Here is a 98,718-nt window from a genome sequence, read left to right as displayed (position 1 = left end):
AGGCATCGGGGGGGGGGTGCGAAACCGGTACGTGGTGGGGCCGGCGGACGCCCGCCGGCCCCTCCTCGGTGCTCTCTTGTGGTGTCTCTTCGCTCCGTGCCGTGCCCCGGGTGGGTCAGAACGTGCCCAGCTTCACGATCGACAGCAGGGCGATCAGCTGGATCGCCGACGCGCCCAGGGCCTTCGGCCAGGGCAGGTCGTGGGAGCGGCTGACCATGAGGGTCAGCAGGGTGCCCCCGGCGACCCAGGTGGCCCAGCCGAGGATCTGCACGAACCCGGCGTCGCCGCCCAGGAACATGGCGAAGATCAGGCGGGGCGCGTCCGTGAGGGACATGATCAGCATGGACAGGCCGACCGTGGGCTGCCAGGCGCCGTCGCCGCCGAGCTGGCGGGCCAGGGAGTGGGTGACCACGCCCAGGACGAAGGCACTGATCACCATGGCCACGGCCGTGATCAGCACGATCGGGACCGCGTTGGAGAGGGTGGCGTTGATCGCGTCCTTACGGGCGCCGTCGAAGCCGAAGACCGCCAGCAGGCCGTAGAGGAACGTCACGACGAGGGCGGGGCCCCACATCGTGTAGTCGCGCATCTGGAGGAACGTCTGGTCGGGCGCGGCGACGATGCCGCGCAGCAGTTCCTTCCAGTGCAGGCGGGGGCCGATGGGGCCGACCGGGGCCGAGCCCGCTCGGTAGGTCTCGCCCTGCGAGTACGGGTCCTCGCCGATCGCGAAGGCCTGGGTGTGGCCCGGGTTGTCGGCCGCGTAGGGGTCGGGGCCGCCGTGGGGGGCGCCGTCACCGAAGTACTCGGGCTCGCCGTGCCCGCCGTACCCGTCGCCGGCTGCCTGGGGCCACTGGGCCTGGGGCCCTCCCGCCCCGCCGCCCGCGCCGCCGCCGTACTGCGGCCGGCCGGGCTGGGGGCGGCCGTGCGGCGGCCGGCCGTACTGTGGTTGCTGCTGCGGGTACGGCTGCGGCGCCGACGGGTAACCGTACGACGGTGCCCGCGGCGGCGTCTGCTGCCCGTGCGGGGGTTGTTGGGGGCGCGCTTGCGGGGCACGGTTGTCCCGGCCGCCGCGTCCGATCCTGAATCCAGCCACGTCGTCGAACGTACCCGGTCCCGCTGGGTGGCGTGCGGGGCCCGGGCGCCCGGCCCGGCTTTGCGGCCGAGCTGTGACATCCCCTAGGGGAGCCACCGGACGCCCCTCAGGGTGGCCCGCAGGCCCCCGGTGCCCAGGCGTTCCGGGAGCGTTCCAGGGGTGTCCCAGGGGGTGCTCCGGGCGGTTCCGGTGTCCCAGGGGCAGGATGGAACCATGAGCGTAGTCAAGATCAACGTACTGACCGTGCCCGCCGAGCAGCGGGAGACGCTGGAGAAGCGGTTCGCCTCGCGGGCGCACGCCGTCGAGAACTCCGACGGGTTCGAGTGGTTCGAGCTGCTGCGTCCCGTCGAGGGGACCGACACGTACCTCGTCTACACCCGGTGGCGGGACGAGGCGTCGTTCCAGGCCTGGATGGAGGGGCCGATGAAGTCCGCCCACCAGGGCACCGGCGGCGAGGGCGGGGGCCAGGGCGGCGAGCAGCAGCCGAAGCCCGCGGCCACCGGCTCCACCCTGTGGTCCTTCGAAGTCGTGCAGCAGGCCGCGCCCAAGAGCGAGTAGACAGCGGCCGGCCCGAACTCGGCGCGACTTGGCCGGACCCGCCGCGGCTCGGCCCGCACGCGACGACGCGGTGACACGACGACGCCCCCATGTCCGTACGTATGGACATGGGGGCGTCGCTGTCGGGCGGCGCGGTGCCGGACGTGTCCGCCGGGGCGTTACTTCACCGGCTCCGGCTCCGGCGCGCTCTCGCTCTCCGGCCCGCCCGCCGGGGGCTCGTCGACCGGCGTCCTGACGGAGTCCAGCAGCAGCTGGGCCACGTCGACGACCTGGACGGACTCCTTGGCCTTGCCCTCGTTCTTCTTGCCGTTGACCGAGTCGGTGAGCATGACCAGGCAGAACGGGCAGGCCGTGGAGACGATGTCCGGGTTCAGGGAGAGGGCCTCGTCGACGCGCTCGTTGTTGATGCGCTTGCCGATCCGCTCCTCCATCCACATCCGGGCGCCGCCGGCGCCGCAGCAGAAGCCGCGTTCCTTGTGGCGGTGCATCTCCTCGTTCCTGAGGCCCGGGACCTTGCCGATGATCTCGCGCGGGGGCGTGTAGATCTTGTTGTGGCGGCCCAGGTAGCAGGGGTCGTGGTAGGTGATGATGCCCTCGACCGGGGTGACGGGGACGAGCTTGCCCTCGTCGACGAGGTGCTGGAGCAGCTGGGTGTGGTGGATGACCTCGTAGTCGCCGCCGAGCTGCGGGTACTCGTTGCCCAGGGTGTTGAGGCAGTGCGGGCAGGTGGCGACGATCTTCTTCGCCGACTTCGGCTTCGCGGACTCCGGCAGGACCTTGCCGTCGTCGTCCATCTCCTCGCCGAAGGCGGCGTTGAGGGACATGACGTTCTCCATGCCCAGTTCCTGGAACAGCGGCTCGTTGCCGAGCCGGCGTGCCGAGTCACCGGTGCACTTCTCGTCGCCGCCCATGATCGCGAACTTGACGCCCGCGATGTGCAGGAGCTCGGCGAAGGCCTTCGTCGTCTTCTTCGCGCGGTCCTCCAGGGCGCCGGCGCAGCCGACCCAGTACAGGTACTCGACCTCGGTGAGGTCCTCGATGTCCTTGCCGACGACCGGGACCTCGAAGTCGACCTCCTTGGTCCACTCCAGGCGCTGCTTCTTGGCCAGGCCCCAGGGGTTGCCCTTCTTCTCCAGGTTCTTGAGCATCGTGCCCGCCTCGGAGGGGAACGCGGACTCGATCATCACCTGGTAGCGGCGCATGTCCACGATGTGGTCGACGTGCTCGATGTCCACCGGGCACTGTTCGACGCAGGCGCCGCAGGTGGTGCAGGACCACAGGACGTCCGGGTCGATGACGCCGTTCTCCTCCACCGTGCCGATCAGCGGCCGCTCGGCCTCGGCGAGCGCGGCGGCGGGCACCGAGGCGAGGGCCTCCTGCGACGCCTTCTCCTCGCCCTCCATGCTCTTGCCGCCGCCGGCCAGCAGGTAGGGGGCCTTGGCGTGCGCGTGGTCGCGCAGCGACATGATCAGCAGCTTGGGGGAGAGCGGCTTGCCGGTGTTCCAGGCCGGGCACTGCGACTGGCAGCGGCCGCATTCGGTGCAGGTGGAGAAGTCGAGCAGGCCCTTCCAGGAGAAGTGCTCGACCTGGGAGACGCCGAAGACGTCGTCGTCACCGGGGTCGGTGAAGTCGATCGCCCTGCCGCCCGAGGTCATCGGCTGGAGCGCGCCCAGCGCCGTGGAGCCGTCGGCCTCGCGCTTGAGCCAGATGTTGGGGAACGCCAGGAACCGGTGCCAGGCCACGCCCATGTCGGTCTTGAGCGCGACCGTGATCATCCAGATGAAGGAGGTCGCGATCTTCAGGCCGGCGAAGAAGTAGGTGAGGTTCTGGAGCGTGGAGACGTCCATGCCGCGCAGCCAGGAGACCACCGGGTACGAGACGAAGAACGAGGCCTCGTAGCCGTCCACGTGGTGCTGGGCGCCCTCCAGGGCGTGCAGCATGAAGATGCAGACGCCGACGATGAGGATGACGGCCTCGACGAAGTACGCCTGGCCGAAGTTGGAGCCCGCGAAGCGCGACTTGCGGCCCGGCTTGTCCGGCCGGCTCAGCTGGCGGATGACGATCAGGACCAGGATGCCGAGCGTCGTCATCGTGCCGAGGAACTCGACGAAGACGTTGTACGGCGCCCAGTCGCCGATGACCGGCAGGATCCAGTCGGCCTTGAAGAGCTGGCCGATCGCATTGACGATCGTCAGCAGCAGGGAGAAGAAGCCCACCGCCACGAACCAGTGCGCCACGCCGACGATGCCCCAGCGGTTCATCCGGGTGTGGCCGAGGAACTCCTTGACCACGGTGACGGTGCGCTGTGTGGGATCGTTGGTCCGGGTCCCGGCGGGCACGGACTGCCCGAGCCGCATGTAGTTGTAGATCTGCCAGACGGCGCGGCCGAACAGTGCCACGCCGACCACGATCAGGACCAGCGACACGATGATCGCGGCGAGTTGCATTGGGGCTCCTGTGAGGCGGCCTCGAAATTACTAAGCGGTAACTTATGCAGTCCGTCTGAGACTACCCTCATCCTCCTTCGCAATGTAGCCGGGCGTGAGGTGATCTGGGTCGCTGAGGGTTGCCTGACGGCTGCTCGAGAGGTGGCCGGAGATTCGGTCGCGGCCCCTCGGCGACCCGGCCGTGGCCCGGCCGTGGTCCTCTCGGGGGCCTTTCCGGCGGGCCGGGTGACGGTCCGATGTGGTGGCGCTCGGGGATCCGATCCTGTTCTGATCGTGTTATTCACACCCGATCGCCCGATATGCCCCTAATTTAAGAACCGTGCTCTACGGGATCGCCACCGCCACCGCCGCCCTGTTCCTCGCCGCCTTGCTCTCGGCCCTGCTCCGGGTGCCCGCGCTGCGGCTCGGGCTGGTCGACCGGCGGCGGGTGCGGCCGGTGCCGCTGCTGGGCGGTGCCGCCGTGGTCGGCAGCACCTGCCTGGTCGCCGCGGCGGGCGGCTGGACGGGTGCCGCTCCGCTGAGCGACGGCGTGGGCAGGCTGCTGGCGGCCGGCGCGGGGGTCGCGGTGCTCGGGCTGGTCGCGGACGTCTGGCGGCTCAAGACGTGGCTGCTGCTGGTGGGGTCGGCGATCGCGGCGGCTTTCGTGGTTCCGTACGACGAGACCGGGGTGCCCGCGGGGATCGCCGCGGTGGTCTGGATCGCCTGCGCCGCCGCCGCCTTCCGGGGGCTCGACCACGTCGACGGCCTGGCCGGCACGGTTGGGGTGCTCGTCGCCTTCGGCGTGGGCGTGTGCGCGGCGGCCGAGGTGATGGACGACCTCGCGGTACTGCTGAGCCTGCTCGCCGCCGCCCTCACCGGCTTCCTCATGCACAACTGGCATCCCGCGCGGATCGCGTTCGGCGCGTGCGGCTCCCTGTTCACCGGCTTCGTCCTCGCCGCGTCGGCCGTGCTCGTCCGTACGGGGTACGACGCGGGGTCCACCGCGGCCGTGCTGTTCGCGCTCACCGCCACGGCGACCGCCGACGCGGTGCTCGTCGTCCTCTCCCGGCGGCTGGCGGGCAGGCCGGTGGTACGCCGGGGCCCCGACCACCTCGGCCACCGGCTGCGCCGGCTCGGCCTCACCCCGCCGGGCACGACCGTCCTGCTCGGCACCGTCACCTTCGGCACGGTCCTCGTCGGCGTCCTGGTGCACACGGGCTGGCTCGCGCCGGTGAGCGCACTGTGGACGGCCGGGGTGCTCCTGCCGGCCGTCCTCGGGCTGCTGCGCGTACGGGTGTACGGCCCGCGCCGGCACACCGGCCAGTACGTCACCGGCACCCGTACCGGAATCCGTAGCGGCACCCGTACCGACGCCCGAACCGGAATCCGTACCGGTGCCGGTCTCCGGGCCCCGTCGACCTCGTCCACCGGCGTCTACGCCGGCCGGACGCGGGCAGGAGCAGGCGGCAGCGGGAGTGGGGACGGAGACGGCGGACTCGGTGGAAACAGCGGCAACAGCGGCACTGGTGGAAACCGGCCAGAAAACGGAAGAGGGAACGGAAGAGCAAACGGAATCGTGGTCGGCCGCGGGAGCGGGCAGGTGCGCCGGAGTGGGCGCGGGCGCGGGAAGGGTACGGGCGCGGGTGCGGCCCTGAGCGCCCTGAGGGCCCTGGGCGGTGGTGCGCGAGGTCTGCGGACGCCGGACTCCGCAGGCGGCCCCCGTGCCTCGGCCGCGTCCGGCGCGCGGGGGCCCCGGTCCTCGGTGTCCTCGATGCCCTCGGCCTCCGCGTCCTCCGCGTCCTCCGTCGACGGTCTCCGCAGCCCGGCGGCCGGTCTCCGCGGCCCGCGGACGGCGGCGGCCGACCTCCCGGCCGGCGTGCGGAGTCCCCGGGGCTACGGGGACTACGGGGACTACGGGGACTACGGGGGCTTCCGGGACCCCGTCGACGTGCGTCCCCCCGGCTCCCGGGGGCGGTACGGCCCCCCGGGAACCCCTCGTCCGTCACTCGGATATCCGCTTCCTCCGCCGCAGCAGAGCGCGTCGTCGCAGGTCAGGGAGGCATTGCGTGTAAGGGATGGATAAGAGTTGAGTCTCGTCGGCTCATGTCTGTTGACCCGGACGCGGCCGTCGTGCACACTTGAGTCCGTTGCACTCAAGTCAGCTGGAGGAATTCACCATGGCACGTGCGGTCGGCATCGACCTGGGCACGACTAACTCCGTCGTCAGCGTTCTGGAGGGCGGCGAGCCCACCGTCATCACCAACGCCGAGGGTGCCAGGACCACGCCGTCCGTCGTCGCCTTCGCCAAGAACGGTGAGGTGCTGGTCGGCGAGGTGGCCAAGCGTCAGGCCGTCACCAACGTCGACAGGACCATCCGGTCGGTCAAGCGCCACATGGGCACCGACTGGAAGATCAACCTGGACGGCAAGGACTTCAACCCGCAGCAGATCAGCGCCTTCGTGCTGCAGAAGCTGAAGCGGGACGCCGAGGCCTACCTGGGCGAGAAGGTGACCGACGCGGTCATCACCGTCCCGGCGTACTTCAACGACGCCGAGCGCCAGGCCACCAAGGAGGCCGGCGAGATCGCCGGTCTGAACGTCCTGCGCATCGTCAACGAGCCGACCGCCGCCGCCCTGGCGTACGGGCTCGACAAGGACGACCAGACCATCCTCGTCTTCGACCTCGGTGGCGGCACCTTCGACGTCTCGCTGCTCGAGATCGGCGACGGCGTCGTCGAGGTGAAGGCCACCAACGGCGACAACCACCTCGGTGGTGACGACTGGGACCAGCGTGTCGTCGACTACCTGGTCAAGCAGTTCCAGTCCGGTCACGGCGTGGACCTGTCCAAGGACAAGATGGCCCTCCAGCGCCTGCGCGAGGCGGCGGAGAAGGCCAAGATCGAGCTGTCCTCGTCCACCGAGACCTCGATCAACCTGCCCTACATCACCGCGTCCGCCGAGGGCCCGCTGCACCTGGACGAGAAGCTCACCCGCGCCCAGTTCCAGCAGCTGACCGCGGACCTGCTGGAGCGCTGCAAGACGCCGTTCCACAACGTCATCAAGGACGCCGGCATCTCGATCAAGGAGATCGACCACGTCGTCCTGGTCGGCGGCTCCACCCGTATGCCCGCCGTCGCCGAGCTGGTCAAGGAGCTGACCGGCGGCAACGAGGCCAACAAGGGCGTGAACCCGGACGAGGTCGTCGCCATCGGCGCCGCTCTCCAGGCCGGTGTCCTCAAGGGCGAGGTCAAGGACGTCCTGCTGCTCGACGTCACCCCGCTGTCCCTCGGTATCGAGACCAAGGGCGGCATCATGACCAAGCTGATCGAGCGCAACACGACCATCCCGACCAAGCGCTCGGAGATCTTCACCACGGCCGAGGACAACCAGCCGTCGGTGCAGATCCAGGTCTACCAGGGCGAGCGTGAGATCGCCGCGTACAACAAGAAGCTCGGCATGTTCGAGCTGACCGGTCTGCCGCCGGCGCCGCGCGGCGTCCCGCAGATCGAGGTCGCCTTCGACATCGACGCCAACGGCATCATGCACGTGACCGCGAAGGACCTGGGCACGGGCAAGGAGCAGAAGATGACCGTCACCGGTGGCTCCTCGCTGCCGAAGGACGAGGTCGACCGCATGCGCCAGGAGGCCGAGAAGTACGCGGAGGAGGACCACGCCCGCCGCGAGGCCGCCGAGACCCGCAACCAGGGCGAGCAGCTCGTCTACCAGACGGAGAAGTTCCTCAAGGACAACGAGGACAAGGTCCCCGGCGAGGTCAAGACCGAGGTCGAGGAGGCCGTCGCCGAGCTGAAGGAGAAGCTCAAGGGCGAGGACACCACCGAGATCCGCACCGCCACGGAGAAGGTCGCCGCCGTCTCCCAGAAGCTCGGCCAGGCGATGTACGCCGACGCCCAGGGCGCCCAGGCCGCCGGCGGTGCCGGTGAGGCCGGTGCCTCCCAGGCGAAGGCCGACGACGACGTGGTGGACGCCGAGATCGTCGACGACGAGCGCAAGGACGGTGCCGCGTGACGGAGGAGACCCCGGGCTTCGACGAGCAGCAGCCCGACGTCCCCTCCGGCGCCACCTCCGACGACGCCGAGCCGAAGGCCGCCTCCTCCGCAAAGGAGGAGGGGGCGGCCCCGGCCGGGGACGCCGCTCAGTCGGCCGGTCTGACGGCCCAGCTGGACCAGGTACGCACCGCGCTCGGTGAGCGCACCGCGGACCTCCAGCGGCTGCAGGCCGAGTACCAGAACTACCGGCGCCGGGTCGAACGGGACCGCGTCGCGGTCAAGGAGATCGCCATCGCGAACCTCCTGACCGAGCTGCTTCCCGTACTCGACGACATCGGGCGGGCACGGGAACACGGCGAACTGGTGGGCGGTTTCAAGTCCGTCGCCGAGTCGATGGAGACCGTGGCGGCCAAGATGGGACTGCAGCAGTTCGGCAAGGAGGGCGAGCCCTTCGACCCGACGATCCACGAAGCCCTGATGCACAGCTACGCGCCGGACGTCACCGAGACGACCTGCGTGGCGATCCTGCAGCCCGGGTACCGGATCGGCGAGCGCACCATCCGCCCCGCGCGGGTGGCGGTGGCCGAGCCGCAGCCGGGCGCGCAGACGGTCAAGGCGGCGGACGAGTCCGGCAAGGACAAGGCCGCCGAGCAGACCGACGACAAGGACAGCGGTGGCCCGGAGGAGGGCTGACGTAATAGGCATCGACGCACGAGAGGAGGGACGTCGGGGATGAGCACCAAGGACTTCATCGAGAAGGACTTCTACAAGGTCCTCGGCGTCCCCAAGGACGCCACCGAAGCCGAGATCAAGAAGGCGTACCGCAAGCTCGCCCGCGAGTACCACCCGGACGCCAACAAGGGCAACGTCAGGGCCGAGGAGCGCTTCAAGGAGATCTCCGAGGCGAACGACGTCCTCGGCGACCCCAAGAAGCGCAAGGAGTACGACGACGCCCGCGCCCTCTTCGGCAACGGCGGCTTCCGTCCCGGTCCCGGGGCGGGCGGCGGCTCCTTCAACTTCGACCTGGGCGACCTCTTCGGCGGCGGCGCCCAGGGGGGCGGCGCGTCGGGCGGCTTCGGCGGCGGGATCGGTGACGTCTTCGGGGGCCTGTTCAACCGGGGCGGCGCCGGAACCGGCACGCGGGCCCAGCCGCGGCGCGGCCAGGACATCGAGTCCGAGGTCACGCTGAGCTTCACGGAGGCCATCGAGGGCGCCACGGTCCCGCTGCGGATGTCGTCGCAGGCGCCGTGCAAGGCCTGTTCCGGCACCGGCGACAAGAACGGCACGCCGCGGGTGTGCCCGACCTGCGTCGGCACCGGGCAGGTGGCGCGCGGCTCCGGCGGCGGTTTCTCGCTGACCGACCCGTGCCCGGACTGCAAGGGCCGCGGTCTGATCGCGGAGAACCCGTGCGAGGTCTGCGCGGGCTCCGGGCGTGCCAAGTCGTCCCGGACGATGCAGGTCCGCATCCCCGCCGGGGTGTCGGACGGGCAGCGGATCCGGCTGCGCGGCAAGGGCACTCCGGGCGAGCGCGGCGGCCCGGCGGGCGACCTGTACGTGGTGGTCCACGTCGGGGACCACCCGGTCTTCGGACGCAAGGGCGACAACCTCACGCTCACCGTGCCGGTCACGTTCGACGAGGCCGCCCTCGGCGGCGAGGTCCGCGTGCCCACGCTCGGCGGGCCGCCGGTGACGCTGAAGCTGCCGCCGGGCACGCCCAACGGCCGGACGATGCGCGCCCGCGGCAAGGGCGCGGTCCGCAAGGACGGCACCCGCGGGGACCTGCTGGTCACCGTCGAGGTGAGTGTTCCCAAGGATGTGGCGGGGAAGGCTCGGGACGCGCTGGAGGCGTATCGCGAGGCGACCGCGGGCGAGGACCCGCGGGCGGAGCTGTTCGAGGCCGCGAAGGGAGCATGAGGGAGATGGACGGCCGCCGACGCAACCCGTACGAACTGACGGAAGACACACCGGTGTACGTCATCTCCGTGGCGGCGCAGCTGTCCGGACTGCACCCGCAGACCCTCCGCCAGTACGACCGGCTGGGCCTGGTGTCCCCGGACCGCACCGCGGGCCGGGGCCGGCGCTACTCGGCCCGCGACATCGAACTGCTCCGCCAGGTGCAGCAGTTGTCGCAGGACGAGGGCATCAACCTGGCCGGCATCAAGCGGATCATCGAACTGGAGAACCAGGTCGCGGCGTTGCAGTCCCGGGTCGCCGAACTCCAGGCGGCCCTGGAGGGCGCCGCGGCCACGATGCGCCAGCGCGAGGCCGCCGTCCACGCCTCCTACCGCCGGGACCTCGTCCCGTACCAGGAGGTGCAGCAGACCAGTGCGCTGGTGGTGTGGCGGCCCAAGCGGCAGCAGTCCTCGGACTGACGCGCGCGGATACGGCTGACCCGCACTGACCCGCACCGGCCCGCCGTTCGCACGGCGGGCCGCCCGCGCACGGCCGACAGGGGCCCGGAGAGATCCGGGCCCCTGTCGCTTGTTCGCCGCAGGTCAGACGCGGGCCGCGCGGCGGCGACGGGCGCCGATCCAGGCGGCGGCTGCGCCGAGCGCGACGAGGACGCCGGCGAGGGCGCTGTAGAGCCCCGTGGAGGAGGCGCCGGTGTGGGCGAGCGAGCCGCCGCCGGCAGCGGTCGTGAGGGTGGTGCCGGCGCCGCCGCCCGTGCCGCCGCCGGTGGCACCGGCCGGGGCCGTGGTGGAGGCGGTCGCGGTGGGCGCGGCGGAGGACGAGCCGGGGCCGGAGGGGGTCTTGGCCGGGGAGGCGGAGGGGGCGGGGGTGCTCGTGGCGGGGTTCTCGGGACCGGCCTTCACCTGGACTGCGGCGCCGTTGAACTCGTAGGAGTCACCCATGGAGTAGGCGGCCCGCAGCGGGAAGGAGATCTCCTTGCCGATGGAGGTGTTGAAGCTCAGCGAGAAGTACAGCTTGAGGTCCTCGGGGCCCGATGCGGCGCCGAAGCCCTTGGGCAGCGGGGGAAGCTCCCAGACACCCCCGTCGGTCTGCTTCATCGTGACGATCTTGCCGCCGACCTCCGCCTCCAGGATCAGGCGGTTGCGCAGGGTGCCCGACGGGGTGGGCCCGTCGACGTAGACCGTGCGGTTCACCTGTGCCGGGAACTCGCCCGGTCCCGTGGCCCTCGTGGTCAGTACGAGGCTCGTGCGCTTGCCGGGCCGCGCTACGACCCCGTCCCACTTCCACGAGGTGTTCAACCGGCCCGGCTTCGTCTCCGGCTTGGTCTTGAAGACGACCGTGTCGCCGGCCGGGCCGGCCTCGACGTTGTTGCGGATGCCGTCGGCGGTCAGCGTGAAGTCGCTGTCGTTGGTGGGGTAGTGGGCGCCGAGGCCGACGGTGACCTTCCAGGTGAACTCGGCCTTGGCCGGGATCGAGAAGGACGAGGAGGCGTTGCCGGTCGCCGGGTAGAACAGGCCCTGCCACTGGCCGTCCTGCTGTCCGACCATGGACTTGGTGGCCGGCGCGTCGAGCGCGGTGACCCCGAAGACGACGGAGTCCGACAGCAGCGGGCTCGGGCCCTTCGCCTTGCCGTTGAGCCAGGCCGCGAAGTCCTGTGCCTTGTCGGAGGAGTTGGTGACCGTGAGCGTCATCGACTCGGTCGCACCGCCGCGCTCCAGCGGGCCGCTGGGGGTGGGCGCGCCGAGGGTCATCCGCAGCGGAGTGGCACCGGCCTGCTCGGCGGCGCCTGCGGTGGCCGGGACGAACACGGCGCCCGCGACGGCGGCGACGACGGTGGTGGCGGCCAGCGTGCGAATGCGGCGGGCGGTGGCGGAACGAGTGGGCATGGTGGATTTCCCCCCGGGAATCGACAGGGCACACGGCACACGGCACGGCGGGCGGCAGTGGGCCGGAAAAAGAGCGAAGAGATGAGAGAGGTGCCGCTTGCCGACCGGTCTTGCATTCCCCCCGGCGGCTCGCGGTGTGTTCATCTTCACTCAGAGTTCGTTCGTGATCGATCTGCACTTCGTCACCGCTTCGCCACAACGGGCGGAAGGACAGGTTCAGCTCCGCTCGCTCAGTCCTCGCCCGCTCCCCGGAGGTCTTTGCCCTTCGATGGCCCTTCGACGGGCCGATCCTGAACCACCGTGCGCTCCGCACCGGGTGGAGGGTCCGTGAAGAGTGCCGGAAGGGGGTTCCGCGAGCTTCCGCAAAGCCTCCACACAGAAAGCGGAGCGTGGTGTTGTCATCTCGTTAAGTGGTTCCGCTTGACGCCGATGGGCCCCGACGCGTTGGCTTTTGAGCCACCTGGGCCACAATGCTGCGCCCGCGTCCGGAAGGCACCAGAAGTGAGCACCTCGATGCGTCGTATCGCCATGGCCGTGGCCGCGTCCACGCTGACCTTCCCGCTGGCCGCCTGCGGGGCGCTCGGAGGGTCGGGGAGCAGCAGCAAGGCGAGCCCGACCAAGGGCAACGACCTGACGGTGGGGCTGCTCCTGCCCGAGACGGCGAACACGCGCTACGACCGCTTCGACGCGCCTGCCCTGAAGAACAAGGTCGCCGAACTGACCCGGAAGCAGGGCAAGGTCGAGTACGCGAACGCCGGGGCGAGCGCGAGCCGGCAGCTGAGCCAGATGCAGAAGATGATCGACGGCAAGGTCGACGTCATCGTGCTCGACGCCGTCGACGCGCACGGCATCGCCGGGCAGGTGAAGAAGGCCAAGGACGCGGGCATCCCGGTCATCGCCTACGACCGGCTCGCCGAGGGCCCCATCGACGCGTACATCTCCTTCGACAACGATCTGGTCGGCGAGGTGCAGGGCCGTTCCCTGCTGGAGGCGATGGGTTCGCAGGCGTCCAGCTCCGCCAAGGTCGTCATGATGAACGGCTCGCCCACCGACCCGAACGCCAAGCAGTTCAAGGCGGGCGCCGTCGCCCAGCTGAACGGCAAGGTGACGATCGCCAAGTCCTACGACGTCAAGGACTGGAAGGCGGAGATCGCCCAGGCGGACATGGCCAAGGCGATCGAGGCGATCGGCAAGAGCGACGTCGCCGGCGTCTACGCGGCCAACGACGGCATGGCGGGCGGCGTCATCGCGGCGCTCAAGGAGGCGGGCGTGACGAAGCTGCCGCCGGTCACCGGGCAGGACGCCGAACTCGCCGGGGTGCAGCGGATCGTGAGCGGCGAGCAGTACATGAGCGTGTACAAGTCCTACCCGACGGAGGCCGAGAACGCCGCCGAGATGGCCGTCGCCAAGGTCCAGGGCAAGGACATCCAGTTCGACTCGCTGACCCGGGACCGGGTCGACAGCCCGACCACCAGGAACATTCCGTCGCAGATGGTCTCCGTCGTCGCGCTGACCAGGAGCAACATCAAGGAGACCGTCATCGCCGACGGCATCTACAAGGCGTCCGACATCTGCACGGCCAAGTACAGCGCGGACTGCGCGGCGATCGGCCTCAAGTAGCCGCGCCGGCAACGGTGGTACCGGGGGTCCCCCGTACGGGTCGCTCCGCGGTCGCACGGTGCCGCAGGCCCTGGTGCGGGGCCTGCGGTCGAGGCCCGTACATACCGGGCGTGAACGGTGTTTTCCGGGGGTCGTGCCGCCGGAAGCCGTGTTGCACAGCCGGTCCGGGCCGCGCATAGTTGCGCTGCGGAACCACGCGGAAACCGGGGGTGTGATGGGCCATGGCCGGGCACGGGGCGCAGGAGCATCCTCACGGCGCCGACCGACTGTGCGAGGCGGGGGACCGCGTGTACTCCCGGGCCGTACGGCGCGGCCGGGTGCCGCGCGGCGACGCCGATCCGGTGCCCTGCCTGCTTGAGCTGGCGCTGCTGCACCCGGACCCCGACGACATGGACTTCCTGGTGCCGACGGCGCCGCAGGAGGTCATGACGCGGCTGCTGCGCGGGATGTACGACGAGGTCAGCGAGAGCCACCGGCGGGTGGGCTCGGCGGTGGCCGCCTTCGAGCGGTACGCGGGCCTCGGCCGTCAGGTGCGGGTGCCCGCCGCGGGCGCCGAGGGCAGCGCGATCCGGGTCCTGGACGGGCTGTCCCGCATCCAGGCGGCGATGGACGAGGCGACCCAGGTGTGCACGCGGGAGGTGCTGACCGTGCAGCCCGGCGGGATCCGCCGGGAGCACGAGCTGTCGGAGGGGCTGCCCAGGGCGCTGGCGCTGCGCGCCCGCGGGGTGCGGATGCGCGACCTGTACACGCATGTGGCCCGGCACGGCCAGGGCCTGCTCAACTACATGGAGCTGATGGGCGACGCGGCCGAGGCGCGCACGCTGGACGAGGTGATCGACCGGCTGATCCTCTTCGACCGTACGGTGGCCTTCATCCCCGCCAGCGCCGATCACACGATGGCGCTCGAGCTGCGCCACCCGGCGCTCGTGGAGTACCTGGTGACGGTCTTCGAGCGGCAGTGGCGGCTGGCGATCCCGCTCACCGCGCCGCTGCCGGACACCGGCATCGAGGGCATCTCCCACCGTGAGCAGTCGATCGCGGCGCTGCTGGCGGAGGGCCACCAGGACGCGGTGATCGCCGAGCGGCTGGGTATCAGCGTGCGCACCTGCCGGGCCCACATCGCCCGCCTGTCGGAGACGCTGGGCGCGGCCAGCCGCACGCAGTTGGGGGTGCGGATCGCCCAGGCGGGGCTGGACGGGCCGCCGCGCGCGGTCGGCGCGGGCACGGTCGGCGTCCCCGCGGCGCCGGGCCGCAGGTCTCCGACCGTCCGCTGAGGCGACCGTGCGCCCGCCTTGGGTTTCAGGGTTCCTGCTTGAGGATCCCGGACTGGGCGATGAGGAAGCCGAGCTGGGCGCGGCTGCCGCTGCCCAGGGCGGTGGCCAGCTTGGCGATGTGGGCGCGGCAGGTGCGGACGTTCATGCCGAGGCGGCGGGCGATGGCCTCGTCGACGTGGCCCTCGACGAGGAGTTTGGCGATGGAGTGCTGGATCTCGGTGATGCCGTCGGGCGCGGTCTCGTAGGGTGTGCCGGCGCTCAGCGGGACGGCGCGGCTCCACATGAACTCGAAGACCTTGATCAGGTAGCGGACCAGGCCGGGGTGGCGCAGTTCCAGCGCGACCTGCTGGTCGTCCCTGGTGGGGATGAAGGCGACCGTCTCGTCGCAGACGATGAGGCGCTCGACCAGTTCGTCGATGGAGCGGTACTCCACCTTGCCGTCGGCGAGCCGGGCGGCGTAGGCGAGCTTCTCCTGGCTGTAGCGTGCGGTGTGCTGGTAGAGGGTGCGGATCCTGACGCCGCGCTCGATCAGGGGGCGGTCGCGTTCCAGGCCGCGCAGCACGCTGCGTTCGGATACGCGGTCGCTGGGCTGGACGGTGAGCATCTCGGTACGGCACTGTGCCGTGGCGAGGTTGAGCGCGGTGTTGATCCGCTCGCCGCCCTCCAGGACGGTGATCGAGTCGCCGCCGGAGGTGGCCTGGGCGCTCAGGGCCATGAACGGCTCAAAGACGTCTGCGAGGTCGCCGGCCGCCCGGCGGCGTTCGGTGATCTCCCGCTCGATGGGATTGAGCCGCTGGGCGAGGGCGAGTGCCGGGGGCACGGGGCGCAGCCAGTCCGGGTCGTCCGGATCGGGATGGAGCAGGGCGAACTCGATCAGACAGGGTGCCGGTTCTATCTCCGTGCGGGCGATACGTCCCGCACGGAGGGCTGCCGCGTAAAGGCGGCTGCCGTCCCCGCACAGCTCGCTCATCGCATGGGGATGTGTCGGATTTATGTGATTCGTAGTCAAATCTCCACCCCCCAGGGTCCTGAACATGCAGGAACATGATGCACCGATTGTGTGGCCATGACGTGCCCGAATGAGCCATCGTCGTACGTGACGGGGGAAAAGGGGACCTTCAAGTGAGGACGAAGCCGATTATGGGTAACAAACTGCTTCGCTCGGTGCTTGTCGCCGCCTTCTCCGCCGTTGTGGCCCTCGGCGCGCTGAGTGGCATCCACGGTGCGAAGAGTGATGTTCAGGCGAACAGCACCTGGCCGTCGGTGGCCGTGAACTCCACCACCTCGGGCAATGGCGCCGCTGCGACAGATGGAGCCGGGAGTTGATGTGACCACACCACCCGACGACCGTTCCTTCCGCCGTGAAATGGCCACCGCCTACCGCTCCGGCTGGCACTTCATCGACCTGATCACCGCCATCCCCCACAGTGGTGACTCGCTGATGGTGACCGTCTTCGGAGAGCCGGTCGTCGTGACGCGGGACGAGGACGGTGACGTACGGGCCTTCCGGTGCCTGCGGCGTCCTCGGGGGGCGCCGCAGCCCGTACGGTGTGCCATCCGATACGGAATGATCTTCGTGAACCTGGACCAGCGGGACCACCGGCAGGTGGCGCCGGAGCCCGCCGACATCAGGACCATCTCAGCCACCCCCCGCAGTGCCTGACGCGATTCCCCCGTCGTAACAGATCGCTCAGGTGCTTCCCCCCGCAGCGGCGTCACCGTGACCTGAACACGGTGACGCCGCTGCAGTTTCATGGGGATTTCCGCGGATACCGCCGTTTTTCTGCTCTGGCTGGAAAAGGCCCCTGGTCGCGCTCGCGCTCAGCCGCGGCCCAGCGCCCGGGTCAGCTCGATCTCGATCACCACGCGCAGCGGGTTGTGCCGCGGGGTGCGCTGGTAGCGCTCGGTGTAGCGGCGTTCCGCCTCGGCGATCCGCTCCGGTTCCGTGCGGACGCGGGCGCGTCCCTCCAGCGTGGCCCACCGCCGGCCGTCCACTTGGCACACGGCCACGGGGGTGCCGTCCTCCCCGGCCGCCAGCACGTTCCTCGCCTTGGCGCTCGTGCTGCTCGTGATCACCCGTGCCAGCCGCGCCTCGGGGTCGTACGTCACGCCGACCGGCACGACGTGCGGTGTGCCGTCGAGGCGCAGAGTGGTCAGGGTGCACACATGCCGTTCCCGCCAGAAGGTGAGGTACGGCACGTCGGGAGCCCCCGGGTCGAGGGTGTACGTCGTGGTGGCCATGGCAAGAATGTATGCGGCGAGCGCCTTGAGTGGAATAGACTCAACTTTGTGCACGTTGTTTGAGTCAGTACTGGGAGACTGGCAGACCGCTGACGCCGAGGAGGAGAGAAGCGACCGTGGACGCCGAGCTGACCAACAGGAGCCGGGACGCCATTCAGGCGGCCGGCAACCGGGCCGTGTCCGGGGGACACCCCGACCTGACCCCCGCCCACCTGCTGCTCGCGCTGCTGGAGGGTCAGGACAACGAGAACATCGTCGACCTGTTGTCGGCCGTCGACGCCGACCAGGCGTCCCTGCGTGCGGGCGCCGAACGGGTCCTCGCGTCGCTGCCCAGCGTGACCGGGTCCACCGTCGCGCCGCCGCAGCCCAACCGCGAGCTGCTGGCCGTGATCGCGGACGCGCAGAACCGGGCGCGGGAGTTGGGCGACGACTACCTTTCCACCGAGCACCTGCTGATCGGCACCGCCGCGAAGGGCGGCGCGGCCGGCGAGGTGCTCACCGGTCAGGGCGCGAACGCGAAGAAGCTGCAAGAGGCGTTCCAGAAGGCGAGGGGAGGGCGCCGGGTGACCACACCCGACCCCGAGGGCCAGTACAAGGCCCTGGAGAAGTTCGGCACCGACTTCACGGCTGCGGCGCGTGAGGGCAAGCTGGACCCGGTCATCGGCCGGGACCAGGAGATCCGCCGCGTCGTGCAGGTGCTGTCGCGGCGCACGAAGAACAACCCGGTCCTCATCGGTGAGCCCGGCGTCGGCAAGACAGCCGTCGTGGAAGGGCTCGCCCAGCGGATCGTCAAGGGCGACGTGCCCGAGTCCCTGAAGGACAAGCGGCTGGTCGCCCTCGACCTCGGAGCGATGGTCGCGGGCGCCAAGTACCGCGGCGAGTTCGAGGAGCGGCTGAAGACCGTCCTGGCCGAGATCAAGGACTCCGACGGCCAGATCATCACCTTCATCGACGAGCTGCACACCGTCGTCGGCGCGGGCGCCGGCGGCGACTCCGCCATGGACGCCGGCAACATGCTCAAGCCGATGCTGGCCCGCGGTGAGCTGCGCATGGTCGGCGCGACGACGCTCGACGAGTACCGCGAGCGGATCGAGAAGGACCCGGCCCTGGAGCGGCGCTTCCAGCAGGTGCTGGTCGCCGAGCCCAGCGTCGAGGACTCCATCGCGATCCTGCGCGGACTCAAGGGCCGCTACGAGGCCCACCACAAGGTGCAGATCAACGACTCCGCGCTGGTGGCCGCCGCGACCCTGTCCGACCGCTACATCACCTCCCGCTTCCTGCCCGACAAGGCCATCGACCTCGTCGACGAGGCCGCCTCCCGGCTCCGTATGGAGATCGACTCCTCGCCCGTGGAGATCGACGAACTCCAGCGCGCCGTCGACCGGCTGCGCATGGAGGAGCTGGCCCTCGACAAGGAGACCGACGCCGCCTCGCGCGACCGGCTGGAGAAGCTGCGCCGCGACCTCGCCGACAAGGAGGAGGAACTGCGTGGCCTGACCGCACGCTGGGAGAAGGAGAAGCAGTCCCTCAACCGGGTCGGTGAGCTGAAGGAGAAGCTGGACGACCTGCGCGGCCAGGCCGAGCGCGCCCAGCGCGACGGCGACTTCGACACCGCCTCCAAGCTGCTGTACGCCGAGATCCCGGAGCTGGAGAAGGAACTGGAGGCCGCCTCGCGCGCCGAGGAGGAGGCCGCCAAGGACACCATGGTCAAGGAGGAGGTCGGCCCCGACGACATCGCCGACGTGGTCGCCTCCTGGACCGGCATCCCGGCGGGCCGCCTGCTGGAGGGCGAGACGCAGAAGCTGCTGCGCATGGAGGACGAGATCGGCAGGCGCCTGATCGGGCAGACCGAGGCCGTGCGGGCCGTCTCCGACGCCGTACGCCGCAGCCGCGCCGGCATCGCCGACCCGGACCGGCCCACCGGCTCGTTCCTCTTCCTCGGCCCGACCGGTGTCGGCAAGACGGAACTGGCCAAGGCGCTCGCCGACTTCCTCTTCGACGACGAGCGGGCGATGGTCCGCATCGACATGTCGGAGTACAGCGAGAAGCACAGCGTGGCCCGGCTGGTCGGCGCCCCGCCCGGATACGTCGGCTACGAGGAGGGCGGCCAGCTCACGGAGGCGGTCCGCCGCCGCCCCTACAGCGTCGTCCTGCTCGACGAGGTGGAGAAGGCCCACCCGGAGGTCTTCGACATCCTCCTCCAGGTGCTCGACGACGGCCGCCTCACCGACGGCCAGGGGCGCACGGTCGACTTCCGCAACGCCATCCTGGTGCTGACCTCGAACCTGGGCAGCCAGTTCCTGGTCGACCCCGTGACGAGCGAGGCGGAGAAGAAGGAACAGGTCCTGGAGGTGGTCCGTGCCTCCTTCAAGCCGGAGTTCCTCAACCGCCTCGACGACCTGGTGGTCTTCTCCGCGCTCACCAAGGAGGAGCTGAGCCGGATCGCGAAGCTCGCCATCGAGCGCCTCGCCAAGCGGCTCTCGGAGCGGCGCCTGACCCTGGACGTCACCCCCGAGGCCCTGGCGTGGCTCGCAGACGAGGGCATGGACCCGGCCTACGGGGCCCGGCCGCTGCGCCGCCTGGTGCAGACCGCCATCGGCGACCGCCTCGCCAAGGAGATCCTGTCCGGCGAGATCAAGGACGGCGACACGGTGCGCGTCGACCGCTTCGGCGAGGGGCTGCTGGTGGGCCCCGCGACCGGCAAGACGCTGTAACCGGCCGACCGCGCGCGACGGCCCGCCACCCGCCCGGTGGCGGGCCTTCGCGCGCCATGGCGGGCGTGCCCGTCCGCGTCCGGCCGGGGACGGTCCGGCCGGGGCGGCCACCCGTCCGGCCGGATCGTGTCAGCCCAGGGCTGACAAGACCGCCGGGGCTTGCCACGCCCCGCCCCGCATGGTGGAGGATGGCAGGATCCGTACGAAGGGAAAAACACGGTGAGCATCGACCCGTCCTCGATTCCGAATTTCGGGGGCCAGCCCGAGCCGCAGTCCCAAGGACCGGCGGGCCCCGTCGTCCCGGATCAGGACCTCGTGAAGCAGCTCCTGGACCAGATGGAACTCAAGCACCTCGTCGACGAGGAGGGTGACCTCGTCGCGCCGTGGGAGCAGTTCCGCACGTACTTCATGTTCCGTGGCGAGGACGACCAGCAGGTCTTCTCGGTGCGGACGTTCTACGACCGGCCGCACAAGATCGACGAGAAGCCCCAGCTGCTGGAGGCCATCGACGACTGGAACCGGCGCACCCTGTGGCCCAAGGTCTACACGCACACCCACGACGACGGCACCGTCCGCCTCATCGGCGAGGCGCAGATGCTGATCGGCATGGGCGTGAGCATCGAGCACTTCGTCTCCTCGACGGTCAGCTGGGTGCGGGCCGCGCTGGAGTTCGACCGCTGGCTCATCGAGCAGCTCGGCCTGGAGGGCGAGGGCGGCGAGGCGGACGGGCCGGAGGACGGCGACGCCGAGGCGTGACAGCCGCCCAGCCGCCTACAGCGGTGTGTGCGTGATCGCCAGCAGATACGCACCGTAAGCGAACGAGAGCCCGGTCAGGGCACAGGCCGGAACGGCCGCGTGCCAGGGCCGGGCTCTCGCCGTGCGCACCAGGACCCGCGCGAGCGGGAGCAGCAGCGGGAAGGCGGGCAGCAGGAAGCGCGGCTTGCACTGGAAGAAGCCCGAGCCGCCGCAGGCCACCACCAGGAGCGCGCCGCTGTAGGCGACCAGGGGCAGGGGCGCGCGGTCCAGCACGAGCAGCGCGTACAGCAGCAGGCCCGCGGCGACGATCGTCAGCGCGCCGAAGAACAGGAACGCCTCCTTGTGCAGCAGCAGGTGCTTGACGAAGCGCAGGGCGCCCACCCCGAAGTCGAAGCGGGAGCCCCACAGCCGCTGCAACCGCAGGTATCCGCCGAGCGGGTCACCGGTGCGGTGCCCCACCCACAGGACGTAGCCGGCCCAGCCCAGCGGGGCCAGCGCGGCGCCCGTCCACAGCCTGTGGGAAACACGACTCCGGCTTCGGTACACCGCCGCGCCGGCCGCGGCCAGCACCGCGACCGCCACGGCCAGCCCGTTGGGCCTGGCCAGGCCGGCCAGCGCGGCCAGCGCGCCGGCGCGCACCCAGTGCCCGGCGAGCACCGCGTACAGCGCCCAGGCGGCGCAGGCCGTGAGCACCGGCTCGCTGTAGCCCATGGACAGCACGACCGAGTGCGGCAGCAGCCCCCACAGCACGGCGAGGGCGGTACCGACGGCGCGTCCGTGCAGCCGGGCGCCGACGGCGTAGATCCCGCCGGCGGCCACCGCGGCGGCGCACCAGGCCACCACCAGCCCGGCGCCGCCCCCGCTGAGCGGGGTCAGCAGGCGCAGGGAGCGGATCAGTGCCGGGTACAGCGGGAAGAACGCCAGGTCGTCGTGGACGACGCCGGGCCGGGGGCGCTCGACGAAGCCGTAGCCGTGGGCGGCGATCCGCAGGTACCACGGGGAGTCCCAGGACCGGGCGAGCAGGGCGACGGGGTGCCTGCCGTGCGTCCACGCGGTCACGGCGAGCACCGCAGCCCCGGCGGCCCGGACCGCGACGAACAGGGCGGCGGCCGTGACGGCGGGCCGGAGCAGGGCCTTCCGTGCGGTGTCCGGCTCGGCGGCGGGCGGGGACGGTGGCAGGGTGCTGACACTGGTCACATCGGCATACTGCGGGACGAAGCGGACGCAGGCTGCGGTTGTTCGGCCGGTCGGCGGAAGCCGCCGTCCCCCGGACATTCGAACGCGCCCGGGCGACGTGGCCCCGACCGGGACGGAACCCGGGTCAGGACGCCAGGCCCTGGAGGCGGGCGGTGGCCTCCTGGAGGACTTCCTCCTTCTTGCAGAAGGCGAAGCGGACCTGGGCGCGGCCGGCGTCCGGGTCGTCGTAGAAGACGGAGTTCGGGATGGCGACCACGCCGCAGCGTTCGGGCAGGGCGCGGCAGAAGGCGTAGGCGTCCTTCTCGCCGAAGGGGGTGATGTCGGTGGTGATGAAGTACGTGCCCTGCGGCTGGTACACCTGGAAGCCGGCGGCGCGCAGGCCCTCGCCGAGCAGGTCGCGCTTGCGGTGCAGGTCGGCGCGGAAGCCGTCGAAGTAGGAGTCCGGCAGGCGCAGCGCCTCGGCGATCGCGTACTGGAACGGGCCCGCGCTGACGTACGTGAGGAACTGCTTGGCGCTGCGGACGGCGGCGACGAGCGGCGCGGCGGCCGTGACCCAGCCGACCTTCCAGCCGGTGAAGGAAAACGTCTTCCCTGCCGAGGAGATGGAGACGGTGCGCTCGCGCATGCCGGGCAGGGTCGCCAGCGGGTGGTGGGTGCCGTCGTAGACCAGGTGTTCGTACACCTCGTCGGTGATCACCAACAGGTCGCGTTCGACGGCGAGTTCCGCGACGGCCGCCAGCTCCTCGCGGGTGAGGACCGTACCGGTCGGGTTGTGCGGAGTGTTGATCAGCAGCAGCCGGGTCCGGTCGGTCACGGCCGCGCGCAGCTCGTCGAGGTCCAGCCGGAACGCGCCGTCGTGCGGGCGCAGCGTCACCGGCACCCGGCGTCCGCCCGCCATCGCGATGCAGGCCGCGTAGGAGTCGTAGTACGGCTCCAGGGCGACCACCTCGTCCCCGGGTTCCAGCAGGCCCAGCAGGGCCGCCGCGATGGCCTCGGTGGCACCCGCCGTGACCAGGACCTCCGTGTCCGGGTCCCAGGAGAGGCCGTAACGCCGCTGCTGGTGGTCGGCGACGGCCGTGCGCAGCTCGGGGACGCCCGGGCCCGGCGGGTACTGGTTGCCGCGTCCCTCGCGCAGCGCCCGCACGGCGGCCTCGCGGATCTCCTCGGGGCCGTCGGTGTCGGGGAAGCCCTGTCCCAGGTTGATGGACCCGGTCGAGGCGGCCAGGGCGGACATCTCGGCGAAGATCGTCGTCCCGAACTCGGCGAGCCTGCGGTTGAGGAACGGGCGTGCGCTGGAGGTCATGCGGGACATCCTGCGCTCAAGCTCTGGAGTTCCTCAAGTGTGCTTTGGCCGAGGTGGCGTCCGGGCATCTCCCGGTCACGCAACGAGCGAGGCGCCCACGGGGGGCCGTTTCGGGGGACCTCCGGGGGAGCGTCCCGGGGGATCGGAAGGAGCGTGACGCCATGGTCTTCGCAGTCCTCATGGCGCTGGTCGCGATGGCGGTGGCCGGCTGCCTGGTTTCCGCCGGGCGCCGCAGGCGCCGGGGCGCGGGCCGGGTCCGGCTGACCAAGCGCGGGCGGGCGGGGTCGTACAGCGCGGGCGGCGGGAGCGCCGGGGGTGCCGGCTGGTGGGCGTCGTCGGACAGTTCGTCGGGCGGCGGTTCGTCGGGGCATCACTCCGGTGGACACCACTCCGGGGGGCATCACTCCTGCGGGGGGAACTCGTGCGGCGGGGGTTCGTCGTGCGGCGGCGGGTCCTCGTGCGGCGGGGGTTCGTCGTGCGGCGGCGGGTGCGGGGGCGGCTGACCCGGGCGGCGGCGCCTGGTGGTGAGCGGGATGTGCCGTTCCGGTGTGCGGTCCGGCGCGCCGAGACGCGCGCCCCTCTGTGCGCCGTGGCGCACGCCGTGGTTGAACAGTTGAGCAGGTAGGCCCTCTGAGGGATGGAAACCCTACGAAGTTGGGTAAAAAGGCTGTGGCGGCGCCGCTGTTCATGATTCGCTCTACCTCGCCGACGCAGCCCCCAGGACATCCTCCACACCTCTTCCGAACTGGTTCTGAACCGGGTTCCGAACCGGGGTGACGGGCCGTCCTCCCCGTGCCGACCGGGGTGCGCCGGGTCCCGACCCTCCTCTCTTCTGCGTGCTAGCGGAGCCGATCCATGCTCACCACCCTGAACACCTCCTACACCGATACGCGCGCGGCCGACCTCGCCTGGGCCCTGGGGCGCGAGCCGCTGCCCGCCCTGGCCGTGCTCGACCTCGAAATGTCCGGGGTGAAACTCCAGTTGAGACTGCTCGGCGCCTCCCACCAGGTTCTCGTGGAGGAGGAGCGGGGCGCCTGTTCGGAGACGGTCGCGTGCATCGCCGGATCCAGCACGCCCCTTCCCCTCGGCGTCGCCAAGCGGGTCGGCGACTGGGAGTACGAGTTCGCCGCGCGCGTCGAGGAACTCACTCCCGGCTCCTTCGCGGGCCGCGCCCAGGAGTTGCTCGCCCTCGTCTCCGACCACCCGCACGGCCTCGCCGGTGTCTTCCCGGGCAGCCCGCACGCGTTCACCGCGATGCTGGCCCAGCGGCAGGACGGCCAGGTGCACTGGCGCACCTGGCACGCCTACCCGCAGGACGGCCAGTTGGTGGCGACCCGCACCCGGGTCGGCGCACGCCGGCCGGCCCCGGCCGCCGTCGACTGAACGCGGCCGGACCCCACCGCGCGGGCAACTCCCGTTTCCACACGTGTGGGTGACGCTGCGTGCCACAACAGTGACGTAACGTCGCAGTCGTGATCGAACCGCACGCCCCGGCCCCGCCCCGCCCGGCCCCGCCCCGCCCGGCCCCGTCCTGTCCGGTGTCGTCCCGGAGCGGCCCCGTCCGGTTGCCCGTCCGGCCGGGGACCGGGCGGTTCCTCGTCCTCGCGGGCGTCTTCGTCTGCGCGGCCTGCGGCCTGGTGTACGAACTCGAACTGGTCGCCCTGGCCTCGTACCTGATCGGCGACTCGGTCACCCAGGCCTCCGTCGTGCTGTCCGTCATGGTGTTCGCCATGGGCATCGGCTCGCTCGCCGCGAAGCGGCTGCGCCGGCACGCCGCCATCGGCTTCGGCGCGATCGAGGCGACCCTCGCCCTCGTCGGCGGCCTGAGCGCCATGGCGCTCTACGCCGTCTTCGCCTGGACCGGCGCCTGGGGCGGCCTGTGGGCGAACGGCCCGCGCTGCCTGCTCGTCGGTTTCTCGCTCGCGATGGGGCTGCTGATCGGCGCCGAGGTGCCGCTGCTCATGGAGCTGATCCAGCGGATCCGCCGCCAGGACGCGGGCGGCGCGGTCGCCGACCTGTTCGCCGCGGACTACGTCGGCGCGCTCGTCGGCGGCCTCGCCTTCCCCTTCCTGCTGCTCCCGCTGCTGGGCCAGCTGACGGGCGCGCTGCTCACCGGCGCGGTCAACGTGGTGGCCGGCGGCAGCCTCGTCCTCGGGCTGTTCCGCCGGGACCTGACCCGGCGCGCCCGCTGGCTGCTGCTCCTCGCCAACCTCGCCGTGCTCGGCCTGCTGGCGTCGGCCGCCGTCATGGTCGGCGACTTCGAGCGGGCCGCGCGGCACGCGGTGTACGGCGGCGACGTGCGGGTGGCCGTGCAGACGGGCGTCCAGGAGGTCGTCCTGACCGGCGGCACCCCGGGCCGCCCGCTGGACCTCTTCCTGGACGGGCGGCTGCGGGTCGCCGGTCAGGACGAGCGCCGATACCACGAGGCGCTCGTCCACCCCGCGATGACCGGCCCGCACGCGCGCGTGCTCATCCTCGGCGGCGGCGACGGCCTCGCCGCGCGCGAGGTGCTGCGCCACCCCGGTGTCCAGCGGGTGGACCTGGTCGAACTCGACCCCGCGGTCGTCCGCCTCGCCCGTACCGACCCGGCGCTGTCCCGGCTGAACGGCCACGTGTACGGCGACCGGCGCGTCCACGTGAGCACCGCCGACGCCTTCGGCTGGCTGCGCCGGGCACCGGCGTCGGCGTACGACGTCGTGATCGAGGACCTGCCGGATCCGGGCATCACGGCGAGCACGAAGCTGTACGCACAGGAGTTCTACGGCCTGGCGCGGCGTGCGCTGGCGCCCGGCGGACGGCTGGCGGTGCACGCGGGGCCGTTCTCCGCGCGCCCGCGCGTGTTCTGGACGGTGGAGGCGACCGTGCGCGCGGCCGGACTGCGGACGGTGCCCTACCGGGTGAGCGGCCGTGACTCGGGCTTCGCCGCGGGCCCCGACCGCACGACCGGCGCGGCCCGCGCGCCCCGCGACTGGGGCTTCGTCCTGGCCGCCCGCACACCGCCCGCCCTGGCCCTGGACCGCCGGGCCCCGCGCCCGCGCACCCTCAGCGCGGCCACCCTCGCGGCGGACGCCCGCGCCGCGGCCCGCACCCGCGTCCCCGGCCTGCCGCCCTCGACCCTCGTCCATCCGCGGTACGCGGGCTGACGCAACGTTCCTGCGCGACGGGAACGGAAGACGAGGCGGGGGAAGCGGACCGGCGGGGCGCGGGGGCGGGCGGCCGGTCCCCCTCTCCCCCCGGGAGCGGGACCGGCCGCCGCACCTCCAGGCGTCCCCCGTCGGGCGGCCCCCCGTCCGGTTCCCCGCGCCGCCGTCGCCGCACGAACCTATGGGCGCCCGGAGCGCTGTGGAATCCCGCGGCGGGTGGATCCCGCCGTCAACCTGTGCGGTAGCCGCGCCCGGCCCCTGCAACTTTCGCGGTACGGCGAAAGAGGGACGCGGCGGCCAGGGCCCGGGGACTACGCTCCGGCGATGCGGATCCACCCCCGCGCCGTCGACGGTCTGACGGCACTGGTGCCGACGACCGTCGCGTGTCTGCTCGGCGCCGAGGCGGCCGCGCAGGGATGGCCACCGCTCGACCCCCTCGCCTGGACCCTCGTCGCCCTCGCGAACCTGCCGCTGGCCCTGCGCGGCGGGGCCCCCGTCACCGTCCTCCTCCTCGTCCACCTGAGCTGGATCGGCTACGTCGGCCTCGGCCACTGGCCGGTCGTGGACTCGCCCGCCGCCATGGTCGCCCTCTACACGGTGGCCGCCACCCGTCCCACCCGTACCACCGCCGCCTGCGCCGCCCTGCTGGGCGGGACCTGGGTCTACGCGGGAGTGGTCAGCGGATGCGACACGATGGTCTCGGTCGTCGGCCAGGCGGTCGGCTACCCCCTCGTCCTGTGGCGGTTCGGCCACGTCGCCCGCAGGAGTGCCGAGCTGACCGTGCGGCTGCGCGCCGAACAGGCTCGGCGGGCCCGGCACGAGGTCGCCGTCGAACGGGTGCGGATCGCGCGCGAACTGCACGACGTGGTCGCCCACCACATGGCCATCATCAACATCCAGGCCGGCCTGGCCCGCTTCGTCTTGGACACCGACGCCCGCACGGCGCGCGAAGCGCTCACCGCCATCGGCAGCGCGGGCGGCGAGGCGCTGGCGGAGCTGAGACGCATGCTGGGCCTGCTGCGCGCGGACGGTGTGGACGGCACGGAGGAGGACAGCGCGGCCACCGAGCCGGCCCCCGGCCTCGACCGCCTGGAGGAGATGGTGGAGCGGGTCAGGGCCGGTGGCGTCGGGGTCGAGGTACGGGTGCGCGGCGTCCCCAGGACCCTGTCACCGGGCGTGCAGCTGTGCGTCTACCGCGTGGTCCAGGAGGCCCTGACGAACGTGCTGAAGCACGCCCGGGGCGCGCACGCCGTGGTCGAACTCGGCTACCTCCCGGGCGAGCTGGACGTATCGGTCACCGACGACGGACCGGATCCGGCCACAATCCCCGGACCCGGGGGCCATGGCTTGATCGGTATGCGCGAGCGCGCCAAGCTCTACGGTGGGTCGATCGTCGTCGGCCCGCGACGCGAGGGGGGATACGGCGTGCATCTGACCCTTCCGACGCCGCCGCCGAAACAGAGCGCACGCCGGGGGGACGCCGTCGCCGAATGATCGACGTGCTGGTGGTGGACGACCAGTTCCTCGTACGGAGCGGACTGGCCGCGCTGTTGCGTGCCGCCCCCGGCATGCAGGTCGTCGGGGAGGCCGCCGACGGGGCGGAGGCGGTGGCGGCGAGCGCGCGGACCCGGCCGGACGTGGTCCTCATGGACATCCGCATGCCCGGGATGACGGGCATCGAGGCGACCCGGCGGATCCTCGCCGGGGCGCCGGACCCGGCGCCGCGCATCCTGATCCTGACCACCTTCGACCTCGACGAGTACGTGTACGGCGCCCTGCGGGCCGGCGCGGCGGGGTTCCTGCTCAAGGACGCCGGGCCGGAGCGCCTGCTCGCCGCGGTGACCGCCGTGCACGGTGGGGACTCCCTGTTCGCGCCCGTGGTCACCCGGCGGCTGGTGGAGGCGTTCACGGAGCGGACGGACAGCCCGCCCGCGCCCACCGACACTCCGGCCGGGCTGGACTCGCTGACCTCCCGGGAGGGCGAGGTCCTCCGGCTGGTCGCCCGCGGCCTGACCAACGCCGAGGCCGCCGAACGCCTCTTCATCAGCGAGGCCACGGTCAAGACCCACCTCAACCGCACGATGACCAAACTCGGCCTGGCCAGCCGTGCCCAGGCAGTGGTACTGGCCTACGAGACGGGCCTGGTCCGCCCGGGGGACGGGAGCTGACTTCCCGACGAGGGGCCCGGGGGAGGGTAATCCCGCGCGGCACTGGGTAGTCTCGGCTGACATGGAGCACGAGGTGTTCGTTCCGGTTCCGGCCCGGCGGCTGCGGGCGGCGCTCGCCGACCCCGCGCAGGTGGCCCGGGCGGTCCCCGGCCTCCAGCAGGAGGCGGGCAGCGAGCCCGTCGCCGGCCGCCTGAAGGTGCGGATCGGCGGCCACTCCATCACCTACCGCGGCACCCTGCGCGTCCTGGCCCGTGACGACGGCGGGTACGCCGTCGAGGGCGAGGCGGCCGAGGCGCGCGGCACCGGCTCGGTGAAACTCGCGCTCACCCTCCGCCTGCGTGACACCGACGAGGGCACGGCCCTCGTCTTCGGCGGCAGCGCGTCGGGCGGCGGCCGGGTCGCCGCGTTGGACGCGCAGGCCGTACGGACGGCGGTGACCCGGCTCCTGAACCGCTTCGCGGAGAACCTGGCGGCGGCCACCGCCGGGACGGCGCAGTCCACGGCGCAGTCCCTCGCGACGGAGGACTTCGCCCCGTCTGCCACGGGCGACTTCGAGGCCACCCCGGACGCCGAGGACTCCCCGGCCCCACCACCCGGGCCCGCCGAGGCTCCCGGCACGAGGGCCGCGCGGACGGAGGCCGGGGACACACAGACACCGGGCGAAGAGGACGCGGGCACGGAGCCCCCGGGCCCCCGCGCCGCCGACGCCCCCGCCCCGCCCCCGGCCGGACACGCGTCCGTCTTCGACACGGAAGTCCCTCCGCCCTCCCTGGACCCGCTCACCGACGACGAGGAGGAGGGGGCGCAGGAGAGCGAGGAGGGCGCCGAACCGGCCGACGAGGCGGAGAGCGGGCGCGCCGCCCCCGCCGACGAGGGCCCCACCGAGGACTTCACCGAGGCCGCCGAGCCTCCGGCCGAGGCGGCGCACGCCCGGCGGACGATGATCGGACGCAGCGCGGAGGAGGTCGACCACGCGCCTCCGCGCGGCCGGTACGCCCCCGTCCCCGCCCCGCTCACCGTCTCCGCGGGCCCCACCCTGCGCTGGGCGGCCCCCGCCGCCGCCCTGGTCGTGGCCTCGGCGATCGTCGTGGGCCGCGCCCTGCGCCGCCGCCGCTGAACCGGGTCGCGCGCGGCGGAGCTGAACCGGGTCGCGCGCGGCGGAGCTGAGCTGAACCGGGTCGCGCGCGGCGGAGCTGAACCGGGCCGCGCGCGGCGGAGCTGAACCGGAACGCGCGTGGTGGAGCTGAACCGGGGCCCCGCCGCGGGTGAGCGGGTCCCCCCACCACACTCCCGGCCGACCCGCACTGGAGCGCGCCCCCTGATCGGGCACCTGGGCCTGGTCGGACCAGTAGCCTCGTCGCGTGAGTGACGAAGACATCACGCTGACCGCGGGTGACGCGGAAGCGACCGTACGGCCGGGCCACGGGGGCCGCATCGGGGGGCTCCGGGTGGGCGGGCTCGAACTGCTCCGCCAGGGAGACCGGTTCGGGTGTTTCCCGATGGTTCCCTGGTGCGGCCGGATCCGCGAGGGCAGGTTCCGGGACGGTGCCACCGTCCACCAGATGCCGCTCAACTCCCCGCCGCACGCCATTCACGGCACCGCCCGCGACGGCGCCTGGCGCACGGCCCGCGCCTCGGCGGACGAGGCGGTGCTGACGTACGACCTCGTCGACCCCTGGCCCTACCCCGGCCGTGTCACCCAGGTGGTCGCCCTGACCGAGGACGCCCTGACGCTGTCGATGTCCGTGGAGACGTACGACTCCTCCTTCCCGGCGCAGATCGGCTGGCACCCGTGGTTCCGGCGCAACCTCGGCGGGCAGGACGCGCGCCTCGCGTTCGAGCCCGCCTGGCAGGAGGAGCGCGGCGAGGACCACCTGCCCACCGGCCACCGTATCGACCCGCGGCCGGGCCCCTGGGACGACTGCTTCGGCATGCCGGGCGGCGTCGACGTCACCCTCACCTGGCCGGGGCAGCTGGAGCTGAAGGTGACCAGCCCCGAGGAGTGGGTCGTCGTCTACGACGAGCAGGAGGCCGCGGTGTGCGTGGAGCCGCAGACCGGCCCGCCCGACGGGCTCAACACCCACCCGCGCCAGGTCACCCCCCTGGAACCGCTGGAGGCCACGACCACCTGGGCCTGGCGCCGCGCTTAAGCTGACTGCCATGAGCGACGTACGCGGCGAGCTGCTGCAGCAGATCAAGGACAAGGCCGTGGTGCACGGCAAGGTGACCCTGTCGTCGGGGAAGGAGGCCGACTACTACATCGACCTCCGCCGCATCACCCTCGACGGCGTGGCCGCCCCGCTGGTCGGTCAGGTCATGCTCGACCTGACCGCCCACCTCGACTACGAGGCGGTCGGCGGCCTCACCCTGGGCGCCGACCCGGTGGCCACCGCGATGCTGCACGCCTCCGCCGCGCGCGGGAGGACGCTGGACGCGTTCGTCGTGCGCAAGGCGGGCAAGGCGCACGGTCTCCAGCGCCGTATCGAGGGCACCGAGGTCGCGGGCCGCCGCGTGCTCGCCGTCGAGGACACCTCCACCACCGGCGGCTCGGTGCTGACCGCGGTGGAGGCGCTGCGGGAGGCCGGCGCGGAGGTCGTCGCGGTGGCCACGATCGTCGACCGGGCCACGGGCGCGGCCGAGGCGATCGCCGAGCGGGCGGGCGTGCCGTACGTGTTCGCGTACTCGAAGGACGACCTCGGCCTGGACTGAGCCGCGTCCGCCGCCGCGGCGCGGGCGGGGCGCGGGCCGCGCGACCCGGAGTTCACAGGCTGGACAGGGTGTCCGAAGCATTCGGCTCCGTCTGCGAAGATGGGGCCGACGATGACGTCACTCCCTAGGTCAGGGCCGTAAGTACGCAGAACGCACCCCGCACATACAAGGAGCGGACAGATGCCCATCGCAACCCCCGAGGTCTACAACGAGATGCTCGACCGGGCGAAGGCAGGCAAGTTCGCCTACCCGGCCATCAACGTGACGTCCTCGCAGACCCTGAACGCGGCCCTGCGCGGTTTCGCCGAGGCGGAGAGCGACGGCATCGTCCAGATCTCCACGGGTGGTGCCGAGTTCCTGGGCGGCCAGTACAGCAAGGACATGGTCACCGGTGCCGTGGCCCTGGCCGAGTACGCGCACATCATCGCCGAGAAGTACCCGGTCAACGTCGCGCTGCACACCGACCACTGCCCCAAGGACAAGCTCGACGGGTACGTGCGTCCGCTGCTCGCGCTGTCCAAGAAGCGCGTCGAGGCCGGTCTCAACCCGCTGTTCCAGTCCCACATGTGGGACGGTTCCGCCGAGACCCTCGCCGACAACCTGTCGATCGCGCAGGAACTGCTGGAGCAGGCCCGCGCCGCCAGGATCATCCTCGAGGTCGAGATCACCCCGACCGGCGGCGAGGAGGACGGCGTCTCCCACGAGATCAACGACTCCCTGTACACGACCGTCGACGACGCGATCCGCACCGCCGAGGCGCTGGGCCTGGGCGACAGGGGCCGCTACCTGCTGGCCGCCTCCTTCGGCAACGTCCACGGCGTCTACAAGCCGGGCAACGTCGTCCTCCGCCCCGACCTGCTGAAGGACCTCAACGAAGGCGTCGCGGCGAAGTACGGCCGCCCGGCCGGCAGCCAGCCGTTCGACTTCGTCTTCCACGGCGGTTCCGGCTCCACGGAGGACGAGATCCGCACCGCCCTGGAGAACTGCGTGGTGAAGATGAACATCGACACGGACACCCAGTACGCCTTCACGCGTCCCGTCGTCGACCACATGTTCAAGAACTACGACGGCGTCCTGAAGGTCGACGGCGAGGTCGGCTCCAAGAAGACCTACGACCCGCGCACCTGGGGCAAGCTGGCCGAGGCCGGCATGGCCACGCGCGTGGTCGAGGCATGCGGCAACCTGCGCTCGACGGGCACCAGGATCAAGTAACCCGCGTCCACGCGCGCCTTCGCGACCTGCGCTTTGCCGCGCTCTGCGGCGTGCCGCGTTCCGCGCGCCGAGTACCGAGCACCGAGTGCCGTGACGCACCAGCGAGCCCGCGCCTTTCGGCGACGGGCTCGCTGTGTTGTCGGTGCTTCGTCCGGCTCGCGGCGTCAGCGCTTGAGTTCGGCGTACGCCTCCGCGCTGCTGTCCTGAAGGAACTGCCAGCAGCGCGCCGCCTCCTCCTTCTCGTCGATCTCCCCGGCGGCGCGGGCGAGTGCGGCCAGACAGCGCAGGAACCCGCGGTTGGCCCGGTGGTCCCAGGGGATGGGGCCGTGGCCCTTCCATCCGGCCCGGCGGAGCTGGTCGAGGCCGCGGTGGTAGCCGGTGCGCGCGTACGCGTACGACTCGACCACCCGCCCCTCCTCGAAGGCGTCGTCGGCGAGCATCGCCCAGGCGAGCGAGAACGTCGGGTCCTTGGCGGCGACCTCCGCCGGGGACTTCGACTCCTCGCCCAGCAGGCGGTACGCCTCCTCGTTCTCCGGGAGGCGGGTCGGCTCCGGGCCGCCCAGCAGGTTCTTGTGCGTGGTCATGGAAGCAGTCTGCCACCCGGCGGCCCGCCGTCGGGATGCCACCGCAGGGATGCCGCCTCGGGGTACGGAACCTCCCGTAAGGGGCCGAATCCGGCCGCACGAAAATGGCCAAAGTCGAGCGGGGCCGCCCGTGACGGACGGGTAGCTTCCTGTGCGACGGGGTGTGACGGCGTGCGACAGCTGCTGACATGTGGGGGAGGCGGGGGCGGTGAGCGGCATCGTGATTCATCTGCCGCCGGGCGGTACGGACGGCGGCCGTGGGCAGGGCGGTGGCGGAGGGTCCGGTGGTGGCGTGCGGCCGGGCGGTGGCGGAGGGCCGGGTGACCGGGGGTTCGGCAGAAGGCTCGACCGGGGGTTGACCCTGCGGCTCGGCCCGGGAGAGGTGGCGCGTTTCGGCCGTGGATCGGCGACGGTCCCCGTCGAGCTGCGTCTCGTGGACGCGGCGATCTCGCGGCTGGCCGGGGAGATCCGCGTGACCGACGACCACTGGCAGCTCAGCAACTTCAGTACGACCCACAGTTATCTGGTGGAGAACCCGGAGGGGGCGGGCGAGTACCTGAGGGTGCCGCCCCGGCGGGCGGGGGCGCCCATTCCGTTCGAGTTCGCCCGCGTCGTGCTGCCCACCCGCCGCGACACCACCGTGGCCTTCCACGTGTTCGCGCCCGACCACGTCTACCTCGACGCCGACGGCCTGGACGGCCCGGACGGCAGGGGGGGCCGGAGCAGCCCCTGGGAGAGCCGTACCGTCATGGCGTACTCGCTGGACGAGACGGCCTCCTACTTCCTGGTGCTGGTCGCCCTGTGCGAACCGCGGCTGCGGGACGAGTCACCGGTCGCCGTGCCGACCACCCCGCAGATCGTCGAACGGCTCAGGGGCCACGCCGCCTGCGCCAGGCTCACCGCGCGCGCGGTCAGCTCGCACATCGACTACCTCGCCGAGGAGAAGATCCGGGTCGACGTCCCGGACGAGGACGACCCCGCCCGGGTCAACCGACGCAACGGCAAGAGGGAGGCGATCGTCGGCGTCGCGCTGCGGTTCGGGCTCGTCCGGGAGGAACACCTCGCGCTCCTGCCGCCCCGCGGCGGGGCGGGCGGACGCCTCCGGCGGACGGCGGGATGACACGGCGGGCGGCGGGCCGCGGCGACGGCCGCCGGTGCGGCGGGCGCGCACGGTGAGCGGGGCGGACGGCAGTTGGGGGAGCGGCGGCGGTGACGGTGGTGGCGACGGCGGGGATGTGCTGCCGCGCGGCTTCCGGATCGGTGGCTGGGAGGTCGTGGAGCCGATCGGCACGGGCGGCTGGGCCACGGTCTACGCGGGCCGCCCCGCCCTCGGCTCCCGGGACGGCGGCGCGGTTGCCCCCGGCGGCGATGCGGCTTCCCGGGACGGTGACGGGGCTGCCAGGGATGGCGACGGGGCTGTCCGGGACGGTGACGGGGCTGCCAGGGATGGCGACGGGGCTGTCCGGGACGGTGACGGGGCTGTCCGGGACGGTGACGGGGCTGTCCAGGACGGTGACGGGGCTATCCGGAACGGCGTTGGGGGCGCGGAGCGCGGCGCGGGGCAGGTGGGTGGCGGGAGGCAGGAGCGCGCCGCGGGTCAGGAGTGGGGCGCGGGTCAGGAGTGGGGCGCGGGTCGGGGGCGTGGTGCGGGCCGGGAGCGGGGCGCGGGTGACGGAACTGTCGCGCTCAAAGTGCTGCCGACCGCCGGACTCGCCCCGCGTCAGGCCCGGAAGGTCGCGGAGACGGCCCGCCGCGAGCTGGAACTCGGGCGCCGGGCCGGCCACCCGAGGCTGATCCGCGTACTGGACTCCCTCGTCCTGACCGCGCCGGACCACCCGGCGCTGGACGGAGCGATCGTGCTCGTCATGGAACGGGCCGAGCGCAGCCTGCGGGACCTGCTCGGCACCGGGCCGGGCGAGGCCGAGGCCGCCCGGGTCGTCCGCGAGGTCTGTGAGGGCCTCGCGCACCTGCACGGCGCCGGCTGGGTGCACGGGGACCTCAAGCCGGACAACGTCCTGCTGGGAGCGGACGGTTCGGCCCGGCTCTCCGACTTCGGGCTGGCCACGGAACTGACCGGCGCCCACGGCACCCACGGGTACGCCCCGCCCATGGGCACGCTCGACTACCTCCCGCCGGAGCGGTGGAGGGCCCCGGTCGGCGAACACGGCGTACGGGTCCGGCCGAGCGCCGACGTGTGGGCCCTGGGCATCCTGATCCACGAGGTGTTCGCGCGCGGCGCCTCGCCGTTCCCCGGTGCCACACCCGCGGCGCGCAGTGCCGCCGCGCAGGAGTACGCCGCCGGTCGGGCGCCGCTGCGCATGGACAACGCGGTACCGCCGTTCTGGCGCGAACTGGTCGCCGACTGCCTGGCCCCCACCCACGCGGCCCGCGCCGGGCACACCGCGGAGAGCCTGCTGCGGCGCATCGCCGAGCGGCGCCCCGCGCTCCCCGCGCGCCCCCGCTCCGACCGCGGCGCGCGTCCCCGCTCCGACCGCGGCGCGCGGAGGCGCCCGCGCGGCGCGCTCGCGGCCGTCTCCGTCTCCGTGGGCGTGGCGGTGGCGGTGGGGGCAGGGGTGGCGGTCTGGGCGTTCGCCGGGCGCGACGAGGCGGCCGGGCGGCAGGCCGCGGTGGCGGACCGGCCGGCGGGCAGCGTCCGGGTGTTCAACGCCGACCAGCGCTGCCGGGGCCGGGCGGACCGGTCCCCGCAGTGCAGTCTCGGTCTCGCGATCGACCCGCTGCGGCCGTACACCATCGACAACGTCGTCCCGACCCGGGTGTGGAACGGGGACGTCCTCGCCGTCGACTGCCGGCTGGACCGCGGGACGTCCATCGTCGACGAGGCGGACGAGCGGTCGGCCCAGTGGTTCCAGGTGCGCCTCCCGCACGGCTCCGCCCGTCCCTCGGCATGGCTGCCCGCCGTACGCACCAAGGACCGCCCGGCGGTCCCGGCCTGCCCGCGCCCGACCACCGCGCGGTAGCCGGGCCGGGGCCGGATCGGAAGCCGGACCGGGGCCGGGCCGGAAGCCGGACCGGGAGCCGGATTCGGTAGCCGGGCCAGGGGCACGGACCGGTAGCCGGGTCGGGGGCACGGACCGGAAGCAGGGCCAGGGGCACGGACCGGAAGCCGGGTCGGGAGCAGGTTCCTGTCACTCCGGATCGTTCCGGATGCCCTCCCCGCCACCCCCACCGCTACCGTCCGTACCGGCCCGCTCACTTGATCCCGCGTCGCGCCTGCCCGCCGGTCAACCCGTCCCGCACGCACCGGCGGTGGGCCACGCGGCCCGATCCGGGCTCAGCTCCGACCCGTACCCCCACCGGAGGTCCGACCGATGGCCGACGAGCCACGTCCGCAGCCCAGCAACCAGCACAGCCGTCCCGGCAAGTACAGCGCGTACGGCCGGGCCGGCGCGCCCGAGCCCTCCCGCCGTTCCGCGCTCACCGCCGGCCTGGGGATCGCCCTGGGCGCGGGCCTGGCCGCCGTCCCCGCCACCACCGCCGCGGCCGCGTCCCGCGACGGCGCGCCCCGAGCGCGTACCGGCGCACGGGTCCAGCAGAGCGGCGCCTCCCTGTGCGACCGGCCCGGCGACTCGGCGAGCGCCCAGGGCCTGGGCTCCGGGGACCTGGCGATCCCCTACTACCGCGAACACGACGGCACATGGGGCTACGTCTTCGGCGACTCGTGGGCCGGCATCCAGCAGACGGGTGCCTACCTGGGCTCCCCGCTCATGCTGAACCAGGACCGTTTCGACGCCTCGGGGCAGACGCCGATCTCGTTCACCTGGGCGATGCCCACCGGCGGAGCCGCCCGGCAGCTCTTCGACTACGGCCACCAGCAGGACAACGGGCACGGCTGGGAGTTCAGCCGCATCCCCAACGACTGCATCGAGTTCGGCGGCCGCACCTACCTCCAGTACACCTCCGTGAACACCTGGACCCCGGACGCGGGCCGCGACGGCTCCCTGATGTCGGGCGTCGCCTACTCCGACGACCACGGCGTGACCTGGACCGACTACCCGTACCACTGGGCCGGTGACGTCCAGGGCGTCAACCAGTCCATGTACGGCATGTGGTCGTTCGCGGGCATCGACCCCGACGGCTGGCTGTACGTCTTCTCCAAGCGCTGGAACGGCAGCCACCGCAACGCCGCCGACGGGGGCGCGATCCAGCTGTTCCGCATCCAGCCGGGCGACTTCCGCGCCGGCAACTTCGGCGCGCAGCAGAACTGGGCCTACGTGGACGGTGGTTGGCGCTGGACGACGGCGGCCGCCCCCTCGCCGATCCTCACCGGCAACAACATCGGCGAGTTCTCGGTGAAGCGGATCGGGTCGACGTACTGCATGAGTTACTTCGACGTGGACGACTACGCGATCTGCACCCGGACCGCTCCGCGCCCCGACGCGGTGTGGAGCGCGCCGGTGCCGCAGATCGTCGGCAACAACACCTTCCCGCCCAGCCACTGGGGCAGGCCGCAGGTCCCCTTCCTGTACGGCGGGTACATCCACCCCGGCAGCGCGAGCGCCACGTCGCTGACGCTGATCGTCTCCCAGTGGAACGGGCAGCAGGGCAGCCCGCCCTACTGGGCCCTCCAGTTCGACGGGATCCGCCCGTGAAGGGCGCGCCCCGCCACGGGTGGCCCGTGCAGGGCGCGCCCCGCCACGGTCACGTGCGACCCGTGAAGGACGGACCCCGCCACGGTCACGTGCGGCCCGTGACGGGCGCGGTGAGCGGCGGCCGTCGTGCCGCCCGGCGCGCGAGGTCCCTGCTCGTGGCGGCGCTGGTCACGGCCGCCGCCCTGACCGCGCTCGGCGGCGGGAGCGCGCAGGCGCGGGGCGGGCACCCGGTGCCCGGTCCCCTGCGGAACGCGGCGCCCGCCGAGGCGTACTGCGACGTCCCCGCCGACCGGGACATCGCCGTGACGCGCAAGGTCTACGAGGTGGGCCAGCGCATGAACGTGTCCGACAAGGTGATGCTCGCCGGTTTCGAGACCGGCTGGGTCGAGTCGCGGATGAACAACCTGGCGTGCGGGGACCGGGACTCCCTCGGCGTCTTCCAGCAGCGGCCCTCGCAGGGCTGGGGAACCCCCGAGCAGATCCTCGACGTCGACTACGCGGCCGGCAAGTTCTTCGAGGTCGCCCAGCAGATGGAGCCCGGCATGGAGGGCAGCACCGCCGGGCAGCTCGCCCAGGCCGTGCAGCGGTCGGCGTACCCGGACCGCTACGACCAGGCGGAGGACGTCGCCCGGCGGATGCGGGACGAGGCGTTCTGGCCCTACGGCACGATCGGCGCGAAGTACGCGAGCATGGGCGGCGCGGACGGCGTCGTCGGTCCTCCGGTGCGCGCCGAGGCGGACGCCTCCCTCGGCGGGCGCTTCCAGGAGTTCCGCAACGGCATCATCCTGTGGCACCCGGACGTGGCCTACTGGGTCCACGGCTCCATCCTGACCAGGTTCTGGGCGACGGACGCGGAGCGCCGCTGGGGCTTCCCCACGATGGACGAGGCCGACGGCGCGCAGGCGCCCGACGGCACCCGGGGCCGCTACCAGTTCTTCGAACGGGGCCTGTTCCTCTGGTCGCCGCAGACCGGGACGCACATCGTCCACGACGCGATCTACGACGCCTTCCACGCGGCCGGACACGAGGCCGTGCTCGGCTACCCGGTCACCGACGAGGTGGACGAGGACGGCGGCGGCCGGGCCCAGCGGTTCCAGCAGGGCACGATCCACTGGAACCCGGCCAAGGGCACCTGGATCACCCACGACTGATCCACGTCTGACCTGCCGCTGATCCACGACTGATCCACGTCTGACCTGCCGCTGATCCACGGCTGGTCCACCGCTGATCCACGCATCACCCGCGACTGACCCGTGGGTGCTTACCGGGGGTGCCTATCGGGGGTGCTTTCCGGGTGTTCTCCGGCACCGGGCCGGCCGGGGCGGGCGCCGCCCCGGCCGGCCTTGCGATCTGTGCCGATGCTGCGGAGGATGCGGGTGGGGACCGGGGCCCCCGTGCCGGCATCGGCAGGGGCGGACCGCTACCCGGAGTACATGCAGGAGACAGCGATGTCCCACCAGGCTCACCCGATGCCCGCGCCCGCCGAGGCAGCTGAGCCCGAGACCCCGCATCTCGACTTCGAAGGCACGACGCCGTACGAGGACTACGTCAGGGCGGACGTGCTCACCCATCTCCAGCACACCCTCTCCGACGATCCCGGAGAGATGGTCTTCCTGGTCACGACCCAGGTCATGGAGCTGTGGTTCACCGTCATCGTCCACGAGTGGGAGACCGCGGCCCGTGCGCTCGGCGCGGACGACGTCCCGACCGCGACCGCCGCGCTCAAGCGGTCCGTACGGGAACTGGAGGCGCTGAACGCCTCCTGGAAGCCACTCGGGCAGCTCACGCCCGCCCAGTTCAACAGCTACCGCAGCGCCCTCGGGGAGGGGTCCGGCTTCCAGTCGGCGATGTACCGGCGCATGGAGTTCCTGCTCGGCGAGAAGTCCGCGTCGATGCTCGTCCCGCACCGCGGCGCGCCCCGCGTCCACGCGGAACTGGAGAAGGCGCTGCACGAGCCGAGCCTCTACGACGAGGTCCTGCGGCTGCTCGCCCGGCGCGGGCACGCCGTCCCGGACGCCGTCCTGCACCGTGACGTGGCGCTGCGCTACAAGCCCTCGGACGAGGTGGAGGCCGTCTGGACGGCGCTCTACGCCGGTGACCCGGCCGACGACCTGGCCCGCCTCGGCGAGGCGCTGACGGACGTGGCCGAGCTGGTGTGGCGATGGCGCAACGACCACCTGGTCGCCACCCGGCGCGCGATGGGCTCCAAGCCGGGCACGGGCGGCTCCGCCGGGGTGGCCTGGCTGGAGAAGCGGGCGCAGAACAACGTCTTCCCCGAGCTGTGGACGGCGAGGTCCCATGTCTGAGCTTCTGAGCAGGGCGGAGGCGCTGGACGCCGCGGACGAGCTGGGCGCGTTGCGGGACCGGTTCGTGCTGGACGAGGTCGTCTACCTGGACGGGAACTCGCTGGGCGCGCTCCCGGCGCACGTCGCGGACCGGGTCGCGGACGTCGTGCGCCGCCAGTGGGGTGAGCTGCGCATCCGCTCCTGGGAGGAGAGCGGCTGGTGGACCGCGCCCGAGCGGACCGGCGACCGGATCGCCCCGCTGGTCGGGGCGGCACCGGGCCAGATCGTGGTGGGCGACTCGACGAGCGTCAACGTCTTCAAGGCGCTGGTCGCGGCGGTGCGGATGGCCCGCGAGCCGGACGGCGGGGAGACCGGCGGCCCTCGCGACGAGATCCTGGTCGACGCGACGACGTTCCCCACGGACGGGTACATCGCGCATTCCGCCGCCCGGATGACCGGTTGCACCCTGCGCCCCGTGGCGCCGGACGAGGTCCCCGGGGCCCTGTCCTCCCGTACCGCCGCGGTCCTGCTGAACCACGTCGACTACCGCACCGGACGCCTGCACGACCTGCCGGCCCTGACGGCCGCGGTGCACGGGGCCGGGGCGTACGCCGTCTGGGACCTGTGCCACAGCGCGGGCGCCCTGCCGGTCGGGCTGGACGAGCACGGCGTCGGCCTGGCGGTCGGGTGCACGTACAAGTACCTCAACGGCGGCCCCGGGTCACCGGCGTTCCTGTACGTGCGCCGTGACCTCCAGGACCGTTTCGACTCCCCGCTGCCCGGCTGGAACTCGCACGCCGAGCCCTTCGGCATGCGCCCGGAGTACGAACCGGCGCGGGGTGCCCCGCGGGGCCGTGTCGGCACACCGGACATCCTCTCGCTGCTCGCCCTGGAGGCCTCCCTCGACGTCTGGGACGGGGTGCCGATCGAGGCGGTGAGGGCCAAGTCCCTGGCGCTGACGGACTTCTTCCTGGAGTGCGTCGCCGCGTACGTCCCCGCCGGGCGCGTGGAGTCCGTGACTCCGGCCGCGCACGGGCAGCGGGGCAGCCAGGTGGCCCTGCGGTGCCCGGACGCCGGGGCCGTGATGAAGCGGCTGATCGAACGCGGTGTGGTCGGCGACTTCCGCCACCCGGACGTCCTGCGCTTCGGCTTCACACCGCTCTACGTCGGGTTCGGCGACGTGGAACGGGCGGCGCGGGTGCTGGCGGCGGTGGTGCTCGACGAGGGGTAGGCGAGGTGTAGGCGGCCGGCGGTAGGCGGCCCGGTGCAGGCCAGGATGCAGGTCTGGTGCAGGTCAGGTCCGGGCCTGGTGCGGGCCTGATGCGGGCCGCTCCGGTGGCCCGGGGCGGAGGCGTGTCCGTCGCCTCCGTCCCGGGACCCGCACCAGAAGGGGTTCACCGAGCGTGACGTCCGCGTGTCGGCGCACGTCACCGGCCTGATACCGTCCCGGCCAACGGCCGAACCGATCCCTCGTCCGTCCGATCTGTCCCGTCAATTCCGTTCCTTCGCTGAGAGGTTGGAGCATGCCGGACGCCGCCGCACCCTGCGCTGCCGCAGAACCGGAGAACACCGCCGGGGGTGCCGCCGCCGCGCGTGCCGCGGCGGAGGAGGAGGCCGTCCTCTCGCACCCGGCCGTCGATCCGGACGCCACCGCCGCGTACGGCGACCACCCCGACCAGGTGATCGACTTCTACGCCCCGCGCGGGGCCCCGGCGGACCCCGGTCCCGTGCCGCTCGTCGTGGTCCTGCACGGCGGGGCCTGGCGGGCCCCGTACGACCGCCGCCACATCACCCCGTTCGCGGGCTTCCTCGCGGGCCGGGGCTTCGCCGTGGCCAACGTGGAGTACCGGCGCGGCGCCTCCTCCGGCTCTTCGGCCTCTTCAGCCTCCTCCGCCTCCTCCGCCTCCTCCGCCTCGTCCGTCGCGGACGGAGGCCAGGAGGGCGTGGCTCCGGTCGCGGGCCGCTGGCCGGAGACCTTCGACGACGTGGCGGCGGCGCTCGACGCGCTGCCCGCGCTCGTACGGGAGGCACTTCCGCGGGCGGACGTCCGGCGCACGGTGCTCACCGGCCACTCGGCGGGCGGCCAGCTGGCCCTGTGGGCGGCGGCGCGGCACGTCCTGCCCGCCGACGCGCCCTGGCGCACCGACCGCCCGGCCCTGCTGCGCGGTGTGGTCGCCCTCGCCCCGATCGCCGACTTCGAGGTCGCGGGGAAGCTGAACGTGTGCGGCCAAGCCGCGCTGCAACTCCTGGGCGGTCCGGCGGAGTTCGAGGCACGCAGGCCGTACGCCGACCCGTCCCTGCTGTTGCCGACCGGCATCGCGACGACGGTGGTGCAGGGGCGTGCGGACGTGGACGTCCCGTACGCCGTGGCGGAGTCCTACACGGAGGCGGCGGCGAAGGCCGGCGAGGTGGTGGGCCTGACCCTGCTGGAGGAGGTCGGCCACTTCCCGCTGATCGACCCGGCCGCGGACGCCTGCGCGGTGGTGGCGGAGGAGATCGCACAGCTGGCGTGGTGATCCGGGGAGACGGGAGCGCGTGAGGGCGGTCCCGGCGGTCCCGGTCGCTTCGGCCCGGCCGCTCGGGTCCTGTCATACCCGTAATACCTGAGAGCTACGGCCGAGAACAGCTCTGCGGCGGGACGCGAACGACGTTGCCGGGTCCGTAATTTCCCTTCCAGGCGAGCCCGGTGAGCGGGCCCGACGAAGGGGGACGCGGGCCATGGGGCTTGAGCGGACGAAGGGTGCGACCGCACCCCGCGAGGCGGCGAAGGGTGCGACTGCACCACGCGAGGCGGCGAAGGGTGTCACTGCACCCCGCGAGGCGGCGAAGGGCCGTCCGGCGCACCGGTGGCGTCGCGCATTCCTCGCCGTGCTCGTCATCACGGCGGTGGTCGTGCCGCTGTCGGCGGCGGCCCGTCCCTGGACCCCCGCCCCGGCCCCGGCGGTGCTCGCCGCTCCGACGCGGGCCACACTGGCCGCGGCCTACGCGGCCAACCGGGCCAACGCCGCACAGGCCTCCCGCATGGCCGCCGCCCACGGCGACCCGCACCGCGCGGCCGTCGAGCGGGAACTGGCATCGCCCTCCCGGCAGTTGCTCACCTTCGACGGGCGCGGCCCGGGCCGGGCCACCGAGGTCGTCGGCGACCTGGCGCACGCGGACCGCGTGGCGGTCCTGGTGCCCGGGTCCGACACCTCACTCGACACCTACGACCGTTTCCGGGCGGGCGCGCAGGCCCTGTTCCGCGAGCTGACCCGCCAGGCACCGCCCACCGCCCGCCCGGCGGTCGTCGCCTGGCTCGGCTACGAGACGCCGGGCACCGTCAGCACCACCGTCCTCACGACCGGCCGCGCCGAGCAGGCGGCCCCGCACCTGAGACAGCTGGTGCACGATCTGCGGGCGGTCGTCGGCGCGGCGCCCGGCCGGTCACCGCACCTCACGCTGGTGTGCCACTCCTACGGTTCGGTGGTCTGCGGCCGGGCCGCCGCCGGCCTGGCCGTGAGCGACATCGCCCTGATCGGCAGCCCCGGCACCGGCGCCGGCTCCGTGGCCGCGCTGCACACGCCGGCCCGCGTGTGGGCGGCCCGCGGCGCCGACGACTGGGTGGCACACGTACCGCACGTGCGGGCCGACCTGTTCGGCACGACCGTCGGCTTCGGCACCGACCCCATGGACCCGGCCTTCGGGGCCCGCGTCTTCCGCGCCGGAAAAGGCGGCCACAGCGCCTACTTCACCCCCGGGTCCCCGTCCCTGACCAACCTGGCCCGGATCGTCCTGGGCACCCCGAAGGAGCTGCGGTGACCGACCGAACCCGCGCCGCGCGGCAGGCGAGAGCCGTGCGCGTCCACGCACCCGCGCTCGCCCGGATACGGGCGGCGGCCCACCGCATCGACGCCGCGACCCCGTCCGGCAGGGACCGGTCGGTGGACGCGCTCCGGGCGTTCGCCATCCTCGGCGTGGTCCTGGGCCACTGGCTGGTGACGGCACTGGTCGCGGGCGCCCGCACCGGCTCCCACGCGACGCTGCACACCGCGAGTCCCCTGCACTTCATGCCCTGGCTGACTCCGGTCTCCTGGGTCTTCCAGACCCTCGCCGTGTTCTTCCTGGTCGGCGGCCATGTGGCCACGCGGAGCCACGCCGCGGCGCAGGCCCGTGGCACCACCTACCGGAGGTGGCTGCACGCCCGGCTGTCCCGCCTGTTCAAGCCGGCCGCCGCCGTACTGGCCCTGTGGACCACCGCTGCGGTCGCGCTCCTGCTGACCGGTGCGGACCCCGACACGGTCCGCACCCTCGTCAAGCTGGCCCTGTCGCCCATGTGGTTCCTCCTGGTCTTCGCCGCACTGACGGCCGCGACCCCGCTGCTGACCCGGCTCAATCCGCTGTGGCCGCTGGCCGTCGTCCTGCACGTGGACCTCCTTCGATTCGGGCTCGGCGCACCGGGCTGGCTCGGCTGGCTGAACCTGCCGGCCGGCTGGCTCGTGCCGTTCACCCTCGGCGCGGCCTGGACCCGCGGCGAACTGGACCGCCGCCGCGCGGGCTGGCTGCTGTTGACCGGCGGTGCGGCGGCGACGGCCGCGCTGGTCGCCTGGGCCGGGTACCCGGCGTCGATGGTCGGCGTCCCGGGGGAGGCGGTCTCCAACCTCGATCCGCCGACCCTGGCCGTCGTCACCTTCGGCCTGGCGCAGTGCGGCCTGGCCCTCCTGCTGCGGGACCGGCTCGCCCACGCGATGAGCCGTCCGTGGGCCTGGGCGGCGGTGGCCCTGGTCAACCTCTCCGCCATGACGATCTTCCTGTGGCATCAGACCGCACTGATGGCGACCACGGCCACAGGCCTCCTCGCGGGCCGCCTCCCCGGTCTGCACACCCTCCCCGACGGCTTGGGCTGGGTGGCGGCCCGCCTGGCCTGGCTGCCCGTCTTCGCCCTGGCCCTGGCCGTCTGCTGGGCGGCCTTCCGCGGCTTCGAACACGGCCCGCGCCGCCCCGTGAACCGGCCGTCCCGGGTGGTGCGGGTACACCGGGGCGAGCGCAGGGCGGCACAGCGAAGGCCACACGGTGTCTAGGGTGGGCAGCGTGCTCCGACGCCTCCGTACGACGCTCGGCGACCGCCCCTCGCCGCTGTCCCCGCCCCTGTCGAAGTACCGGTGGCTGCGGGGCCTGGCCTACCTCGTCGTCCTCTGGCTCGCCGTGTTCCTGCCGCTGGCCGGCGGCCAGGACATCGCCCACAACTACCGGCTCACCGCGCAAGTGGGCCTCGCCGCCGGACTCGCCCAGGCCACGGCGGTCGTCCTGGCGCTGTGGCGGCCGGTTCCCGCCTGGCTGCTGTCGCTGAGCGCCGTGGTGGTCACCGCGCTGCTCGGCCGTGACTCCCTCAGACTGGCCGGTCAGGGCCTGGCGCCCCCGGTCCCGGTTGCGCCCACCGGCCAGGTGCCGGGTGTGACGGACGGGCCGAGCTGGCCGTGGACCACACCGGAGATGGCGGTGCACATCGCCGTCCTGGTCCTGCTCGCACTGCGCGTGCCCGCCAGCCGCGCGGTCGCGGCCCTGCTGGTCACCGGCCTGGCGACATACGGCCTGGAAGGCGTCCTCGGCGCCGAGCGCTTCACCGGGACCGGGCTGGCCGCCTTCGCCCTGTTCGCGGTGGCCGTCCTCGTCGGCAGCGTGCTGCGCGGCCTGCGCGAGACGCGCACCCAGCTCGTCGAGCAGACGACGATCACGGCAGAGGAACGGGCCCGCCGCACCCTCCTGGAGGAACGCAGCCGCATAGCCCGGGAACTGCACGACGTGGTCGCCCACCACATGTCGGTCATCTCCATCCAGGCGCAGGTCGCCCCGCACCTGACGCAGGACCCGTCCGACGAGCTGAAGGAGAACCTGGCCGGCATCCGGCAGAACGCCCTGGAGGCGCTCGCCGAACTGCGCCGGGTCCTCGGCGTGCTGCGCTCCGCCCACCCCGACGACCCCCACGGGCTCGGCGAGTCCGGGACCGGTGCCGCGCCGCAGACACCGCAGCCCACCCTGGACCGCCTCGACGCCCTCGTGGAGAACACCCGCACGGCGGGGCTGGCCGTCACCATGGACGTCAAGGACACCCGGCAGACGTCGCAGCCGTACCCGCCGGGCGTGGAGCTGTCGGCGTACCGCATCGTGCAGGAGGCGCTGAGCAACGCCCTCAGGCACGCGCCGGGTTCGACGGTCCGGGTCGAGGTCACCCACGTCCCCGACGGCCTGTACCTGAGCGTCGTCAACTCCCGTCCATGGCGCCCGGTCCTGCCGTCCCCGGGTGCCGGACACGGCCTGCTCGGCATGCGGGAACGGGCGGGGATGCTGGGGGGCCACGTCACGGCGGCCAGGACCCTGCACGGCGGCTTCGCAATCTCCGCCTTCCTGCCGCGCGACGGCAAGGCCCCGCTCGCCGCCCCGCTCGCCGTCCCGGTCCCGCCGGGGGCTGCCGCCCTGCCCGTCGTCTACACCGACCCGGCCGCCCTGCCCGTCGTGTACCTCGAACCACCGGCCCCGCCCGCCACGGCCGAGGACACACCCGTCCCCGGCCCACAGCCTGCGACAGGAGAACAGACCCCATGAGCAGCGGCACCATCCGCGTCCTCATCGCCGACGACCAGCAGATGGTCCGGCAGGGCTTCACCGTGCTGCTCAACACCCAGCCGGACATCGAGGTGATCGGCCAGGCCGTGGACGGTCTCGACGCCGTCGCCAAGGTCACCGAACTGGTCCCCGACGTCGTCCTCATGGACATCCGCATGCCCGAGATGAGCGGTATCGAGGCCACCCGCCGCGTCACCGCGGGGACGCCCGGCACGAAGGTGCTGGTGCTGACCACGTTCGATCTCGACGAGTACGTGTACGAGGCGCTGTGCGCCGGAGCCTCCGGCTTCCTGCTGAAGGACGCCTCCGCCGATCAGCTGGCCGAGGCGGTCCGGGTGATCGCGGCCGGTGACGCCCTGCTGGCGCCGGGGATCACCCGCCGGCTGATCGCCGAGTTCTCCCGGATGAACGGCAGGCCCCGCACCCCCCTGAAGGCCCGCGTCGGTGTCCTCACCGAGCGGGAGACGGAGGTGCTCGCCCTGATCGCCCAGGGCCTGTCCAACGCGGAGATCGCCGAGCACCTCGTCGTCGCCGAGCAGACGGTGAAGACCCACGTCGGCCGCATCCTGGTGAAGCTGGGCCTGAGGGACCGCACCCAGGCGGCGGTGTTCGCCTACGAGTCGGGGTTGGTCCGTCCCTCGGGCTACTGACGTGCGTTCCGGCGCGGGCCGGGGCGTACCCGTAGTACCTGAGAGGGAGGCCGCAGGACCCCTCTCAAAGGGGACGACCGCGACCCGGGCCGGCGCCTACCGTTTTCATCGTGACCGAGACGACCCAGACGCAGACGGCGCCGGACGGCGCGTTCAGCCCGTACAAGCCCCGCAGCCCGAGTACCGGCTGGCGGCCAACGCGCTGCGCGGGCTGCGCGAGGACCTGTTCCACGGCGCCTCCGTGTACCGCCCGCTGCCTCCCATGAGCACCGAGGGCCCGCTGGTCGGCCGGCTGCCGGGCCGGATCCGGGAGTACGTCGCCTGGACGCCGCACGGCCTGGTGGCGGCCGTCGGCGTGCTGACCATGATCGCCGCCTGGCTGAGCGCCCAGGGCAGCCTGACCGCCCCGCTCTACGCGCTGGCGGTCCTGGCTCCGCCGCTGGTGACCCTGAGCCGTCCCGCCCTGGCCTTCTGGCTGGCCCTGGCCGCGACCGCGGGCACGTCGATCGTCTCCGGCAGCTGGGGCCTGTGGCCCTGGCAGCCCGAGAACTTCATCTCCTACCTGACCGTGCTCACGGTCGTGGCCATCCGCACCCGGCCGCGCACGGCGGTGTGGATGTGGCTGATCACCGCCCTCTACTGTTCCGCGGCCGAGGCCGTGCTCGGCTACCACTTCGACAACAACTCCGGACCGATGCTGCTGGTGTCGGCATTCGTCCTGCTGGGCGTCACCGTCTGGCACATACGCAGGGAGGCCGAGCAGACGGTCAGCGCCCAGCAGACGGTCACCGCGCACGAGCGCTCCCGCCGCACCCTGCTGGAGGAGCGCACCACCATCGCCCGCGAGCTGCACGACGTGGTGGCGCACCACATGTCCGTGGTCGCCATCCAGGCGGAGGCCGCCCCCTACCGGGTCCAGGACCCGCCGCCGGAGCTGGAGAAGGCGTTCGCCACGATCCGGGTGAACGCGGTGGCGGCCCTGACCGAGCTGCGCCGTGTCCTGGGCGTCGTCCGCGCCGAGGACTACGAGGCCCCGGAGGCCCCGCAGCCCACCCTCGCCGACCTGGACACGCTGCTGGCGAACGTGCGGGAGGCGGGCCTGAGCGTGGAGAAGGTGCGGACCGGCGCGGTGCGCGAACTCCCGCCGGGTGTGGAGCTGTCGGCGTACCGGATCGTCCAGGAGGCCCTGAGCAACAGTCTGCGGCACGCGCCGGGCGCGACGGCCCGCGTCGAGGTCTCCTACGTGCTGGGCGGTCTCGGTCTGCGGATCGTCAACGGTCCGATACCTGAGGCGTATTCGGTGAAGCCATCACCCGGCGCCGGGCACGGCATCACCGGAATGCGGGAGCGGGTGTCCATGCTGAACGGCGAGATGACGGCCGGCCCGGCGGACGGCGGCGGCTACGAGGTGGCGGTGTTCCTGCCGGTCACCGCACCGACCGAGGGCGACGCATGACCGACCGTACGATCCGCGTACTGATCGCGGACGACCAGATGATGGTGCGCGAGGGCTTCTCCGTCCTGCTCAACGCCATGCCGGACATCGAGGTCGTCGGCGAGGCGGTCAACGGCCGGGAGGCGGTCACGAAGGTCCGCGAGCTGACCCCGGACGTCGTCCTGATGGACATCCGCATGCCCGAGCTGAACGGCATCGAGGCGACCAGGGAGATCGTCGCCGGGGACGGCGCGTCGAAGGTGCTGGTGCTGACCACCTTCGACCTCGACGAGTACGTCTACCAGGCGTTGCGGGCGGGAGCGGCCGGGTTCCTCCTCAAGGACGCCTCGGCACGGCAACTCGCCGACGGCGTTCGGGTGGTGGCGGCCGGCGAGGCGCTGCTGGCCCCCTCGGTCACCCGGCGGCTCATCACGGAGTTCTCCCGGATGTCCGAGCCGCCGCGCCCGCCGTCCGGTGCGCAGTCGGCGTACGGGGACCTGACCGAGCGGGAGACGGAGGTGCTGGTCCTGATCGCGCAGGGCCTGTCGAACGCGGAGATGGCCGAGCGGCTGGTGGTCGCCGAGTCGACGATCAAGACCCATGTGAGCAGGGTCCTGGTGAAGCTGGGCCTGCGGGACCGTACGCAGGCGGCGGTGTTCGCCTACGAGGCGCGGCTGGTGAGACCGGGCTGACCGGTCAGCTCGCACCACACGTACTTGCCACGGTTGCCGAACCTGGAGAGAGGATGCCACCCCCACACGTCCGCACAGGCCCGGACCAGTCCGAGCCCCCGGCCGGCCTCGCCGTCGGCCAGGTCCGCCAACCGCTCGGGTGCGTCGGGTGGTTCGGGGTCCGCGTCCCACGCCCCGATCCGCAACACGGTGCCCGACCAGCGCACCCGCAGAGCGGCAGGGCCCTTGGTGTGCAGCACGGCGTTGGTGATCAGCTCCGTGGCGAGCAGTTCGGCGACGTCGACGAGGCGGATCAGCCCGTGCATGGTGAGGATCAGGCGGAGGGTGCGGCGGCTGATGGTGACGGCGCGTGGATCGTTGGGGATGTAGAGGGAGTACTCCCAGGGTTCGTTTCCGGGCATGCGTGGACTCCGTTTCGGTGAGGTGAGGAGAGAGGCGGCTTCCGGGCGGTGGCATTGCCGCACCCGCCATGGCAGGACGGAGCGGTGCGCTTCCGGCGTCCCGGGGTTTCGCAGAGTGCGCGTCGCGTCACCGACGGTATTTCCTAGTCTTAGGAAAGTGCAACCCGTTGCCGTATTCTGGCGCTCGAACGAGGGAAGCTCGCACAGGAGTTGAGGCAAGGAGGCCCGGGTGCCGCCGAAGAGGCATCTCACCGCTCGACGTGTGAGGCTGGGCGCTGAGCTGCGCAAACTGCGCGAGGCTACGGGCATGACGGCCCGGGAGGCCGCAGAGCTGCTGGAGGCCGACGCCGTCCAGATGAGCCAGATCGAGTCCGGCACCGTAGGCGTGAGCGCCAAACGCGTGCGCCGCCTGGCAGCCAACTACGCCTGCGCGGACTCGGCGCTGATCGAAGCTCTGGTCGCGATGGCGACCGACCGCACGAGGGGATGGTGGGAGGAGTACCGGGGCATCCTGCCCCCGGTGAACCTGGATGTCGCGGAGACGGAGCACCACGCAACGTACCTACGGGACATCGTCATCACCCGGGTCCCCGGGCTCCTTCAGACACCGGACTACGCCCGTGCAGTCTTCGCCTACATGAACCCTGGACTTCCCGAAGACGCCGTGGACGTCAAGGTGGAGTACCGGATGAGACGTCGTACCGCCATCGAGGGTGACGACCCCACTCCGTACGAGGCGATCATTCACGAGATGGCACTACGGCTCCGCGTTTCCGACCGCGCTGCTTCTCGTGCCCAACTCCATCAAATTCTGAGCCTCATTGAGCAGGGCAGCGCCACTGTGCGGGTCATCCCTACCGATCAGGACGGTTTCGCCGGTTCCGGGGCTTCCGTGATGTACGCCGGAGGCCCAGTGCCGCAGTTGGACACCGGGCTGCGGGACTCACCCGCCGGCGTCTCCTTCATTGATGGCAAAACTCGGCTGGACCAACTGCGAGCCCTGATCCGTAGGGTGGAGAGCGCGGCACTCGACCCAGTAGCGTCCCGTGACTTCATCCACTGCATGGCGAAGGAACTGCAATGAACTGGCGCAAGTCCACGTACTCCGATGGCGGCGAAGGCGACACCTGCGTCGAAATCGCCGCCCTCACCACCCGCATAGCCGTCCGCGACTCCAAGGCACCGGCCCGGGCCATGCTCTCCTTCCCCGCCCCCTCCTTCGCAGCGTTCGTCGAGGCCGTGAAGCGGCACCCCCGACCTAGGGGATGACCACCGGGAGAGGACCCTCCGACTGACGAAGGAGCCGTAATTCACTGGCGGAAGTCCAGCTACTCGGGCGGCGGCGAGGGCAATACCTGCGTCGAGATCGCTGCCCTCCCCACCCACATAGCAATCCGTGACTCCAAGGCCCCTGCCCGCGGCCTTCTCGCCTTCCCCGCCGCCTCCTTCGCAGCGTTCGTCGAGGCCGTGAAGCGGCACCCCCGGCCTGCCGGGTGACGTACCCGGAGGGGATCTCAGCGGTGGCTGGTCGCGATCGTCAGGAGGTCCGCCGCCGGGCCCACCAGTGACCGGCCGGCCGGCCACACCGCGCGCAGGGAGCGGCGCAGTTCCACGCCCTCGACGTGGACGGGGGCGAGGCGGCCGTCGGCGACGTCGGTCCGTACCGCCAGTTCGCTGATCACCGCCGGTCCGGTTCCGGCGATCACCGCGCCGCGTACGGCGGTCGCCGAGCCCAGTTCCAGGACCGGGCGGGCTTCTTCCGCGCCCGCCCGGCGCAGGGCCTGTTCCAGGGCGATCCGGGTGCCCGAACCCCGTTCGCGGACGACGAGGGGCGTGGCGGCCAGCTCGTACGTGGTCAGGGGGGAGCGGCGCCGGGCCCAGGGGTGGGTGGGCGCGACCACGACGAGCAGCCGGTCGGTGGCCACCGTCCTGCTGTGCAGGCCCCGCGGCACGCGCGGCGACTCGATGAACCCGATCTCGGCCTCACCGCCGTGCAGCAGTTCGGGAACGTGCTCGCTGTTGGTGACGTGAAGGCCGACGTGCAGATCGGGGTGGGTGGTGCAGAGTTCGCTGATCCACTCGGGGACCAGGTGCTCGGCCACGGTCATGCTCGCGGCGATCCTCAGCGTGGCGTCGAGCCGGCCGCGCTGCGCCTCGACGCTGGTCATCAACGCCGCCAGTTCGTCGAGGACGCGCTGGGCCCGCCCGGCGACCACCTGCCCGTCGGCCGTCAGCCGGGAGCCGCGCCGGGTGCGGTCGACCAGGGGCAGGCCCAGTCTGCGTTCCAGCGCCGACAGCCGCTTGCTGGCGGACGGCTGGGTGATGCCCAGCTCCCCGGCGGCCCGGCCGAGACTGCCCAGCTCTCCGACGAGCACCAGCAGCCGCAGCGACTCGACGTCCGGGGGAGCATTCATGGTCTCAGCATACGGACGGAACGGGTCCCAGTCAGTGAGCCTGGTCATGCCCCACGGCTATGACCTCCCCCTGAACAGTGGGCTACCGGCCTGGTCAGGGGCTGTCCACAGTGAAGATCATGAAAGACGTCAAGTGCGCGCCGGGGTTGCTGCTCGCCGTTGCCGTGGCCGGGGCCGCGACCGTGGTGGGCGGTTGGTTGCCCGTCGTCGGAGGTCCGGTCTCCGGCGTGGTCATCGGCGTGCTGGTGGCAGCGGTGCGGCGGCCGGGCGAGCGGTTGCGGCCGGGGATCGCCACCGCGAGCCGGTTCGTCCTGCAACTCGCGGTGGTCATCCTCGGGTGCCAGCTCTCGCTGGCGCGGGTCGTGGAGGCCGGGGCCGGTTCGCTGCCGGTCATGGTGGGTTCGCTCGCCGCCTGCCTGGGGGCCGCGTACCTGGTGGGCCGCAGGCTGGGCATCGGCGGTGACCTGCGGACCCTCATCGGGGTGGGCACCGGGATCTGCGGCGCGTCCGCCATCGCGGCGGTCACCCCGGTGATCGGGGCGGCCAGTGCCGAGGTCGCCTACGCGATCTCGACGATCTTCCTGTTCAACATCTCGGCGGTGCTCCTCTTCCCGTTCCTCGGCCATCTGCTGGGTATGAGCCAGCACGCCTTCGGGCTGTTCGCGGGCACCGCGGTCAACGACATGTCCTCGGTGGTCGCCTCGGCCACCACCTATGGTGACGAGGCCGGCCAGTACGCGGTCGTCGTCAAGCTGACCCGGACGCTGCTCATCATCCCCGTCTGCCTGGGACTGGCCGCGCTGGCCAGGCGCCGCGCCGCGGTCCCGGCCGCGGCTCACCCTGCGCAGAGGACCAGTGGTGCCCCGCGCCCGAACGTCTTCGCCCTCGTACCCTGGTTCCTCGTCGGCTTCCTGCTGACCGCCCTGGCCAACACCGTCGGACTCGTACCGGACGCGGCGCACCACGGCCTGAACACGCTCTCCGTCTTCCTCATCACGGTGGCCCTCTCCGCGATCGGCCTGTCGACCGACCTCGGCGGCCTGCGCCGCGCCGGTCCCCGGCCCCTGATCCTGGGCGCCGTCCTGTGGGGCGTGGTGACGGTCACCTCCCTCGCCCTGCAGTTCGTCACCGCCTCCTGGTGAGCCGTCGTGCGTCTCCCGTACGGGGGTGGGCACGGGCCGGCGGGACGTCCTATCGTCCGTCCATGACGGCTGCATCCGACCTCGCGTTCGACCCGTGGGACCCGGCGTTCGTCGCCGACCCGTACCCCGCCTACGCCGAGCTGCGCGCCCGGGGCCGGGTGTTCCACTACGAGCCCAGCGACCAGTGGCTGGTCCCGCACCACGCGGACGTGTCGGCGCTGCTGCGGGACAGGCGGCTGGGCCGGACCTACCAGCACCGGTTCACGCACGAGGACTTCGGCCGCACCCCGCCCCCGCCGGAGCACGAGCCGTTCCACGTCCTCAACGACCACGGGATGCTCGACCTGGAACCGCCGGACCACACCAGGATCCGGCGCCTGGTGTCGAAGGCGTTCACCCCGCGCACGGTGGAGCGCCTGAGGCCCTACGTCCACCGGCTGGCGGACGAACTCGTCGCCGCGCTCGTGCACGCGGGCGGCGGCGACCTGCTGGCCGACGTGGCCGAGCCGCTGCCGGTCGCCGTGATCGCGGAGATGCTGGGCATCCCGGAGCGGGACCGGGACCTGTTGCGTCCCTGGTCGGCGGCGATCTGCGGGATGTACGAGCTGAACCCGTCCGAACAGACGGCGGTGCGGGCGGTACGGGCGTCGGTGGAGTTCTCGCAGTACCTCCGGGAACTGATCGCGGCCCGCCGCGCCGAGCCGGGCGAGGACCTGATCTCCGGGCTGATCGCGGCCCACGACGCGGGCGACCGGCTCACGGAACAGGAGATGATCTCCACGGCCGTCCTGCTCCTCAACGCCGGTCACGAGGCCACGGTGAACGCGACGGCCAACGGCTGGTGGGCTCTGTTCCGCAACCCCGACCAGCTGGCGGCGGTGCGCGCGGACCACTCCCTGGTCCCGTCCGCCGTCGAGGAACTGATGCGCTACGACACGCCGTTGCAGCTCTTCGAGCGGTGGGTGCTGGACGAGATCGAGATCGACGGCACGACGATCCCGAGGGGAGCGGAGATCGCCCTGCTCTTCGGCTCGGCCAACCACGACCCGGAGGTGTTCAGCGCGCCCGACCGCCTGGACCTCACCCGGCGCGACAATCCCCACATCTCCTTCAGCGCGGGCATCCACTACTGCATCGGCGCCCCCCTGGCCCGCATCGAGCTGGCCGCTTCCATGACGGCTCTCCTGGAACAGGCCCCGGCCCTGCGCCTGACGGCGGAACCGCGGCGCAGACCGAACTTCGTGATGCGCGGCCTGGAGGGGCTGAGCGTGGAGGTGGGGTGATCACCCGATCGGCTGATCACGGCGAGGAGCCCCCGCGCCGGTGATCGAACGCCCGCCAAGCTGGTGTGCGCCTGCGAGAGATCACGTCGTACGACCCGGACACCCACAGCCGCGACCGGGTGGAGAAGCCCCGGGCCTACGGTGAGGCGGGCATCCCGGTCTACCTGCTGGTCGACCGTGACAGCCGCTCGGTCCTTGTGCACTCCGAGCCGGACTTCCACCGCGGGTACCGGACGATTCACATGGTTGCGCTCGGCGACAAGGCCGTCCTCCCCGCTCCCGTCGGTATCGAACTCGACACCGAGGATCTGAAGCAGTACATGGACTGACGCACCCGCCCTCAGCCGGTCAGATCCCGCCGCCGGCCCCCCGCCAGCCCCCCGCCCACCAGCACCGCCGCCACCCCCAGCAGCACCGCCACCGGGCCCCACCCCAGTTCGCCGCCCGGCAGCTTCGGCAGGTGGCCGTAGGGGGAGAGGTCCAGCACCGTGCGGGGCAGGTCCAGTGCCGGGCCGATCCAGCCGACGAGCAGGACCGCGCCGGCCACCCCCCACGCCGCCACGGCACCGCGGGGAAGCAGGCCGTGGAGGAGGACGGCGACGCCGCCGACCACCCACACCGCCGCCACCTGCACGAGACAGGCGCCCAGGACCGGGCCGGTCTGCCTGCCGTAACCGGCCGCGAGGCCGAGTCCGGCCAGCAGCATGAGCAGGACCGAGCCGCCGAAGGCGATCACCAGGTGCCCGGCGGCCCACCGCACCCGGCCCACCGCGGCCGCCAGCACCGGCTCGGCACGCCCCGAGCCCTCCTCGCCGCTCAGCCGCAGCACGGCCGAGACGACGTAGAGCGCGGCGACCAGGCCCAGGATCTGGGTCATCGAGGCGAGGAAGGCGTCGGTGAGGCCGGACCGGCCGCCCATCCGCTGGAAGATCTCCCGGGTCCGCTCGTTGTCGCCGACCAGTTCCGCCGCGCCGTCCGCCATTGCGCCGAAGACGACTCCGGCCAGCAGGAAGCCGGTACCCCAGCCGAGCAGGGAGCCCCGTTGCAGGCGCCAGGCCAGCGCGCCCGCGGTGCCCAGCCTGCCCCGGGCGGGCCCAGGCCGGGTGGGCAGGAAGCTCATGCCGAGGTCACGGCGGCCGGCCAGCAGGTGGGCGAGGCGGGCCAGTCCGGCCGTCGCGGCGGCGAACAGGCCCAGCACCCACCAGCGTTCACCGGCGAAGGGCCGCAGGTTCTCCAGCCACCCGAGCGGGGAGAGCCAGGTCAGCACCGACGCACCACCCCCGGCGCCCCCGGCCCCCGAGCCGGTCGTCGCGTCGCCCGCCGCGCGCAGTGCGAAGGCCGCCCCGAGGACGGCCGCGGTCAGAGCGCGGGCCGCCCGGGCGCTCTCCGTCAGCTGGGCCATGACGGCGGCCGTCGTGGCGAAGACCGCGCCGACGCCCGCCACGCCGAGGCCGAGCGCCAGCGCTCCCGCCGCGCCCTGCCCGGCGAGGCCCGCGGTGATCAGCAGGGCCACGGCGCCGTTCGCGACGGCGGCCGTCAGCAGCGCCGCGGTGAGGGGCGCGCGGCGGCCGACCGCCCCGGACACGACCAGTTCCTGCCGTCCGCTCTCCTCCTCGTCCCGGGTGTGCCGGACGACGACGAGCAGGCCGGTGACGGCGGCCACTGCTCCCGCGTACACGCCGACCCGCCAGGCCGTCAGCGCGCCCAGCGAGTCACCGGAAACGGGCCCGATCAAGGCGCGCAGCGAGGGGTTCGCGGCCAGCTGCCGCACCAGGCCGGCCCGGTCGGCGGGGGTGGGGTACAGGCTCTGGAGGGTGTGCGGCATGGAGAGGACCATCAGCGCGTTCACGGCGACCCAGAGGGGGATCAGCACGCGGTCGCGGCGCAGTGCCAGGCGCAGCAGGACCGCGGTGCCGGCGCGTGCCGCCGCGAGGGGGGCGGCGCTCATCGCGTCACCTGCGCCGGTTCGGCGGTGTAGTGCCGCAGGAAGAGTTCCTCCAGGGTCGGCGGCGTCGACGTCAGCGACCGGACGCCCGACTCGCTCAGCGAGCGCAGCACCTCGTTCAGCTTGTCGGTGTCCACCTGGAGGCGGACCCGGTGGCCCTGTACGTCGAGGCCGTGGACGCCGGGCAGGCGGGCCAGCCCGTTCGGCGGGCCGGCGAGTTCGGCACAGACGGTGGTGCGCGTCAGGTGGCGCAGGTCGGCGAGGGATCCGCTCTCGACCGTACGGCCGGCCCGGACGATGCTCACCCTGTCACACAGATGTTCGACCTCGCTGAGGATGTGGGAGGAGAGCAGGACCGTGCGGCCCCGGTCGCGTGCTTCTCTGACGCAGCGCTGGAAGACCCCCTCCATCAGCGGGTCGAGGCCGGAGGTCGGCTCGTCCAGGATCAGCAGGTCCACGTCGGAGGCGAACGCGGCGACGAGGGCGACCTTCTGCCGGTTGCCCTTGGAGTAGGTGCGGCCCTTTTTCGTCGGGTCCAGTTCGAAGCGTTCCACGAGTTCCGCGCGGCGCCGCTCGTCGAGGCCTCCGCGCAGCCTGCCGTACAGGTCGATGACCTCACCGCCGGAGAGGTTGCGCCACAGGGTCACGTCCCCGGGTACGTAGGCGATGCGGCGGTGCGCCCGGACCGCGTCGGCCCACGGGTCGCGGCCCAGCACGCGCGCGGTGCCGGAGTCGGCGCGCAGCAGGCCGAGCAGGACGCGGAGGGTGGTGGACTTCCCGGCGCCGTTGGGGCCGAGAAAGCCGTGCACCTCGCCGGTGGCGACGGTCAGGTCGAGGCCGTTCAGCGCGGGGGTCCGGCCGAACGCCTTGTGGAGTGCGGACACCTCGACGGCGGGGCCGGCCGCCCGGTGGTGGGCGCCGTGGGCTTTCGTCATGCTTCGGAAACTACGCTTAGTTCAGAAAATTGTGAAGTTAAGGAAACGTATAAACTCGGAGGTCCGCAGCGCCAGGGGAGATGAAGCAGCGATGGCCGACGAGACGCCGGAGAACCGTGACCCCGAGGCGGTCTCGAAGTTCGTGGAGGGCTTCGCGGCGCAACTGGCCGAGGCCGGCCTGCCCCGCATGCCCGCCCGCGTCTTCGCCGCGCTGCTCGCCTCCGACAGCGGCACCCTCACCTCCGCCGAGCTGGGCGAGCGGCTGCGGATCAGTCCCGCCGCCGTCTCCGGTGCGGTGCGCTATCTGGCGCAGGTGCACATGGTCTCGCGGGAGCGCGAGCCCGGCTCGCGCCGCGAGCGCTACCGCGTGCGCGCCGACCAGTGGTACGAGGCGCTCACCAGCCGCGAGGCGGTCATCAAGCGCTGGGAGCACGCGCTGCGCGAGGGTGTCGACAGCCTCGGCGCCACCACCCCCGCCGGCCGGCGGCTGGCCGAGACCCTGGCCTTCTTCGAGTTCATCGACGGCGAGATCGCCGCGATGATGGACCGCTGGCGCGCTCATCGGGAACGGTTGTTCGGGTGATCGCAAGCGCGGGATCGATTGCGTAGCCGATCGGATGCTCTGAGTGAAAAGCCGGCTCGCATCCGAGGGACGGCGCATCATGACGTTGATGACGAGCGCCCGGTGATGAGCGGTACGGAGCCCCCCAGCAGTTTCGAGGGCATGTCGGAGCTCCTCGACGTGCCCGCCGCTCCACCGGCAACCGGCTCGACGGTGGGGCCTTGTCCTTCGTCGCCGAGCTGACCCCCCGTCCACTCGGGAGGACGACCTGACCGACAAGGCCGGCGTCCACAGCAGGGCGGGCGTTCCCGTCTACCTTCTCCTCGACATGCAGGAAGAGCGATCGACCGTCTTCCGGTCGCCGTCGCCCCACGGGTACCAGGGGCGCGTCACCAAGTCGTTCGGCGAGAAGTCGTACATCCCGGAGCCCTTCGGCTGCACGCTCGACGCCGACGGCTTCCAGCCGCCGCAGACTCAGGCCTGAGCCGGCACCACCAGCCCCCAGGCCCCCTCCCGCACCGTCCACGTCCGGGTCCGCACCGGGCCGGAGACCACCGCGTCCGCGCGGTAGCGGAAGTGGGCACCCGAGACGGTCACCGCGCGGCCCTCGGCCAGCAGGGGGGAGGCCTCCGCGCCGGGACCCGACAGCGGCCGGACCTCCACCTCGGCGAGGCCGCGGGCGCCCGGGACGACCGACACCGCCTCCACCGGCTGGTCCAGGTCCACCACGGCCACCCCGTCGACCTCCACGCGGAGCCGGGAGGGGGCGGGGACGGTGTCGGCCGCCGTCCGGGGCGGGCGGGCCACCAGCGTCCGTACGAGCGACTGGCAGGTCCGCAGCCAGTCGCGGCCCGCGCCCGCGCCCGCCGCCGCCCCCGCGCCGAGCGCCGGCGCATCCGCCGGAGCCTCCCGCAGCCCGAGGGGCGGGATGTGCAGTGCGCCCAGCACCACCCCGTCGCTGTCGTCGGCGAGCAGGTCGAGGCGGCGTACGGCACCGTCGAGCACCGCCCGCGCCGCCGCCACCGTCCCCGTCGGCACGCCCAGCGAGCGGGCCAGGTGCACGACACCCCCGACCGGCACGACCGACAGCACACATCCGGCCAGCTCCCGCCGCTGGTGCAGCACGGTCACCGCCCGCAGCAGCGCGCGGTCGTCACCGACCACCACCGGCCGCCGGGAGCCGCGCCGCGCCAGCGCGCGGGCGAATTCCTCCGGTCCGTCCGGCAGGCACACCTTCGTGGCGGCACCCGCGCTGAGCACGTCTTTCGCGATCCGTACGGACTCCCCGTCGGTCCGCCGGGCGACCGGGTCGATGACCACGAGCAGCGGATCGGACGTCGGATAGGTCGCCACCTCGGTCCTGCCTCGCTTCCTCGGGTAGCATCTTTGTGCAAGAGCCCCTTGCGCTATTGCGCCAGGGGCTTCGTCTATTCCGGGGCATCCGGTCCGACGGTTGCGCGGCCGAAGACGGTCGCACGGTGCACGCGGCGGTGAACCCGCGTACGCCCCTGACCTTGGACATGCCCCGCCCGGAAGGGGTGTACGCGCGTGCCCGCACTTGTGCTGCTCGGTGCTCAGTGGGGTGACGAGGGCAAGGGAAAGGCCACCGACCTGCTCGGTGGCTCCGTGGACTATGTGGTGCGTTACCAGGGCGGCAACAATGCCGGCCACACGGTCGTCGTCGGCGACCAGAAGTACGCACTGCACCTCCTCCCTTCCGGAATCCTGTCGCCCGGTTGTACGCCCGTCATCGGAAACGGCGTCGTCGTCGACCCGTCGGTCCTGCTCTCCGAGCTGAGCGGTCTGAACGAGCGCGGCGTTGACACGTCGAAGCTCCTGATCAGCGGAAACGCGCACATCATCACGCCGTACAACGTGACCGTCGACAAGGTGACGGAACGCTTCCTCGGCAAGCGCAAGATCGGCACCACCGGCCGTGGCATCGGCCCGACCTACGCCGACAAGATCAACCGCGTCGGCATCCGGGTCCAGGACCTGTACGACCAGTCGATCCTGACCCAGAAGGTCGAGGCGGCCCTCGACGCCAAGAACCAGATCCTCACCAAGCTCTACAACCGGCGCGCGATCGCCGTGGACCAGGTGGTCGAGGAGCTGCTGGGCTACGCGGAGCAGATCAAGCCGTACGTCGCCGACACGGTGCTGGTCCTCAACCAGGCGCTGGAGGACGACAAGGTGGTCCTCTTCGAGGGCGGCCAGGGCACGCTGCTGGACATCGACCACGGCACGTACCCCTTCGTCACCTCCTCCAACCCGACGGCGGGCGGCGCCTGCACCGGCGCCGGCGTCGGCCCGACGAAGATCAGCCGGGTCATCGGCATCCTCAAGGCCTACACGACCCGCGTCGGCTCCGGCCCGTTCCCGACCGAGCTGCTCGACGAGGACGGCGAGGCGCTGCGCCGCATCGGCGGCGAACGCGGTGTGACCACCGGCCGCGACCGCCGCTGCGGCTGGTTCGACGCGGTGATCGCCCGCTACGCCACCCGCGTCAACGGCCTCACCGACTTCTTCCTCACCAAGCTCGACGTCCTCACCGGCTGGGAGCGGATCCCGGTCTGCGTCGCCTACGAGATCGACGGCAAGCGCGTCGAGGAGCTGCCCTACTCCCAGACCGACTTCCACCACGCGAAGCCGGTGTACGAGTACCTCCCCGGCTGGCAGGAGGACATCACGAAGGCCAAGACCTTCGCCGACCTCCCGAAGAACGCCCAGGCCTACGTCAAGGCCCTGGAGGAGATGTCCGGCGCCCCGATCTCCGCGATCGGCGTGGGCCCGGGCCGGGACGAGACGATCGAGATCAACTCGTTCATCTGACCGCCCGCCCGGCCGTTCCTCCGGCCGTTCCCCCTGCGGCGGCCGTCGTCCTCGTGCGACGGCCGCCGCAGGCGCGAGGGCGTCGGCGCGCGGGCGTCGGCACGAAGTCCTAGCTGAAGACGATCATCGCCCCCTGCGCCAGGCTCCGCGTCGCCGCCGCGTGCAGGCCCAGCCAGACGTGGCGTTCGCGGGCGAAGGGGCTCGGGTCGTAGGGGGCCGGGGCCGCGGGCTGTTCGAGTTCCGTGGGGCCCGGCGGCGGGGCCGGGGGCGCCGGGGGGTTGGCCGGGTCGATGCCGAGGGACGGGGCGACGTGCTCCAGTTCGCGCAGCAGCGCCTGGGAGGAGCCCAGCGGGCCGCCGCCGGCGAGGAGTTCGTCGTTGGACAGGGGGTGCGGGAAGTCCACGGGGACGTAGGCGCCCGCGTGGTCGTAGTGCCAGACCAGGTGGGACTGCTGGGCCGTCGACTCGAACATCTCCAGCAACTGCTCGTAGTCACCGCCCAGTTCGTCGACCGGCGCGAGCGGCAGGCCGCAGAGCTGGAGCAGGTGGGCGCGGCGCAGGAAGTGCAGCGCGTCGTAGTCGAAGCCGGCCACCGGCGCGACGTCCCCCGACAGGCCCGGCATGTACTGGTACACCGGCACCGGCGGGAACCCGTTCTCCGCGAGCGCCTTGTTGTACTGCGCGAGTTCCTCGGCGAACGGGTTGTCGGGGGTGTGGCACAACACGTCGACGAGCGGTACCAGCCACAGGTCGCAGGCCAAAGAGGGCTCCTCACTCAGCGCTCGGGCGGTGCGCGGCGCTCGGGTGCCGCACAGCGGTCAGGGAAGCGTAGTCGGTGCGGCGAGGGTCTGTTCGGTTCGTGCCGGAAGGCTTCGTTCGTGCAGGTCCCATACCCACACCCCGCCGGTCCACTTCCCGGGGCGGCCCACCAGCCGGGTGACGGCCGTGCGCAGGGCGCCGTCGTTGGGCTGCGGGGCGAGGACGAGGACGCCCGCGTGCCAGTACGCGAAGTCCTGCCGGGCCTGGGCCCGCCGGTCGCCGTCGATGGCGGGGACGACCCCCGTGTAGCGCACGTCGCGCAGCAGGTCGGACGTGTTGCGCGGGGAGGCGCCGTAGATGCCGATGCGGTCCGGGCCCCAGGGGCCGTTGAAGTAGCCGCCGGGCAGCTTGAAGCCGAGGTGGGCGACGGTCTGCCAGTGCAGGGCCTCGGCCGCGCCCGGGTCGGGCACGGGCACCGGGACGAGGGTCTCGCCGTCGTGGACGTACGGCTTCCACATCCCGGCCGCGATGAACTCCGGCACCGGAACGCGGTCCACCGCCTTCAGCGGGGCGGGCACCAGCGGCAGCAGGGCCAGGGCGACGGCCAGCAGGCCCGTGTAGGAGGTGCCCGGGCTGCGGCTCTTCGCCAGGCGGGCCAGCGCGAGGGCGAGCAGCATGCCCAGCGCGGGCGCGCAGATCATCGCCACCCTGCCCTCGATGACCGACTCGAACAGCGGCAGCCGGGCGAGCAGCGCCCACGGGCCGGGGTAGACCCGGTCGGTCAGCGGCAGGCGGATCTTCTGCCCCAGGGACAGCACCGCCGCGCCGGCCACCGTCACCGCCAGCGCCTTGACGAGGGCGTGCTCCCAGAGCCGTACGACGATGCCGAGGGCGAGCAGGAGCAGGGGCCAGCCGTAGAAGGCGTTCTGCTCGGTGGGGTTCAGGGACAGGGCGCCGGCCCGCTGCGCGTCCCCCGCGAACAGGGAGCGCTCGGCGAAGGCGAGCAGCGCGAGTGGGCTGTTGCCCGCGTTGTCGCCGTGCAGCACGCTGCCGTAGCTCTGCGCGCCCGCGAACTGCCAGTACAGCGGGTAGGCGACGAGCGGCAGGCACACCGCGGCGCCGATCAGCAGCCCCCGCAGCAGCGGCCGCCAGGCCGCCTTCGCCACGTCCCGGCGCACCAGCGCGTACGCGGCGGCGAACAGCACCAGGCCGAGCGAGGCGAGCAGCAGCGGCTCCTCGCCGAGGAAGACCTGGTACGCCGTCAGCAGCCCGAGCACGATGCCGTCGCGCCGCACCCGCACGCCCTCGCCCAGGCGCAGCACCCGGTCGATGATCAGCGGGATCACGAACAGGATCACGAAGTTGGGGTGGGCGTTGGCGTGGCTGACCATCGGCGGGGCGAAGGCGGCCAGCGCCGCGCCGGTGAAGGCCGCGCCGCGGTGGCGTACGACGCGCCTGACGATCAGCCAGTACCAGGTGGCCGCGGTCGCGGCCAGGCCCAGCGTCATGCACAGGCTGAGCGCGACGGCGGGGCCGAACGCCAGCGTGACGGGCGCGAAGGGCGCGGACAGGCCCAGCATGACCGTGTTGGCCATGAGGTTCACGCCGTCCGGGAAGCCCTGGAGGTCGGTGAAGAGCGGGTTGTGGAGGTGGGCGACGCTGTCGGCGGCGACCGCGAAGAACCACTCCCACTGGTTCTGGTCCTGCATGGAGTCGGGCAGGTAGCGGTGGGCGGGGTCGAAGAAGCGGCCGGAGTACAGCGCCACCGCCATCAGCAGGAACGCGGCGCCGGCCAGCAGGTCGGCGGGGCGCGCCGAGCGGGCCTTGAGCCGGGCCAGTTCGGCGAGGACACGGCCGTAGTCCAGCGGGCCGACCTTGGAGCCGGAGCGGTGCGACCAGCGGACCGGGACCTCGGCGACGGGCCGGCCGGCGCGGTGGAAGTGCTGGAGGACCTCGACGTCGATGCCCCAGCCGTTGAGCCGGGAGGCGGCGAAGGCGCTGCGCGCGCTGTCCCCGTCGAAGAGTTTGAAGCCGCACTGGGTGTCGCGGATGCCGGGCACGGCGACCCGGCGTATGAGGAGGTTCCCGGCGCGGCCCAGCAGTTCGCGCACCCGGTGCTGGTGGCTGCCGATCGAGGCGCCGGGCACCGCGCGGGAGCCGATCGCGGCGGCTTCGCCCTCGCCGATCGCCTCGTCGAGCCGGTCCAGTTCCTCGATGGGGGTGGCGAGGTCGGCGTCGGTGACCAGGACGCGCCGGCCGCGGGTGGCCAGCACGCCCAGGCGCAGGGCGTGGCCCTTGCCGCGGTTGCGGTCGGCGGCGACGAGCCGGATCCGCCGGTCGTGGCGGGCGGTGACGAGGGCACCGGTGCCGTCGGTGGAGCCGTCGTCGGCGACGACGACCTCCCAGGCGCCGAAGCGGGCCTCGTTCTCGTCCAGGTAGGCGGCGACGGCGTCCAGAGTGGGGCCGAGCCGGCGCTCCTCGTTGTAGGCGGGGATGACGACCGACAGCGCGACCGGCGCTCCGGGCGGTTCGGCGGCGGACGGGCCGGCGGCGGGCACGGCGGCGTCGTCGCTCATGCGCCGGCCAGCCGGTCGACCAGGGCGAGGGAGTGCGCGTGGTAGGCGGCGACGATCGCGCGGGCCGCGGCGGTGTCACGGCCGGCCAGCGCGTCGACGAGTTCGGTGTGGCCGGTCCACAGCAGGCCGCGCAGGTCGCCCAGGCGGCGCAGCGGCTGCACCGCGCACACCCAGGACTGCACGCGTATTCGGTGCAGGAAGTCGGCGAGGTAGGGGTTGCCGAACAGACCGCTCAGCTCGCGCCAGAACCGCAGGTCGTAGCCGATCAGCACGGTCAGGTCGCCTGCGGTGGCGGCCCGCTGGGCCTCCTCGCCGCGCCGGCGCACCCCGGCGAGCGCGGCCGTCAGGCGCGCCTCCCAGAGGTCGTGCGGGGGGCGCGGATCGTGCGGGAGGTGCGGGGGGTGCGGCTCGTGCGGGGGGCGCAGGGCGGGCAGGGGGGCCCGGCCGTCGAGGAGGGCCTGGAACATGCCGTCGGTGACCAGGCCGCGGGCCTCGATCATCTCCCGGTGGTCGGCCGTCGAGTACTCCCGCACCCGGAAACCGCGGTGCTGGTCGGACTCCAGCAGGCCCTGCGCGGACAGGTCGACGAGCGCTTCGCGCACCGGGGTGGCGGACACCCCGTACTGCTCGGCGATCTCCTTCACCGTGAACTCCTGCCCCGGCTGGAGCCGCCCGGCCAGCACCTCGTCCCGGAGCGCGTCCGCGATCTGCTGCCGCAGGGTGTTGCGGGTCACGGCGCCGGTGCCGCTGATGCCGGCCATGGTCGGGGCGTCTCCCTTGCGCGTGCGGTGGCGTACTCGCCCGTGTGTCCTGCCCGTCCACGGACGTGGACGCCCACCGGGTGTGCGTCCACGTCCGTGTACGTCTACAAGCACGCCACCTTACGCGTTCGGGTTCCCCCGGCCGCCCGGTGAACCGGGCGGCCTCACCGTCGTACGACGGCCTGTCACTCGGTGTGCTCGTCGGCCGCGGACAGCGCCGCGTCCAGAGCCGCCAGGCCCTCCTTCAGCTCGGCCTCGGTCACGGTGCACGGCGGGACGACGTGGGTGCGGTTCATGTTGATGAAGGGCCACAGGCCGTGCGCCTTGGCGGCGGCGCCGAAGGCCGCCATCGGCGCGTTCGCCTCGCCGGCCGCGTTGTACGGCACCAGCGGTTCGCGACTCTCGCGGTTCTTCACCAGTTCCAGCGCCCAGAACATGCCGACACCGCGCACGTCGCCGACGCTCGGGTGCCGCTCGGCCAGCTCGCGCAGCCCCGGCTCCACGACCTCGGTGCCGAGCCGCTTCGCGTTCTCGACGATCCCCTCCTCGGCCATCACGTTGATCGTCGCGACGGCCGCCGCGCACGCCAGCGGATGCCCGGAGTACGTCAGACCACCGGGGTAGGGGCGCTTGCCGAACGTCTGCGCGATCTCGCCGGAGATCGCCACGCCGCCCAGCGGCACGTATCCCGAGTTCACGCCCTTGGCGAAGGTCATCAGGTCCGGTACGACGCCCGACAGGTCCGCCGCGAACCACTCACCGGTCCGCCCGAACCCCGCCATGACCTCGTCCAGGACGAACACGATCCCGTACTTGTCGCACAGCTCGCGCACCCCGGCCAGGTATCCCGGCGGCGGCATCATGATCCCGGCCGTACCCGGGACGGTCTCCAGGATGATCGCGGCGACGGTCGAAGGCCCCTCGAAGGTGATCGTCGTCTCCAGGTGCTCGAGCGCCCGCGCGCACTCCTGCTCCTCCGTCTCGGCGTAGAAGCGGGAGCGGTAGAGGAACGGCGCCCAGAAGTGCACGACCCCGGCCGCGCCGCCGTCGGAGGCCCAGCGGCGCGGATCACCGGTGATGTTGATGGCCTGCTCCGTGCCGCCGTGGTACGAGCGGTACGCCGAGAGCACCTTCGGCCGGCCTGTGTGCAGCCGTGCCATCCGCACCGCGTGCTCGACCGCGTCGGCGCCGCCGTTGGTGAAGAAGATCTTGTCCAGGTCGCCGGGGGTCCGCTCGGCGATCAGCCGCGCCGCCTCCGAGCGGGCCTCGACGGCGAAGGCGGGAGCGAAGGTGGCCATGGTCGCGGCCTGTTCCTGGATCGCCGCGACGACCTTGGGGTGCTGGTAGCCGATGTTGGTGAAGACGAGCCCGCTGGCGAAGTCGAGGTAGCGCCTGCCGTCGTAGTCCCAGAAGTACGACCCTTCGGCACCGGCCACCGCCGGCGGGTCGATCAGGTCCTGCGCGGACCAGGAGTGGAACACGTGCGCGCGGTCGGCCGCCTTCACGGCGGCGCCGGCCTCGGGGTTCGGCTGGGGGGTCCGGTGGGCGGGGGAGGGCTGAGGGGTCATACGGCGAGCGTAGAGGGGCCCGCGGCGGAGCCGGTATCGGCGCCCTGTCTGCGGGAAGGGGGATTTGACGACAGGTTGTCGACGGCGGGCGGCCGGGCGCGGATCCGGTCGCACGCTGTTACGGAACCGTAGAGGGCGGCCCGCTCCGCGCCCCGTGGCTCGCACTATCCTCGGGCTGACGCACAGGGGCGTCGGGGACGTGTCGGGGGATACCGGGGGAGGCGGTTGGGCCATGGAGAGACTCGCGCCCGGCGATCCGCGGGAGATCGGCGCGTACCGGCTGCTGGCGCGGCTCGGCACCGGGGGGATGGGCCAGGTGTACCTGGCACGCTCGGACCGGGGCCGTACGGTCGCCGTGAAGCTGGTGCGGCGGGAACTGGCCCAGCGGGAGGAGTTCCGGGCCCGCTTCCGGCAGGAGGTCGGGGCGGCCCGGCGGGTCGGCGGTCACTGGACGGCACCCGTGCTGGACGCGGACACCGAGGCCGCCGTGCCCTGGGTCGCCACCGGGTACGTCGCCGGGCCCAGCCTCCAGCAGGTCGTCGGCCACGACCACGGGCCGCTGCCCGAGCGGTCGGTGCGCATCCTCGCCGCCGGTCTCGCCGGGGCGCTGCGGGACATCCACGCGGCCGGCCTCGTCCACCGCGACCTCAAGCCGTCCAACGTGCTCGTCACGATCGACGGACCGCGCGTCATCGACTTCGGCATCGCACGGGCGCTGGAGACCGTCACGGACGGCGGGGTCACCCGGGCCGGTGCGCTGGTCGGCTCACCCGGGTTCATGGCGCCCGAGCAGGTGCGCGGTGACCGGGTCACACCCGCGTGCGACGTCTTCTGCCTCGGTTCCCTGCTCGCCTACGCGGCGACCGGCGCCCTGCCCTTCGGCACCGCCGACAGCGGGGTGCACGCGCTGATGTTCCGCATCGTCCGGGAGGAACCCGACCTGGAGGGCGTCCCGGAGGGCGTCGCCGGCCTGGTCCGCGCCTGCCTGCGCAAGGACCCGGCGGCACGCCCCTCGGTGGAGGGGATCATCGAGAGCACCGGCGCCGAGGACACGGTCGCCGACGGCCGCTTCCGCGACCCGTGGCTGCCGAGCGCCCTGGTGGCCCAGCTCGGACGGCACGCGGTGCGGCTGCTGGACGCGGAGGACCCCGAGGGGCCGCGGGGCGGGGCGTGGGCGGAACCGGCCCCGGCGCCCGCACCGGCACCGGGACCGGCACCGGCACCGGGACCGGCACCGGCACCGGCACCGGCACCGGGACCGGCACCGGCACCGGCTCAGCGTCCGGAGGAGAGGCCGGGGCCCGCCGGGGAGCGCGCCCCCGCCCCCGCCGCCGAGCCCACGGCCGGCACGGACTCCACCCTTCCCACGGAGAGCTCCGCGGACCCCACGGCTCCCACGGCGCCTGCAGGTCCCACGGCGCCTACAGGTCCCACGGCGCCTACAGGTCCCACGGCGTCTACAGACCCCACGGCGTCTACAGACCCCACGGCGTCTACAGACCCCACGGTCCCCGCGGGACCCTTCGACCCCGCAGCCCCCAGGGACCCCACCGACACCGTGCTGGCCCCCGATGCCGTCGCCGCCGCGCCCACGCCACCGTCTCCGGGACACCCCGGCGACCGGAGCGGCACGGGGGGCCACCTGCCGACCGCGGTAGACGACCAGACACCCCCGCCGGGCCCGGCCCCGGCCCCCACACACCCGGGGCACGGTGGGCCCCCGCAGCACCCGCAGCAGCACCCCGGGCACCACCTGCCCCGGACCGGCGACCCGGCGCCGGGCCCGCCCGGCGCGACGGGCCCCGCCCCGTACGCCGGCTCCGCAGCGACCCCACCGCACGGCCATCCGCAGTACGGAAGCCAGCAGGACGGGCAGCCGCCGTACGGCAACCAGCGGGAGGCACGCCCGCAGCACGGCACCCAGCAGGACGGGCAGCCGCCGTACGGATCGCAGGGGGAGACGCACTCGCCGTACGGGCCCCGGCAGGGCGGCCCCGAGCCCTCCGGGCACCCGCCACACGGCGCGGCGCCGGCCGGCTCCACCCCGCCGTTCGGTCCCACCCCGTCACTCGGCCCCGCCGCGCAGTTCGGCCCCACCCCGCCGTTCGGTCCCTCCCCTCTCCCGGCGCGGGGCGGGCCGCGCAGCGGTGGGCTGTCCACGGTGGCGCTCGTCGTCGTGGCGGTGGTGGTCGCGCTCGGCGCGGGCGGCTCGGTCTACGCCCTGATGCGGGGCGGCGGCAACGGCAGCCCCGGCCCGTCCCCGACGGTCACCGCACCCACCACGACCGGCCCCGGCCCGTCCCCCACGGCCTCCCCGCCGAACCCGGCCGCCCCGTCGGGCGGGGAGATCCCGACGGGGTACCTCGGCACCTGGAGGTCGTCGATCGACACCGCCTTCGGCCCGGGCCCCCGGCGGCTCACCATCTCCCAGGGCGGGGTCGGGGACACCGTGCTCACCCTGGTCGCCGACGGTCCCACCGAGTCGGGCGGCAGCTACCACTGCGTGTTCGAGGCGCCGCTCGCGGCGCCGCCGGACGCCGGTGGCGCGCTGGAGATCGGCCCCTCGACGGTCTCGGCCGGGCCGGGCGGCGCGTGCAGGCCGGGCGCGGCCACGCAGCTCGTCCTGCTGCCGGGCGGCGGCCTCCAGCGCATCAACAAGGACAGCGGCGAGCAGCTGACGTACGACAAGGCGGGCGGCTGACGTACGCCGTCCCTCCCACGACCGCCGGTCCCGGGCTCCTCACCGGGGTTCCGGCGGCCGCTGCCGGGGCATGTTCGGCCGGGTGCCGCCCGGCGGCAGCGGAAAGCGGCCCGGACCGGTGCCGCCGAGTTCCGGCCGGCCGCCGCCGGGCGCGGTGCTCCGGAGCCCCATCGGCACCGCCCCGACGCGGAACTCCACCATCCAGTCGGCCGTCTCGGTGCGCACCAACTCGGTCACGTCCTCCGAGAACCGCCGCAGCACCGCCAGGCACCGCTCGGCGGCCTCGCCCGCCGTCCCCTCGGCCGGGCCCAGCACCTCCCGCACGCACTCGGACGCCCAGTCGAACTGGAGCGTCTGCAGGCGCCGCTGCACGGCCTGCGCCGTCGCCACGTCCCGCATCCATCCCGAGGTCACCCCGAAGTACCGGTCGGTCCCGACGCACGCCGCCGACAGCAGCAGTGCCAGGCAGCCCCACGGCGCCACCCCGCCCAGCGCCCCGGTGAGGTCCAGCAGGGGCAGCGCCGCCCCGGCCACCGCGCCGGCCGCGGTCCCGCACCGCAGGGCCCGCGCGCCGCGCCGTTTCCACACCCGCTCCGCCAGGTAGCGGGTGGCGGTCCGCAGCGCGCCGTGCTCCACCCACCGGTACAGCTCCTCCAGCCGCTGGGCGGGATCGCCCCAGTCGCCGAGCGGGAGGGCCCGTCCGGCCAGGTCTCCCGGCCGCAGCCCGGCCGCTTCGTCGCCCCGCCTGTCCCGAGGCGGACGCTCGGGCTGCATCTCCGGCTGACCCACCCGGCACTCCCTACTGATCACGTGCTGTGACGCTCTGCTGACCACTTTCCGATCAACCTGATCAACGTTCCGACCACGGGCTGTGACACTGGCTGACGCGCCGGACCCCTTCCTACCCCCCAACGGGTGGCGAAGAGGACGGAAGCACTGCTTTTCCGCCCGGAAGAGGGCCTTGATCAGGTATAGGACTCACCCGAGACTCACCCGAAAGAGTGGCGGGGCGCCGCCCGCCCGGACCACGTAGGCTCGTGCCAGCGGGGAAACGCCGAAGGCACCGGCGGACGGACCCCGCCCGGACGCCCGGACCATCCGGTCATCCGGACGTGCCGTACGAAAGCAGGAGCTGATCGTGATTCCCGGTGGTGGCCAGCCCAACATGCAGCAGCTGCTCCAGCAGGCCCAGAAGATGCAGGAGGACCTGCAGCGGGCCCAGGAGGAACTGGCGCAGACCGAGGTCGACGGGCAGTCGGGCGGCGGCCTGGTGAAGGCCACCGTCACCGGCGCCGGCGAGCTGCGCGCCCTGAAGATCGACCCGAAGGCGGTGGACCCCGAGGACACCGAGACCCTCGCGGACCTGATCGTCGCCGCCGTCCACGCGGCCAACGAGAACGCCCAGACCCTCCAGCAGCAGAAGCTCGGTCCGCTGGCGCAGGGTCTCGGCGGCGGCAGCGGCATCCCCGGGCTGCCTTTCTAGGCGGCCCGCGGGCAACTACCGTACGAACCGAAGCACCACACAGGAAGGACGGCGGTCCGGTGTACGAAGGCGTGGTCCAGGACCTCATCGACGAACTGGGGCGACTGCCCGGCGTCGGTCCCAAGAGCGCGCAGCGGATCGCCTTCCACATCCTGCAGGCGGAGCCGGCGGACGTGCGGCGGCTCGCCCAGGCCCTGACGGAGGTGAAGGCGAAGGTCCGCTTCTGCGCCGTCTGCGGCAACGTGGCGCAGGAGGAGCTGTGCGGCATCTGCCGCGACAGCCGCCGCGACCCCGCCGTCATCTGCGTCGTCGAGGAGCCCAAGGACGTCGTCGCGATCGAGCGCACGCGCGAGTTCCGCGGCCGCTACCACGTCCTGGGCGGGGCGATCAGCCCGATCGAGGGCGTGGGCCCGGACGACCTGCGCATCCGTGAGCTGCTGGCCCGCCTCGCGGACGGCACGGTCACGGAACTGATCCTGGCCACGGACCCGAATCTGGAAGGCGAGGCGACGGCGACGTACCTCGCCCGCATGATCAAGCCCATGGGCCTGAAGGTCACCCGCCTGGCCAGCGGCCTCCCGGTGGGTGGCGACCTGGAGTACGCGGACGAGGTCACCCTCGGCCGCGCCTTCGAGGGGAGACGACTCCTAGATGTCTGACGCCACGCTGCACGCGACCAGCCAGAACCCCGACGATTTCGCGGTCCAGATCGCCGACCAGATCGAGAGCTTCCTGGTCGCCGTCACCGAGGTCGCCAAGGGCGACGAACCGGACTCCGCGGTGCCCTTCCTCCTCCTGGAGGTCTCCCAGCTCCTGCTGGCCGGCGGCCGGCTCGGCGCGCACGAGGACATCGTCCCCGACGAGCGCTACGAGCCCGACCCGGGCCCCGAGCAGGACGTGGACGTCCTCCGCGAGAACCTGGCCCGGCTCCTGGAGCCCATCGACGTCTACTCCGAGGTCTTCGACCCCTACGAGCCGCGCCGGGCCCCGGTCCCCGCCCGTATCTCCGACGACCTCGCCGACGTCGTCAACGACTTGCGCCACGGCATGGCCCACTACCGCGCGGGCCGCACCACCGAGGCGCTGTGGTGGTGGCAGTTCTCCTACTTCTCCAACTGGGGCGGCCTCGCCTCCGCGACCCTGCGGGCCCTGCAGTCCCTCGTCGCACACGTCCGCCTCGACCAGCCGCTGGAGGAACTCGACGGCCTGGACACCGACCAGGCCATGGGCGACGAGGCCCTGGAGTTCGAGGCGGGCCAGGTCATGGCGGAGGAGATCGGCACCCCGCTGGGGCTGCACGGGGCGCAGTAGGACGGCGTTCGCCTCCTCGTCCGGCGGCGCCGCGGCGACTGTGACGCCGCCCACGTTCCGCGTGCGGGTCCGCCCCCTGGGCATGAGCCGTCCTGGTAAGCGGGCTCCGGAGGTCTCAGCATGCGGTATCGCAGAGGGGAAATTCGGACGCTCGATAGACTGAGTCGACCGCACTGCACACGCGCAGGGCGACAGACACGGACTGAGCGAGGAGCGCACGTGGGCCTTGTCGTGCAGAAGTACGGAGGCTCCTCCGTAGCCGATGCCGAGGGCATCAAGCGCGTCGCCAAGCGGATCGTGGAAGCCAAGAAGAACGGCAACCAGGTGGTTGTCGTGGTCTCCGCGATGGGCGACACGACGGACGAGCTGATCGATCTCGCCGAGCAGGTATCCCCGATGCCTGCCGGGCGGGAGTTCGACATGCTGCTGACCGCCGGGGAGCGGATCTCCATGGCCCTGCTGGCCATGGCGATCAAGAACCTGGGCCACGAGGCCCAGTCCTTCACCGGCAGCCAGGCAGGTGTCATCACCGACTCGGTCCACAACAAAGCCCGGATCATCGATGTCACGCCCGGCCGCATCCGGACCGCGCTGGACGAGGGCAACATCGCCATCGTCGCCGGTTTCCAGGGCGTGAGCCAGGACAAGAAGGACATCACCACGCTGGGGCGCGGCGGGTCCGACACCACGGCCGTGGCGCTGGCCGCCGCCCTCGACGCCGAGGTGTGCGAGATCTACACCGACGTGGACGGCGTGTTCACCGCCGACCCGCGGGTGGTGAAGAAGGCCCGGAAGATCGACTGGATCTCGTTCGAGGACATGCTCGAACTGGCCGCGTCCGGGTCCAAGGTGCTGCTCCACCGGTGTGTGGAGTACGCCCGCCGGTACAACATCCCGATCCACGTCCGCTCCTCCTTCAGCGGGCTGCAGGGCACGTGGGTCAGCAGCGAGCCGATTCGGCAGCCGAGTGAGCAAGGGGAACAGCAGGTGGAGCAGGCCATCATCTCCGGTGTCGCGCACGACACCTCCGAGGCCAAGATCACGGTCGTCGGCGTGCCGGACAAGCCCGGCGAGGCCGCCTCCATCTTCCGCACGATCGCCGATGCCGAGATCAACATCGACATGGTCGTGCAGAACGTGTCCGCCGCCTCCACCGGCTTGACGGACATCTCCTTCACGCTCCCCAAGGCCGAGGGCCGCAAGGCCATCGACGCGCTGGAGAAGAACCGCTCCGGCATCGGCTTCGACTCGCTGCGCTACGACGACCAGATCGGCAAGATCTCCCTGGTCGGCGCGGGGATGAAGACCAACCCGGGCGTCACGGCCGACTTCTTCACCGCGCTGTCCGACGCGGGCGTGAACATCGAGCTGATCTCGACCTCCGAGATCCGCATCTCGGTGGTCACCCGCAAGGACGACGTGGCGGAGGCCGTGCGCGCCGTGCACACCGCCTTCGGGCTCGACTCCGACAGCGACGAGGCCGTCGTCTACGGCGGCACCGGGCGATGACCGTGCACCGCCGGGGCCCCGGGCACGGAGGCGTACGACGATGACCGTACGACCGACGCTCGCGGTCGTGGGAGCGACCGGAGCCGTCGGCACGGTCCTGCTGCGGATCCTGTCCCAGCGCGCGGACGTCTGGGGCGAGATCCGCCTGATCGCCTCCCCGCGCTCGGCCGGCCGCAAGCTGGCCGTGCGCGGCGAGGAGGTCGAGGTCCTCGCGCTGAGCGAGGACGCCTTCGACGGGGTGGACATCGCCCTGTTCGACGTTCCCGGCGAGGTGGCCGCCCGGTGGGTCCCGGTGGCCGCCGCCCGGGGCGCCGTCGTCGTGGACAACTCCGGTGCCTTCCGCGCCGACCCGGCCGTGCCGCTGGTGGTGCCCGAGGTCAACGCACACGCGCTGCGGCGGCGTCCGCGCTCCATCGTCGCCAGCCCCGACTGCACCACCCTGACCATGATCGTGGCCCTGGGGGCGCTGCACGCCGAGTTCGGGCTGCGCGAGCTGGTGGTCTCCTCCTACCAGGCGGTGAGCCAGGCCGGGCAGGCGGGCGTGCAGACGCTGCGCCGCCAGCTGTCCCTGGTCGCCGGTACGGAGCTGGGGACCGGCCCCGGTGACGTGCGGCGGGCCGTCGGCGACGACACCGGGCCCTTCCCCGAGCCGGTGGCGCTGAACGTGGTGCCGTGGGCCGGGGCGCTGTGCGACGACGGCTGGTCCTCGCAGGAGATGAGGCTGCGCGACGAGTCCCGCAGGATCCTCGGCCTGCCCCGGCTGCCGGTCGCCGTCACCTGCGTACGCGTCCCGGTGGTCACCACGCACTCCCTCACCGTGCACGCCCGCTTCGAGAACGACGTCACCGTCGACAAGGCCCGCGAGATCATCGCCACCGCTCCCGGCGTCGTGCTCTACGACGATCCCGCGGCGGGCGAGTTCCCCACCCCGGCCGACGTGGTCGGCACCGACCCCACCTGGGTCGGGCGGGTGCGGCGCGCGCTCGACGACCCGACGGCGCTCGAACTCTTCGTCTGCGGCGACAACCAGCGCAAGGGTGCCGCGCTCAACATGGCGCAGATCGCCGAACTGGTGGCCGCGGAGGCGGAGTGAGCCTCCGTCATATGACGGACGGAAAAGTCATGGCCACAGCCGGGTCCCTTTGTAGGATCTGTGTAAGAGGTGTGGACCAGTTGTCGGTCCAGGCCACTTGAACCGTGCTGCCCCGGCGTCCGAAGATTCTCCCTCCCGCCCTCCGCAACCGCGTGCAGGGCGGGAGGCGTCTTTGCGGTCGCCTTTCGGGGGCGTGGGGACGCTGCGGGGCGTGGGGACGCCCCGGTCGCTTCGCGGCACGCCGCGACATAGGGGAAGAGCGGGACGCATGAGGGCATGTGGGGCACCGGCTGTTGTGCGGCCTGACGCGCGAACGTCGTCGGACGCGCCACCGGGCCCGGCCGGCGCAGAACCGGCGTCCGGCGCGTACAACCCCCGAGGGGGCAGACGTGTCCAACTGGCGTGGCAGAGGTACTCGACTTCAGTGCGGCGACCCGCGGCGCCGCTCTGCGGCCGCCCCGCGCGGCGCTCCGACCGCGTAGACCCGGGATCCCCGGCATCCCCGGTCTCCCTGGTGTGTCCGGCCCGCCGGGCGCGCCCCGCCCGGCCGGTGTGCCCGGCCCGGCCGGTGGCATGCCGGTGATCGCCCCCATGCCCGCGGCGCGGCCCACCCGCATACCGAACCAGCGTGACGCCGCCGAGGAGACCGTGACGGCCGGCACCACCATCGACCACCTCACCGAGACCTACCGCGCCCACTACCGCTCCCTGCTGGGCCTGGCGGCGCTCCTCCTCGACGACACGGCCTCCTGCGAGGACGTCGTCCAGGAGGCGTTCATCCGCGTCCACTCCGCCCGCAAGCGCGTCCGCGACCCGGAGAAGACGCTCGCTTACCTGCGCCAGACGGTCGTGAACCTCTCCCGTTCGGCGCTGCGCCGCCGCATCCTCGGCCTGAAGCTGCTGTCCAAGCCCATGCCGGACATGGCCAGCGCGGAGGAGGGCGCCTACGACCAGTTGGAGCGCGACTCGCTGATCAAGGCGATGAAGGGGTTGCAGCGCAGGCAGCGCGAGGTGCTGGTGCTGCGCTACTTCGCGGACATGACCGAGGCACAGGTCGCCGAGACCCTCGGCATATCGCTCGGGTCGGTGAAGGCGTACGGCTCGCGCGGCATCGCCGCGCTGCGCATCACCATGGAGGCGCGGGCATGAGGGAGAACGCCGAGGGACGCGACTCGCACGAACGCCACGAGCCCTACGCGTGGCACGAGCCGGGGCAGCAGGAAGAGAACCACCACACGCCGTCGCACGCTGGGAACGCAACCGTGAACGAGAGCCCTGGAACGGAGGGCCCTGAAGCGAAGGACCCGGACTCGCAGGGACCCGCCTCGAAGGGCCCGGATCTCGTGGACCAGGTCTTGGAGGAGCCGGTATCGGAGGACTCGGTTTCGGAGGGGCCTGACCCCGTGGGCCCGGTTTCGGAGGGGCCCGTCCTGAAGGGCCCGGGCTTCGTGGACCCGGCCTCGGAGGACTCGGACCCCGTGGACCCGGTCTCGGAGGGCTCGGTCCCGGACGGCCCTGGCCCCGTGGGACCGGAAGCGAAGGACCCGGGCTCGAAGCGCCCGGAAGCGAAGGACCCGGAAGCGAAGGACCCGGACTCGAAGGCGCCCGCCGGTCCCGAGGGCGATGCACCCGGAGGGCTTGCCCCGGACGAGCTGGCGCTGCGCCGGATGCTGCACCGGGCGGTCGAGGACGTCGAGCCGCGCGAGGAGACGCTGGAGCACCTGCGGCGCGCGGTTCCGGCGCGGCGGGCCCGCAAACGGCAGGCCGCCGTCGGCATGGCCGCCGCCGCCCTGTTCCTGGGCACCGCCGTCCCGGCCCTCGTCCACGTGTCGCAGTCCACCGGCTCCGCCGCGGACCCGGCCATCGCGGGCCAGGCCTCGCAGGCCCAGGGCGGCGCCGGGGCGGGCAAGGCCGCGGACGGCGGGACGAGCACCGCCGGCGCGTCCTCGGACCGCCCGACCGGCAAGCAGACCGGCGGCAAGAAGGACGACACCAAGGACAGCAAGGCCCCCGCACCGGGCAGCGCCCCCGGCGCCACGGGCAGTCCCTCCGCCCCCGTCCGCACCGGCGCCCCGGTCTGCACGGCCGCCCAGCTGGGTTCCGCCACCGCCACCGTCAGCGCCCCCGACGCGGCCGGCGCCGTGTACGGCACCTTCCATGTCACCAACGTCTCGTCCGGCAACTGCACCGTGGGCGGCCCGGGCTCGGTCACCACGCTCACCGAGGGCGCGGCCGACGCCTCCCGGGTCAGCGTGGTGCAGCACACGGCGGGGGACGCGGCGGCCGGCCTGCCCGACCCGTCCACGGAATCCGCGGCACTGGTCCTGTCCCCGGGGACGGGGTACGAGGTGAAGTTCGCCTGGGTCCCCTCCGACGCCTGCCCCACCGGCGGCGACGGCAGCGGCTCCGGGGGCAGCGGCGGCACCGGCGCTGCGGGCGGCACGGAGACGGGCAAGCCGTCGTCCGGCCCGTCGCCGACCCAGGAGGCGAGCACCGAGGGCGGCACGGCCACGGGCACGGAGACCGGTACGGGCGTGGGTACGGCGCCCCAGCTCGTCCGGGAGGACGGCGGCGGCAAGGCGGACGGGAGCGTCGTGGTCTCGCACACGCCAGAGGCCGGCTCTCCGGAGGTCTCGGTGACGGTGCCGGACGCCTGTGCGGGCACGGTCTACCGCACCGGGGTGCTGGCGACGACGACGCCGTAGACCGGTCGGGGCGGGGCCCCGGCCGTGCCACGGCGTGTCGTGTCCGGCCGGACACCCACCGGACCGGCGGGTCAGACCGTGGCGGTGTGCTCTTCCGGGGATCCGCCGGGCCCGCCGGGACCCCGCGGGTCCTCAGGAGCCCCGGAGTCCTCGGGCGCCAGGCCCAGCGCGGCGTCGCGTGCGGTCTCCACCTCGCGCCGGACCAGCCGGAACCACATGAAGACCACGAACCCGGCGAAGACGAACCACTCACCGGTGTACCCGAGGTTCTGGAACGCCTTCAGGTCCAGCCCGCTGCCCTCGGGCGCCTTCGCGGGCACCGCCTTCATCCCGGAGTCGGCCTTGTCGAGCGTGACCCACGCGTCGTACACGTCGTACGGCACGAGGTTGACCAGCGAGGCCGCGCTGATCGCCCCGGTCTGCCCGGCCGGCAGGCCGCCCTGCGCACCCGCCCCGTTGTCACCGGGTGACTCGGAGGCCTGGAGCGCCCCGGTGACGGTGACCTCGCCGGTGGGCGGCGCGGGGGCCTTCGCCGCGTCCGCGTCCCCCGGCAGCCAGCCGCGGACGACGGGCAGCGCCTTGCCGGAGTCGGTGCGCAGCAGCGTCAGGACGTAGTACCCGCTCCTGCCGTCCAGCACGCGGTCCGGGACCAGCAGCTGCTTGCCGTACCGGCCGGTCGCGGTGGCCCGCATGCCCGAGGTCCGCTTGTCGACGGGGAGCAGCCCCGCCAGCGGGCGCGGCGCCTCCGTACGGGCGGTGGCGGACTGCTCCGTGAGGGCGCGGTGGTCCTCCACGCGCGCGTCGAACCGGCTCAGCTGCCACGACCCCATGAAGACGCAGAACGGGATCGCGAGCAGCACGAACACGTTGATGCCCCACCAGCGGGGCGTCAGAAGAAACCGGTACACGGCTCAACCGTACGGTGCCCGCCCGGCGCGGCAGGCCGCGGGGTCAGAGTTTTCCACAGGCGGGTGGGGACCGAGAGGGGGGCGCGTCGAATGTTTTCCACAGGCTGGGGAACCTGGCGGTGCGTTGTCGGTCGGGCCAGGCACTATGGGGCCATGACTGAGAGCAACGGGCCCGGGGCGCAGGCCCGGCAGAGCGGGCGGAGCCGGCAGGGGCGGACCGAGGACGCGGCAAAGGCGCAGGGGCCGGAACAGGGCCCGGAACAGGGGGCAGCGGTGGCAGCGGGTACGCCGGGGAGTCCGGGCGCGTCCAGGAGGCCGGGGCTGCCGGACTGGGAGAAGCGCTTCCGGGCGCCCCGGGTGTCCCTGCCCGACTGGGCGCAGGACGCACCGGACCGCTCCCTGTTCGTGTCGAACGCGACGGGGACGTACGAGCTGTACGCCTGGGACCGGGCGAGCGGCGCCCAGCGCCAGGCCACCGACCGGCCGAACGGCACCACGGACGGCGTGCTCTCCCCGGACGGCGCGTGGATCTGGTGGTTCGACGACAAGGACGGCGACGAGTTCGGCATCTGGCGCCGCCAGCCGTTCGACGGCGGCCCCGACGAGGCCGCCGTACCGGGCCTGGACCCCTCCTACCCGGCCGACCTGGCACTCGGCCGGGACGGGCGTACGGCGGTCGTCGGCCGCTCCACGGACGAGGACGGCACGACGATCCACCTCGCGCGCGTGGGCTCGGGCGAGGCCCCGGCGGAGATCTACCGCCACCGCGAGTCGGCGGGCGTCGGCGACCTCTCCCACGACGGCGGCCTCATCGCGATCGAGCACACCGAGCACGGCGACGCGATGCACTCGGCGCTGCGCGTGCTGCGCCCGGACGGCACGGCGGTCGCCGAACTGGACGACACCAAGGGCGGCACCGTCGAGCTGGGCCTCGAAGTGCTGGGCTTCGCCCCGGTCGACGGGGACACCCGGCTGCTCATCGGCCACCAGCGCAGGGGCCGCTGGGAGCCGCTGGTCTGGGACGTGGCGACGGGCGAGGAGACCGACCTGGCCCTCGACCTGCCCGGCGACGTGAGCGCCGAGTGGTACCCGGACGGCGGCGGCCTGCTCGTCGCCCACAGCTTCGAGGCCCGCAGCGAGCTGTTCCGCTACGACCCGGCCACCCGCGAGCTGACCAGGATCCCCACCCCGCCGGGCACGGTCTCGGGGGCGTCGGCCCGCCCCGACGGCAGCGTGGAGTACCTGTGGTCGTCGGCGGCCGAGCCCTCGGCGGTCCGGTCGACGAACGGCCGGGTGGTCCTCGACCCGCCCGGCATGAAGTCCCCCGGCTCGGTCCCGGTGGAGGACGTCTGGGTGGAGGGCCCCGGCGGCCGCATCCACGCCCTCGTGCAGAAACCGGCGGGCGCCACCGGTCCGCTCCCCACGGTCTTCGACATCCACGGCGGCCCCACCTGGCACGACAGCGACTCCTTCGCCGCCGGCCCGGCCGCCTGGGTCGACCACGGCTACGCGGTGGTCCGCGTCAACTACCGCGGCTCCACGGGCTACGGCCGGGCCTGGACGGACGCCCTGAAGCACCGGGTCGGCCTGATCGAGCTGGAGGACATCGCCGCGGTCCGCCAGTGGGCGATCACCTCGGGCCTCGCCGACCCGGACCGGCTGATCCTCACCGGCGGCTCCTGGGGCGGCTACCTCACCCTCCTGGGCGTCGGCACCCAGCCGGACGCGTGGACCCTGGGCATCGCGGCGGTTCCGGTCGCCGACTACGTCACGGCGTACCACGACGAGATGGAGGCCCTGAAGGCCATGGACCGCACCTTGCTGGGCGGCACCCCGGAAGAGGTCCCCGAGCGCTTCGAGGCCTCCTCCCCGCTCACCTACGTGGACCAGGTCAGGGCCCCCGTCCACATCTCCGCCGGGGTCAACGACCCCCGCTGCCCCATCCGCCAGATCGACAACTACGTCAAGCGCCTCGCGTCCCGCGATGCCGTCCACGAGGTCTACCGCTACGACGCCGGCCACGGCTCGCTGGTGGTCGACGAGCGCATCAAACAGGTCCGGCTCGAACTGGACTTCGCCGAACGTCATCTGCCGAAGTAGCCGCCCCGGCCTCCGGGAGGAGAGGGGCGGTGCGGGTGGCCACGGGTCTCCGGCGGGGGCGGTGCGGGTGGCCACGGGTCTCCGGTGGGAGGCGGTGCGGGAGGTCACGGGGTCTCCGGTGGGGGGCTGAGCGGGTGGCCGCGAGCCTCCGGTGGGAGGCGGTGCGGGAGTCACGGCCGTGGCCTCCTACACCGCGCCCTCCCGCCCGCGCCGCCCCAGCAGCTCCGCGAGTCCGCGCCGGGTCGCCGCCAGGACGACCCGGTCCTCCTTCCGCAGGACGTACGTGTCGGGCAGGTTCCACCGCGGCCCGGCCGCCCGCCCCGGCAGGGGCTCCGTGACCTCCGCCGCATCCTGTGCGGCGGGCTCGCGCCGCTCCCCGGCCCCGCCCGGCGCGCCCGCCTCCAGCGCCAGCACCCGCCAGTACCCCGCCCGGAACGCCTCCGCGACCGTCCTGCCCTCCAGCTGCGGATGCCCGCCGACGTCCACGGACGCGAACAGCAGTACCCGCCGCTCCACCGGGACGGCCCCCAGGATCTGCCGCCCGAACATCGCCCCGGCGAACGCGGGGGCCGCCAGGTGCGTCACGCTCCGGCTGCGCGTCCGCGCCCGCGGATGCGCGGCCCGCAGCGTCCGGTAGACCGCCGTCGCGAAGTCGTCGTCGTACAGCCGCAGCACCACCCGCAGGTCGGGCCGCACCGAGCGCGCGTACAGGACGGCCTCCAGGTTCGTCGTGTCCGCGCTCGTCACCGCGAGCAGCGCGTGCGCGCGGTGGATCTTCGCGGCCTCCAGCACGCCCTCCTGCGTGACGTCACCGAGCACCACCGGCACCCGCAGCCGCCGCGCCGTCGCCAGCCCCCGCGCCTCCGGATCCGACTCCACGCACACCACGGGGACCTGGAGTTCCCGCAGCCGCGTCAGCACCCGCGTGCCGACCTTGCCCAGCCCGAGGAGCACCACGTGCCCGCCGAGCCCGCGTGGCGGCCTGCGCAGCGCGGACCCCGACCGGAAGGTCCCCAACGCCTCCAGCACCGCGGCGAGCAGCACCGGCAGCAGCAGCAGCCCCACAAGGCCGGACAGCAGTTGGAGCACCTGCCGTCCCACCGTCTGCCCGATCGCCGGGTCGTCGATGGCGAACAGGTCGAGCAGCGTCAGATACAGCGCGCCCAGCGGGCGTACCCCCGTGACCAGCCACAACGCCACCGCGAGCGCGAACACGCACGCCACGAGACCCGCCACCGACCACCGCAGGCGCCGCGAGAACAACGACGTGAGCGGCGGGACGACACCGACCCCGCGCCCGGACGGCAGGGGAGGCCCGGCGGCGTACGACACCTGCTCCAGCACCACCGTGCCGCGGCCGGTGGCCTCCCGTACCGCCGCCGCGTCCGGCAGCAGCCGGGGCCGCTGCTCCCCGCTGGCCTCGGACCCGTCGGCACCGGCCGGATCGCTGCTGGTCGCCGACAGCAGGGCCAGCGTGCACAGCCCGGGGTCGGCGACCTGCCCCGGCGCGGGCGGCGGCCGTTCGACGGCGTGCAGCAGCAGTCCCTCGGTCTGCACGACCTTGCTGGTGCCGATGACCGCAGCGGCGGCCAGCGCGGGCGCGGCCGTGTCGGCGTCCGACAGCACGGTCGTGGACGCGTCGCCGGCGAGCGGGGCGTCGCTGTCGCCGGTCGCCAACGCTGCTGCCTGGTCCAGGAGTTCCTCGATGTGCTGCCCGAGCCGCCGGTTGTACAGGCGCAGGACGAGCCGCAGTCTCGGGTTGAGTCGCCGGACGGTGAGCGCGGCCCGGATGTTGGTCTCGTCGTCGTCGTACACGAGAGCCAGCGCGGTCGCCCGCTCCACCCCCGCGTCCAGGAGCACGGCCTCGGTCGGCTCGGCCGCCTCCACCACCCGGTCCGCACCACCACCGGTCCCGCCGCCGGCGCCACTGCCGCCCCCGCCGCCGGGACCGGCGCCCGCGTGAGCGTTCCCGCCGTTCCCGCCGGTCCGGCCCACGGCGGCACTCACCACCCGGTCCAGCAGCGCCGAGGCGGACCGCGCACGGCCCACCACCGGCGGCCGTACCGCGCGCTCGGAGGCCGGGACGACCAGCGTGACCTGCTCGCCGTACACACCGCGCAGCTCGGCGGCCAGACGGTGCGCGAGCCCGTCGTCACCGCACACCACCATGTGCGCCCCCGTGCCGCCCGGCGCACCACCTTGATACGGAACGCTCCCCACGAGGGGAAAGACTGCCCTACGGGGGCAGGTGGTTCCAGCGGCTCGATCTCCGGGGGAATCCGGAAGAATCGGACAGAGGGGTCGCGCGCGGTCGGCAATCCCTCGCCACGGACAGGCCGTATGTACGGATATGCCAAGGTTCCGGTTCCCTGTGGGGCGTCTCCCGGACGAGGCTCTGCTCTCCGGGCTGGCCACCGGTGACCCGGAACTCGCCGTCAGCTTCGTGCGGCGGTTCCAGCACCGGGTCTACGGCGTCGCCATCGCCGTCACCGGTGATCCGCAACTGGCCGAGGACATCGCCCAGCAGACCTTCGAACGGGCGTGGCACCACGCGCAGATCTACGACTCGCGGCGCGGTTCGGTCACCACCTGGCTGACCGCCATCGCCCACAACCTCGCCATCGACGCCGTCCGCGCCCGGCGCCCCGAACCGGTGGCGCCCGAGGACCTCGACGCGGTCCTGGACGCCGTCAGCGACACCCCGGAGCGGCACGCGCTGGCGGACGAGGCGTCGGCCCGGCTGCGGGCGGCGGTGGCGGAGCTGCCGCCCGCACAGGGCCGGGCCCTGGTGATGGCGGGCATCTACGGCATGACCGCCCAGCAGATCGCAGACCGGGAGGGGATCCCGCTGGGCACCGCCAAGACACGGATCCGGGCGGCGATGGGGAAGCTGCGGACCACGCTCGAATCCGACCTGCGAGGCGACCATGAGCAGTGACGTGACCTGCGAGAAGCTGCGCGATTTCGGCGCCGAGCTGGCGCTTGGCGTGCTGCCGGGCCGCGAGCGGGCCGGCGCCGTGGCGCATCTGGAGGGGTGCGCGGACTGCCGGGAGCACGTCCGGCAGCTGACCCAGGTCGGCGACCGGCTGATCGGGCTGCTCCCGTGCAGCGAGCCACCGGTCGGGTTCGAGGCCCGGGTGGCGCAGGCGCTGACCCGGGGCGCGCAGATGCGGGAGGGACGCGAAGGGCGGGAGGGGCATGAGGGACACCTGGGACGCGCGCGTGCGCGTGCGGCCGGGCTGCGGGGCCGCGGGACCCGGCCGCGGATCGTCGCCGCCGCCACGGCGTTCGTCCTCGCCGTGGGGTTCGGCGGCTGGTCGGTCGGCACGGCGGTCGAGTCCGCGCTGGCGGGCCCCGCTCCGTCCGGCACGGGCCGGGAGACTGGCCTGCTGTGGGGCGGGCTGACCTCCGTCCGTCCGGTGTCCGGACGCCCGGCCGGTGAGGTGTACGCCCACGCGGGCTCCCCCGGCTGGGTCTACATGACCGTCGACCTCACCGCGGCCGGTGCCGCGTACACCGGCAAGGTCTCCTGCGTGCTGGTGCGCCAGGACGGCAGCGGCGTCCGGGTCGGCACGTTCGACCTGTACGACGGCAAGGGCGCGTGGGGGGCGCCGGCGCCGCCCATGGACGGCTCGGCGCTCGCCGGGGCCCGGCTGACGTCCGCCGACGGGACGGTGCTGGCGAGCACCCACTTCACCACCGCCTCGGCGGACTCCGGCTGACCCCGGCCGGACGCGGCAGCGACTGACCCCCGGCCGGGCGCGGCAGCGACTGGTCAGCGGCAGCCGGTCCCGCTCACTTCAGGGAGCGCGCGCAGCGCCGCCGCCAGCTCGGGGACCGTGGGCCGTGCCGCCGGGTCCTGGCGCAGACAGCCGTCGACGGCGGCGGCGAGCGCGCGAGGCAGGCGCCGCCGCGCCGAGACCGGAGGTGCCTCGGCCTCCAACTGCGGATACCAGCCCCGGCCCTCCCCGCCGCCGCCAATGCCAATGCCAATGCCAATGCCACCGTCGCCGTCCCGGCCGCCGCTGCCGCTGTGCACGGTCACCCCGCGGTCGAAGGGCACGTCGCCGCAGGCCGTCTCGTACAGGGTGACGCCGATGCCCCACACGTCCGCCGCGGCCGTCAACGATCCCCCGCGTGCCTGCTCCGGCGCGAGGTAGGAGAAGGTGCCCACCCCGGGAGGGGCGGGACCGGGCGGCCGGGCCACGCTGAGGTCGAGCACTTTCGCGCAGCCGTGGTCCACGACGACGTTGGACGGCTTGAGATCGAGGTGCAGCAGGCCGCGGCCGTGCAGGTAGTGGACCGCGGAGCACAGCTGCACCCCCAGGAGCGCCACGTCGGCGGCGGCCGGCCGCCGCCGCAGCCGGTGGACGAGACGGGACAGCGTCTCCCCGGTCAGTGTCTCCAGGACGACCAGCGGCTGCGGTGCCGTGCGGACCTCGTACCCGCGGACCAGGTGCGGATGTGTGAAGCCGCACAGCCAGCGGCCCTCCCGCAGCAGCCGTTCGGCCGCCGCCTGCTCGGCACGGCGGTCGGGGCGCAGCACCTTGAGGACGCACCGGCAGGCGCGTTCCTCGCTCCAGGCGTCGTACACGTCCAGCCATCCGGTTCGGGCCAGGTGCCCGAGCACGCGGAAGCCGGGCACCGGCCGGGTGCCCGGGGTCAGCACGGGGCCCGCCGGGGGATGGCTCATGACAGCACGGCCCCCGGGGAGGGAGCGGCCATGGCGTGCAGCCGGTGCAGCCGGGCGTACGCGCCGCCGTGCGCGAGGAGTTCGTCGTGGGTGCCGCACTCGGCGATCCGGCCGCGGTCGAGCACCACGATCCGGGAGGCGTCGGCGACGGTGAGCAGGTTGTGCGAGATGACGACGGTCGTCCGGCCCGACATGAGGCGGCGCAGCGGGGCCATGATCCTGCGGCCGGATCCGGCGTCGAGGCCGGTGGTGGGCTCGTCCAGGAGCAGCACGGGCGCGTCCCTGATCATCGCGCGGGCGATCGCCAGACGCTGGCGCTGGCCGCCCGAGAGCGTCCGGCCGCGCTGGCCGACCGTGGTGTCGTACCCCTGCGGGAGCCGCCGGATGAACTCGTCGGCGTCCGCCGCCCGTGCCGCCGCGACGATCTCGGACTCGGTGGCGCCGGGCCGGCCGTAGGCGATGTTCTCCCGCACGGTGCCGTGCAGGACGAGGGTCTCCTGGAGGACCACCGCGACACTCTCGCGCAGGTCGGCCAGGGCCAGGTCCCGCAGGTCGGTGCCGTCCAGGCGTACGGCGCCCAGGTCGGGGTCGTAGAAGCGCAGCTGGAGCTTGGCCACGGTGGACTTCCCGGCCCCGCTGGCGCCGACCAGGGCCAGGGTCTCGCCGGGCCGGACGCGGAAGGACACGTCGGTGAGCGCCCAGGGGGCCGCGGGACTGGACGGGGTGCCCTCGCGTCCCGGGCGGCCTTCGCGTCCCGAGCGGCCTTCGCGTCCCGGGGGGCCTTCGCGTCCCGGGGGACCCGCGCGGCCCGATGTGGTGTCGCCGCTCGGGCCGGCCGCCGGGTAGCGGAAGCTCACTGCGTCGAACTCGATCTCACCGCGTGCCCGGCCGAGCCGGCGGGCGTGGGGCGCCTCGGTGGCCTGGGGGCGCTGGTCGAGCAGTTCGACGATGCGTTCGGCGGAGGCGGAGGCGGCGTAGAAGGTGGTGCCGAGGCGGGACAGGTCGCGCACCGGGCCGTAGAGCTTGCCGATCAGGGCCAGGAAGACCAGGAGGCCGCCCAGGGTGAGCTGGCCCTGGGTCAGTTTCCAGGTGCCGAAGCCCATGACGGCGAGCGCCCCGCACATCTCGATCAGTTCCACGAGCGGCCGGTACAGGGCCCGGATCCGGGTCGAGGCCATGGCGGCGTGGAAGGTGCCGAGGCTCTCGCGTTCGAAGCGGCGTGCCTCCCAGGCCTGCCGGTTGTACGCCTGCACGAGGGCCACGTTGCCCAGCGACTCCTCGGCGACCGCCGTGAGCGAGCCGCCGCGGCGCCTGCGCTCCCTGGACGCCGCCTTGACCAGCCGTGAGAAGTGCCGCGCGGAGCCCCAGAACAGTGGCACGATGACGAGCGCGAGCAGTGTGAGGTCCCAGCGCAGGTAGAACAGGACTCCCAGGAAGACGCCCAGTTGGAGGACGTACGAGAGGACGTCGGCCACGCCCGACAGCAGGAACGTCTCGACGGCGTCCACGTCCCCCGTGATCCGTGACAGCACGTCCCCGAGCCGCCGCCGCTCGAAGAACCCGAGCGACAGTCCCTGGACGTGCCGGAAGACGTCGGAGCGCAGCGCCAGCAGGAAGCTCTCGCTGGTGTACGCGGACATCATGTCGTCGGTGAACCCCAGGACCCCGGAGACGACGACGAGTCCCAGGCAGGCCGGGGCGATCCAGAGGAAGGGGGTCAGGTTCCGGGGGACGAGCACGTCGTCCACCAGGAGCTTGAACAGCCACAGTTCGCCGGCGTCGACGAGCGGCCAGGCCAGGCTGAACAGCGCCAGGGGGACGAGCCGGCCGCGCCGCCCGCGGGTGTAGGGCCAGAAACGCCGGAAGACCGCACGCGGGCTCAGCGGGGGAGCGGCGGCGACGACGGCCTCGCCGCCCGACGCGCCGTCCGCCTCGCCGCCCGACGCGCCGTCTGCCCCGCCGCCTGCCTCGCCGGTCGTCCCGCGGCCCACCGACAGCAGCCGCCGCAGCGCGGGCCGCCCGCGAGATCGGGGCGGACCGGGTGGACAGGGCCGGCCGGGCGGAGCGGCGTCCCGGGGAGCCGCTCCGCCCGGCCCTGCCGGTCCGGTGTCAGCCGTGGCGGCCAAAGCCGTGGTCCTCGTCGCGCGAACGACGGCGGCCGCCCATCGAGGTCTCGTCGTGCCCGCGGCCCTCACCGTGCCCGTGGTCGCCGTGGTCGCCGTGGTCGCCGTGCCCGCCGTGGTCGCGGCTGCCGGCAGGGAAGAGATCCTTGAAGATCGCCATGGCATGCCTCCTGCTCTCCGTCTGGACTCGTACTGACCCACTGGGTACGTGACGGAGGGCAGGAGGGATGGTTCTGCCCGGAAAAATCTCCGCGGACGTGGCCGCGTCCGTGAGCGTGTCCGCCGTCAGCAGCCGTCAGCAGCTCAGCCGCCGTCAGCAGCTCAGCCGCCGTCAGCAGCCGTCAGCAGCTCAGCCGCCGTCAGCCGCCGTCCCCGTACGACAGGTCGGAGCACAGGTCGTCGTCCGCGGAACGGGCCCCGTGGGCCAGCGAGTCGGGGACGGTGCCGGGCGGCGCCGCCGGGGTGGAGGGTCCGGCCGCCTCCGACGCCGCGTAGGAGGAGCCCACGACCACCTCGACGCCCGTGCCGCCGCCGGGACGCAGCTCGGCCCCCGGGAAGAGCCGCGCGACCGTCTCGGCCCGGCTCCGCAGCCCGGCCCCGTACTCGACGACCGTGGTGGTGTGCTGCCTGCTGAGCGCGTTGCCGGTGGCGGTGACCGTGAAGCCGTGCCGCGTGAGCTCGGCGGCGGCCTCGGCGGCGAGGCCGCGGGTGCTGGTGCCGTTGAGGACGGCGACGTCGATACCGGCGCCGGAGACGCCCCCGGCGGAAGCGGACGAGCCGGCACCGACCGAGGAGGGACCGGTACCGGCCGAGGACGGAAGAGCGGCAACCCCTTCCCCGGCTCCCTTGCCGCCGTCCCCGGCTCCCTTGCCGTCGCCACGGGCGTCCTTGCCGTCGATCGTGCGGTCGGCCTTCAGCGCGGCCCACAGGTCGGAGGCGTCCGGCTCGACGACCGCGACCCGGGCGCCCTGGTAACGCCAGGGCACGGTCACGAACTTGGTGTTGTGCAGGTCGATGTCCTGCAACGACATCGCGAAGGAGACCAGCTTGGCGGCCGACCCCAGCCCCGGGTCGACGGTCATGGACCGGGTGGCGGCGGTGGCGAGCGGCAGCAGCTTGGTGGGGGAGAACCCGTCGCTCTTGATCTTCTTCAGCAGACTGGAGACGAACGCCTGCTGACGCTTGATGCGGCCGATGTCGGAGCCGTCGCCCATGCCGTGGCGTATGCGGACGTAGTCGAGCGCCTTCTGCCCGGAGACGGTCTGCTGCCCCTTGCGGAAGATCACGGCACCCTTGGTGGCGCGGTGCGGGTCGAGGTCGCCCTGGTAGATGTCCTGCGGGAGGCACACCGGCACTCCGCCGACCACGTCCGTCAGCGACGCGAACCCCTTGAAGTCGACGACGACGGTGTGATCGACCCGCAGCCCGGTGAGCTTCTCCACCGTGTTCTGGGTGCAGGCCGGGTTCCCCTTCTCCGTCTGCCCGACGGAGAAGGCGGCGTTGAACATGGTGTGCTCCTGCGCCTTGCTCCACGAGCCGTCGGGCAGTCTGCACGGCGGCACGGTGACCAGGGTGTCCCGCGGGATCGACACCGCGATGGCGTGCCGGTGGTCGGCGTAGACGTGCAGCAGGAAGGCGGTGTCGGACCGGCCGATGTCGTCCTTGCTGCCACCGCCCAGCGCGCTGTTGCCGTCGTTGCGCGCGTCCGACCCGATCACCAGGACGTTCTCCCCCTTGGAGGAACCGGCCTGCGGACGGTCCCTGGACAGGCCGTCCCCGTCGAACGTGCTGATGCCGCCGTTCAGTTTCAGGTAGATCCAGCCCAGCCCGGCCGTGCCGAGCACGGTGACCGCCAGGGCGACCATCAGCACGGTCCGCAACGGCCCCCGCCCGCGCCGCCGCCCCGCACGGGTGCCGCGGCTCCTGCCGCCTCTGCCGCGCCGGGATGACGGGTCGCTGGTGGGAGTGGCCATCCGTGCGCGTTCCTGCGTCCGACTCATACAGAGGAGACGTACGAACGGTCCTCAAGGTTGCAAGATTGCGCAACCCAGCAATGAGTGAGGAGGTGACCGCCACGCGTACCTGCATGCCGGCCGCTCACCCCCTCGGCCCCCCCCCCGGCTCAGGGACTGGCCACATCGAACCCGTACCGCACCGGCCCGCCACCGCCGTCCCCGTCGTGCGCCCGCCGGTACAGATGGACTCCCTCCACCCGCACGCCGGACGGCTCGCCCTCCACCCGGCAGGGATAGGTCACCTGCACCACCCGGGGCCGCCCGGCGACCTCCACCCGCATTCCGTCCGCAGGACCCCCGTCGAGCACCGCAGGCTCCCACGCCGTCATATCGACTGTCTCCATGAAGACAGTTTATGGATTGCGCAATCCGCGTAGGAAGACGCCGCCTTCGCGCGGCTGGGCGAGGTCCTGGCACCGGGGGCGGGGTCCCGGAGGCCGGAGGCAGGGCCCCGGGAGATCGAAGACGGGGTCCCAAGAGATCGAAGACGGGGCTCCGGGGGCCGGAGGCGGGGTCCCCGGGGGCCGGAGCCGGGGCGTTCTCCGAAAGCTCCCAGGATCTCTCCGGAACCGGACAGTGACGGCTGCCAGGCTCGGTCGCTCCTCGATGAGTCCGACCTGATCTGGAGTCGTTTCCGTGGCTTCGTTCCTTTGCAAGCTGGGCCGGTTCTCCTTCCGGAGACGCTGGTTCGTGGTGGTGGTGTGGGCCGGACTGCTGGTGCTGGCCGGTGTGCTGGCCGCCCGGGCTCCCGCGGCACCTCCGAACGACTTCTCCATGCCCGGCACCGAGGCACAGCGCGCCTACGACCTGCTGGAAGAGCGCTTCCCCGGGCTGAACGCGGACGGCGCGTCGGCCCGCGTGGTCTTCAGGGCCGAGCACGGCAAGGTGACCGACCCTCAGGTCAGGGGAACCGTGGAGGAGACCGTCCGCGCGCTCCGTGACGACCCCCAGGTGGGCCAGGTCACCGATCCGTTCGCCACCGGTTCGGTGAGCGGGGACGGCTCGACCGCCTACACCCAGGTCACCTATCAGGTCTCCGCCCCGCACCTGGAGGAGTCCTCACGGTCGGCGCTGCTGGCGACCGTGGAACACGCCCGTTCCCCGCGGCTGACCGTCGAGGCGGGAGGCAACGCGGTCTCGGCGCTGTCGAAGGGCGGCCACTCCTCCGAGGCACTCGGTCTCGGGGTGGCCGCGGTGGTCCTGGTGCTCACCTTCGGGTCGCTGCTGGCCGCGGGGCTGCCACTGCTGACGGCCCTGCTGGGCGTCGCCACCGGCGCGAGCGCGATCAAGGCGCTCTCCGGCCCGCTCGGTCTGGGCACGACGACCACCGGGCTGGCCACCATGATCGGCTTGGCCGTGGGCATCGACTACGCGCTGTTCGTGGTCTCCCGCCACCGTGCCGAACTCGTGCGGGGCAGGAGTCCGCAGGAGGCTGCCGCGCACGCCGTGGGCACCGCCGGGTCGGCCGTGGTCTTCGCCGGGGCGACCGTCGTGATCGCGCTGGCGGGGCTGCGGGTGGTGGACATCCCCCTGCTCACACAGATGGGGTTCGCCGCGGCCGGCACGGTCGTGCTCGCGGTGCTGGTCGCACTCACCCTGGTCCCGGCGCTGCTCGGCATCGCGGGCCGGCGCATCGGTCCGGCGCGCGTCCGGCGCCGGCAGGGCCGTACGGCAGGCGCCGGCGCGGGGGTGCGCTGGGCCCGTTTCGTCGTTCGCCGGCCGGTCGTCGTTTTGCTGACGGGCGTGGCCGCGCTGGCCGCGGTCGCCGTGCCGGTCGCCTCGCTCCGGATGGGGCTGCCCGGCGACGCGAGCCAGCCGGTCTCGACGACCCAGCGGCGGGCCTACGACCTGGTCACCGACGGTTTCGGCCCCGGCTGGAACGGCCCGCTGACGGTGGTCGTCCAGCCCGCCGCCGGGGGCGGCGGTGCCCAGGCGGCCGCCGAGAGGACCGCCCGGCAGGTGCGCGGCAGGAACGACGTCGCCGCGGTCGGACGGCCCCGGCTGAGCACGACCGGGGACACCGCCGTCCTCAGCGTCGTACCGGCGAGCCCGCCCGGCAGCGAGGAGACGACCGGCCTGCTGCACGCCCTGCGCGACCCGGCACTGGCGAGCACCGCGGATGCCCGCATCCTGGTCGGGGGCACCACTGCCATGAACGCCGACGTCTCGCAGAAACTGTCCGGAGCCCTGCTGCCCTACCTCGCCCTCGTGGTGGCTCTGGCGTTCCTGCTGCTGATCGTCGTCTTCCGGTCCCTGCTCGTCCCGCTCAAGGCCGCGCTCGGTTTCCTGCTGTCGGTCCTGGCCGGACTGGGCGCGGTCGTCGCCGTGTTCCAGTGGGGCTGGCTGGGGCGGGTCTTCGGGGTCGCCGAGCCCGGGCCGGTGATGTCGATGATGCCGATCTTCATGGTCGGCGTGGTCTTCGGACTGGCCATGGACTACGAGGTCTTCCTGGTGACCCGGATGCGCGAGGCGTACGTCCACGGCAGGTCGCCGCTGGACGCGGTCACCGACGGGTTCGAGCACAGCGCGCGGGTCGTCACGGCGGCGGCCGCGATCATGATCTCGGTGTTCGCCGCCTTCATGGGCTCGGCCGAGCAGATGATCAGGACCATCGGGTTCGGTCTCGCGGTCGCGGTGCTCTTCGACGCCTTCGTCGTCCGGATGGCCCTGGTACCGGCCGTGCTCGCCCTGCTCGGTGACCGCGCGTGGCGTCTGCCGCGATGGCTGGACCGCCTCGTGCCCGACCTCGACGTGGAGGGCGAGCGGCTGCAGAGCACCGGGACGGCGCCGACCGTGCCGCAGCCCTCCTACGACGAACAGCGCCCCCAGGCCGACAAGGTCGACGCGGCCGCCGAGGCCGCCGAAGCCGCCGAGACCGACGAGGCAGCCGAAGCCGGCCGGGGCACCTCCGGCACCTGACCCGGTGCGGACCGCCCCCGCTCACACCCACGCACCACGCCCCACGCACCACGCACCGCACACCGCCTACCAAGGAGTCAGCCATGCCCTCCTCACCCCAGCCCGGCGCCGCGCCACCCGGTGGAGGATGGCGCCACGCCCTGGAAGGAGCCCTCGCCGTCATGGCTGCGACGGCGGTGACGGCTGCCACCGCCTGGGCGGCACTGCTGGCCCTGGGCGCCGGTTCGGTCGCGCCGCTGACCCGGCTCGTGCCCGCGGTGATGAGCATGGCCGTCGGCGGCGCGGTCGAACTGTCGTCGGCCTCCTCGGCCGCCCCGTCGGGTGACGGTGCGGCCGGCGGGCTGCTCGGTGCCCTGGGCGGGTCCTCGGGCGGCGGCCTGAGCATCGGCATCGGCGGGCAGGCAAGGGCGCTGCCGCTGACGCTGACGTTCCTGGGCATGGCCGTCCTGGCGACGGGGTTCTTCCGGCCCCTGCGCCGCCGCGCCCGTCCGGCCCCGGCCCTGGTGTGGGCCCGGGCCGGCGGAGCGCTGGCGACCGCAGTGGTGCTGCTGCCGGTCCTCGCGGGCCTCGGGCACGGCACGGCCCGGCTGCCCGGAGGCATCGCGGGCAGGCTCGGCAAGGGAGGCTCCGGCGGTGGCCTGGCGAGACTCGGTGGCGGCGCGGGGAGCGCGCTCTCCTCGGTGACCTTCCGCTCCGACCTGGTGGCGACCACGCTCCTCGGGCTGCTGTGGGTGGGTGCCGTCCTAGCGATCGGCTGTGTGGCGGCACGGCGGACCGCGCTGCCCCGCCCGCTGGCGCTGAGCCGGCTGCGGCTGAAGTGGAACCCCGTCGCCTCGGTGCTGACCGGAGTGCTCACCGTGCTGTGCTGCCTCGTCCTGGCCGTGGCGGTGCCGGCCGGGATGGCGGCGCTCACGGGCCGGGAGCAGGCGGCCAAAGCGGCGGGTGTGCTGCTGCTGGCGGGCCCCAACCTGCTGTGCGTCCTGCTCACCTCCGGCCTGGGGGCCTCCTGGGAGGGGGCCGTCCGGCGCGAGCAGGGTGATGGGGGCGGACTGCTCGGGATGCTCGGCGGCGGGGCCCGCACCGGCGGCACGGGCAAGGACCGGTCCCTCGCCCTGGGCGACTGGTCGGGCGCCGGTGCGCCGGTGTGGCTGATCGGGCTGGCGCTGCTCCTGGTCCTGCTGGTGCTCGCCGGGTACCTGATCGCCGCCCGCACACCGGCCCGCTCGCTGCGCGAGGAGGCGGACGCGCTGCTCGGCCGCCACCTGGAACTCGCCCTGCGGACGGGTGTCGCGGTCGCCGTCTCGGGGATGCTGTGCTGCCTGCTGGCCCAGGGAACGCTGCGGATCGGCATCAGTGTGATGGGCAGCGAGATGGGCGGTATGACAGCGGGCCTCGACGGGGCGGTACGGCTCTCCGGCCTCACCGGATTCGTGCTGGCCGGATGCGCGTCGTACGCGGGCAGCCGGCTGCACGCGCTCAGGGCCGCACGCCGAGCCCCTGCGACGGGGCCCGCGCGCAAAGGGGGCCACCCGGCCGGCGGCGAGCGGCGGCCCGGCCGCCCGGTGCGGTCCGGCCCGGCCTCATAGGGACGCGTGATCTCCTGAAGAAACCACCCGTCCCCGAGAACCCGAGACCCGAGAACCACCAGAACGACCAAGACCACCAGAACGACCAAGACCACCGGGACCACCGGGACCACCGGGACCACCCAGGACCGAGTTCCACGTCCGTGAGGCAGCACCCCGCACATGGCCACCCCGATAACCGCGTCCCGCCCGGCGGGACGCAAGCACCACCTGCTCGTCGTGGACGACGAGCCCACCGTCCGTGAACTGCTGCGTACGGCGCTGCGCTACGCCGGCTTCGACGTCGACGCGGCGGCGACCGGGAGCGAGGCCCTCGACCTGGCCGTCCGGTGCCCCCCGGACCTGGTCCTGCTCGACGTCATGCTGCCGGACATGGACGGTTTCGAGGTGATCCGGCGCCTGCGCGCCCAGCCCCGGTCGGCCCTGCCGGGGCAGGGCGGCGACGTGCCCGTGCTGTTCGTCACGGCGCGCGAGACCCGTCAGGACCGCCTCAACGGCCTACGGCTCGGCGGCGACGACTACGTCACCAAGCCGTTCGACCTGGAAGAACTCATCGCGCGGATCAACGCGGTCCTGCGCCGCACCAGGGGCGAGGAGCCGGCCCGGCTCGTCGTAGGCGACCTGGAACTCGTGCCCGAGGGCCATCACGTCGTCCGCGCCGGGCACCCCGTGCGGCTGTCCCCGACCGAGTTCCGGCTGCTGCGCTTCCTGATGGCCAACGCCGAGCGGACCACGACCAAGGAACAGATCCTGCAGAGCGTGTGGGACTACGACTTCGGCGGCGACCCGAGCATCGTCGACACCTACATCAGCTACCTGCGACGGAAGGTGGACACCGGGGAACCCAAACTCATCCACACCGTGCGCGGCATCGGCTACGTCATCCGTGGGCCCCGGCCGTGAAACGGGGCCCTGCGTTCCGCTCCGGCCGGCTTCTGCGCCGCACCTCTCTGCGCACCCGGCTGCTGTGCCTGTCCGTCGCCCTCGTCACCGTGGGGCTCGTCGCGACGGGTGTGGTGGTGAGCACGGCGCTGCACGGCTATCTCCAGGACCGGGTCGACGACCGGCTCGCCCTGACGGCGCAGATCGCCGCCCGCCTGAGTCCGCCGCCCGGCGACGAGAGCACCCGGGCGGCACGGCCGTCGAGCCTGCTCGGGGACACGACCCTGACCTTCGTGGACGACCACGGCGCCACTCGAAGGGCGTTCGACTCCAGTACCGCCCCACCCGGCGGCGGGCCCGACCTGCCGGTGCTGGACCACAGGGCCGTACTGGCCCACGAGGGCCGCCCGTTCACGGTTCCCGCGCGGGACGGGGACCGTGTCTGGCGGGTCGTCGCCCTGGCCCAGCCCGCTCAGGGCCTTGCGGGCGAGGGGGCCACCGCCCCGGGCAGCGTGGTCGTGGCCTCCTCGATGGACGAGGTCGACCGTACCGTCGCCAAGACGCGGACCCTCTCCCTGACCGCCGGGCTCGTGCTGGTGGCCGTGCTCACGGTGGCCGGATGGTTCGCGGTCCGCTCCGGCCTGCGTCCTCTCACCCGCATCGAGGAGACCACCACGCGGATCGCCGGCGGGGACTTCTCCCACCGGGTGCCCGAACTCGCCGGCGCCCGCACCGAGGTGGGCCGCCTGACCGCCTGCCTGAACCAGATGCTCGCCCAGATCGACACCGCTTTCCGGGCCCGTGCCGACGCCGAGTCGAGGATGCGGCGCTTCTTCGCCGACGCGAGCCACGAACTGCGCACCCCCCTCGTCGGCATCAAGGGCTACACCGACCTGTACCGCATGGGAGCCCTGCCCGCCCGCCGCGACATAGACCAGACCATGTCCCGGATCGCCGAGGAGTCCGAACGCCTCACCCGGCTCGTCGAGGACATGCTGCTCCTGGCCCGCCTGGACGAGGACTCCCTCCGGCACCCGGCCGATTCCCACGGAAACCCGGCGTTCCCCCTCGACCTCGCCCCCATGGACCTGCGCACCCTCGCCGCCGACGCGCTGCACGACGTACGCGCCCTGGACAGCACACGCCCCGTCACCCTCACCGGCCCCGCCGGCGGCAAGCCCGCCACCGCCCCGGCCGTGGCCGACGAGGCACGCCTGCGGCAGGTCGTCACCAACCTCGTCGGCAACGCCGTCGCCCACACCCCGGCCGGCACACCCGTCCGCATCGGTGTCGGCACCACCGACGCGGACGCCGTCCTGGAGGTGGCCGACCAGGGCCCCGGCCTGACCCCTGCGGAACGGGCCCGTGTCTTCGACCGCTTCTACCGGGCCGACGGCTCCCGCACCCGCGCCACCGGCGGCGGCTCCGGCCTCGGCCTGGCCATAGCCCACGGCCTGGTCGCGGCACACGGCGGCCGCGTCGACCTCCACACCGCCCCCGGCGAAGGCTGCACGTTCCGCGTACTGCTCCCGCTTCCGCAGGCTCCCGCCCTCAAGCAGGAGTGAAACACCGGTCACGCGGAGAGACACGCACACAGAAACAGGAAAGGCGCCTACAGAAATCTGTAGGCGCCTCACCTGCTGTTTCAACTGTCGGGGTGGCGGGATTTGAACCCACGACCTCTTCGTCCCGAACGAAGCGCGCTGCCAAGCTGCGCTACACCCCGATGTCACTGCTTGTCGCGGCGACGACGTTTACTTTAGCCCACCGGCGGCCTGAGGCGAAATCCGGTTTTGGTGCGGCGGCGGACCGGGTTGGGGCGGGCGTGGTCCACGACTACGAGGAGGAGGGCGAGGGCGTAGCAGGAGAGGCCCAGGAGGAGGGCGTTGCCCAGGACGTGTTTGTAGCTGTGCCGGCCGACGTCCAGGAAGGCGTACAGGTAGCGGTGTGCCGTGCCTGTGGGGAGCAGTGCGCCGCGGGTCAGGGAGAAGGCCAGGTAGGCCAGGGGGTAGAGCAGCCAGGGAGCTGCCTGGCGCAGGTGGAGGCGGGCCGGGGCGGTCAGCAGGAGCCAGTCCAGGAGGGCGGCGACCGGAACGGCCGTGTGCAGGAGGAAGCCGGCCGCCGACTGCCAGAGCGGGTGGGTGGCGGGGGCGTCCGTGATCGAGTACGGCGGTGACGCCTCGGACAGGAGCAGGTGGTAGACCAGGGCGCCCATGGTGACGTAGAGCACGGCCGCTCCGGTCAGGGCCGCGGGGGCGGGGCGGCGGGCCGCCCAGGCGCGGCGGGCCGAGAGGGTGAGGACCAGGGCGAGCACGAGGGCGGCCTGGACGGCGAAGTGGCTCAGGACGTGGAGCGGCGAGCCGATGGTCATTTCGGCGGACACCGCCGCCGCTGCCGTCAGGGCGACCAGGAGGCGGTACGCCGCCGCCCACGGGCGCCGTACGGGAGTCACCACGGCGGTCGCGGGGACGACGGAGGGTGCCAGTGCGGAGATGCCCGGGATCGCGGGGAGGCCCGGTATGTCCCTCGGGATCGGGGGCGTCGGGGGGACCGGAGGTATCGGGGCGGTCATGCCCTCACGGTAGGAAGCGAGGGCATGACGGGCGATTTGGGTGGGCTGTGTGGGTTACGGGCCGCGGACCCCCGGCCCCGCCGGGACGTGTCGCCTGGGCCTCCGCCCGCTCCGGGCGATCAGCAGGCCGCAGGGGCTGAGGGCGACCGGCGACGGATGACGGGCGAGCCGGTGCCACGGCCGGCTCGCCGGTTCTCGTCGCAGCGGCTGATTTCCGCAGCAGGGCACGGTTTTGAGACGATGGACACATGCGCGCGCGATACGGAGTTCCCCTGGGCATCACGGCGGTCGCGACCGCCGGTCTCCTCTACTCGGCCGGGTTCGAAGCCCGCTCCTTCCGCCTGCGGCGGGTGACGGTCCCGGTACTGCCCTCCGGCATGCGCCCCCTGCGTCTCCTGCAGGTCTCCGACATCCACATGGTCGGCGGCCAGCGCAAGAAGCAGCGCTGGCTGCGCTCGCTCGCCGGCCTGCGCCCGGACTTCGTGATCAACACGGGTGACAACCTCTCCGACCCGGAGGGTGTGCCGGAGGTCCTGGACGCGCTCGGCCCGCTGATGGAGTTCCCGGGCGCCTACGTCTTCGGCTCCAACGACTACTACGGCCCCAAGCCACGCAACCCGGCCCGCTACCTGCTGGAGAAGGCGAGCGGTCGCCATGGCCTCAACGGCAACGCGCCCGTGGTCGGCGCCCTCCACAACCCGTGGGAGGACCTGCGCGACGGGTTCGACGCGGCGGGCTGGCTCAATCTCACGAACACCCGCGGCACCCTGAAGGTCGAGGGCGTCTCGGTCGAGCTGACCGGCCTGGACGATCCCCACATCAAGCGGGACCGCTACGCGCGCGTGGCCGGCGGCCCGTCCAGCGAGGCGGACTTCTCCATGGGCGTCGTGCACGCCCCGTACCTGCGCGCACTGGACGCCTTCGCGGCCGACGCCTACCCCTTGATCCTGGCCGGCCACACCCATGGCGGCCAGGTCTGCATCCCCTTCTACGGTGCCCTGGTCACCAACTGCGACCTGGACACCGACCGGGTCAAGGGCCTGTCCACCCACACGTCCGGGGGCCACACGTCCTACCTGCACGTCTCGGCGGGCTGCGGCACCAACCGCTACACGCCGGTCCGCTTCGCCTGCCCCCCGGAGGCGACGCTGCTGACGCTGGTGGGCATGGACTGAGGAGAACGGAGGGAGCGGAGGGGACGGAGAGGGCTGAGCGGGCGGAGGGGACGGAGAGGGGCGCCTTCAGCACCCCGGGGCCCGTAAATGAGCGCGCGGCGGGGTCGTCGTACCTGCGACAATCAAGTCCATGACCACGCTCAAGTCGAAGCTGCACGACGACCTCAACGCCGCCATCAAGGAGCGCGACGAGCTGCGCTCCGCGACGCTCCGGCTGACGCTCGCCGCGATCACCAAGGAAGAGGTCGCGGGCAAGGAGAAGCGCGAGCTGTCCGACGACGAGGTCCTCAAGGTGATCACCAAGGAGGCCAAGAAGCGTCGTGAGGCGGCCGAGGCCTTCGCGCAGGGCGGTCGTACGGAGTCGGCCGAGCGGGAGAAGGCGGAGGGCGAGGTGCTCGCCGCGTACCTGCCCAAGCAGCTGTCCGACGACGAGCTGCACACGATCGTCGCCCAGGCGGTCGAGGAGGCCAAGGCGGCCGGTGCGGAGGGGCCGCGGGCCATGGGCGCGGTCATGAAGATCGTGAACCCGAAGGTCGCGGGGCAGGCCGAGGGCGGACGCGTCGCCGCCGTGGTCAAGAAGCTGCTGGCCGGCTGAACCGGCCGGGTCAGGGGCGGTCAGGCCCGGGCTGGGGCCCTGGGTCACGTCCGATCGGTACAGAAGAAGGGCGGCCCGGCGGGCCCCGGGCGCCCGGA

84 protein-coding genes, 1 tRNA gene and 1 pseudogene are annotated in these 98,718 nt (G+C 73.0%); 59 read left to right on the top strand and 27 right to left on the bottom strand.

Annotated elements, in window-relative coordinates:
* Nucleotides 1-115: 115 nt before the first annotated feature.
* A complete protein-coding gene (locus ACFC02_RS07905) occupies nt 116-1,093 on the bottom strand; it encodes a Yip1 family protein (RefSeq protein WP_376353719.1) in 978 nt (325 codons plus the stop codon).
* A gap of 213 nt (nt 1,094-1,306) precedes the next feature.
* Between ACFC02_RS07905 and ACFC02_RS07900 the strand changes: the two genes are divergently transcribed.
* Nucleotides 1,307-1,651 (top strand): antibiotic biosynthesis monooxygenase, encoded by a 345-nt coding sequence (locus tag ACFC02_RS07900; protein WP_360971377.1) that lies wholly within the window; start codon nt 1,307-1,309, stop codon nt 1,649-1,651.
* Between the two features lie 158 nt (nt 1,652-1,809).
* Here ACFC02_RS07900 and ACFC02_RS07895 read toward each other — a convergent pair whose 3' ends face one another.
* Nucleotides 1,810-4,098 (bottom strand): (Fe-S)-binding protein, encoded by a 2,289-nt coding sequence (locus ACFC02_RS07895; RefSeq protein WP_376353716.1) that lies wholly within the window; start codon nt 4,096-4,098, stop codon nt 1,810-1,812.
* A gap of 319 nt (nt 4,099-4,417) precedes the next feature.
* Between ACFC02_RS07895 and ACFC02_RS07890 the strand changes: the two genes are divergently transcribed.
* From ACFC02_RS07890 to ACFC02_RS07870, 5 genes are all read left to right on the top strand, one after another.
* The gene (locus tag ACFC02_RS07890) at nt 4,418-6,160 is read left to right on the top strand and encodes an MraY family glycosyltransferase (RefSeq protein WP_376353712.1); all 1,743 of its coding nucleotides are present in this window, start codon (nt 4,418-4,420) and stop codon (nt 6,158-6,160) included.
* Nucleotides 6,161-6,254: 94 nt separating this feature from the next.
* Nucleotides 6,255-8,102 (top strand): molecular chaperone DnaK, encoded by a 1,848-nt coding sequence (gene dnaK / locus ACFC02_RS07885; RefSeq protein ID WP_376353709.1) that lies wholly within the window; start codon nt 6,255-6,257, stop codon nt 8,100-8,102.
* Nucleotides 8,099-8,776, top strand: a complete 678-nt coding sequence (grpE, locus tag ACFC02_RS07880) for a nucleotide exchange factor GrpE (protein ID WP_360971368.1) — start codon at nt 8,099-8,101, stop codon at nt 8,774-8,776. Before dnaK ends, grpE begins: the two co-directional genes overlap by 4 nt.
* A gap of 39 nt (nt 8,777-8,815) precedes the next feature.
* Entirely contained in the window at nt 8,816-9,997 is a 1,182-nt protein-coding gene (dnaJ, locus tag ACFC02_RS07875) for a molecular chaperone DnaJ (RefSeq protein ID WP_376353705.1), read from the top strand.
* Between the two features lie 5 nt (nt 9,998-10,002).
* Nucleotides 10,003-10,455, top strand: coding sequence for a heat shock protein transcriptional repressor HspR (locus ACFC02_RS07870; protein ID WP_360971451.1), 453 nt, complete (start codon nt 10,003-10,005; stop codon nt 10,453-10,455).
* Nucleotides 10,456-10,578: 123 nt separating this feature from the next.
* Here the strand turns inward: ACFC02_RS07870 and ACFC02_RS07865 are convergent, their stop codons facing one another.
* The gene (locus tag ACFC02_RS07865; protein ID WP_376353702.1) at nt 10,579-11,880 is read right to left on the bottom strand and encodes an LPXTG cell wall anchor domain-containing protein; all 1,302 of its coding nucleotides are present in this window, start codon (nt 11,878-11,880) and stop codon (nt 10,579-10,581) included.
* Between the two features lie 513 nt (nt 11,881-12,393).
* Between ACFC02_RS07865 and ACFC02_RS07860 the strand changes: the two genes are divergently transcribed.
* Both ACFC02_RS07860 and ACFC02_RS07855 read left to right on the top strand, forming a co-directional pair.
* The gene (locus tag ACFC02_RS07860) at nt 12,394-13,500 is read left to right on the top strand and encodes a sugar ABC transporter substrate-binding protein (RefSeq protein ID WP_376353736.1); all 1,107 of its coding nucleotides are present in this window, start codon (nt 12,394-12,396) and stop codon (nt 13,498-13,500) included.
* Between the two features lie 221 nt (nt 13,501-13,721).
* On the top strand, nt 13,722-14,774 hold the full coding sequence (locus ACFC02_RS07855; protein WP_376353699.1) for a LuxR C-terminal-related transcriptional regulator: 1,053 nt from the start codon (nt 13,722-13,724) through the stop codon (nt 14,772-14,774).
* Nucleotides 14,775-14,799: 25 nt separating this feature from the next.
* Here the strand turns inward: ACFC02_RS07855 and ACFC02_RS07850 are convergent, their stop codons facing one another.
* The gene (locus ACFC02_RS07850) at nt 14,800-15,744 is read right to left on the bottom strand and encodes a helix-turn-helix transcriptional regulator (protein ID WP_376353696.1); all 945 of its coding nucleotides are present in this window, start codon (nt 15,742-15,744) and stop codon (nt 14,800-14,802) included.
* A 170-nt stretch (nt 15,745-15,914) separates the two neighbouring features.
* Here ACFC02_RS07850 and ACFC02_RS07845 point away from each other — a divergent pair, with 170 nt between their 5' ends.
* Together ACFC02_RS07845 and ACFC02_RS07840 are read left to right on the top strand one after the other, a co-directional pair.
* Nucleotides 15,915-16,100 carry a hypothetical protein gene (locus ACFC02_RS07845; RefSeq protein ID WP_376353693.1) on the top strand — a complete coding sequence of 62 codons (186 nt, stop codon included), beginning with the start codon at nt 15,915-15,917 and terminating at the stop codon, nt 16,098-16,100.
* A gap of 1 nt (nt 16,101) precedes the next feature.
* On the top strand, nt 16,102-16,437 hold the full coding sequence (locus ACFC02_RS07840) for a hypothetical protein (RefSeq protein WP_376353690.1): 336 nt from the start codon (nt 16,102-16,104) through the stop codon (nt 16,435-16,437).
* Between the two features lie 158 nt (nt 16,438-16,595).
* Here ACFC02_RS07840 and ACFC02_RS07835 read toward each other — a convergent pair whose 3' ends face one another.
* Nucleotides 16,596-17,015, bottom strand: a complete 420-nt coding sequence (locus ACFC02_RS07835; protein WP_376353688.1) for a pyridoxamine 5'-phosphate oxidase family protein — start codon at nt 17,013-17,015, stop codon at nt 16,596-16,598.
* 116 nt (nt 17,016-17,131) lie between these two features.
* Between ACFC02_RS07835 and clpB the strand changes: the two genes are divergently transcribed.
* Together clpB and ACFC02_RS07825 are read left to right on the top strand one after the other, a co-directional pair.
* Nucleotides 17,132-19,729: an ATP-dependent chaperone ClpB gene (gene clpB / locus ACFC02_RS07830; protein ID WP_376353685.1), complete on the top strand. Its 2,598-nt coding sequence runs from the start codon at nt 17,132-17,134 to the stop codon at nt 19,727-19,729.
* Between the two features lie 219 nt (nt 19,730-19,948).
* Nucleotides 19,949-20,485 carry a YbjN domain-containing protein gene (locus ACFC02_RS07825; RefSeq protein WP_360971347.1) on the top strand — a complete coding sequence of 179 codons (537 nt, stop codon included), beginning with the start codon at nt 19,949-19,951 and terminating at the stop codon, nt 20,483-20,485.
* A gap of 15 nt (nt 20,486-20,500) precedes the next feature.
* Here ACFC02_RS07825 and ACFC02_RS07820 read toward each other — a convergent pair whose 3' ends face one another.
* Nucleotides 20,501-21,682 (bottom strand): hypothetical protein, encoded by a 1,182-nt coding sequence (locus tag ACFC02_RS07820; RefSeq protein WP_376353681.1) that lies wholly within the window; start codon nt 21,680-21,682, stop codon nt 20,501-20,503.
* 124 nt (nt 21,683-21,806) lie between these two features.
* On the bottom strand, nt 21,807-22,994 hold the full coding sequence (locus ACFC02_RS07815) for a pyridoxal phosphate-dependent aminotransferase (RefSeq protein WP_376353678.1): 1,188 nt from the start codon (nt 22,992-22,994) through the stop codon (nt 21,807-21,809).
* Between the two features lie 846 nt (nt 22,995-23,840).
* Between ACFC02_RS07815 and ACFC02_RS07810 the strand changes: the two genes are divergently transcribed.
* From ACFC02_RS07810 to fbaA, 8 genes are all read left to right on the top strand, one after another.
* Nucleotides 23,841-24,368, top strand: a complete 528-nt coding sequence (locus ACFC02_RS07810; protein ID WP_360971339.1) for a DUF2617 family protein — start codon at nt 23,841-23,843, stop codon at nt 24,366-24,368.
* 89 nt (nt 24,369-24,457) lie between these two features.
* Nucleotides 24,458-26,128, top strand: a complete 1,671-nt coding sequence (locus ACFC02_RS07805) for a polyamine aminopropyltransferase (protein WP_376353674.1) — start codon at nt 24,458-24,460, stop codon at nt 26,126-26,128.
* A 324-nt stretch (nt 26,129-26,452) separates the two neighbouring features.
* The gene (locus ACFC02_RS07800) at nt 26,453-27,622 is read left to right on the top strand and encodes a sensor histidine kinase (RefSeq protein WP_376353671.1); all 1,170 of its coding nucleotides are present in this window, start codon (nt 26,453-26,455) and stop codon (nt 27,620-27,622) included.
* Nucleotides 27,619-28,296, top strand: a complete 678-nt coding sequence (locus ACFC02_RS07795; RefSeq protein WP_376353668.1) for a response regulator — start codon at nt 27,619-27,621, stop codon at nt 28,294-28,296. The genes ACFC02_RS07800 and ACFC02_RS07795 overlap by 4 nt, the downstream gene beginning before the upstream one ends.
* Before the next feature lie 61 nt (nt 28,297-28,357).
* On the top strand, nt 28,358-29,413 hold the full coding sequence (locus ACFC02_RS07790) for an SRPBCC domain-containing protein (RefSeq protein ID WP_376353665.1): 1,056 nt from the start codon (nt 28,358-28,360) through the stop codon (nt 29,411-29,413).
* A 244-nt stretch (nt 29,414-29,657) separates the two neighbouring features.
* Complete coding sequence (locus ACFC02_RS07785; protein WP_376353662.1) at nt 29,658-30,446, top strand: aldose 1-epimerase; 789 nt, start codon at nt 29,658-29,660, stop codon at nt 30,444-30,446.
* Between the two features lie 10 nt (nt 30,447-30,456).
* Nucleotides 30,457-31,005, top strand: a complete 549-nt coding sequence (pyrE, locus tag ACFC02_RS07780; RefSeq protein WP_376353660.1) for an orotate phosphoribosyltransferase — start codon at nt 30,457-30,459, stop codon at nt 31,003-31,005.
* A 180-nt stretch (nt 31,006-31,185) separates the two neighbouring features.
* Complete coding sequence (gene fbaA, locus ACFC02_RS07775; RefSeq protein ID WP_376353657.1) at nt 31,186-32,217, top strand: class II fructose-bisphosphate aldolase; 1,032 nt, start codon at nt 31,186-31,188, stop codon at nt 32,215-32,217.
* A 164-nt stretch (nt 32,218-32,381) separates the two neighbouring features.
* Here fbaA and ACFC02_RS07770 read toward each other — a convergent pair whose 3' ends face one another.
* Nucleotides 32,382-32,801, bottom strand: coding sequence for a DUF3151 domain-containing protein (locus ACFC02_RS07770; RefSeq protein WP_360971316.1), 420 nt, complete (start codon nt 32,799-32,801; stop codon nt 32,382-32,384).
* A 208-nt stretch (nt 32,802-33,009) separates the two neighbouring features.
* Between ACFC02_RS07770 and ACFC02_RS07765 the strand changes: the two genes are divergently transcribed.
* From ACFC02_RS07765 to ACFC02_RS07705, 13 genes are all read left to right on the top strand, one after another.
* A complete protein-coding gene (locus tag ACFC02_RS07765) occupies nt 33,010-33,921 on the top strand; it encodes a serine/threonine protein kinase (protein WP_376353653.1) in 912 nt (303 codons plus the stop codon).
* Between the two features lie 445 nt (nt 33,922-34,366).
* A complete protein-coding gene (locus ACFC02_RS07760) occupies nt 34,367-35,779 on the top strand; it encodes a serine/threonine-protein kinase (RefSeq protein ID WP_376353650.1) in 1,413 nt (470 codons plus the stop codon).
* Between the two features lie 351 nt (nt 35,780-36,130).
* The gene (locus tag ACFC02_RS07755; RefSeq protein WP_376353648.1) at nt 36,131-37,411 is read left to right on the top strand and encodes a DUF4185 domain-containing protein; all 1,281 of its coding nucleotides are present in this window, start codon (nt 36,131-36,133) and stop codon (nt 37,409-37,411) included.
* A 149-nt stretch (nt 37,412-37,560) separates the two neighbouring features.
* Complete coding sequence (locus tag ACFC02_RS07750; RefSeq protein ID WP_376353733.1) at nt 37,561-38,562, top strand: LGFP repeat-containing protein; 1,002 nt, start codon at nt 37,561-37,563, stop codon at nt 38,560-38,562.
* Nucleotides 38,563-38,859: 297 nt separating this feature from the next.
* On the top strand, nt 38,860-39,717 hold the full coding sequence (locus ACFC02_RS07745) for a tryptophan 2,3-dioxygenase family protein (RefSeq protein ID WP_376353646.1): 858 nt from the start codon (nt 38,860-38,862) through the stop codon (nt 39,715-39,717).
* Complete coding sequence (gene kynU, locus ACFC02_RS07740) at nt 39,710-40,927, top strand: kynureninase (RefSeq protein WP_376353644.1); 1,218 nt, start codon at nt 39,710-39,712, stop codon at nt 40,925-40,927. The genes ACFC02_RS07745 and kynU overlap by 8 nt, the downstream gene beginning before the upstream one ends.
* A gap of 292 nt (nt 40,928-41,219) precedes the next feature.
* Entirely contained in the window at nt 41,220-42,212 is a 993-nt protein-coding gene (locus tag ACFC02_RS07735; RefSeq protein ID WP_376353641.1) for an alpha/beta hydrolase family protein, read from the top strand.
* Between the two features lie 376 nt (nt 42,213-42,588).
* Nucleotides 42,589-43,494, top strand: coding sequence for an alpha/beta hydrolase (locus ACFC02_RS07730; protein WP_376353729.1), 906 nt, complete (start codon nt 42,589-42,591; stop codon nt 43,492-43,494).
* Between the two features lie 35 nt (nt 43,495-43,529).
* Nucleotides 43,530-44,753, top strand: a complete 1,224-nt coding sequence (locus ACFC02_RS07725; protein ID WP_376353726.1) for an acyltransferase — start codon at nt 43,530-43,532, stop codon at nt 44,751-44,753.
* A 10-nt stretch (nt 44,754-44,763) separates the two neighbouring features.
* A complete protein-coding gene (locus ACFC02_RS07720; RefSeq protein ID WP_376353639.1) occupies nt 44,764-46,275 on the top strand; it encodes a sensor histidine kinase in 1,512 nt (503 codons plus the stop codon).
* Entirely contained in the window at nt 46,272-46,946 is a 675-nt protein-coding gene (locus ACFC02_RS07715) for a response regulator transcription factor (protein WP_360971292.1), read from the top strand. The genes ACFC02_RS07720 and ACFC02_RS07715 overlap by 4 nt, the downstream gene beginning before the upstream one ends.
* A 262-nt stretch (nt 46,947-47,208) precedes the next feature.
* The gene (locus ACFC02_RS07710) at nt 47,209-48,402 is read left to right on the top strand and encodes a sensor histidine kinase (protein WP_376353634.1); all 1,194 of its coding nucleotides are present in this window, start codon (nt 47,209-47,211) and stop codon (nt 48,400-48,402) included.
* Complete coding sequence (locus tag ACFC02_RS07705) at nt 48,399-49,073, top strand: response regulator (RefSeq protein ID WP_376353631.1); 675 nt, start codon at nt 48,399-48,401, stop codon at nt 49,071-49,073. The genes ACFC02_RS07710 and ACFC02_RS07705 overlap by 4 nt, the downstream gene beginning before the upstream one ends.
* Here ACFC02_RS07705 and ACFC02_RS07700 read toward each other — a convergent pair.
* Nucleotides 49,043-49,474 (bottom strand): ATP-binding protein, encoded by a 432-nt coding sequence (locus tag ACFC02_RS07700; protein ID WP_376353628.1) that lies wholly within the window; start codon nt 49,472-49,474, stop codon nt 49,043-49,045. The genes ACFC02_RS07705 and ACFC02_RS07700 overlap by 31 nt on opposite strands.
* Before the next feature lie 229 nt (nt 49,475-49,703).
* Here ACFC02_RS07700 and ACFC02_RS07695 point away from each other — a divergent pair, with 229 nt between their 5' ends.
* Genes ACFC02_RS07695 through ACFC02_RS07685 form a run of 3 tightly spaced genes read left to right on the top strand, consistent with a single transcriptional unit; the run spans nt 49,704 to nt 50,971 of the window.
* Nucleotides 49,704-50,558: a helix-turn-helix domain-containing protein gene (locus ACFC02_RS07695; RefSeq protein WP_376353625.1), complete on the top strand. Its 855-nt coding sequence runs from the start codon at nt 49,704-49,706 to the stop codon at nt 50,556-50,558.
* Entirely contained in the window at nt 50,555-50,743 is a 189-nt protein-coding gene (locus ACFC02_RS07690) for a DUF397 domain-containing protein (RefSeq protein ID WP_376353622.1), read from the top strand. The genes ACFC02_RS07695 and ACFC02_RS07690 overlap by 4 nt, the downstream gene beginning before the upstream one ends.
* Nucleotides 50,744-50,782: 39 nt before the next feature.
* Nucleotides 50,783-50,971, top strand: coding sequence for a DUF397 domain-containing protein (locus tag ACFC02_RS07685; RefSeq protein ID WP_376353723.1), 189 nt, complete (start codon nt 50,783-50,785; stop codon nt 50,969-50,971).
* A 17-nt stretch (nt 50,972-50,988) separates the two neighbouring features.
* Here the strand turns inward: ACFC02_RS07685 and ACFC02_RS07680 are convergent, their stop codons facing one another.
* The gene (locus tag ACFC02_RS07680) at nt 50,989-51,888 is read right to left on the bottom strand and encodes a LysR family transcriptional regulator (RefSeq protein ID WP_376353620.1); all 900 of its coding nucleotides are present in this window, start codon (nt 51,886-51,888) and stop codon (nt 50,989-50,991) included.
* 119 nt (nt 51,889-52,007) lie between these two features.
* Here ACFC02_RS07680 and ACFC02_RS07675 point away from each other — a divergent pair, with 119 nt between their 5' ends.
* The 3 genes and pseudogenes from ACFC02_RS07675 to ACFC02_RS07665 form a co-directional block, all read left to right on the top strand.
* The gene (locus tag ACFC02_RS07675) at nt 52,008-53,030 is read left to right on the top strand and encodes a YeiH family protein (protein ID WP_376353617.1); all 1,023 of its coding nucleotides are present in this window, start codon (nt 52,008-52,010) and stop codon (nt 53,028-53,030) included.
* A 62-nt stretch (nt 53,031-53,092) separates the two neighbouring features.
* Complete coding sequence (locus tag ACFC02_RS07670) at nt 53,093-54,313, top strand: cytochrome P450 (RefSeq protein ID WP_376353614.1); 1,221 nt, start codon at nt 53,093-53,095, stop codon at nt 54,311-54,313.
* 77 nt (nt 54,314-54,390) lie between these two features.
* Nucleotides 54,391-54,642: pseudogene (locus ACFC02_RS07665) on the top strand (Uma2 family endonuclease); the annotation flags it as partial.
* Between the two features lie 11 nt (nt 54,643-54,653).
* Here the strand turns inward: ACFC02_RS07665 and ACFC02_RS07660 are convergent.
* Both ACFC02_RS07660 and ACFC02_RS07655 read right to left on the bottom strand, forming a co-directional pair.
* Complete coding sequence (locus ACFC02_RS07660) at nt 54,654-56,261, bottom strand: ABC transporter permease (RefSeq protein ID WP_376353611.1); 1,608 nt, start codon at nt 56,259-56,261, stop codon at nt 54,654-54,656.
* Nucleotides 56,258-57,193: an ATP-binding cassette domain-containing protein gene (locus ACFC02_RS07655; protein ID WP_376353608.1), complete on the bottom strand. Its 936-nt coding sequence runs from the start codon at nt 57,191-57,193 to the stop codon at nt 56,258-56,260. The genes ACFC02_RS07660 and ACFC02_RS07655 overlap by 4 nt, the downstream gene beginning before the upstream one ends.
* Before the next feature lie 91 nt (nt 57,194-57,284).
* Between ACFC02_RS07655 and ACFC02_RS07650 the strand changes: the two genes are divergently transcribed.
* Nucleotides 57,285-57,776 carry a GbsR/MarR family transcriptional regulator gene (locus tag ACFC02_RS07650; protein WP_376353605.1) on the top strand — a complete coding sequence of 164 codons (492 nt, stop codon included), beginning with the start codon at nt 57,285-57,287 and terminating at the stop codon, nt 57,774-57,776.
* 247 nt (nt 57,777-58,023) lie between these two features.
* Complete coding sequence (locus ACFC02_RS07645; protein ID WP_376353721.1) at nt 58,024-58,239, top strand: Uma2 family endonuclease; 216 nt, start codon at nt 58,024-58,026, stop codon at nt 58,237-58,239.
* On the opposite strand, the gene ACFC02_RS07640 is transcribed toward ACFC02_RS07645, so the two are convergent.
* A complete protein-coding gene (locus tag ACFC02_RS07640; protein WP_376353602.1) occupies nt 58,230-59,108 on the bottom strand; it encodes a diacylglycerol kinase family protein in 879 nt (292 codons plus the stop codon). The two genes, ACFC02_RS07645 and ACFC02_RS07640, sit on opposite strands and share 10 nt — an antisense overlap.
* A 195-nt stretch (nt 59,109-59,303) precedes the next feature.
* Between ACFC02_RS07640 and ACFC02_RS07635 the strand changes: the two genes are divergently transcribed.
* Nucleotides 59,304-60,587 (top strand): adenylosuccinate synthase, encoded by a 1,284-nt coding sequence (locus ACFC02_RS07635; protein ID WP_360971263.1) that lies wholly within the window; start codon nt 59,304-59,306, stop codon nt 60,585-60,587.
* A gap of 109 nt (nt 60,588-60,696) precedes the next feature.
* On the opposite strand, the gene ACFC02_RS07630 is transcribed toward ACFC02_RS07635, so the two are convergent.
* The 4 genes from ACFC02_RS07630 to ACFC02_RS07615 form a co-directional block, all read right to left on the bottom strand.
* Nucleotides 60,697-61,347 carry a hypothetical protein gene (locus ACFC02_RS07630; RefSeq protein ID WP_376353598.1) on the bottom strand — a complete coding sequence of 217 codons (651 nt, stop codon included), beginning with the start codon at nt 61,345-61,347 and terminating at the stop codon, nt 60,697-60,699.
* A 57-nt stretch (nt 61,348-61,404) separates the two neighbouring features.
* The gene (locus ACFC02_RS07625; RefSeq protein ID WP_376353595.1) at nt 61,405-63,921 is read right to left on the bottom strand and encodes a glycosyltransferase; all 2,517 of its coding nucleotides are present in this window, start codon (nt 63,919-63,921) and stop codon (nt 61,405-61,407) included.
* On the bottom strand, nt 63,918-64,682 hold the full coding sequence (locus tag ACFC02_RS07620) for a GntR family transcriptional regulator (protein ID WP_376353593.1): 765 nt from the start codon (nt 64,680-64,682) through the stop codon (nt 63,918-63,920). The genes ACFC02_RS07625 and ACFC02_RS07620 overlap by 4 nt, the downstream gene beginning before the upstream one ends.
* A 185-nt stretch (nt 64,683-64,867) precedes the next feature.
* The gene (locus ACFC02_RS07615; protein WP_376353591.1) at nt 64,868-66,250 is read right to left on the bottom strand and encodes an aspartate aminotransferase family protein; all 1,383 of its coding nucleotides are present in this window, start codon (nt 66,248-66,250) and stop codon (nt 64,868-64,870) included.
* A gap of 232 nt (nt 66,251-66,482) precedes the next feature.
* On the opposite strand from ACFC02_RS07615, the gene ACFC02_RS07610 reads away from it, so the two are divergent.
* A complete protein-coding gene (locus ACFC02_RS07610) occupies nt 66,483-68,951 on the top strand; it encodes a protein kinase (protein WP_376353588.1) in 2,469 nt (822 codons plus the stop codon).
* 39 nt (nt 68,952-68,990) lie between these two features.
* Here ACFC02_RS07610 and ACFC02_RS07605 read toward each other — a convergent pair whose 3' ends face one another.
* Nucleotides 68,991-69,740, bottom strand: a complete 750-nt coding sequence (locus ACFC02_RS07605; protein ID WP_376353585.1) for an SLATT domain-containing protein — start codon at nt 69,738-69,740, stop codon at nt 68,991-68,993.
* A 349-nt stretch (nt 69,741-70,089) separates the two neighbouring features.
* Between ACFC02_RS07605 and ACFC02_RS07600 the strand changes: the two genes are divergently transcribed.
* From ACFC02_RS07600 to ACFC02_RS07570, 7 genes are all read left to right on the top strand, one after another.
* Entirely contained in the window at nt 70,090-70,434 is a 345-nt protein-coding gene (locus ACFC02_RS07600; protein WP_360971242.1) for a YbaB/EbfC family nucleoid-associated protein, read from the top strand.
* 59 nt (nt 70,435-70,493) lie between these two features.
* On the top strand, nt 70,494-71,093 hold the full coding sequence (gene recR, locus ACFC02_RS07595; RefSeq protein ID WP_037850715.1) for a recombination mediator RecR: 600 nt from the start codon (nt 70,494-70,496) through the stop codon (nt 71,091-71,093).
* Entirely contained in the window at nt 71,086-71,745 is a 660-nt protein-coding gene (locus ACFC02_RS07590) for a DUF5063 domain-containing protein (protein WP_376353581.1), read from the top strand. Before recR ends, ACFC02_RS07590 begins: the two co-directional genes overlap by 8 nt.
* 219 nt (nt 71,746-71,964) lie before the next feature.
* Nucleotides 71,965-73,254, top strand: a complete 1,290-nt coding sequence (locus tag ACFC02_RS07585) for an aspartate kinase (protein WP_360971236.1) — start codon at nt 71,965-71,967, stop codon at nt 73,252-73,254.
* A gap of 40 nt (nt 73,255-73,294) precedes the next feature.
* Nucleotides 73,295-74,347 carry an aspartate-semialdehyde dehydrogenase gene (locus tag ACFC02_RS07580; RefSeq protein WP_376353577.1) on the top strand — a complete coding sequence of 351 codons (1,053 nt, stop codon included), beginning with the start codon at nt 73,295-73,297 and terminating at the stop codon, nt 74,345-74,347.
* 402 nt (nt 74,348-74,749) lie between these two features.
* On the top strand, nt 74,750-75,496 hold the full coding sequence (locus tag ACFC02_RS07575; protein ID WP_376353574.1) for a SigE family RNA polymerase sigma factor: 747 nt from the start codon (nt 74,750-74,752) through the stop codon (nt 75,494-75,496).
* Nucleotides 75,497-75,750: 254 nt separating this feature from the next.
* Entirely contained in the window at nt 75,751-77,052 is a 1,302-nt protein-coding gene (locus ACFC02_RS07570; protein WP_376353571.1) for a hypothetical protein, read from the top strand.
* A 71-nt stretch (nt 77,053-77,123) separates the two neighbouring features.
* On the opposite strand, the gene ACFC02_RS07565 is transcribed toward ACFC02_RS07570, so the two are convergent.
* Nucleotides 77,124-77,960, bottom strand: a complete 837-nt coding sequence (locus tag ACFC02_RS07565) for an SURF1 family protein (protein ID WP_376353568.1) — start codon at nt 77,958-77,960, stop codon at nt 77,124-77,126.
* A 153-nt stretch (nt 77,961-78,113) separates the two neighbouring features.
* Here ACFC02_RS07565 and ACFC02_RS07560 point away from each other — a divergent pair, with 153 nt between their 5' ends.
* Entirely contained in the window at nt 78,114-80,060 is a 1,947-nt protein-coding gene (locus tag ACFC02_RS07560; RefSeq protein WP_376353565.1) for a prolyl oligopeptidase family serine peptidase, read from the top strand.
* Nucleotides 80,061-80,246: 186 nt separating this feature from the next.
* On the opposite strand, the gene ACFC02_RS07555 is transcribed toward ACFC02_RS07560, so the two are convergent.
* Nucleotides 80,247-82,229, bottom strand: coding sequence for an NAD-binding protein (locus tag ACFC02_RS07555; protein ID WP_376353563.1), 1,983 nt, complete (start codon nt 82,227-82,229; stop codon nt 80,247-80,249).
* A 181-nt stretch (nt 82,230-82,410) separates the two neighbouring features.
* Here ACFC02_RS07555 and ACFC02_RS07550 point away from each other — a divergent pair, with 181 nt between their 5' ends.
* Together ACFC02_RS07550 and ACFC02_RS07545 are read left to right on the top strand one after the other, a co-directional pair.
* A complete protein-coding gene (locus tag ACFC02_RS07550; protein ID WP_376353561.1) occupies nt 82,411-82,998 on the top strand; it encodes an RNA polymerase sigma factor in 588 nt (195 codons plus the stop codon).
* Nucleotides 82,988-83,782, top strand: coding sequence for a hypothetical protein (locus tag ACFC02_RS07545; protein WP_376353558.1), 795 nt, complete (start codon nt 82,988-82,990; stop codon nt 83,780-83,782). The genes ACFC02_RS07550 and ACFC02_RS07545 overlap by 11 nt, the downstream gene beginning before the upstream one ends.
* A gap of 53 nt (nt 83,783-83,835) precedes the next feature.
* On the opposite strand, the gene ACFC02_RS07540 is transcribed toward ACFC02_RS07545, so the two are convergent.
* The 5 genes from ACFC02_RS07540 to ACFC02_RS07520 form a co-directional block, all read right to left on the bottom strand.
* Nucleotides 83,836-84,753 carry a serine/threonine-protein kinase gene (locus tag ACFC02_RS07540; protein WP_376353555.1) on the bottom strand — a complete coding sequence of 306 codons (918 nt, stop codon included), beginning with the start codon at nt 84,751-84,753 and terminating at the stop codon, nt 83,836-83,838.
* Nucleotides 84,750-86,744 carry an ABC transporter ATP-binding protein gene (locus ACFC02_RS07535; RefSeq protein ID WP_376353553.1) on the bottom strand — a complete coding sequence of 665 codons (1,995 nt, stop codon included), beginning with the start codon at nt 86,742-86,744 and terminating at the stop codon, nt 84,750-84,752. The genes ACFC02_RS07540 and ACFC02_RS07535 overlap by 4 nt, the downstream gene beginning before the upstream one ends.
* Before the next feature lie 118 nt (nt 86,745-86,862).
* Nucleotides 86,863-87,036, bottom strand: a complete 174-nt coding sequence (locus tag ACFC02_RS07530; protein WP_376353551.1) for a hypothetical protein — start codon at nt 87,034-87,036, stop codon at nt 86,863-86,865.
* Between the two features lie 199 nt (nt 87,037-87,235).
* A complete protein-coding gene (locus tag ACFC02_RS07525) occupies nt 87,236-88,849 on the bottom strand; it encodes an LCP family protein (protein ID WP_376353548.1) in 1,614 nt (537 codons plus the stop codon).
* 149 nt (nt 88,850-88,998) lie between these two features.
* Nucleotides 88,999-89,235, bottom strand: a complete 237-nt coding sequence (locus ACFC02_RS07520; protein ID WP_376353546.1) for a hypothetical protein — start codon at nt 89,233-89,235, stop codon at nt 88,999-89,001.
* Nucleotides 89,236-89,527: 292 nt separating this feature from the next.
* Here ACFC02_RS07520 and ACFC02_RS07515 point away from each other — a divergent pair, with 292 nt between their 5' ends.
* The 4 genes from ACFC02_RS07515 (at nt 89,528) to ACFC02_RS07500 (ending at nt 95,843) form a co-directional block, all read left to right on the top strand.
* Entirely contained in the window at nt 89,528-91,810 is a 2,283-nt protein-coding gene (locus ACFC02_RS07515; protein ID WP_376353543.1) for an MMPL family transporter, read from the top strand.
* Nucleotides 91,811-91,893: 83 nt separating this feature from the next.
* A complete protein-coding gene (locus ACFC02_RS07510; protein WP_376353541.1) occupies nt 91,894-93,396 on the top strand; it encodes a streptophobe family protein in 1,503 nt (500 codons plus the stop codon).
* Between the two features lie 162 nt (nt 93,397-93,558).
* On the top strand, nt 93,559-94,299 hold the full coding sequence (locus tag ACFC02_RS07505) for a response regulator transcription factor (protein WP_376353538.1): 741 nt from the start codon (nt 93,559-93,561) through the stop codon (nt 94,297-94,299).
* On the top strand, nt 94,296-95,843 hold the full coding sequence (locus tag ACFC02_RS07500; protein ID WP_376353535.1) for a sensor histidine kinase: 1,548 nt from the start codon (nt 94,296-94,298) through the stop codon (nt 95,841-95,843). Before ACFC02_RS07505 ends, ACFC02_RS07500 begins: the two co-directional genes overlap by 4 nt.
* A gap of 87 nt (nt 95,844-95,930) precedes the next feature.
* Here ACFC02_RS07500 and ACFC02_RS07495 read toward each other — a convergent pair.
* Together ACFC02_RS07495 and ACFC02_RS07490 are read right to left on the bottom strand one after the other, a co-directional pair.
* Nucleotides 95,931-96,004 (bottom strand) — tRNA-Pro (locus ACFC02_RS07495).
* Between the two features lie 33 nt (nt 96,005-96,037).
* Complete coding sequence (locus tag ACFC02_RS07490) at nt 96,038-96,850, bottom strand: Pr6Pr family membrane protein (RefSeq protein ID WP_376353532.1); 813 nt, start codon at nt 96,848-96,850, stop codon at nt 96,038-96,040.
* 248 nt (nt 96,851-97,098) lie between these two features.
* Between ACFC02_RS07490 and ACFC02_RS07485 the strand changes: the two genes are divergently transcribed.
* A complete protein-coding gene (locus ACFC02_RS07485; protein WP_376353530.1) occupies nt 97,099-98,025 on the top strand; it encodes a metallophosphoesterase in 927 nt (308 codons plus the stop codon).
* A 130-nt stretch (nt 98,026-98,155) separates the two neighbouring features.
* Complete coding sequence (locus ACFC02_RS07480; RefSeq protein WP_360971199.1) at nt 98,156-98,620, top strand: GatB/YqeY domain-containing protein; 465 nt, start codon at nt 98,156-98,158, stop codon at nt 98,618-98,620.
* Nucleotides 98,621-98,718 lie beyond the last annotated feature (98 nt).

The organism is Streptomyces sp. NPDC056160, assembly GCF_042268205.1.
Lineage (GTDB): Bacteria > Actinomycetota > Actinomycetes > Streptomycetales > Streptomycetaceae > Streptomyces.
The sequence above is the reverse complement of the archived record's forward strand: the minus strand, read 5'-3'. Positions and strand labels throughout refer to the sequence as shown.

Excerpts from the sequence above, each read along its gene's own strand:
- ACFC02_RS07900 (WP_360971377.1), top strand. The coding sequence starts at position 1,307 with ATGAGCGTAGTCAAGATCAACGTACTGACCGTGCCCGCCGAGCAGCGG.
- ACFC02_RS07895 (WP_376353716.1), bottom strand. The coding sequence starts at position 4,098 with ATGCAACTCGCCGCGATCATCGTGTCGCTGGTCCTGATCGTGGTCGGC.
- dnaK (WP_376353709.1), top strand. The coding sequence starts at position 6,255 with ATGGCACGTGCGGTCGGCATCGACCTGGGCACGACTAACTCCGTCGTC.
- dnaJ (WP_376353705.1), top strand. The coding sequence starts at position 8,816 with ATGAGCACCAAGGACTTCATCGAGAAGGACTTCTACAAGGTCCTCGGC.
- ACFC02_RS07870 (WP_360971451.1), top strand. The coding sequence starts at position 10,003 with ATGGACGGCCGCCGACGCAACCCGTACGAACTGACGGAAGACACACCG.
- ACFC02_RS07865 (WP_376353702.1), bottom strand. The coding sequence starts at position 11,880 with ATGCCCACTCGTTCCGCCACCGCCCGCCGCATTCGCACGCTGGCCGCC.
- ACFC02_RS07860 (WP_376353736.1), top strand. The coding sequence starts at position 12,394 with ATGCGTCGTATCGCCATGGCCGTGGCCGCGTCCACGCTGACCTTCCCG.
- ACFC02_RS07855 (WP_376353699.1), top strand. The coding sequence starts at position 13,722 with ATGGCCGGGCACGGGGCGCAGGAGCATCCTCACGGCGCCGACCGACTG.
- ACFC02_RS07850 (WP_376353696.1), bottom strand. The coding sequence starts at position 15,744 with ATGAGCGAGCTGTGCGGGGACGGCAGCCGCCTTTACGCGGCAGCCCTC.
- ACFC02_RS07845 (WP_376353693.1), top strand. The coding sequence starts at position 15,915 with ATGGGTAACAAACTGCTTCGCTCGGTGCTTGTCGCCGCCTTCTCCGCC.
- ACFC02_RS07835 (WP_376353688.1), bottom strand. The coding sequence starts at position 17,015 with ATGGCCACCACGACGTACACCCTCGACCCGGGGGCTCCCGACGTGCCG.
- ACFC02_RS07815 (WP_376353678.1), bottom strand. The coding sequence starts at position 22,994 with ATGTCCCGCATGACCTCCAGCGCACGCCCGTTCCTCAACCGCAGGCTC.
- ACFC02_RS07810 (WP_360971339.1), top strand. The coding sequence starts at position 23,841 with ATGCTCACCACCCTGAACACCTCCTACACCGATACGCGCGCGGCCGAC.
- ACFC02_RS07800 (WP_376353671.1), top strand. The coding sequence starts at position 26,453 with ATGCGGATCCACCCCCGCGCCGTCGACGGTCTGACGGCACTGGTGCCG.
- ACFC02_RS07795 (WP_376353668.1), top strand. The coding sequence starts at position 27,619 with ATGATCGACGTGCTGGTGGTGGACGACCAGTTCCTCGTACGGAGCGGA.
- ACFC02_RS07790 (WP_376353665.1), top strand. The coding sequence starts at position 28,358 with ATGGAGCACGAGGTGTTCGTTCCGGTTCCGGCCCGGCGGCTGCGGGCG.
- pyrE (WP_376353660.1), top strand. The coding sequence starts at position 30,457 with ATGAGCGACGTACGCGGCGAGCTGCTGCAGCAGATCAAGGACAAGGCC.
- fbaA (WP_376353657.1), top strand. The coding sequence starts at position 31,186 with ATGCCCATCGCAACCCCCGAGGTCTACAACGAGATGCTCGACCGGGCG.
- ACFC02_RS07770 (WP_360971316.1), bottom strand. The coding sequence starts at position 32,801 with ATGACCACGCACAAGAACCTGCTGGGCGGCCCGGAGCCGACCCGCCTC.
- ACFC02_RS07755 (WP_376353648.1), top strand. The coding sequence starts at position 36,131 with ATGGCCGACGAGCCACGTCCGCAGCCCAGCAACCAGCACAGCCGTCCC.
- ACFC02_RS07745 (WP_376353646.1), top strand. The coding sequence starts at position 38,860 with ATGTCCCACCAGGCTCACCCGATGCCCGCGCCCGCCGAGGCAGCTGAG.
- kynU (WP_376353644.1), top strand. The coding sequence starts at position 39,710 with ATGTCTGAGCTTCTGAGCAGGGCGGAGGCGCTGGACGCCGCGGACGAG.
- ACFC02_RS07735 (WP_376353641.1), top strand. The coding sequence starts at position 41,220 with ATGCCGGACGCCGCCGCACCCTGCGCTGCCGCAGAACCGGAGAACACC.
- ACFC02_RS07715 (WP_360971292.1), top strand. The coding sequence starts at position 46,272 with ATGAGCAGCGGCACCATCCGCGTCCTCATCGCCGACGACCAGCAGATG.
- ACFC02_RS07710 (WP_376353634.1), top strand. The coding sequence starts at position 47,209 with ATGAGCACCGAGGGCCCGCTGGTCGGCCGGCTGCCGGGCCGGATCCGG.
- ACFC02_RS07705 (WP_376353631.1), top strand. The coding sequence starts at position 48,399 with ATGACCGACCGTACGATCCGCGTACTGATCGCGGACGACCAGATGATG.
- ACFC02_RS07700 (WP_376353628.1), bottom strand. The coding sequence starts at position 49,474 with ATGCCCGGAAACGAACCCTGGGAGTACTCCCTCTACATCCCCAACGAT.
- ACFC02_RS07690 (WP_376353622.1), top strand. The coding sequence starts at position 50,555 with ATGAACTGGCGCAAGTCCACGTACTCCGATGGCGGCGAAGGCGACACC.
- ACFC02_RS07680 (WP_376353620.1), bottom strand. The coding sequence starts at position 51,888 with ATGAATGCTCCCCCGGACGTCGAGTCGCTGCGGCTGCTGGTGCTCGTC.
- ACFC02_RS07675 (WP_376353617.1), top strand. The coding sequence starts at position 52,008 with ATGAAAGACGTCAAGTGCGCGCCGGGGTTGCTGCTCGCCGTTGCCGTG.
- ACFC02_RS07670 (WP_376353614.1), top strand. The coding sequence starts at position 53,093 with ATGACGGCTGCATCCGACCTCGCGTTCGACCCGTGGGACCCGGCGTTC.
- ACFC02_RS07660 (WP_376353611.1), bottom strand. The coding sequence starts at position 56,261 with ATGAGCGCCGCCCCCCTCGCGGCGGCACGCGCCGGCACCGCGGTCCTG.
- ACFC02_RS07655 (WP_376353608.1), bottom strand. The coding sequence starts at position 57,193 with ATGACGAAAGCCCACGGCGCCCACCACCGGGCGGCCGGCCCCGCCGTC.
- ACFC02_RS07650 (WP_376353605.1), top strand. The coding sequence starts at position 57,285 with ATGGCCGACGAGACGCCGGAGAACCGTGACCCCGAGGCGGTCTCGAAG.
- ACFC02_RS07625 (WP_376353595.1), bottom strand. The coding sequence starts at position 63,921 with ATGAGCGACGACGCCGCCGTGCCCGCCGCCGGCCCGTCCGCCGCCGAA.
- ACFC02_RS07620 (WP_376353593.1), bottom strand. The coding sequence starts at position 64,682 with ATGGCCGGCATCAGCGGCACCGGCGCCGTGACCCGCAACACCCTGCGG.
- ACFC02_RS07615 (WP_376353591.1), bottom strand. The coding sequence starts at position 66,250 with ATGACCCCTCAGCCCTCCCCCGCCCACCGGACCCCCCAGCCGAACCCC.
- ACFC02_RS07610 (WP_376353588.1), top strand. The coding sequence starts at position 66,483 with ATGGAGAGACTCGCGCCCGGCGATCCGCGGGAGATCGGCGCGTACCGG.
- ACFC02_RS07590 (WP_376353581.1), top strand. The coding sequence starts at position 71,086 with ATGTCTGACGCCACGCTGCACGCGACCAGCCAGAACCCCGACGATTTC.
- ACFC02_RS07580 (WP_376353577.1), top strand. The coding sequence starts at position 73,295 with ATGACCGTACGACCGACGCTCGCGGTCGTGGGAGCGACCGGAGCCGTC.
- ACFC02_RS07560 (WP_376353565.1), top strand. The coding sequence starts at position 78,114 with ATGACTGAGAGCAACGGGCCCGGGGCGCAGGCCCGGCAGAGCGGGCGG.
- ACFC02_RS07555 (WP_376353563.1), bottom strand. The coding sequence starts at position 82,229 with ATGGTGGTGTGCGGTGACGACGGGCTCGCGCACCGTCTGGCCGCCGAG.
- ACFC02_RS07550 (WP_376353561.1), top strand. The coding sequence starts at position 82,411 with ATGCCAAGGTTCCGGTTCCCTGTGGGGCGTCTCCCGGACGAGGCTCTG.
- ACFC02_RS07545 (WP_376353558.1), top strand. The coding sequence starts at position 82,988 with ATGAGCAGTGACGTGACCTGCGAGAAGCTGCGCGATTTCGGCGCCGAG.
- ACFC02_RS07540 (WP_376353555.1), bottom strand. The coding sequence starts at position 84,753 with ATGAGCCATCCCCCGGCGGGCCCCGTGCTGACCCCGGGCACCCGGCCG.
- ACFC02_RS07530 (WP_376353551.1), bottom strand. The coding sequence starts at position 87,036 with ATGGCGATCTTCAAGGATCTCTTCCCTGCCGGCAGCCGCGACCACGGC.
- ACFC02_RS07525 (WP_376353548.1), bottom strand. The coding sequence starts at position 88,849 with ATGGCCACTCCCACCAGCGACCCGTCATCCCGGCGCGGCAGAGGCGGC.
- ACFC02_RS07520 (WP_376353546.1), bottom strand. The coding sequence starts at position 89,235 with ATGGAGACAGTCGATATGACGGCGTGGGAGCCTGCGGTGCTCGACGGG.
- ACFC02_RS07510 (WP_376353541.1), top strand. The coding sequence starts at position 91,894 with ATGCCCTCCTCACCCCAGCCCGGCGCCGCGCCACCCGGTGGAGGATGG.
- ACFC02_RS07505 (WP_376353538.1), top strand. The coding sequence starts at position 93,559 with ATGGCCACCCCGATAACCGCGTCCCGCCCGGCGGGACGCAAGCACCAC.
- ACFC02_RS07490 (WP_376353532.1), bottom strand. The coding sequence starts at position 96,850 with ATGACCGCCCCGATACCTCCGGTCCCCCCGACGCCCCCGATCCCGAGG.
- ACFC02_RS07485 (WP_376353530.1), top strand. The coding sequence starts at position 97,099 with ATGCGCGCGCGATACGGAGTTCCCCTGGGCATCACGGCGGTCGCGACC.
- ACFC02_RS07480 (WP_360971199.1), top strand. The coding sequence starts at position 98,156 with ATGACCACGCTCAAGTCGAAGCTGCACGACGACCTCAACGCCGCCATC.